The organism is Brevibacillus sp. FSL K6-6036 (assembly GCF_037964015.1).
Classification (GTDB): Bacteria; Bacillota; Bacilli; order Brevibacillales; family Brevibacillaceae; genus Brevibacillus; species Brevibacillus borstelensis.
The window spans coordinates 2,108,450-2,223,792 of sequence record NZ_CP150173.1 but is presented as its reverse complement, the minus strand read 5'-3'; the positions used below and the strand labels follow the sequence as shown (position 1 = coordinate 2,223,792).

Here is a 115,343-nt window from a genome sequence, read left to right as displayed (position 1 = left end):
ACGCCTGGATTATGAAAGCAGTCATCGCATCCAGACAATTTGGCGTTGTCATGACGATGAAATCATCCCCGCCGATGTGTCCGAGAAAATCGCGCTCATTGCCATAGTGCTGCACCGCTTCCTTTAACAGTCTGGCCGTTCTCACGATAATTTGATCGCCCACTTCAAACCCGTAGCGATCATTGAACCATTTGAACCTGTCCAGATCACAGTAAATGACGACCTGCTGCTCGCTTCTTTTGATCCTCGCCTGCAGCTCCCGTTCGATCTGGACGTTTCCCGGCAGCCCTGTCAACGGATTGGCAGAGCTGGCCATCTCGAGCTTGATGGACGCCATTTTATCAAGCAAGCTCTGAACCGTAATTATTCCGATGTATTCCCCATTGTCACCGGTGATCACCACGACGTCGTAGAGGTGATAGGCATCCCGGGCCATTGCCCTTTTGGACACCTCATCTATCTGGTCGTCTTTTTTGACCGTGAGCGGATTCTTATTCATGATTTGCGAAATCGGCCGTTCATAGTAAAGTGCGATCCCGTATTGCCCTCCCAAAATTTGATAGAGCTGAAATCGCATCACCAGCCCGATCGGTTTGCCTTCTTCCAGCACGACGACACTTTCGATTCGCTGGTTCTGTTCAAAGATTTGATGGACCTGACGCACTTTTGTCTGTTTTCCCACACAGATCGTCTTGGTCACAATGTCAGTCATGACGGGGGCGTGAATTCGCGGCTCCCGATCTGTTTTGGCGCTTGCTTCGCGGACACGGCGAAGAAAATTCATGGCCTGGCCCGAGATGTGTGCCATCCCTTTTGCCGGAGATCCGAGATAGAAGCCTTGTCCGTATGTAACCCCCAGCTCCATCAGCGACTCCAGCTCCCGTTCCGTCTCGATGCCTTCGGCGATGATTTTGCACTTCACCTTTTCAGCGAATTGCACAATCGTTTCCAGCAGCGCCTGTTTGATCGGATCGACGTCAATATTGCGGATGAGCGACATATCCAGCTTGATGAAATCGGGATAGATTTCGGTGATGGATTCCAGACTGGAATAGCCCGCTCCGGCGTCGTCGACCGCCACCAGATACCCCTTTTTCCGGTATTCCTCGATAATTTTGCGAAAGACGCTGTAATTGCTGATGGCATGCCGCTCGGTAATCTCAAGTACGATATTATGCGGATTCAGCTTGGTCTGCTCCAGCAGCTTGATCAGGTCCCCGCGCAATAAATACGGGTCGTCAATCGCTCTCGGATCAATGTTGATAAACATCTTTTGGTGCGGCTTTAGATATCGGAGATGCTCCAATGCCCGCTTCCTGCAAATATGCTCCAGCCGAAACACGGTATCCGTCTCCTCGGCATAGCCAAACAAGGCAGCGGGAGAGAAAAAAGGCGTGTTCTCCGGTCCTCTGGCCAAAGCCTCCCACCCGAGCGGCATGCCGTCCCGCAGGTCGACGATCGGCATGAACTGCGTGTGAATGTCTTCATCCTGCAGCAGCTTGTGGTACTGTGTCACGAATGTATACTTCTCAGAAGAAATCCCGTATTTCGCCATGTGGACGGCATGCTTGACAGACGTGTACATCTCTTTGACGACGTCCTGGCCAGGAAATGCCGCATAGCCGATATGCACCCGCAGGTCCTCCCGGTTGACAAAGCTCACATGCCGATTGAGCTGCAATTCGGCCTGCTCCTGAAAGCTGATCGAGAGAAGCCGGCATTCCTCCTCATGGGAGCCTTTCGGAAAGGAAACATAGATGGCAAAATCGTCTCCCCACAGCTTTTGAATGGCTAATACCCGCCCCTTGATCTCCAGTACATCCTGGCAGACCGTGGGCAGCGTCCGCTCAAATATATGCAGCACTCTTTTCGCGATCAAATCCCCATAGCGATTTTCGATGTCCGTCAATTTGACGATGTCTACGTAAAACAGGACGACCGTCGCACCGTTGCCCACTTCCTCGGCAATCATCGACGTGATCGTTCGACGTTTGTCCAGAGCGAAGACGGAAAATCGGCGGAATCGCTTTCGCAATTTAGACCACATCATGGCTCTTGCCTCCTCGCCCCCTCATTATGACAAGGGACTCTTAAGGCCATGTAAAGAGTTAATGAACATTTTATAAATGCAGCAGTCTTGAGAACGAATGGATCAGAGGACGAATAGAAAAGACCTTCCCCTGTACAAGAGGGAAGGTCTTGGACTGATATCGGTTAGCGCAACACTTTCGAGCCTTTGGGCAGTACGTCCTGACTTACTACATCAGCAAATGTTTCTCGTTTTACGACCAGTTCCGCCGTACCGTCATGAACAAAGACAACGGCGGGGCGCGGAATGCGATTGTAATTGTTGGACATGGCGTAGCCGTATGCGCCTGTGCTGCTGACAGCCAAAATGTCGCCGGCTTTCGCTCGAGGCAAGGCAATGTCCCTGATGAGCATGTCGCCGGTTTCGCAGCACTTTCCCGCGATGGAGACCGTTTCCGTGTCAGCCTCGTTCATCCGATTGGCAATTGCTGCTTCATACTGGGCCTGGTAGAGAGCCGGTCTCAGGTTGTCGGTCATCCCGCCATTGACAGCGACGTACTTGCGAACATTGGGAATTTCCTTTTGGGACCCGATGTGATACAAAGTGGTTCCTGCATCGCCGATAATGCTTCGGCCCGGCTCAATCCACAGCTCAGGCAGCGGCATTTGCCGGTCGGAAAGCTCGGCCCGAACCGCAGCCGTGATCGCTTTGACATAATCGCCCGGCGCCAGCGGTGTATCGCCTTCTACATAACGAATGCCAAACCCGCCGCCGACATTCAGCACTTGGGAAATAAAACCGAATTTTTCTTTGGCCTCTTCAAGCAATTCCACCAAACGTTTGATCGCGACCAAAAATCCGTCTGTTTCAAAAATCTGCGAACCGATATGGCTGTGGACACCGAGCAGATGCAGCCACTTGCTTTCGTTCGCCTGGCGGATCGCTTCCAAAGCCTGCCCGCTCTTTACGTCAAACCCGAATTTCGAATCCTGCTGCCCAGTGGAGATGTACTCATGCGTATGCGCCTCTACGCCTGGCGTCACGCGCAGCAGTACAGCTACCTTCTCCTGTCTTTCCTCGCCGAGCTGGGCCAGCAGCGAAAGCTCATAAAAGTTGTCAACGACAAAGCAGCCGATCCGGGCATCCAGAGCCATCTCTATTTCTTCTATGGACTTGTTATTGCCATGAAAGTGGATACGCTCCACTGGGAAGCCAGCCTGGAGAGCCGTGAACAATTCTCCCCCCGACACGACGTCAAGGGACAGCCCTTCCTCTTCAATCAGCTTGCACATCGCCATCGTACAAAACGCTTTGCTGGCGTATGCTACTTGAAATGAAAATCCCGATTCGCGAAAAGCGTCCACGAAGGCTCGACACTTGCTGCGAATCAGCGCTTCATCGTACACGTATAAAGGCGTTCCATACTCAGCAGCCAAATCCGTGACGTCGCAACCTCCAATTTCCAAGTGGCCCTTCTCATTGACTCGACTAGTTCCGTGTAGATACATCCCCAAATCCTCCCCGATACGCTGCTGGATAAATGTTCGTGTAGCGCCGCTTCTCTATATAGAAAGGCAACTGTATGACCTTACAGTTGCCACCTCTACCTGCTTTGGCTTATCAATCAATTTACTATAATAAAGCGCATTTGACAATGGGTGAAGCCTTCATTGTCAGAATATTTATTGCCGGGAAGAGTTGGGTGAACGGACAATGCTCGGCCGTCTGTTTTTCATCGGGACAGCCATCCTCACCAAGATATCCTTCATGGCTTTAAAGTTGAAGGGAATGAACGGCCACAGATACGGCGTATCGAGAGAGCGTGTCACAGCGAGACCGATGAGAACGACAAGCAAGCCGATCATCAGACCCGCAGTCGAGAAAAATCCGACCATCAGGATCAAGAATATCCGTACCAGCCGATTTGCCAAGCTCAGCTCGTAGCTGGGAGTCGCGAACATACCGACAGCTGCGACGGCCAGGTACAAAATGACTTCAGGGGCAAACAGCCCGACGTCGATGGCGACATCCCCGACCAAGATCGCAGCCAGCAGACCCATCGCGATTGACAGAGGGGAAGGCGTATGGATGGCAGCCATCCTCATCAGATCAAGTCCAACCTCCGCCATCAAAAATTGTGCCAGCAGCGGTATGCTCCCTTTGTCCTTGATCCCGATGAAATGCAGCGGTTCGGGGATGAGCGATGGATGCATGGCCAACAACAGCCAGACGGGGAGCAAAAATACCGAAGCAAAGATGCCAAAGAAACGCACCCAGCGAAGGTACGCTCCAACGACGGGGGTCTGTCTGTATTCTTCTGCGTGCTGTACATGGTGAAAATACGTGGCCGGTGTAATCATGACACTCGGCGAGGTATCCACGTAGATCAGCACATGCCCTTCCAGCAAATGGACGGCGGCCACATCCGGCCTCTCCGTATAGCGTACGAGCGGAAACGGATTAAAGGTCTTGCCGATGATGAACTCTTCCACCGTCTTCTCGGCCATCGGGATGCCGTCAATCTGGATATTTTGCAGCCGGTGTTTTAATTTATCAATCAGCTCTGTATTGGCCACACCCTTGATATAGGCGATGGCTACATCCGTTTTTGTCCTTTCTCCGATTTGCATGATCTCAAACCGCAAGCGTTCATCCCGGATACGCCTGCGTGTCAGTACGGTGTTGAGCACAAGCGTTTCGGTAAAACCGTCATGCGCACCGCGTACAATCCGTTCCGTATCCGGCTCCTCTGGCGAGCGTGTCGGCAACACTTTTGCGTCCATGATGATGGCATTGTGTGAACCTTCGATGACGAGTCCGACCTGACCGACGAGCAGTTTATCGATGAACTCATTTGCCGTTGCCACCTTGGCCATTTGAAAGTAAGGAATATATCTGTGGTACAAGTGCTCAAAAACATCGGCAGGCAGCTCTCTCTCCCGCAAGTCATTCAAATCCCGGAGAACCTGCGTAATGATGTTGTCGCTCGCAAAGCCATTGATGTAGTACAACAAAATGCGAGTCCGGCCAACTGTAAATTCGTGAACCCCGACGTCAAAGCTAACTCCAATGCCAAGCTTGTCGTTTAGGTATTCCTTGTTTTCATCCAGATCTTCCACGATCAGCCGCTTCTTCTCACTCTTGGTTTCCGGCATGGAACCCGCTCCTTTCCAATATCCAATTCACTGCAGCCATGGTAATCGGGCAACCATTGCGCAAGCTGTCCCTCCCTTGCATTTTTCCAATATCGCCGATTCCGATGATATTGGGCACATTAAGCTTGTTCAGGATATCGACGGTATCTCCGTAGATTCGGTTCTCCAGCTCTGTTTCCGCATAACCGTGTTTGTCAACAGCCTCATTGACAATCCGGCCGAGGTTGTCCACGGAAACCTTGACCGCAGCCCCGTTCACCCACTTTGTATTGGATGCCACTGCAATCGCACCCAGCACTTCGATATCGGGATGTTTGACAACGTATTCGATTGCCTGCTCTCCGCGGCCCCGACCCCTGTCTCCGTTGTCGTCAAACATGATCAGAACGGGGTCTTGCGGCGTCATTTTGATCAGCTCGACCATTTGGCTTCCGCTCAGCGGCGTCGGATTCCCCGCCGACAACGAAACCGCTCGTCCCCCAATCTTTCTGGCTATCATTTCTACCACTCTTTGCGCTACATGATCACCGTCTGTGATCAGAATGACCTTCCGTCGCTTTTCTGGCATGCACCTCTCCCCTTCCTCTTCACGGGGGGGATCATCCCTTTGGTTTAAAGACTAGCGACGCCAGGAACCCGAACGCGATAGCGGCGGAGATGCCCGCACTCGTAACTTCAAAGATTCCCGTAACGACTCCGATCAGGCCGTGCTGCTCCGCTTCCGATATGGCGCCATGGTATAGGGAATGGCCGAAGCTGGTGATCGGAACAGTCGCTCCCGCACCGGCAAAATCAATCAACTTGTCATAGACGCCAATAAAATCGAGCGCAACCCCGGCGACGACCAGCGTGCTCATCACGTGGGCGGGGGTCAGCTTCGCCACGTCCAGCAACAACTGACCGATCACGCAAATCAATCCGCCAACAACAAAGGCGATCACATATTCCATCAGCTTCCTCCTCCTTCTATCGAAACCGCATGGGCTATGCAGGGAATGGAGTTGCCCTGCTGATAGCTGACCGGGCTTAGCAATGCACCAGTTGCACATACCAAAACCTTGTTTAGCTTTCCTTTGTTCAACTGGTCCATGATATAGCTGTACGTCACTACTGCACTGCTGGCACATCCGCTGCCGCCGGCAAAAACCTCCTGATCCGGCGAGTACACCATCAGACCGCAGTCGTTGTAAACCCGGTCCAAATCGTACCCATCCATTTTCATCAGGTCCTTGAGGATGGGAAATCCGACGGCTGCGAGATCTCCTGTTACAATCAAATCGTAATCATTCGGATTGCGGCCGGTATCCTTGAAATGTGTCTGCAAGGTAGATGCTGCAGCAGGCGCCATCGCCGATCCCATGTCAAATGGGTCTTTAATCCCCATATCGACGACTTTGCCGATCGTGGCGTACGTAATCCGCGGCCCGCTCCCGCCAGTACCGACAACGGCAGCACCCGCTCCTGTCACCGTCCATTGTGCCGATGGCGGCTTCTGTCCGCCGTACTCGGTTGGATAACGGTATTGCCGCTCGGCTGTCGCATTGTGGCTGCTGCAAGCGGCTAATGCTTTATTCGCATACCCGGCGTTGATCTGGGCAGCGGCATTGGCCAGGGTGAGCATCGAAGTCGAGCAAGCCCCGTACATGCCCATGAGCGGAATCGACACCTTCTCGGCAGTAAAGCTGGTCGTAATGTTTTGGTTCAGCAAATCCCCGGCGAAAAACACGTCAATGTCCTGTCCGCTCAGATTCGCTTTGTCCAAAGCGAGATTAACGGCATCCTCCAGCAGCTGTCTTTCCGCGTTCTCCCACGAGTCCTGTCCGGCATACATATCGTCGTAGACCTTGTCGAACAAGGCTCCGAGAGGTCCCTCCCCTTCTTTTGGACCGACAGCAGTGGCTGTTGATAGAATGCGGACGTCATTCGGGAAGTGCCAGGTCTGCCGGCTTACCCGAAAATCGCTGGATCCATTATTCATAGCAGCTCCCCTCACACGATCATCTTCCAAACCGTTTTCAACACGCCGGCTATGAAAGCGGCGACCACGCCAAAAACAATGACGGAGCCGGCCAGCTTAAACATATTTCCTCCTACTCCAAGAACGAATCCTTCGCTTCGATGCTCAATCGCTGCAGAAGCGATCGAGTTGGCGAATCCGGTGACAGGTACCGCTGAGCCCGCACCTGCGTACTGTCCAATATTGTCGTAAATGCCTAGTCCGGTCAGAAGCACAGAGAGGAAAATGAGCGTGGCAACGGTAGGATTGCTCGCAGCCTTTTCCGAAAATCCGAAGAAGTTGATATAGATGTTTTGCAGCACCTGGCCCAGCAGACAGATGGCCCCCCCAACCCAAAAAGCGCGTATCGAATTGAGCAGGACGTTCCGTTTTGGCTGGTACTTCGCCGCCTGCTGCTGATAGAGCTGCTTCGTCATTTGATTCGAACCATTGGACTTCGATTTTGTCGCCATCTTTGTTCCTCCCACTCGTCCTGTCTGGTCAACATACTCACATATCCATATCTTGTCTCCTCGTCTCCATTCTATGAATGGCTGAATTTACCAGTCGGCGGGTCAAAGCTTCAGCCACCACTGAAGAAGAGATCCGATGATTTTCCCGAGAACCATCGCCATCAACAAGAAAATCAATTTCGAGTCCATGTTGAGCCTTTTTGCCAAGATCGGAAAGACGTTGAGTGCTTCGGTCAGTCCGGCGGCCAATGTGCCTACGAAGACACCTGCAAATACGCCGTAGATAGAAGTAAACAAGATAGGCAATGCGGCCACCCATTGAAAAAAATCGGCCAGCGTAAAAAACAGAGCGCCGCTAACCAGTGACCATTCCAATGCTCGTATGTAGCGATGCGCGTTGGTGAGCTGAGCCAGCCGGGGGATAATGTCCAGAACCGTAATAAAAGCAACGAACCCGCTGCCTACAGCGAGCCCTCCACCCAGTCCGATGATTGCCAGCAAGATATGCTGCCACAAGCTGCTCATGGCTTGATCCGCTCATTCTCCTTATTTTCATGCTGAATGTAATACTGATCGAGATTTTGCTGGTACAAGAACAGCTCAACCTCCAACGGACTGGGTTCTTCGTTGATTCGCTTCTGAAAAATATGGTTGAAAAACAGGATCATCCCCAGACCAATCCCGATGGAATAAGGGATTTGCAACCAAAGGGGCTGGTCGCTTGCCTGTCCGGTGATCAAATAGTGGATGCGCTGATGGACCTGCAGCATGCTGACGTCCGTGTGGAAGTTCATAATCGCAAGACCGGCACCGACGAAGAGCAGGACCCATACCAGTGTAACCATGAGGAGATTTGCCTTTTTGCGAGGGTTCAAAACTTCTACGACAATATGAGCCGCGCCCTGTACCTCCAATGCCAGCTCGGGGTGCACGCGCCGGATTTGTTTGATGACCTGCATAATATCAATGATAATGAGGTTTCCATCAGCAGGTTTCACCTGATAGACAGGCAGACGGGCCAATGCTTTTTCACGGTCGCCATCCCAATACAGCTGGCAAATATCTCCCAGCGTAATCGTCGCGTTCGGCTTGACAGCCAACCGTTTGCGCAGCTTGAGAAACAGCGGCTGGTTCATCTGCTCCCCCTCCTTTCAAACACTATGTCCTGCTAGTATGTGCGTGTGGACAAAAGCCATGCACATAAGAAAAGACCAGGCTGAGCTAATGCTCAATCTGGTCTTTGATCGTTTGCAGGATTCGCTTTTCCAACCGGGACACCTGGACCTGAGATATACCCAGCCGCTCAGCCACCTCTGATTGGGTCTGATCCTTGTAGTAGCGCAAGTAGACAATCAGCTGTTCTCTTTCTGTCAAACGGCTGATTGCATCCTTCAGCGCGATTTTTTCAAACCATTTGTTGACACTTTCATCTGCGATCTGGTCAATCAGTGTAATCGGATCGCCATCATTTTCAAATACAGTTTCATGGATCGACGAAGGGGCCCTGCTTGCCTCCTGGGCAAACACCACTTCCTCCGGTGTAATTCCTACCGCTTCCGCCACTTCAGAGATCGTAGGAGCCCGTCCGAACTGCTTGTACAGCTCGTCTTTCGCCCGCCTTACCCTGTTTGCGGTTTCCTTTAGCGACCTGCTTACTTTTACAGTGCCGTCGTCCCGCAAAAAGCGCTGTATCTCACCGATGATCATGGGAACGGCATACGTGGAGAACTTCACATCGTAATTCAGGTCGAACTTGTCCACGGCTTTCAAAAGTCCGATACACCCGATCTGAAACAGGTCGTCGGCTTCATAACCACGATTGATGAAACGCTGAACAACTGACCAGACAAGCCGAATATTGCTGTTTACAAGCAGCTCTCGCGCTTGTGCATCCCCATCCTGGCTCTGGGCAATCAGTTCTTTTACTTGGTCGTTGGTAAGAAACGGCTGACTGGCGTTTTTAATATCGGCACCCATAGGCACTACTCCTAATTCTGTAATGCTTTGGCAAAGGAAAGGCGTTTTGTCAGGCGGACAGTCGTCCCTTTCCCGACAGCAGTTGCCACTTCAAGCGAGTCCATAAAATTTTCCATAATCGTAAAGCCCATTCCCGAACGCTCCAGCTCGGGCTTGCTGGTGAACAGCGGCTGCATTGCCTGGTCGACGTCCTCGATTCCCTTGCCTTCATCCTCCACTACCAATTCCACGACACCCTCATCGATGCTGACCGAGATGCGGACAACACCATCCGGGTTTTCGTCGTACCCGTGGATGATGGAATTGGTCACTGCTTCCGAAACAACGGTCTTGATCTCTTCCAGTTCCTCAACCGAGATGTCAAGCTGAGAGATGAACGAGGCAACCGCGACACGGGCGAACGCTTCATTCTGACTTACGGCAGCAAACGCCACGCTCATAAAATTGCGTTTGGCCATCATTACGCCACCCCCAATACGTGCAGTGCTTCCGCTTCGTTCTCGCGAAACTTGATCACCTTAAACAGCCCGGACATCTCGAAAATCCGGTAGATGGTTGGATTGATCGAGCACACCACCATTTCACCGGAGCGAGCCGAAATCTGCTTGTACCGCCCCAGGATGACTCCAATGCCGGAGCTGTCCATAAATGAGAGCTCTGCCAGGCTGAGCACGATATGGCGAATAGACGATTGGCGCAAAAGGTCGTCTACTTTCCCGCGCAATTCCTCTGCTGTATGATGGTCCAGTTCTCCTTGCAAACGGACAACCAAGACGTCCTGTTTTGTTTCCATGATGATGCGTAGACTCATGGCTGAAACACTCCTTCATCCCGTAGTACACTCTCATTTCTTCTCTCTCTGTTCCATTTCCTGCCAGCCGACAAAAGAACAAAAAAATCGAGCGGCCACATGGTACAATTCGAGGCAACTCGATTCTTTTCGCGTTCTCGCTGTCAGGTTAATAGCTAATCAATACGTTTCTCGTTGTCCGCTTGAGAATCTCCCACATGCCTGCTTTGTCGACCGTTTGTTCCGGGAACAGGTCGATCCGGTTTACTTCCTTGCCGTCTTTCGTGCGGATAAAAATATGTCCGATCACTTGGTTCTTATCGAGCGGAGCGCTGATGTCAGACTGCAACACGACTTCGCGGTCATATTGGTCGGCAGACTCCCCGCGCTTCATCAACAGGCTGACAGCGTGCGGCGTGACCGCGTTAACCGTTGGCTGTCTTCCTTTGTCCACGCTCAAGCCTTGCACAACCTCCCCTTTTTTGTACAAGGGAGCTACCTGATAATGAGCAAAAGCGTAATTGAACAGTGTCGACACTTCGGCGTTTCTCGTTTTTGTATCGGGCTCGCCCATAACGACGGCAATGACCCTCATGTTATTTCGTTTGGCCGTAGCCGTCAAACAGTATTTGGCTTCGCTTGTATAGCCTGTTTTCAGACCATCTACGCCTTCATAAAAGCGAACGAGCCGGTTCGTATTCACCAACCAGAACGGGTTGGACGTTTCTTTTCGCAAATAGTCCTGATAAATTCCTGTATATTTGGTAATCGCTTCATGTTTCAAAAGTTCGCGGGACATAATTGCAATGTCCAATGCGGAGGAGACATGCTCCGGTGCAGGCAACCCGTTGGAATTGACGAAATGCGTTTGCTTCATTCCAAGCTGCTTGGCCCGCTCATTCATTTTGGCTACGAACGCTTCTTCCGTTCCCGCCAAATGCTCGGCCATCGCGACGGAAGCGTCATTCCCCGAGGCAATCGCGATCCCCTTGATCATGTCTTCTACCGTCATTTCCTCGCCAGGCTGGAGAAAAATCTGCGAACCACCCATGGATGCAGCTCGTTCGCTCGTACGAACCTTGTCCGTCAGCTTGATTTCTCCGCGCTCCAGCGCTTCCATGATCAATAGAAGCGTCATGACCTTGGTAATACTAGCAGGAGGCAGCTTTTCGCTTGCGTTTTTTTCGAACAAGACGGTTCCCGTATCCGCTTCCATCAATATGGCGGAGGTTGCATGCGGTGCAAAATTCATCTGTCCGTCTTTCGCCGGCGTATTTTCCTTGGCTGCCGTCGCTATCGGAGAAAAGAACGCAACGCACAAGATGAAGCATAAGCTCAGATACAGACTCCTTTTCATAGCAAACTCTTCCCTCCATTCATGGTTCTATTCTCACCAAACAGAAAGGAAAATATTCACAGAAAAAAACGGGGTTTTCGCACTCTGAAAAATATGATTGAGAGAAAATCGTGCCGAACCGGGGCAGCTACTTCTCAAAAACAAAACTGCCTTTGTTCGATTAAAAGCTGCCTTGTTAGATTAAAACTGCCTCCGTAAGCAGCAAAAAAACTCCCTCCGAATTGACAACAGAGGGAGTTTCACGTGTTTTACCCATCTAGATCTTAAACTTGCTTACATTTTCCGACAAATCATCCGCAAGCTTTTTCAATTCTTCTACATTTTCACTGATTCGCGCAATGGACTGCAGCTGTTCGTCGACAGTCGCCACAACGCCGCTCAGTGATTGATTGATTTCATCCGATACTTCGGAAAGACGCTGCATCGAGCTTGTGACAACCTGATTGCCTGCTGCCATCTCCTCAGAAGCGGCAGACATGGATTCGCTCTGCTCTGCAGCAGATTGAATATCGGATACGATATGCTGGAAGGCCGTACCTACGGTCTCGACGGACTGGAGACCGGTGCTGACCATGGCGACGATCTCATCCATATGCTTGCTCATATCCATGGCTTCGTCGTTGATCGAGTGCGCGATCGACGCGATCCGCTCAGAAAAGGAGCTGCTCTCCTCTGCCAATTTCCTCACTTCGGTGGCGACAACAGAGAAGCCTCTGCCGGCCTCGCCCGCTCTCGCAGCTTCAATTGCCGCATTTAAGGCAAGCAGGTTCGTCTGGGAGGCGATGCTGCTGATCATCTCGACAATGCTTGTGATCTGTCTGGCCCGCTCTCGCAATCCATGCATTTGCTGGGCCGTACGCTCTACTTCACCATTTGCTTGTCTGACGGTAGAGATGACGTTTTCGACCAGCTTCATGCCGTCCTGGGCTCGCTCAAAAGTGCGACTCGTCGCCCTGGTCGTCGATTCTGCCGCAATCGCCACCTGCTCGACGCCTTGGGAAATTTCTGAAACGGTCGTGGCAGCGGAAAGCACCTCTTTTGTCTGCTGCGAAACTCTCTCGGAAATCGAAGAGATATTCTCCGTAATAAAATGAATGGAGCCGGTGTTTTCCTGAGCCGATTGATTCAGCTCTTCCGCCGCGATGTTCAGGCGATTCGCTTGTCCCTGGACAAGGGATACGAGCTTTCTGAGCTCGCCCGCCATTTCGTTCATCTTGTGCCCGACCATGGCAATCTCGTCTTTTCCTTTTACCTGCACCTGCACGTCAAAACGGCCGGACCCGATTTTCTCCATGTCTTGCGCGATCGCCAGGAGCGATTTGCGAATCCGCTGTGCAAACCACCAGATGGAAAAGGCGGCCACAGCGATGATGGGAATACTGATCAGCCCGAATGTAATTCCCATGCCATTCAACTCGCCGTAAACCTCCGAGGAAGCTGTCGTCAGGACAAGCGCCCAGCCCAGCGAGGCGATGGGAGCGACGGCTGCAAACGAATCCACGCCATCCGCTTCATATTCCAGACTCTGGCTTGTGCCGTTTTGCACCAATGCAAGCAATTCTGTATAATCCCCATTTTCTGCCAGCGACAGCTTGTTGTTTTGCGCCGAGTCCTTGTGGGCAACGACCAACCCATCCTTGCGAACGACATACGCATAGCCGTTTTGCATGAATGGAATTTCTTCTGCCTTTTTTACGATTGGGTCGATCTGAAAACCAACCACGAGAAGGCGGGAGGTGTCTTTATTCTTCTCCCCTACCGGAGTAGCCAAGTAAATGAAGCTTCTTTCCGCCCCAAGTACGACTTCCTCATCAGAAAAAACAGGTCCCCCAGAAGAGAGCGCATTTTGCACATATTGCTTCTGCTTGAAGTCGATCTCATTTTTGCCGGTCAACGAATACAACGATTTGCCTGTGCCGGGATCAACCAAATATATTTTTGAGACCTCTTTATGGCTTTGACGCAAGAGCCGGAACTGCTCCATAATGAGCGGCTCCAGATCCGTGGTCATGACCCTTTTGGCCGCTGTCTCCAGAGACGAGCTTTTCAGGTCATCGATCCAGTCTTCCATGCTTTCGGCATACTGCTCCGCCAGCATTTTCGCCTGGTTGGAAGTAATGTCAATCAACGTGCTTTTGGAAAAAGAAAGTGCTATGTATTGCAATGCACCAATGATCACGATAACAAGAATAATTCCAAAGGTAATCATTTTTTTGGCCATGGAACCCTGCAGTTGCTTGTTGAGACTGCCAACCACGTCAGCCAGCTTTTGCGGTGCTGACAGATTTTTTGGGCGAAAACGCGGCAATCGGAATATCCGCATGGTAACTACCCCCTTCTCTCTTTTGACGTCCTGAATACTCAGATGGAAAAATGAAAAGAGGCCCCGGACGCAAAGAATGGGGCGATTCCCCCATCCATTCGCGGAGGCCACAGTATCTCGCATGATGGAAAGACAGGATTCCCCATATGGTGGAAATCCTGTCGCTGTAATCTAGTTGTACAAATGGCAGGCAGCGAAATGACCAGGCTCTACTTCTTTCCATACGGGCTCAGCTGCAGCACATTCGGGCATTGCTTTCGGGCAACGCGTGCGGAAGTGGCAACCGCTCGGAGGATTCATCGGACTTGGAACATCGCCTTGCAGAACGATGCGCTCACGCTGGCGCTCTACCTCTGGATCAGGAATCGGGATAGCAGACAGAAGCGCTTGTGTATATGGGTGAAGCGGCTTTTCATACAGCTTGTCACTCTCTGCAAGCTCTACCATTTTTCCGAGGTACATAACTGCTACACGGTCGGAAATGTATTTAACCATCGACAAATCGTGGGCAATAAACATGTAGGTAAGGCCCATTTTTTCCTGCAGCTGCTCCAGGAGGTTTACGACCTGCGCTTGTACGGAAACGTCGAGGGCAGAGATCGGTTCGTCACAAACGATGAACTTGGGCTCTACCGCCAGTGCACGGGCAATACCAATCCGCTGGCGTTGACCACCGGAAAACTCATGCGGAAAGCGGTTCATATGCTCCGGGTTCAAGCTGACCAGCGAAAGCAGCTCCTGGATACGCTCTTTGCGCTTTTGTCCGGCGGCAAGACCGTGGATATCCAGAGCTTCTCCGATAATATCCCCGACTGTCATCCGCGGGTTCAAGGAAGCATACGGGTCCTGGAAGATCATCTGCATGTTGCGGCGCATGGCTTTCATCTCTTGGTTGTTCAGCTTCATGATGCTTTTGCCTTCAAACAAGACGTCCCCTGCGGTAGCATCATACAAGCGGAGAATGGTCCGCCCGGCTGTCGATTTTCCGCAGCCGGACTCCCCTACCACACCGAGAGTTTCCCCACGCTTGATCTCGAACGAAATGTCGTTCACGGCTTTCAACGTATTGTCGCCGATTTTGAAGAATTTTTTCAGGTTGCGAACTTCTAACAATGTATCACGATTATCCACTTGTCTTCTCCCCCCTCTTACGATCCTGCGCGATTCTGTGCCAACGGGTGCTGGAGCCAGCAAGCAGCCCGCTGTGTCGAGCTAATGTCATTCAATTCAGGATCGTACTCCTGGCAGACGCGCATCGCTGATTCACAACGCGCGGTAAAGCCGCATCCAACCGGCGGACGAAGCAGATCCGGCGGCGTACCAAAGATCGGAGTGAGCGGTTCGTCGCGGTTCAGGTCCAGTCGAGGTACCGAGCGCAGCAGGCCTTTTGTGTAAGGGTGCTGCGGGTTGTAGAAGATATCGTCTACGGTACCGGTCTCGATTACCTTGCCTGCGTACATAACGATGACGCGATCGCACATTTCAGCCACGACGCCAAGGTCATGCGTAATCAGGATAATCGACGTATTCATTTTCTTTTGCAGCTCTTTCATCAGATCCAGAATTTGCGCCTGAATCGTCACGTCGAGCGCTGTTGTCGGCTCGTCAGCGATCAGAAGCTGCGGAGAGCAAGCCAGCGCGATCGCAATCATCGCACGCTGGCGCATCCCGCCGGAGAATTCGTGCGGATATTGATCGACACGTTTTTCCGGTTGCGGAATTCCTACCAACGTCAGCAGTTCGATGGCACGATTGCGGGCATCGGAACGCGACATGTTCTGGTGCTTGATCAAACCCTCCATGATCTGGTTGCCGATCGTTAAAGTCGGGTTCAATGAAGTCATCGGGTCCTGGAAAATCATCCCGATATCTTTACCGCGGATAGATTCCATTTCCTTGTTTGATTTATTGACAAGGTTGACTCCGTTAAAGAGAATTTCGCCTTTTTTGATCTCGCCTGGCGGCATCGGGATAAGCTTCATCAAGGTTTGGGCGGTTACAGACTTGCCGCAGCCGGACTCCCCTACGATCGCAACAGCTTCTCCGCGCTTCACGTGAAAATTGACGCCGCGTACAGCTTTGACTTCCCCCGCATAGGTATGGAAGGAGACGTGCAGGTCTTTTACTTCGAGAATGCGTTCTTCCATGACTGTGATCCCTCCTATTTCCGCAAGCGTGGGTCTACGGCGTCACGCAGACCGTCGCCAAGCAAGTTAAATGCCAACATCGTTATCGAGATGAACAGAGCCGGGAACATCAAGCGCCACGGGTAGTATTTCATCGCCGACAAACCTTCGTTGGACATCGTTCCCCAAGATGCTACCGGAGCGGATACCCCAAGACCGATAAAGGAGAGGAACGACTCGGCAAAAATGGCAGATGGAACAGTCAAGCTGAGCGTTACGATGATCGGACCCAAAGCGTTCGGGATCAAGTGTTTGAAGATCAGACGGTTGTTGTCAGCACCGAGAGAGCGGGCTGCCAATACAAACTCCTGCGCTTTCAACTGGAGAATCTGACCGCGGACGATCCGCGCCATCCCAATCCAGCCCGTTATCGTTAAGGCGATAATAATCGTCCCGACCCCGGGCTCTAAGACGACCATGAGCAAAATAACCACCAGAAGATAAGGAATCGCATACAGAATATCGGCAATACGCATCATGATTTCATCGACTTTACCGCCGTAGAAACCAGCAAGACCGCCCCAAATTACGCCGATGATCAGGTCGATAAACGCTGCGGCGAAGCCTACTTCCAAAGAAATGCGTGCCCCGTACCATACGCGGACGAAGACGTCGCGACCCAGGTCATCGGTACCAAACCAGTGTTCAGCAGAAGGTTTTTTGTTCTTACCTGCCAAATCAGTCGTAAAATAGTCATTGGAGCTAAGGATCGGAATCAGGATCGCACAAGCGACCAAAATCAAGATAAAGACAAGGGACGCCATCGCTACCTTGTTCATTTTCAATCGGCGCCATACGTCCGCCCAGAAGGAAAGGCTCGGGCGCTTAATGGATTCTGCCTGGCGAAGGTCGACAGAAATCGGCTCAAAATGCTCTTTCGTCAGTTGCATGTATCATTACTCCCTTCCTGCATCGCTTAGCTTGATCCGCGGGTCAACCAGCGTATAAGCGATATCAACCAGCAAAATTCCTACAACCAGAATGATCGCATAGAACACCGTGGTCCCCATAATAACGGTGTAGTCACGGTTTGTAATCGAGATAACGAACTCGCGACCCAAACCAGGGATACCGAAGATTCGCTCGATTACGAATGCACCGGTGAGGATGTTTGCAAGCAGCGGCCCGAGATAAGTAATAACAGGCAGAAGAGCGTTGCGAATAGCGTGTTTGACAGTAATCGTCACTGTATTCAAGCCTTTGGCTTTAGCCGTTTTGATGTAGTCTTGCCCGAGAACCTCCAGCATGTTGGAACGAGTCAGACGGGCGATGAAAGCGATCGGCATCGCGGCGAGAGCCAAGGAAGGCAGTACGGTATATTCAAAACCTTCCCACTTTGCAATGGGAAAGATGCCCCATTTGATTGCAAAGAAATATTGATAAAATGATGCCAAAATAAATCCAGGGACGGACAGGCCGAGAACGGCGATAAGCATGGCTGAGTAGTCCTGCCATTTATTGTGCTTGAGCGCTGCGACAACGCCTAGCGTGATCCCTCCGAAGATCGCGAGCAGCAAGGCCTGTGCTCCTAAATGGGCGGATACGGGGAAGCCCCGGCTGATCATGTCATTTACTGTGGAAGACTTCTCAACAAAGGATGGGCCCAAATCCCACGTAATGACACCCTTCAGATAGTCCAGATACTGCTCGTGGAGCGGCAGGTTCAATTTGTACTTTGCTTCCAGAGCTGCCTTGATTTCATCTGGTACGTTCTTTTCGGAAGTGAATGGACCGCCCGGCACCGCTTTCATAATGAAGAAGGTGGCCGTTACGATCAAGAAAAGCGAAAGAATCATGAAGATGATACGCTTACCAAGATAACGGATCAACAAACTTACCCCCTTACAATTTTTTTGCTTTCACGTCCCATCTTTACACTGCAGCATTCTGGATCCAGTGCAAAAATCGACTGTGTAAATAATTCCCCGTTGTTCGAATCTCTTGCGGATTTCTCTCTCTTTTTCTGTTGGCTATGCGCCATCTTTATATATATCGGAACGGTCGGCATAAGATAAGGTATATGGACGACCATATACCCTATCTCTGCAAACCGATTTCCTTTATGCCAATGCGGAAAACAAAATTACTCTACCGAAGCCCATTTCCAGTCGACATCGCCCAGACCGCCGATAACGACGCCTTTGACGTTTTCCTTTTGCACCCAGGAGTTTGTATAGAAGTAGATCGGCATGATCGGCATTTCATCCATGAGGATTTGCTCCGCTTCTGCCAGAATCTTCTTGCGTGCTTCCGGATCGCTTTCCGTGTTGGATTTGATCAACAGTTCCTTGTACTTTGGATGCTCCCAACGCGTGTCGTTGTTTCCGCCATCCTTGTCTCTGTACAGCTCGAGGAAGTTGATAGGGTCGTTAAAGTCACCCAGCCATCCCATACGGCCAACCTGGAAGTTTCCTTGGTGCATGTCTTCGAGGTAGACTTTCCATTCTTTGTTTTCCAGCTTCACTTCTACGCCGAGATTTTTCTTCCACTGGTCTTGAATCGCCGCAGCGATTTTTTGGTGGGCCTCAGACGTATTGTAGGACAGGGTGATTGGCGGAAGCTTGGAAATGCCGAGCTCCTTCATGCCTTCTTCCAACAGCTTTTTCGCTGTTTCAACATCATTGTCCTTGAAGTAGCCATCAGGTTTCAGCGCCATGGACGGCGGGACTGCACCTGTGGCAGGAATTTGGCCAGTTTGCAGGATATTGTCAATCAGGGACTGACGATCGATAGCATACGCGAACGCCTTGCGAATTTTCACATTATTAAACGGCGGTTTTTCTACGTTGAATTTATACCAGTACGTACCCGCGATTGGCTGAGTCGTAATTTTGTTCTGCTCTTTCAGAGCCGGGATGGCATCCGTCGGCAATGCGCTTGTCGGAGCACCAGCCCAATCGATTTCGCCGTTTTCAAACATGGACAGCTCGGTGTTCTCGTCTTCTACCATGGCAAACTCGATGCGATCAAGTTTTACAGAATCTTTGTCCCAGTAATTTTCGTTTTTGACGAGCACTAGCTTGCTCTTATGCTCCCAGCTCTCCATCTTGAAGGGACCGTTGCCCAAGTGAGTCTTTGCTTCCCCTGCCCACTTCGGATTGGATTCAAGGAGGGCTTTGTTAACAGGGAAATAGGTTGGGAATGCAGTCAGCTCCAGGAAGAATGGAGTCGGGTTTTCCAGTTTTACTTCCAATGTTTTGTCGTCAAGTGCTTTCACACCGACTTCGTCGCGGCTTGCTTTGCCTTTGTTGTAGGCTTCACCATTCTTTACATAGTATAGCTGATAAGCGTAGTTGGATGCCGTATTTGGATCCAAAGCGCGTTTCCATGCGTATTCGAAGTCATGTGCCGTCAACGGTTCACCGTTTGCCCATTTGGTATCACGCAGCTTGAACGTATACGTCAACATGTCCTCGGAAAGCTCGTAGCTTTCAGCCACAGACGGCTGCGGCTTGTTATCCGGACCGATGCGGGTGAGACCGTCAAAGGTAGCGCGGATAATCGCGGCAGATGTCGTATCTTCGGAGAGTCCCGGATCTGCCGTTGGTGGTTCCGAATGGAGATTCAGTTTCAGCACTTGTGGCTTTTTCTCCGCAGGCGCCGCTGCTGGCTGTTGGGTCTGGCCTGTGTTCTCAGCCGGCTTCTGTTCTGTGGTAGTAGCCTGTTGGCCTCCACCGCAACCAGCCAATGCTGTACCGAGAACGGCAACGGAACTGACAAGAGCAAATACGCTTTTTTTCAACGCAATAACCCCCAATGTCATTGTCTTTTTTGTCTGTTTCTTTTTTTGTATGTTTTCAGAAAATTAGGAAAGAAAAAAACCGTTTTTTCCCCTCTTTGTTACCGGCGCTTACCAACCCCTTTCCTTATATGGCCACATCTTCATCACGAACGAACGAGAAGGAATCTTTATATTGTTTTAGCTCCAGCGACACATCCGCCGCCAGAATTCCTTCACATTGTGAGAGACGTTCGTTGACAAAGGTGATCAATTCTTCATTATTATGGAAACACGCTTGAATGATCAAGTCGTGCTTGCCGCTGAATGCACCTACAAAGCGTACCTCCGGAAATTTGCTCAGTTCCTCAGCGACGCTGTTTTGCAGCCCGAGCTTGGTGGTCAATCCGATGATCGCCTGTACATGTAAGCCCAGCTTTTCTGGGTCAGGGTGAATAACAAACTGAAACACTCCATCTTGTAACAGGCGTGTAATCCGTGAACGGATGGTCCCTTCGCTCAAGCCAAGTTGATGAGCAATATCGGTGTATGCTCGTCTGCCGTCTTCTTGTAAAATTTGCAAGATCTGCATATCAACATGGTCTAGCTTTTTCATAAATACGATTTTTTAAGAACCTCCATTGGTTTTTTACGAAATTCGCAAAAATCTTTTACAATTTGCCTGTCACTTTAAACATAATCCGAAATGATAGCGGTGTCAACGAAATTTGACAAGTAGAATTATAAAAAATTATAAAGTGAATCCGAACAATAAATAATTTTTTAACATTTCACACTTACTATCTTTTACTCTATTGAACCGCAATTCAGTTGATTAATCAATAAAAATTTATCGAGAAAGACGTATTTTTTATCGAATGCTAGCATATTTATTTCCGAACGATGCCTTTTTTCGAGGCCTGCTCTTCGAAATGCGCATAAACCAGTGTCTTCACTCGATTTTCCAAAGTTTGGGAAAGCGTTTTCAGCAAATCTCCTGGAGAACAAACGCCGGACATTTCGTCCGACGTTATTTGTTTTACAGGAAACCTATTCGGTTATGATTTTGTAAATTAATGGTTGATCGATCAATGACTCGCTATCATAAGTATATGCGCCTTTCAACTCTTCTACCGCTTGCTTGAGCAATTTCTCGTCATTGGCATGTACGGTAGCCAGTACATCGCCCTTGCGCACTTGATCGCCCCGCTTCTTGGCCAGCACGATGCCGACAGCCAGATCAATCGGCATTTCCTTGGTCAGTCTGCCCGCCCCCAACACTACCGACGCATGCCCGACTGTCTCCGCATCAATTGCAGAGATATAACCGTCCTGGCTCGCTTTCACCTCGGCTGTCAAAGACGCCTTGGGCAGTCGGTCAGGGTTGTATACATCCTCTTTGTTACCACCCTGGGCCTCGATCATCTGGGCGAGCTTTTCCACGGCTTTCCCGCTGTCCATAATCTCTTCCAGGCGCTTTCGGCCCTCTTCGACGTCTGCCACGAGCTCGCCGAGTACGAGCATATGCGCTCCGATCGCAAGCGCCAGCTCGGTCAAATCCTTCGGTCCTCTTCCAGCGAGTGTGTCAATCGCTTCTTTGACCTCTAATGCGTTGCCCACAGCAAAGCCGAGAGGTTGATTCATATCACTGATGACTGCGACCGTCCTTCTTCCTACCTGCGTGCCGATTTGGACCATGGCTGATGCAAGCGTTTCCGCCTGTTCCAGCGTCTTCATGAAAGCGCCTTTGCCGACCTTTACGTCCAGCAGGATCGCATCGGCCCCGGCCGCTATTTTTTTGGACATGATGGAGCTCGCGATCAGCGGAACCGCTTCTACCGTTGCGGTCACGTCCCGCAAGGCATATAGCTTCTTGTCTGCCGGGGTCAGATTCCCCGATTGGCCGATCACCGATACGCCGATTTCCCGTACTTGCTGCAAAAATTGTTCTCTCGTCCGTTCCACCTGGAAGCCGGCAAACGACTCCAGCTTGTCAATCGTCCCTCCGGAGTGCCCCAGGCCTCGTCCTGACATTTTGGCAACGGGAATCCCGGCCGCGGCAACGAGAGGAGCCACAACAAGCGTCGTTTTATCACCAACGCCGCCTGTACTGTGCTTGTCAACTTTGATTCCTTTCAGAGAGGACAAATCAAGCTGCTCGCCCGAACCCGCCATAGCCAGCGTCAGGTCGCCCGTTTCACGCGGAGTCATGCCGCGCAGCAGGACTGCCATCGCCCAAGCGGACATCTGATAATCCGGAATGCTTCCGTCTGTATAACCGCTAACCAGGAATTGAATTTCCTCGCTGGAAAGCTCCAGGCCATCTCTTTTTTTCGCAATGATATCGACCATGCGCATGATTATTCACCTCGTAGACAGTCTTTCCCCAAGCCCAGGGAGCAACAGGAAAGAAGGGTATGAAGCATGAACATACCCTCCTTTCCACCGCTCTTACAGCTTTGCGACAATGCCGTTAACCAGCGACAGGAACTGCGCTTTCACTTTTTCCGTCGTTTCCATGACTTCCTCGTGAGACAGCGGTTGCTCCAGAATTCCGGCAGCCATGTTGCTGATGCAGGAGATGCCGAGAACGTTCATTTTCATGTGTTTCGCCACAATCACTTCCGGTACTGTCGACATTCCGACCGCATCTCCGCCGAGAATGCGCAGCATGCGGATTTCTGCCGGAGTCTCGTAGGATGGGCCGAGCAGTCCGACATAGACCCCTTCCTGAAGCTCGATGCCTTGCTCGGCAGCTACCTCTTTTGCCAATCCGCGCAGCGCCTTCGAATACGCCTCTGACATATCCGGGAAGCGCGCTCCCAATTGCTCGTCGTTTGGTCCGATGAGCGGGTTGCGGAACGTCATATTGATATGATCGGCAATCAGCATCAGGTTTCCGGGCTGGTAGTTTTCATTAATGCCCCCTGCGGCATTCGTAACAATAATCGTTTCAACACCGAGCATTTTCATGACGCGGATCGGGAAGACGACCGCATCAAGCCCGTGTCCCTCGTAGTAATGGAAGCGGCCCTGCATCGCGACCACTTGTTTGCCCTGCAGCTTGCCGATGACAAGCTGGCCTTTGTGTCCGACGACGGTAGAAACCGTGAAGCCAGGAATCTCATGATACGGAATGATCACCGGATTTTCGATCTCGTCTGCCAGTACGCCCAGACCAGACCCGAGAACAAGCCCAATGGTAGGCTTCTCGCTCAGCTTTGGTTCGATGTAGCGGATTGCGTCTTGATATGTTGTCATCTGTCAAACTCCTCTCATACTATCGAAATGATTGCGTATTGCATGCCCGCATTTACAGTTTGGAAAGAAAGCTTTCCCCAATGGCTGGCGGCTGGACGCCAAAATTGTCCGCGATGGTTGCGCCGATGTCGGCAAATGTGCTGCGAATGCCCAAATGGCTGCCTGCGGCTATCCCTTTGTGGTAAACGAGCAGCGGAACGTATTCGCGCGTATGGTCGGTTCCGTGATGAACCGGATCATTTCCGTGATCGGCAGTGATGATCAGCAGATCTTCCTCACTCAGGGAAGAGATAAGCTCAGGGATGCGTGCGTCAAATTCCATCAGCGCCTTGCCATACCCTTCCGGATCGCGGCGATGTCCGAATTTCGCATCGAAGTCGACCAGGTTTACGAAGCTGAGGCCGGTAAACGACTCTTTCATCGTACCCAGCAATTGATCGACCCCATCCATATTGTCCTTGGTCCGAATCGCTTTCGTAACCCCTTCATCTGCGTAAATATCACTGATTTTACCGATCGCAATAGAAGCCAGTCCCGCATCCTGGAGCCGGTTCATCACTGTCGGCGCGAACGGCTTAACGGAGTAATCATGCCGATTGGCTGTACGGACAAAGGAGCCGGGCTGGCCTACGAACGGGCGGGCGATGACGCGGGTGACGGCAAACTCGTCACGCAAAGTCAGCTCCCGGGCAACCTGACAGATGCGATACAATTCTTCCAGCGGGACCACTTCCTCGTGGGCTGCCACCTGGAACACACTGTCCGCAGAAGTGTAGACAATGACGTTGCCAGTCCGCATATGCTCTTCGCCCAGCTCATCGAGAATGTCTGTGCCGGAAGCGACCTTGTTGCCCAGCACCTTGCGTCCGATCCTCTCTTCGAACTCGTGGATCAGCTCGGTCGGAAAACCATCCGGGTATGTGCGGAACGGTGTGGATACGTGCAGACCCATAATTTCCCAATGCCCTGTCGTTGTGTCCTTTCCGATAGAAACTTCATTCATTTTCCCATAATGGGCTTTTGGCTGCTGCGCAGCAGGGACATTGGCCAAAGGAGCGATATTCCCCAGGCCCAGTGCTTGCAAATGCGGAAGAGCAAAGCCTTCTACTCGTTCGGCAATATGGCCGAGCGTATGGGCACCCTCGTCTTGAAAACGGGGGGCGTCAGGCAATTCGCCGATCCCGACGCTGTCCATCACAATCAAGAAAACACGAGAAAAACGTGGCAAAAAAACCGCCTCCTACAAGTAAGTATGAAGAATGCACCCAGGTGTAAGGATAGTCGTCAGACGTCTGACGAGGAAAAAAAGAGAGACTATGCTCTCGGGTGGGTTTTTGCGTAAATATCCTTAATCCGGGTTCTGGTCACGTGCGTGTAAATCTGGGTCGTAGAAATGTCTGCATGGCCGAGCATTTCCTGCACGGAACGGAGATCTGCACCGTTCTCGAGCAGATGCGTGGCAAAGGAATGGCGCAGGGTATGCGGAGTAATTTCTGCTCTGACATTTGCTTTTTGCGCATATCGCTTAATAATTTTCCAAAAGCCCTGCCTGGTAATCTGCTTGCCCACATGGTTCAGGAACAGCGCAGTCTCCCCCTGCTCTTTTACAAGCCGGGGCCGCCCTGCCTGCAAATAATGCCGTACCATTTGAATGGCGACCGAACCGAGCGGGATGATGCGTTCCTTTGACCCTTTGCCCATGCATTTGACAAACCCCATCTCCAGATTCACATCCAAGACGCTGAGATTCACCAATTCCGACACGCGGATGCCTGTCGCGTACAGAAGCTCCAGCATCGCTTTGTCGCGTAGACCTGCGGGATGATTCATGGGCGGGCTGTCGAGCAGACGCTCCACCTCTTCCACCGATAATACCTTGGGCAGCCTTTTTTCAATTTTGGGCGTTTCCAAATGAATCGACGGGTCTTTGTCGATAAACTTGTCGCGTACGAGAAATTGATAAAAGGCCCGTATCGAAGCCATATTACGGGAAAGTGTCGCCGTAGCCCTGCCTTTTTCCTGCAAACTCATCAAATACCCGATGATCTGTGTCCGGGTAGAGTCTTCTATCCGGGTGATTCCCTGCTCCCGCAGATAGTTGGTATAGGCAACCATATCCCGTTGATATGATTCCAGTGTATTTGGTGAAAGCCCCTTTTCGACGGAAAGAAAATGGATAAAATGATCAATCAGCATGTCCATGAAGTTGTCCCCTTCAGGTGAAAAGTATCTCGTATTGCTTTCCACACGAAAAGGAAAAGTCCTCTTTTTTGGAGGAAAAATGCCCCTCTATTCCCCTGTCAGATAGAACAGCTGCAGCCTCGCCATATATCCGTCCAAATCCTTTGGAGCAGATGTATTGACGAGCTTCACGACTTTTACCGCATTGCCGTTTGGCTCCCGGTATTGGTTCTCGGACCACAGTTTATCGGTAAGCAGAGAGATAATCCCGTACGAAATCAATGTGCAGGTGACAAACAGGAGAAAAAAGCGCAAGATCTCCATGAATCGTCGAACCGGTATTCGCATGTGCCGACTTCCTCCCTGTTATCGTTCCTTCCATATATATGCGCCATTGAAAAATCCATTCAGCCCGCTTATGTGGGAAGGTCTTGGAGGACGTCGTCAAGCGGTACAAAGGGAACGTTCAAGGATCTGGCTACTGCTTCATACACGACGTGGCCGTTGAGCACATTGACCCCGCGAGCGAGCGCCCGGCTTTGGGCGATAGCAGTGCGGTACCCTTTGTTGGCAATCATCAGCCCGTAGGGAATGGTGACATTGGTCAAGGCGATGGTTGAGGTGCGGGGAACCGCTCCAGGCATGTTGGCAACCGCATAATGGACGACTCCATGCTTTACGTATGTCGGATCGCTGTGGGTCGTAATCCGGTCGATTGTCTCGATCGATCCCCCCTGGTCAATCGCCACATCCACGATGACGGAACCGGGAGCCATCGATTTTACCATTTCCTCCGTGACCAGTTTGGGAGCCCTTGCTCCCGGAATCAGGACCGCACCGATCAAAAGGTCCGCTGATTGTACAGCCTCGGCAATATTGTAGTGATTGGACATGAGCGTATGCAGACGCCCCCGGAACAGGTCATCCAGCTCACGCAGCCTGCCTGCATGAATATCAAGCAGCGTTACCCTTGCCCCCATTCCGACAGCCATTCTGGCCGCATTCGTCCCGACAATGCCGCCACCGACAATGACTACGTGCGCCGGCGGAACACCTGGCACCCCTCCCAAAAGGATGCCCTTTCCGCCGTGAGGCTTCTCCAAAAATTGGGCGCCGATCTGTACAGACATCCGTCCTGCCACCTCGCTCATCGGCATGAGCAGCGGCAGCGACCCGTCATCGGTCTGGATCGTTTCATAAGCGATCGCCACCACTTTTTTGGCGCACAGCTCTGCTGTCAGCTCTCTTTCCGGTGCGAGATGCAAATATGTAAACAGGATCAGATTTTCCCGAAAATATGCGTATTCCTCCGGCAACGGTTCCTTTACCTTGCAGATCATGTCTGCATGCTGCCAAACTTCCCTGGCGCTGCTGAAGATTTCCGCACCGGCCGCGAGATAGTCCTCATCAAAAAAGCCAGAGCCCGCTCCAGCCAGTGTCTCCACGAGTACCCGATGTCCCGCCTGCCTGTAGGCGCTTACGCCTGCCGGGGTCAATCCTACCCTGTTTTCGTTGTTCTTCAGCTCTTTTGGGACTCCAATAATCACGCTTTTGCCGCCTCCTTCACTTGGCATTCACTTTCCTTATGATGCCTCCCGAAGTGAATCTCTAACAGCCAAAAGCGTCAAAACAAGAAAAACTTCTCCTTTTGAAAGAGAAGTTTTTTACTTGAAGTCCTCCACGTTGACCTTGTCGATACAGCGGCTGCAAATGCCGTAGAATGACAGGCGGTGATCGGTAATATAAAAGTTGTAAACATTCTTTACCTTTTCTTCTGCGGATACAAGGAGGTCCTCAAAAATTTCATCTACCGAGCCACAGTTGTTGCAGATCAAGTGATGATGGTGATACTCAGAATTATCGTCACGCAGGTCGTACCTGGCGACTCCGTCTCCAAAGTTCATCTTGTGGATGATCTTCAACTCACTCAGCAATTCCAGCGTACGATAGACCGTAGCCAAGCCTATTTCAGGGGCTTTTTCTTTCACGAGCAGATAGACGTCTTCCGCACTCAGATGATCTTCCTCGTTCTCCAGCAACACGCGAACAGTGGCTTCACGTTGTGGCGTCAGTTTATAGTTTTGGGAATGAAGTTGCTGCTTGATCTTCTCTAACTTTTCTTCCAACATGCTTGCCCCTCCCCGCTCACATGAAACCTGCTCCTATTATAGTAGAGGGGCATCCTAGAAGTCAAATACATAAGTTCTTACTTGAGAATAATTATTGATTGAGCACGATCTGCATCAGCTTCGGCGAAACAAAGGTTTCAAACATCGCCGCAATCGTCAGAACCGCCAGCATCGCAAGCACGAGCAAGGAATACCCCATGAAATGAGGCATGATCACATCTCGTTTGGATAACAGCCTCGTTCTGATCAACCTGAGTGAAAAAGAAATCCCGCTTACTCCCACGATCATCAAGGCCGGAACAACCAACAGATTTTGCGGCAATACGCCCATCAGCGCAAAGGTGACTCCTTGCCATTGCAGCTGGTTGACGAGAAAACCGACCGTAAAGCCGATGACTACGCCTTTTAAAAACAGAAGGAGCAAAATCATCGGCAGGCCGATTATGGACAACCCCAGCACCCACATGATCCCGACTGTTTTTGCATAGTAGCCGAACGACTGCTGAAAATGCATGTTCGGTTCGGGAATGCCCTTTTCCCCGATACTGCTGAAAAAAAACTGGAGAAATCCGAACAGCTCTTGCCTTTGCGCGAGCGGCAGTGAATTGACGATAACCGCGCCAAAAATAATTCCCATCGTAAACAGAACGATCGTAAACCAGTAGAGTGATTGGTGCTCTTTCGCATATACGTGGATTGTTTGTCCAATTCGCGACCGCACAGCAGCTCGCCTCCCGCTTCGCTGATTCTTATACAGCTTATGCGGACGGGCTGTCGCCTATGACTTGTCCTCGCGCAAAGGGAGGATCTTGCCATACGTGCCGGCCCCACCTGCTTTTACCACCAGCCGCCCCTCTCTGGCCAAAACGATCAGCTCTGCAATACGGTCTCCTGTAATGCTCGCGAGCTCCTCCTGCCTTGTCCGATGCAAGATGGACATTTCCGTTCCAAAGCGGTCATAGAGTTTTTCCCGCAGCTTCGGACCTACTCCAGGGATAAACTCCAGCGGGACCTGCTCTATATACGGCGGCCGAAACGGAGGATGCACTCCTGCAGGCGCATCTGCCAGTTGGGCGATCCGGTCGTATACACCTCGAACCACACGCTTGAATCCGCATTGCGGACAGCGTCCCTGCTCGTTCGCCGGCTGTGTCGATTGGCACGATTGACAGGCAGTCTGATGGTACTTCCCGAGCTGGGGATGAAGGCCATAGTTTACGCTGACCCCGCGCCCTTCTTCCCTGCGCAGCGCCTTCACCCATTCCAGGAACGAGCGTTCACCCAGTGCAATGGATTGGTACTCCCTGCCGATTTTCGCCAAGGAATGTGCATCGGAATTGGTCAAAAACGTCTTTTCATGCAGCTCCAGCAAGCGATCCGCCATTTCCGAATTGGCGCTAAGCCCCAATTCCACCGCATAAATCAGGCTCGGATCCATCAATTCAGCCAGCGAATCCGTACAGCTTCCGTATAAGCCTTTATGCGGGGTGAAAATATGTGCGGGAACAACGACTCCGCCCCAATCGGCAATCACCTGCTGCAGCTCCCGCAATGTCGTACGAATGCGCTGCGAGCTGAGCTGCACATTTTTGCAGCGCTGGGAAAGCCATTTCGTAAACAGCCTCATCCTTGCCAGATCGGGCAGATAGCAGAGAAAATGCGCTTCTCCTCTGGCTGTCTCCTTGATCTCCACCTCACAGCCTAGGATCAGCATGGTCTGTTTGTACAGCACGCCTCCATCCTTGTGCTCTGCTGCATGTCCTTGGTCGATGAGATGCTGGAGCTCCTCCTGCACCTCCGGCGAATGGGCGTCGATAATCCCGATCATGTCCATGCCTTTTCGCTCCGACGCCTCTTCCAGGATTCTCGTCAAAGTCATTTGCCGCGAAGCCGTGATTTTGACGGGCTTTCCGGTCCATGTCCCCCCGACGTGGATATGCATGTCACAAAAAAACTCCGGCAGCGCGCTCTGCTTATTTTTTGCCATGCAACAACCGATTTTCCCACGCGAACAATGCCGCTACTGTTTTTGCATCCCGAATCTCCCCGAGTCGATGAAGCTCGTGGGCCTCTTCCAATGTAAGCTCCAAAACCTCTACAAACTCGTCTTCATCGGGTTGACTCTCTCCCTTTGTCAGTCCGGTTGCCAGGTAGAGGTGGAGAATTTCATTGGCAAACCCTGGAGAGGTGTAAAAAGAACTGAGAAGGGTATAATCTTTGGCCTGGTACCCCGTCTCCTCCTGCAATTCGCGCTTGGCACATGCAAGCGGCTCCTCGCCGGGCTCAAGCTTTCCAGCAGGAAGCTCGACGATCACTTGCTCCAGCGGCTTGCGGAACTGGCGGACCGCTACCAATTTTCCTTCATCGGTCAAAGCCATAACGGCAACGGCCCCCTGATGGGTGACAATCTCCCGCTTCGCTGTATGGCCGTTGGGCAGCAGCACTTCATCCACTTTCAACGTAATGACCTTGCCTTCATAAATCGTCTGGCTGGAAATCGTTTTCTCGTACAAATGCTGTGTATCCTTCATCGGTTCATCACCCTTTGCGTTTGGCTGGTTCTAAACAGGAATGTCTCTCCATATGCTTTGAGCAAGACACTTGTCCAATCCATATTGTATAGGAGGAGAGAGAGGATGAAAACCTATGTGGACGAAAAGCAGATTCGGATGGTAGGAAAAGCGTGGGAAATTCGCGCTACACTCCGCTCCTGGTCAAAAAAAGACCTAACCTTGCAAGAATATCTCGCCCGACGCAGCAATTCGTCGCGTCGCTAATGCTGTCTTTTATGTAGGGAATGCTCTTTGCCGCAAGCACCCCGGCCAAAGCAGCTGTCTGAAACGGTGCCGGGTCTTGCCGCCAGCCTCGGCCCATCGTGGAAAAGTGCAGGTCATACATGCGCTCCAGCTCATCCAATTCTTCCTCTGCTGGTGCGGCTGCACGCAGGACAAGATGGTCTGTCTGTTGGCAGATGCCGTCCATTTGCCTCGCGATACGGCTATCGCGTTCGTCATCCCATACGGGGACGGGTACGATGGCTGGACGAAGCGCAAACCTTTTCAGCACCGTAATCGTGTGATGGCTTACGCCCAGATGCCGCTCCCTAGGGTCGGAAAAACTGATGCGCGGTATAAAAAACGGGACGCCTCCAAGCAGGCTGACAGCATGCGTTACTTCAGCCAACTGCATTCCTGAAAAGCCGAATGTAGTGGCCGTCCCTGCCACACCGGGCCCCAAGATGCATAGAATGATGTCAGCTTGTGCTACGTGACGGGCAGCTAATAAACCGTTGTGAATCGAAACGGTTTCCAAATCTCCGCCCCACGCATGTCCGGTCGTGACCGTGCTGCCAAGCAGCCCTTTCCGCTTTAAATGGTCTGCCTGTTGGCTCAAGCCGATTGGCAATGATGCCGCATCGGGCATGACATAGACAGCTCTCAGGTCTGAGTCGGTTTGTTTGATTGCTGACGCCACTGCCGGCAGCAGACTGTGAAGCTCTCCGATCAATACAGGGGTCCCCTCCAATGAGACCTGTTCATTGTTGAACAGCGCGTGATAGGGGCTATGCTGCTCTTCCACGCTATCCACAGCTAATTGCCACGGAGCATACCGCATTTTCATGACGTGGCCCCACGTGCTCGGATATACATCGACCGGATTTTTCTCTGCCGATTTTCCTACTACAATATGATACCCTCCCGTACCCAATTGGAGTCGAATGGCTGTCGTATTTATCAGGAGCTCCTCGCCTTCCTCGTAATGCTCCTGCGAGTATGAAATAGCGTGTTCGGTTTGGCTGGTTTCAGGCAAAAAAACCTCCAGAACCTGCATGCCTTGTCTTTTGAGCAGAACCTGCTTCACAACCCCCGATTCCAGGCGAAGCACTGCACATCCCCCCGCTTTCGCCAGCTTCCTTGATCAAAACACCAATTCGGCAAAGACCAGTACCTTTTTGATAAATTATGGGAATCAGGCAAAAAAAAGAACCAGGTCTCCCCATGGAAGACCCGGCACTTCGCGTTGTGCTTCTTCATTTTAATTGTATCGTTTTCGCTTTACTCAAGAACTTCTGCAATAACCGCCAACACGAGTTCGGACGCTTTGTTGAGCTCAGCAATCGGCATCCGCTCGTTCTTGGTATGGATGTCTTCGTAGCCGATCGCAAAGTTTACGCTCGGGATGTTGTAGCCGTTAAAGACGTTGCCGTCGCTGCCGCCACCGCTCGATACCAGCTCGGGATTGCGGCCGATGCGCTTCACTGCGCCAATCGCTTTTTGAACAACAGGCGTTTCTTCATTAAACTTGTAGCCGTGATACATAAAAATGACATCGTTTTCGCACTTCCCGCCCATTTCCGCAGCTGCCTCTTCAAAAGCGGTAGTCATGCTTTTTACCTGCGCCTCCAGCTTATCCATTACAAGGCTGCGCGCTTCCGACCATACCTCTACATAGTCCGTCACGATGTTGTATGCCTTGCCGCCTTCAAATCGGCCGATATTGGCCGTCGTATCGGCGTCAATGCGACCCAGGGACATGCGGGAAATGGCTTTGCTGGCAATCGTGATCGCACTGATTCCGTCTTCCGGATTTACCCCTGCGTGAGCGGCTTTTCCGTGAATTTTGGTCACGATACGATACTGTCCAGCCCCTGCTACCGTAATCGCTCCGACCGGACCTTCCGAATCGAGGATGAAGCCCATCTCGGCCTTCAGCAGGCTGGAATCCATGGCGCGTGAACCGACGAGACCGGATTCTTCACCGACAGTCAGGACAACCTGGATAGTCGGATGCGGCAGATTTTTTTCCTTCAGTGTCCGAATCGCTTCAAAAATCGCTGCGATCCCGGCTTTGTCGTCCGCACCCAAAATCGTAGTCCCGTCGGAGTAGACGTAGCCGTCACGAACTTGCGGTTTGACGCCGTTGCCTGGAACGACCGTATCCATGTGGCTGCTGAACAGAATAGCCGGACCTTTGGCATTTCCCTCCAGCGTGGCAATGAGGTTGTTTCCGCCGTGGCCCGTCTTGGCCGCTGCGTCGTCTTCCTCAACGGTGAAGCCCATTTCAATCAGCTTGTCCTTCAGCACTTTGTTGATTTGCGCTTCGTTTTTGGTTTCACTGTCGATTTGAACGAGCTCCAAAAACTCGTTTAGCAATCGCTCCTGGTTGATCACGACAATTCCTCCCGAATAAAGCCCCCGCAGGGCCAATACGGCAACCCGCGGGGCTTGTCTAATGAAAATGCCAGATGATAGCATTGTCTACCTGTTACAAGTATACAGCAAAAAAATTTTTTCTACCATGTCGTGCCAGCCTTTTTCTGCTTGTTTACAGGGGGATATTTCCGTGTTTCTTGGAAGGACGGCGCTCTTCTTTGTTTCTCAGCATTTCCAGCGACCGTTTTAAATATTTGCGGGTTTCCCGCGGATCGATCACGTCATCCACCATTCCGTTTTCTGCTGCCACATACGGATTGGCAAAGCGCTCGCGATACTCGGCAATCTTGGCCTGGCGGGTAGCCACCGGATCAGCGCTCTGTTCGATGTCGCGGGCAAAGATCACGTTGGCCGCTCCTTCCGGGCCCATGACCGCGATCTCGGCATTCGGCCAGGCATAGACGACGTCTGCACCGATGGCCTTGGAATTGAGGGCCACGTAAGCACCGCCGTACGCTTTTCGCGTAATGACACTGATTTTCGGCACTGTCGCCTCGGAGTAAGCAAACAATATTTTTGCACCATGCCTGATGATCCCGCCGTGTTCCTGGTTAATGCCGGGGAAAAAGCCGGTCACATCGACGAATGTAATCAACGGAATGTTGTAGCAGTCACATGTCCGGATAAACCGTGCCAGCTTGTCGGATGAGTCGATATCCAAACCGCCTGCCATCACCTTTGGCTGGTTGGCGATCAGCCCCACGCTTTGTCCGTCGATACGCCCAAAGCCGACCACGATATTGCGGGCGAAATCCGGCTGTACTTCTAAAAACTCTCCATGATCCACAATCTTTTCCAGCACTTTTTTTACGTCATACACCTTGGTGCCCGCTACCGGGACCAGGTCGATCAGCTCTTCCAGCCAGTCCCCCTCATCCCCGCTATATGCTTTTACCGGCGGTTCTTCCCGGTAATTTTGCGGCAGGAAGCTCAGCAGGTTGCGCACTTGCAGCAACACCTCTTCTTCTGTTGCGGCGGTAAAATGCGCGTTTCCACTGATGGCAGAGTGGACAGAAGCGCCGCCCAGATCTTCGCTGGATATTTTTTCGCCCGTTACCGTTTCAATGACTTTCGGTCCCGTAATAAACATCTGTGACGTCTTTTCCACCATAAAAACGAAATCGGTAATCGCCGGGGAATAGACTGCCCCGCCCGCGCAAGGTCCCAGAATGACGGAGATTTGCGGAATCACGCCTGAATAGATCGAGTTCCGGTAGAAGATATGCCCGTAACCGTCGAGGGAGACGACCCCCTCCTGAATCCGCGCCCCGCCTGAGTCGTTAAGACCAATGACAGGTGCGCCGTTTTTGGCCGCGAGATCCATAATGTTGGCGATTTTTTTGGCATGCATTTCCCCAAGCGCTCCACCAAAAACCGTAAAGTCCTGGGCGAACAGATAGACGAGCCGGCCGTTGATTTTGCCGTAGCCTGTCACTACCCCTTCGCCTGGAGCGTCGAGTTTGTCCATCCCGAAGTTGGTCGCCCGGTGTTTGACAAATGGCTGCAGCTCGACAAACGTGTCCGGATCGAGCAGAAGCGAGATACGCTCCCGTGCCGTCAGCTTGCCGCGATTGTGCTGGGCAGCGATGCGCTCGTCTCCGCCGCCCATCTCGACTTTCCGTTTTCGCTCGTACATCTCGTCGATTTTTTCGAACATCGCTTCACTCATCGTTGCCTTCCTCCTTACCTGCAGATGTATCCGGATACTCACACAATTCGAACAGAACTCCGCCAGCCGCCTTTGGATGGATAAAGGCGATTTGCGCGCCATGCGCTCCCGGCTTGGGCACTTCATTTATAAGCGGAATGCCGTTTGCCTGCAAATGGTGCAGACGCTCCGCCACGTTCTCGACATCAAAGGCGATATGGTGAATGCCTTCGCCGCGCTTGTCAATAAATTTGGCGATCGGACTGTCCGCACTCATCGGCTCCAACAGTTCGATCCGGCTTTCTCCGACCCCGAGGAAAGCGACACGAACCTGCTCGCTCTCCACCGCTTCTGTCCCGAGCAGGTTAAGCCCAAGCTGCTCGGTGTAAAATGGCAGAGCCTTATCGAGATTTTTCACAGCTATGCCGATATGGGCAATCTTTTTCGGGGCTTTTTGAAAGGTCAACTGCTTTCTTTTCACATGGGCACGGATAAAGTCAGCGGTCACACTGGTAGGCGTGCCTGGCGTGAAAACTTCCGCTACTCCGTGTTCTTTCAAGTAGGGGATATCTTCCTGTGGAATTACGCCTCCCCCAACGACCAAGATGTCATCCGCTCCCTGTTCCCTGAGCAGACGGACAACCTCTGGAAAGAGCTCATTGTGAGCCCCTGAAAGACAGGAGAGTCCCACGCAATCGACATCCTCCTGTATCGCAGATGCGGCGATCTGGGCCGGTGTCTGACGGAGCCCCGTGTACACTACTTCCATCCCTTCGTCGCGAAGGGCCTGCGCCACTACCAATGCACCCCGATCGTGTCCGTCGAGCCCTGGTTTGGCAACCAGTACGCGAATCCTCTGTTCCATCAATAGCTCCCCCTTGTCACTAGAACCTTCCTGTTTGCTGACTAAACCGCCCGGTACTCGCCAAATACGCTTCGCAATACGCCGCAGACCTCTCCAATCGTGGCATAATGGCGGACGCATTCGATAATGTACGGCATCAGGTTGTCTTTGCCCTGTGCTGCTTCGCGCAACTGATTGAGCGTTTGTTCAACTGATTGCTGATTCCTTTTTGCCCGCAGTGCATCTAGCCGCTCTTTTTGTTTCCTGCCAAGCTCAGGGTCTACGCGAAGCAGCTCCGGCTGTGGCTCGTTTTCAAGCTGAAAGCAGTTCATTCCCACTACCTTTTCCTCGCCAGATTCTATTTTTCGCTGCGTTTCATAGGCTTGCTTGTGAATCTCCCGCTGCATATACCCCGCTTCCACAGCAGCTACGGCACCGCCCATTTGCTCGATTTTCTCCAAATAGGAAAGTGCCTTGGCCTCTATCTGGTCTGTCAAATACTCCACAAAGTAGGAACCTGCCAGAGGGTCGACTGTATCTGTTACGCCGCTTTCAAACGCGATGATCTGTTGTGTCCGCAGCGCGATGCGGGCAGATTCTTCCGTCGGCAAGGCGAGCGCCTCGTCGCGGGAATTCGTATGCAGGCTTTGCGTGCCGCCAAGGACTGCTGCCAGTGCCTGCAGGGTGACGCGAACGATGTTATTGTCAGGCTGCTGCGCCGTCAGCGTGGAACCGCCCGTTTGGGTATGAACGCGAAATTGCCACGACTTCGGATTTTTTGCTCCGTATCTCTCTTTCATCAAGCGAGCCCACATTCTCCGGGCTGCACGGAATTTGGCAATCTCTTCGAAAAAGTGATTGTGTCCGTTGAAGAAAAACGATAGCTGTGGAGCAAAACGGTCAATGTCGAGACCGGCCTGGAGCGCAGCTTCCACGTATGCGATGCCGTCCGCGATCGTAAACGCGACTTCCTGAACGGCAGTCGACCCGGCTTCCCGAATGTGATAGCCGCTGATGGAAATGGTGTTCCATTTGGGCACGTTCTCTGCACAGTAGGCAAAGATGTCCGTAATCAAACGCATGGACGGCTGCGGCGGAAAAATATATGTGCCCCGGGCAATGTATTCCTTCAATATGTCATTTTGAATCGTACCTGACAGCTTCTCTGCCGGTACGCCCTGTTTTTCTCCTACTACGATATACATGGCAAGCAAAACAGATGCTGGTGCATTGATCGTCATCGAGGTGCTTACCTTGTCGAGCGGTATGCCGTTCAGCAGCACTTCCATGTCCTCCAGCGAATCGATGGCTACACCGACCTTCCCGACTTCGCCTGTTGCCATCGGGTCATCCGAGTCGTAGCCGATCTGTGTCGGCAGGTCAAAGGCAACGCTCAGCCCGGTCTGCCCCTGTTCAAGAAGATAGCGGAACCGCTTATTCGTTTCCTCGGCAGAACCAAAGCCGGCGTATTGCCGCATCGTCCACAGTCTTCCTCGATACATATTGGGTTGAACGCCCCGCGTATACGGATACTCTCCCGGGAATCCGACATTTTCCATATAAGCATCATCGATCTGATCCGGCACATACAGCGGATCGATCTCGATCGCGGACGAGGTGGCAAACTGCTGTTTTCTTTCGGGCGACTTGGCCAGCCGTTCATTCAGCTCTTGTTGCCACTTTCGGTACAGTTCGGTACAATCTTTAGTAGTCACCTGCAAACACCTCGTTTTCCATGTAATGACCGATCGTCTAAACGAAGGAAGGAACTTCTCCTCCTTCCAATAATTCTAGCACAGCGAGTTACACAATAACGCGACAATTTCCACTTTTCGTGCAGTAAATTTTTCAATCGCGCTATTCAGGAGGTTCGATATGCCGAAACATTCAACACTGGTAAAAATCATGGTCTTTATTATGATTGCCGCTCTCGTGGTTCCAACGTTCTTTTACTTCCGATGATCAGAGGCCCTCTGGGCAGCCAGACGGTTCATCATAAGAAAAACCCCTCCCGACCGGGAAGGGTTTTTTGCTGTTTATTGATAGACGAATACGCTGGATGTTTTGGCATCCCAGCCTACTTTGTAGCCCAGATTGTCGGTTACAAAGCGGATCGGAACCATCGGCATTCCGTTTTTCAACGCAACTGGCGCTGGCAGGGTAAATTCCTGACTTCCTACGTATGCCTTGTTGGAGTCAACTGTAAAACGGACCACTGTTCTGCCTTTAATGATCGCTACCGTCTGGTTGTTCCATTGGGTAGTCAACGCCATGGCTTCCTTGAAGAACTGAGCTGGCACCATTGTTGTATTTCCGTTCGCCAGATAAGGAGCTTCCTGCAACGGATATACTTTTCCATGCAACGTAAACGATTTGTTGTTTACTTTAAACAGTGCAGCGTTCGCCGGGACTGCTGTCTGCGGCTGCTGTGGCTGTTGCGGCTGCTGCGGAGCAGGTTGCGGAGCCGGTTGAGCTGGCTGCGCCGGTTGAGGCACGCCCACTCCAACTGCACGTCCAAACAGCAAGCCTTTTTCCTCAGAGCTGAAGACATTGATCGTGTACGTGTTTTTCGCCGCAGGGTTCACGATGTTGGCTGCTGCCCCGATCACGATGTTGGCTCCAGTTCCTGCAGCGATGTCTTGAGCCGGGTAAACCAGCACGTTTTGTCCGCGAACGGCAACAAAGCTGGCGGCAACGCCGTTTACAGAAACGCTTGCCGGTGCGATGTATGCTGGCACCTTGTACCCAACCGGGAATACGACTTCAATGAAATCGCGCTGTTTCACCAGCGGAGCGCCAAATGCTTTCACGGCGATGTTGACGCCAGTTTGCTTCCCTACCGCTGTGTTGGTCAAGGTGATTGTTGCCGTGCTATTGTTTGCCGGTGCAGTAGTGCCAGGTGTCGTTGGCGTTGGAGTTGGCGTTGGTGTCGGCGTTACCGCCCCTGCACCATTGATCCGGAACGTTTTGGACGTTGCCGTTTTGCCGTCAACCGTCATCTTGAGCGTATAATCGCCCGCAGACTTTGGATTGGTAATCCACGCGTTGAAATCGATATCTACTTTGACCGTTTTGCTGGAAGAGAAGTTGTACGGCGTGGTCAAAGAGATCTTGTTGCCGGAAGAACCGACTTTTCTGACCGTCTTTCCGTTGATTCTAAAATCATCCGGATTCAGATAGCCCGGAATCATGTCAGAGGATGGGAACTCGATGATGACTTCGCTGTCCGCCTTCAATTCCGTTTTTCCGAAATCGGCTTCAAAAGTGTAGCTGGTGCGTGCTCCAGCCGAACTGTCGGAGAGCGATACAGTGAAGTCGCTCGCGGTGGAAGAGCTGGAAGATGAACCGGATTTTTTGATGTCAAATTTTTCGGATTGATAAGTAACGCCGTCCCATTTTACGTCAATGGTGTATTTATCCCCGGCAGACGGGTTCTTGATGCCGGCGCTCTTGTAAAACTTGAGCGTCAGTTCTTTTTTGCCGTCCACCTTCGACGGAACCTTGATTTCTACTTTTTTGCCGGAGACGCTGACGGAATCAGGCTCGTATTCATTGATGTCCACGTCGTCCTTGGAAATCTTGCTCGGGAGCATGTCCGAGCTTGGGAACGTAACCGTGATCCAGTCGCCTTTTACCAGCTTGTCATCCAGCTTGATCGGACCGATTTCGTACTGGGTTTCTTTCTTTTCTGTGGTGTCGTCGATATCGACGGAGTAGTCATCCGAGCTTCCTTTTTTGCTGCCGCTGTTGCTGCTGCTTCCGCTCGTGATCTTCACATCTTCAGTCTCTTTGGACTCGTTTGAAGTTCTGATTTCAATCGAGTATGTACCCTTGTCGTCAGGGTTGGTAATGCCGTCCGTAATGTCGAAAGAGATCTCATCGTCTGCTTCAAGTTTTTCTCCGACCTTGATCGTGATCTCTCTGCCGCTGACGCTGACCTCTTTCACCTTAAAATCAGCGTCGATGTCGTCTTCATCGATATCGCTGTCGATATCAAATTGCTTTGGAAATTTAATCGTAATCTTGTCGCCGGATTTCAAATCTTCTTCCAGGGTAAATTCAAAGGTATATGTGGTGCTTTCGCCTGCCTCGTCATCGTCTGGATCAATCGAGATATCGGTGATTGCACTAGCGGACTGCGGAGCGATGACAAACGGCGTCGTTGCCAAGGCTGTAGCCAGCATAATTGGAAGTGCTTTTTTGCTCTTCTCCATGTTCTTCCTCCCATACTTCTCTTGAAATCGATCAAACTTTTCTTGTCGAAACGCTATCAGTTTACCATATTTACGAAATAGAGGGAATCTATTCGCATAAAAATGATAGGCATGACAGCATTCATATGGTATGACGAAGCAACATGGCAAAAGGTTACAAAGCAGTTACACGAAAAAATAAAAAGCCAGAAGCAAGAGAGAAGTCCATCCCTCCTGCTGCTGGCACAGCGTTGTTTTTGTCGATCAGTACAGCTTTGTATCCGGCCCGATCGCCTCCAGCTTTTGCTTGACGCTTTGCAGGAAACGGCCGCACACCAGTCCGTCGAGAACCCGGTGATCCAGCGAGAGGCACAGGTTCACCATCGAGCGGACGGCAATCATGTCATCGATCACGACAGGCCGCTTCACGATCGACTCGACGCTGAGGATCGCCGCCTGCGGCGAATTGATGATCGGCATCGACAGGACCGAGCCAAACGAGCCCGTATTGTTTACCGTAAACGTCCCTCCGGACATGTCATCTACGGACAATTTGCCTGCCCTCGTCTTCGCCGCCAAATCTTCGATCGACTTGGCGATGCCGAGAATCGACTTCTGATCCGCGTCCTTGATGACCGGAACGAACAGAGCATCCTCTGTCGCCACGGCGATCGAGATGTTGATGTTTTTCTTGACGATGATTTTATCCCCAGCCCAGGTGGAATTGATCATCGGGTACTCCTTCAGCGCTTCGACTACCGCCTTGATAAAGAACGGCAGGAAGGTGAGGTTTACTCCTTCTTTGCGTTTAAATTCGTCTTTTACCTGATTGCGGAAAGCGACGAGCTTGGTCACGTCTACTTCTACCATCGTCCACGCATGGGGTGCCTCGTGTTTGCTCTGCACCATGCGGTTTGCGATCGTCTTGCGAATGGGCGTGACCGGGATGATCTGATCGCCTGCGGCTGCGGGAACTTCCCTTGCTGCTGCCTGGACGGGCTGCGGGCTTTGCCCCACTGCCGCGGAAGTCGGCACCCCTACTGGCGTATTCACAACCGGCGCTGCCTCTGGGGCTGCCGCAGCCGGCTGTCCGCCGTTGTCAATGATCGCTTGAATATCCTTGCGCGTCACGCGCCCTTCCATCCCCGTTCCCTGCACGCGGGACAGATCAATTCCATGCTCCTGGGCAAGCCTCATCACGGCTGGGGAAAAGCGTTGTTTTCCGCGCTGGGCCTGTTGACCGTTCGTGTCCGGACCTACTCCGGAAACAGCCTGCCCTGCTGCAGCTGGAGCAGCATTGGCCGCCAGATTGGCCGAAACAGCCGCCCTGCCTTCTGCCGCTTGAGCAGGAACCGTTTTTGCCTGCTGGCTGGTGTCAGCACTGTTGACAGCGGGGGTATTTTCCGGCTGATCGGCCCCTCCCCCCTCTTCTTCGATGTACAAGATCAAGGTACCGATCGCAACCGTGTCACCTTCGGGCACAACGATCTCCGTCACGCGGCCGGCAACCGCGGAAGGCACTTCCGCATTTACCTTGTCCGTGGAGACTTCAGCAAGCGGATCGTATTTTTTGACCTGATCTCCCACTTTCACCAGCCACTTGGTAATGGTGCCCTCTGTCACACTTTCTCCCAGTTGGGGCATTAGCACTTTTGTCGCCATGTTCGATGGTCCTCCTTGGTTTTAAAAGTGGGCCAGGTCCCGCATTGCTTCCAGCACTTTGTCCGGATTCAACATAAAGTATTTTTCCATTGGCGGACTGTATGGCATGGCCGGCACATCAGGACCGCACAGACGTTTGATCGGAGCATCGAGGTCAAACAGGCAATGCTCCGCAATGATCGCAGCCACTTCACCGCCTACGCCGCCCTCTTTGTTGTCCTCGTGAACAATCAATACTTTTCCGGTCTTGGAAGCGGCTTCGACGATAGCTTCCTTGTCGAGCGGGTACAGTGTCCGCAAGTCGAGTACATGCGCGCTGATGCCTTCCTGAGCCAGCTTTTCAGCGGCCTGCAAGCAAAAATGCAGCGTCAGGCCGTAGGAGATGACTGTAATGTCCGTTCCTTCCCGTTTGACATCCGCCTTGCCGATCGGCAGCACGTAATCTTCTTCCGGCACTTCTCCTTTTATCAAGCGATAGCAGCGCTTGTGCTCGAAAAAGAGGACGGGATCGTTATCGCGGATGGCCGCCTTCAGCAGGCCTTTTGCATCGTACGGCGTAGAAGGCGCCACTACCTTTAGCCCGGGTACATTCGTAAACATCGCTTCCACCGATTGGGAATGGTACAGTGCACCGTGCACCCCGCCTCCAAATGGAGCGCGGATGGTAATCGGGCAGGTCCAGTCGCCATTGGAGCGGTAGCGCATTTTCGCCGCTTCGCTGACGATCTGGTTGACAGCAGGCATGATAAAATCAGCAAACTGAATTTCGGCGATCGGACGCATCCCGTATGCGGCAGCGCCAATTCCAACACCGACAATTGCCGACTCGGCGAGCGGCGTGTCAATCACGCGTTCTTCGCCGAATTCCTCGATCAGTCCCACTGTGGCCCGAAAGACGCCACCCCGAACGCCGACGTCTTCCCCCAGGACAAACACACCCGGATCGCGGCGCATTTCCTCACGCATCGCCATAGTGATCGCATCAATAAATGAGATGACTGCCATTTGGATTCCCCCTTATTCCCCGTATACGTGGGTAAGCGTAGATTCAGGTGTCGGATAAGGCGCCTGTTCGGCATAATCTGTAGCCTCGTCGACTTCCTTCTGAACACGGGACAGCAGCTCCTGTTCCTTGGCATCATCGAGAAGTCCTACCTCTTTCAGATAGTTGCCAAATACGAGGATCGGGTCCTTTTTCTTCGCTTCTTCCACTTCTTCCCGCGTGCGATAGGTGCGATCATCGTCATCGCTGGAATGAGGGACCAGACGGTACATGACTGCTTCGATCAGAGTCGGGCCCTGGCCGGAACGAGCTCGCTCCACCGCTTCCTTCGTGACGCGGTAGACCTCGATCGGATCATTGCCGTCGACGCTGACACCAGGGAAGCCGTAGCCGATCGCACGGTCAGCCACACTTTCGCAGCCCAACTGCTTTTTCAGCGGAACGGAAATGGCGTATTTGTTATTCTCACAGAAAAAGATGACGGGAAGCTTGTGCACACCCGCAAAGTTTGCTCCTTCGTGAAAATCCCCCTGGTTGCTGGAGCCTTCTCCGAACGAGGTGTAGACAACGTGGTCTTTCTTTTGCATTTTGCCGGCCAGTGCGATTCCGACTGCATGAGGTACCTGCGTGGTCACAGGGCTCGAGCCTGTCAGGATATTCCATTTTTTGCCACCGAAGTGACCTGGCATCTGCCGGCCGCCGCTGTTCGGGTCCTCGGCTTTGGCAAATGCGGAAAGCATGCAATCTCTTGCTGATTGACCAAATACCAGGACTAATCCGAGATCACGGTAGTAAGGACACAGGTAGTCCTTCCCTTTTTCCAGCGCAAACGCAGCGCCAACCTGTGCAGCCTCCTGCCCCTGGCAGGAAATGACGAATGGCACTTTTCCCGCCCGGTTCAACAGCCACTGACGCTCATCGATTTTGCGAGCCAGCAGCATGTAATAATACATTTCCAGCACTTGCGCGTCAGTCAAGCCTACTTCTTCATGCCGTTTGCTTGTCATGTTCGGATACCCTCCTTATCATTTTCGCTAGCTGTGAATTGCCTTTCCGTCTACTGCCAAAGCAGCCTCCATGATGGCTTCCGACAAAGTCGGATGGGGATGTATGGTATGTCCGATTTCCCATGGCGTCGCGTCCAGCACGCGTGCCAGCCCGGCCTCGGAAATCATGTCGGTGACATGCGGACCGATCATGTGCACGCCGAGCAAATCGTTTGTCTTCGCATCGGCTATGATTTTGACAAAGCCGTCGTTTTCACCGTGCACCAGCGCTTTTCCGAGCGGCTTGAAACTGAATTTGCCCACTTTTACGTCAAAGCCCTGACTGCGGGCCTCCGCCTCGGTCAAGCCGACATTCGCAACTTCGGGCCTGCCGTACGTGCATTTCGGCACCTTGGTGTAATCAAGCGGCTCGACAGCTAGACCTGCCATGTGCTCGACGGCGAGAATCCCTTCGTGCGATGCCACATGAGCGAGCTGCAGACCGCCGATCACATCGCCGATCGCGTAAATATGGGACTCGGCGGTCTGGAAGTATTCGTTCACGCTGATAAAGCCGTTTTCCACCTTGATTTCTGTCGCTTCCAGGCCGATATTTTCCACGTTGGCCTGTCTGCCAACGGACACGAGCAGTTTTTCGGCAGAAAAGCTCTGCACGCCGCCTGCGGTTTCAGCTTGAATGGCTACCTTTCCCTCTGATGTTTCCAGTGATTCCGGCAGCACCCTGGCTCCTGTCACGATGTTTATTTTCCGTTTCTTCAGCAGACGTGCCATTTCCTTGCTGATTTCCTCATCTTCGGTCGGCAAAATCCTGTCTGCGTACTCGACGACTGTGACCTCAACGCCGAAATCATTCAGCATCGAGGCCCATTCGATCCCGATGACACCACCGCCGACAATGACCACCGAAGAGGGTAGCTGCTCCCATTGCAGCGCTTCGTCGCTGGTCACAACTTGCTTTCCGTCGATCGTCAGTCCTGGAAGCGTACGGGGTCTCGAACCGGTAGCGAGAAGCAAAAAGCGCGGCACCAGCATTTCCTGTTCGCCAGACGGCGTTTCGATCCGGACTGCGCCTGCCTGCGGCGAAAAGATAGAGGGACCCATGACGCGGCCAAATCCTTCGATTACCGTAATGTTGCCTTTTTTCATCAAATACTGGATGCCTTTGTGCAATTGCTCGACGATTCCCTCTTTGCGAGCTTGAACGCGCGCAAAATCAAGGCCGATCTTTTCAGCCGTGACTCCGTATTTGTCTCCCTCTTTCAGCGTAGCAAATACTTCCGCACTTCTAAGCAGCGCCTTGGAGGGAATGCAGCCGCGATGAAGGCAGGTGCCACCCATTTTGCCCTTTTCCACGACAGCTACCTTCATTCCCAGCTGTGAGGCACGGATTGCTGCTACGTAGCCCCCCGTTCCTCCTCCCAACACGACGAGATCATATTCCTGCGACATGTTTTTCTTCCCCCTCTGATGGCAAACTGCATTGCTTGTGAACGCGCCATGACCGTCAGTGGCTTGCTGGACGATCAGTAAATGGCTGCTCATATGACTAGATCATAATAACAGGTACAAGTAGGTTATGTATACCGGAACCGCCTGCTTTGCGAGCAGGTGCGGCCCCGGAAATAAGTACTTTTTATACGATCAGCTTACCGGTGGTAAACCGATTTTCCATTTTGCAAAAAGGTGCTGCGCGATTTGGCCAGGCTGGCGATGCGTTCTTCGGCCATGCGGTCTGCCGCTTTGTAGGAAGGCACCCCGTCGCGTTCAGCGATTTCAAATACTTTCAGGATGTTGTCGTAAATCGTCTCTACCTTTTTCAGTGCGCGCTCGCGGTTGTAGCCTTGCAGCTCGTCGGCTACATTGATCACGCCGCCGGCATTGATGATGTAATCGGGTGCGTAGATGATGCCCATCTCATGAATCATATCGCCATGTCTTTCTTCTTTCAACTGATTGTTGGCCGCTCCTGCAATTACTTTCGCCTTCAAAAGCGGGATCGTGTCGTCGTTGACGATGGCTCCCAGGGCGCATGGAGAGAAAATATCGCAGTCCACGCCGAAAATTTCGTCCACGCCTACTGCTTTGGCGCCAAAATCGTTGACAGCGCGGTTTACGTTTTCTTCATTGATGTCGGTAACAATCAGGTGTGCGCCTTCTTCGTGCAGATGGCGGCAGAGGTTGTAGGCTACGTTCCCCACGCCCTGAACCGCTACTACGCGGCCAGACAGGTCGTCGCTGCCATACGCGAGCTTGGCAGCGGCTTTCATCCCGCGGTACACGCCGTAGGCAGTCACAGGAGAAGGGTTGCCGCTGGAGCCAAAGGCTGGAGATACGCCTGTTACATAATCAGTCTCAAGGTGGATCATATCCATATCGGCAACAGTCGTACCTACGTCTTCGGCTGTAATGTAGCGGCCATTCAAGCCTTGAATGTAACGGCCAAAGGCACGGAACAGCTCTTCGCTCTTGTCTTTGCGCGGATCGCCGATGATGACCGCTTTTCCGCCGCCGATGTTCAGGCCGGCTCCGGCATTTTTATAGGTCATGCCGCGAGCCAAGCGGAGCACGTCGATAATCGCTTCCTCTTCCGTTTTGTACGGCCACATGCGGGTGCCGCCCAATGCAGGCCCCAATGTTGTATCGTGAATGCAGATGATTGCTTTCAGTCCGGAATTCTCATCCTGGCAAAAAACAAGCTGTTCGTAGTCGTACTTTTGCATGTAGTCAAAGATGTTCATGAAGAAACCTCCCTAGTTTGTTCATTTGCGTCGATCGTGCTGCTTGTCTGAGGTCTCCTATTGGAGAATTTCCCAGCAATGTACCACGTTGCAATTATCGTGCCAAAAAATCCCCAGTTTGAAAGCGCTTCATTTTTCTACAGTTGTTTTTTGGGCCTGCCCTCTATTCTGCACATTTTTGCAGGATCAAGCAATGTTTTGCATGCAAAAAATTGCAGTTATGTCTCTGTTCAGCCCGATTGCTCACAATTTGATCACGGATATTCGCCTGCACTTATTGTTCATTACGGCTGTTCATCAGATATGCCGCACTTGTCCAGCTTGTAGTAAAGACTGCGGATCGAAATCCCGAGCCTCTTCGCCGCCAGCGTCCGGTTTCCCTTTGCTGCGGCAAGCTCTCGCAAAATATGTGCCCGCTCCGCTTCATCCATCGCTTCCTTCAATGTCTTGCCGGAAGCCTGTTCCATCTGCAAATGCGGTGTCAAAGCGGCGGACTGTACGCTCCTTCTCTCCAAGGGGGGCAAGTGCTCTGGCAGAATGACTCGCTCGCCGAACTTCATGTGGATCATGGCCCGCCCCAGCACATTTTCCAGCTCCCTGACGTTGCCCGGCCACTGGTAGGCAAGCAGCATTTGCAAAGTGCCTGCCGCGATGTCCTCCACATTTCTTCCGTATTCCTGGTTGTATTTTCGCACCAGATGCTTGGCCAGCGGCTGGATGTCCTCCAATCGCTGACGGAGCGGCGGTATGTAAATGGGGACGACATGAAGCCGGTAGTACAAATCCTCGCGAAAACGGCCGGACGAAATCGCAGATTCCAAATTGACATGTGTAGCCGCGATGACCCTCACATCGATTTCAACCGCCTTCGTACCACCAACCCTGACTACTTCCCGCTCCTGGAGAACGCGCAACAGCTTTACCTGCATGCTCATCGACAGCTCGCCGATCTCATCAAGGAAAATGGTCCCGCCGCTGGCCTCCTCGAACAATCCGCGCTTGCCGCCTCGTTTGGCTCCGGTAAATGCGCCCTCTTCGTATCCGAACAGCTCGCTTTCCAAAAGATTCTCGGAAATGGCTGCGCAGTTGACGCGAATAAACTGTTTATACTTGCGGCTGCTCGCATTGTGGATGGCGTGGGCAAACAGCTCCTTTCCCGTGCCGGATTCGCCGCGCAGCAGCACTGTGGCAGGTGTCAATGCCGCTTTTTGCGCTTGCTCGAGCGCCGCCTGCATCGGCTCGCTGTACCCGATGATGTCTTCAAAGCTGTACTTCGCTTCCAGCGTCCTGATGATCCGGTGGGCCGTCTCCAGTTCTTCGGTCAAACGCTTAATCTCCGAGACGTCATGGATGACCCCGACGCTTCCCTTTAATTCTCCGTCTACCATGACTGGAGCGACGTTTACCACCACGTCTCTGCTCTTCGGTCCCAGCTTCATATGTACGCCGCGCACAGGCTTCTTTGTTTTCAGCACCTGCATGTGCATGCTGTCGCCTTCGGAAATGTCGACAGTGGCTGGCTTGCCGATCACGTCCTGATGAGTCAAACCGGTAATCCGCGTGTACGCCGGGTTGATCAAAAGGCCGTTTCCTTTTGCATCCACAACGGAAATGGCCTCATCCGAAGAATTGATGATCGCCTGAAGCATGCTTTTCAATTCCTTCAGATCGGTTACTTCCTCGGCCAGCGCCATGATATCGGTAATATCCCGGAAGATCGCGACTGCTCCCGCCACCTCGCCCCGTTCGTTTCGAACAGGTACCCGGTTGGTAATGATCCGCGTCTGATTCGGCAGGATCTGCTCCTGGTTCAACTCTGGCTGTCCCGTCTCTAATACAATATGTAATCGGGTATTGGGTATGCGCTCGGAAACTGCCGTTCCCAATACAGCGTGGGCTTCAATGCCCATCAGGCGTTCTGCCGCTCTGTTGAAAAGAGTGACGATCCCTTCCCTGTTGACCGCGATGATCGCGTCATGGGTAGAGTTCAGCATGATTTCCCGCTCGCGCTGGTTTTGCGTCAAGGCTGCAATCAATTCGTCCCGTTCACTTATCAATTTCATGATGATTGCTGTAAATGTTCCGGGGATTAACACCGTTTTTTCCTGTTTGAGACGCAAAATTTCTTCGAATGCCGCAGAGTCTCCGGTCGCCTCCAGTATCACGTCGATGTCGCTCGACAAATACGGACGAAAGTCAGTTCCCACTTCAATTCCCAAAGAGCGGGCGAGGACAAGTCCTGGCGCATCCGCCCGCTCATCCACGACGGCCACGATTTTCATCCGCTCCATATTGCTAAGCATTTTCAAGAGCGCTGTTCCTCCCTGGCCGGCTCCAACGATGAGCAGCTTGTGCATGCAAACAATCCCTCTTTCCAGTGAATCAAACTGTTTCCATTGTAACTCAACCCGGCTGGAATGCACAGGAGATGTTGGACAAGGAGCTACCCATCCGATATGATGGGAAGGTAGCATGATGGAAAGGGGAGAAACACCCTTGATCGGTCAGAAACTGGTAGCTCTGTTGATCATGGTCGTCCCGGCACTGATCGCCATGTTTGGGATAAAGCTCATCCGCGATGCATTTTTCTACTCGGTATCATCGGAGACCGGATTTCTCTGGGGACAGTTCGTCTTGGGCGTGTTGTTGTTTGTCGTTCCGGTCCTTTTCATCGCCGGCTTTGTCCTGCATCACGACCGCAAGCGCAACCGCGTCCAACCCCGGTTTATGAAGCGCGAGCCGGAAGAAGATTAGGATATGATCGAGCAACAGACCAAACGTCAGAAACCGGGTATGCTTCCCGGTTTTTTTATTTTGTCTCCGCAGATCTTCCCCACTCATCCAATCGATTGAGCCAGCGCGTGTTTTCGATCACCCGGGAAAACGAAACGAACTCGGCCAAAAGGTGCAGCCCTGCGAAAAATAGCAAAAGCGCCAGTTGTCCACCGAACGGAACGCTTGTCACGAGCGCAAAGCCCGCAACAAACCCGAGATAATTGGCTCCCGTGTCCCCTTGCATCAAGCAAGCCTGTGCATCGTACGGAAACAAGAGAACACTTGCGGTCAAGACCGGCAATATCCAAATCCAGCAAGCTGCAGCAGCCGCGGACATCGGCATGCACAAGGCAGCTGCGGCGATCAAAAGCCAAAATACCTTAATCGCCCGGGCTGGCCTGACGTCAAACAGGTTTAACAGGTTGGGGGAAAGCGCCAAAAGACCGGTTCCGACGATGATCCCCGGTATGCCGGTAAAAAGGAACAGGCTGACGGCCAAAGCGGTCCCGCCTCCCCCGAATGCCTTCCACATGCCGCTCGTCATTCGCCGTTCCCGCCAGAGAACCCCCAGATGCCCGCGAAAGCCTTTCGGCGCTTTATCTGCCGAACGGTCGTCAAGCCAGCCGCATAATGCCACGGCGAGAGATCCGAAGAAAAGCAGCAGCCCGGATTCAAGCATTTGGTAGCTCCAGCCCGAAGCCGCTCCCCAGGCCAACAGGGCAAATTGGATCAATCCCGCGTACCCAGCCAGTATCACTCCTCCAGCCGTAACCACTTGTTCGCCTCTGTAGTTGGTTCTGGTGATAGCGGCATTATGCAGCTTTTCCCATGCGGCGCGAAAATAGAACCGGTGCAACAAAAAAGGCCCTGCCACTCCCAGGACCCAGGCGCTCGTCAGGTTCGCGTCCAACGCACTCCCTCCCACCATTTTCTCCCCAATGCCTTCCCGATTTCAACGAATTCCTTTCCCCGATGCCGATAGCCTGTCCAATCATTTTCCGTCTGCCGGTGCGTAAAAGGTACAGGAACTTCGGTCAAGCGGTACCCGCAGCGGAGCGCTTCGATGGTCAGTCCCACTTCGATTCCAAAGCCTCCTTCCAATTGACCAATGCGTTCCAGCACCTGTCGTTTCACTGCCCGTTGACCGGATAGCGGCGCCTCCGAAGAAAATCCGGTGAGTGCCCGTATCCCCCCTCGGGCCAATCCCTTTGCCAGGCCCAAGCCGACCTTCCGCCGCAGCGCCGGCAGCACGGCGATAGCCATGTCGCATTCATCGTTTATGACCGGGGCAAGCAGCAGGTTGGCTTCCCCCGCGCTCTCTTTCAAATCTCCGTCCAAAAACAAAAGCACCTCGCCGCTGGACTGTCTCCAGCCGGTTTGCAGAGCCGCCCCTTTTCCCAGATTGACCGGATGCCGGATGATGCGGTCTGCCCACTCCTCGGCCAGTAACGCAGTCTGATCCGCGCTCCCGTCATCGACAACGATCACCTCGTCGCAAACAAGGCGCTGCCGTATCGCCGCCAGAGTCGGGACAATCCACTCTGCCTCATTGTAAGCCGGGACGATGACACTAACTCTTTTCACGTTCCACTCTCATCTCCGCCATCAGTTTTTGCACCCGATCCAACAGCCCCCATTGCTGGGAGAAGGTCTCTGGCACCTTGTCCACAAATAACCAGCGGCATTCGCCCGGAAGCTGTTCCAACCAGTCTGGCTTCGTTTTCCCCAGCGCGAGAATCGGTCCATCCAACGGAACACTGCCTTGACCGTACGGAACGATCTCAACGCCGACCTGCTCAAACAACCGCAGTAGTCTGCCGATTTGGAGCTCCGGGGACTGCCAGACATACACCTTGTTGCCCTGCATGGCGTCAGCGTAACGGACTGCCATCAGATGGGCAGCCTCTTCATTGTTTCGCTCCATCTCGATCAAAAGCCGATTTAACTGCTGCTTCAGTTCATTGTTGCTTTTGAGAGCCTGGCTATACCTCGTCTCCATTTTGCTGAGCACAGCCTGCTCCTCGACGGAAAACCACGAGTGGCCTGTCATTCCTCCGAGCAAAATGCCAATCCCGAGACTAAAGAATACGGCCACAAGCGAAATCAGGTGATGACGAAAAGGAATCATGCCTACCCTCCTAAAAATGCCCAGCTCCTCCACTGCATCCACCACAACTGCATGACATGCCGGGTGATGGGATGAAGCGAGAGAACCGCCATGACCGGCACGAGTGTGGCCGCTACCAGCCACCCGGTCCAATTCCATGACCAGCGCGGCTGATACAATTGGCTGACGCCTTTGGCATCGATCAGCCTGGAACCGATTTTGGTCCTTACCAGCAGCGTGCTCGCCATGCCCTTTCTCCCTTTTTCGAGAAAATCGATCATCGTGGAATGTGTACCGATCGTAACAATCAATTTGGCTTTTTCCTCAAAGGCGAGCAGCATGGCAATGTCTTCGCTCGTCCCCGGCGCGGGCAGCAAATGGCAGCTGATCCCCAGCCTCTCCACTCTTGCCTTCCCGGGAGCCTGCCCGTCTTGAAAAGCGTGCACGACTATCTCTGCACCTGACAGCAATGCTTGATCTGTGACACTATCCATATCCCCTACGATCATATCGGGGATGTAGCCGTTTTCCAGCAAAGCATCCGCTCCCCCGTCCACCGCAATCAAAACAGGATTGTAATCGCGAATGTAAGAGGAAAGCATCCGCAAATCTTCCCGGTAATGCCGGCCTCTGACGACCACGACGACATGGCGGTCAGAAAGCCTCGTATGCAGCGGGAGTTTTTTCAGCGGGCGCAAAAACCACTCTTTTTCTGCACTCGCGTATCTCAACGTATTGTCGATAAAAGCGGACAGGACGTCATCCAATCGCTCATTTGCTTCTTGCCATCGCTGGCCGATCTCCTTTGTGGTCAGCCGTCTCAGCTCAGCTTGACGAAACCAGCCCTTGTCAGAGCAAACCCACAGTTGTTCTTTCCATACAGCCCCGGGTCTGCCATCCGCTTGATCCAATATGCTTTTGTCTGCGCTGGCTGTTTCATAGAGAGGGATGCCAGCCTCCAACAGGCGTCTGGCGCCTTCAGCCGGGTATGTCCCTGTCAAAAACGGTGAGAGGTTTATGACGGCTCGCACATTCGCTCTCACAAGTGCCAGAGCGGCAATCTCATCCATATCCGGGTGATCGACGACAGCAATGTCTGAAGGATTGATCCGGTTGCAAAGGTTCTTCGTTTTCCGGTCTGCCGCAATCTTCCCGACGTATGAAAACCTGTGAGGCCATCGCTGCTTGCCCACCTGTCCCACCTCCATCCTTATTATGCGAAAAATGGAGGATGGCCATGCAGGTTTTTCCAGAAAATGAAAAAGAGACTGTGCGAGTATGCGCACAGTCTCTTGAACATATGTATCCTCCGGCTTTACGCGCCTTTCGTTGCAAAGTAAATGATCAAGCCATCTGCAAAGAGGAATACGGCGAGGGCAATGATTCCAAAGCCAACCGCGAATTTATTTTTCGCCCGGATCGAACGGAAAACACCCATCGCGATGAAGAACGTGAACACGAACATGAGAAAATCAAACAGAGTTACTTTCATGAACTACACAACTCCTTTGGCAAAAAGTAAAACGTACGGGAAGAGAATAGCACCTTCATTATATAGAATACCCCAGACGTATACAAGTCGAATCAGGAATTGTGACAGACGATTTCACAATTATGCCATTTATCCCTTTACTCCCCTCCAAATGGTCCAGCGATCCTGTTCGACGATCGGCAGCAGACCGCCCAGCTTCTCTTTGACGAAGGAGATGAGCTTTTCCAGTTCGTCATCATTCAGCTCGTGGAGGATCGAGCGTCCAGTCCTTTTTCGAAGATCGCTTTCCAGCTCCGTCCAAGTGCTGTATCTCTTCCGAATCTCCCACATCTGGCTTGTATGTACAGAGAAGAAGCCCGCATTTTTCAAAGCTGCTTGCACCTCGGTCAAAGACGGGCGGCGCTTTTCCTCCTTCTGCAGCAGACGGGGAAACGCTTCAAAGAAATACCCTCGCAAATGCTCTGTCGACCCGGGGACGGATACATCATCCATCGTCCGATCCTGAATGATGCACATCCCCCCCGGCGCCAAAATCCGGTTCACCTCCGCCACAAAGCTGTCTACACTGTCCAGGTGGTGGATCAAGGCACGGGCGAAGACAATATCTGCACAGCCGGCGGCAAGACCAGTCTGACAAGCATCCCCCCAATGAAAGGAGACTTGAGGCAAATAAGCGGTGTTCTCCCGTGCGGTTTCCAGCATGACTTGAGAAAAGTCGACTCCCATGACGCGCTCTGCTCCCAGCTCAGCCCAGCCTGCCGTATAAATGCCGCCGCCACAACCGATATCGATCACGTTCTTGCCGACAGGGTTGACGATTTCCGCCATCGCTTTCAGCCAGCCTTTGTCGGCTGAACGGCCGATATACGAGCTTCGATTTTCGGATGCATGGAAATCAATGCTCATTCTGTCGTCACCTCCATAAACTCCAGCCTGTTGCCGAAGGGATCATCTGCAAAAAAGCGAATGACACCCGGAATTTCTTCTCCCTGCTTTATCGTCACCCCCGCCTCGAGCAAACGATGGCGCAATCCCTCGATATTTTTTACAAGGAAGGCCGGATGCGCTTTTTTCGCTGGGGTGAACCCCTCCTCTGCCCCGATGTGAATGGTCTGCGGCCCGCATTGAAACCAGACCCCTCCCCGTTTGCGCAGTGCTTCCGGCTTGGGCACCTCTTTCATTCCCAATATCCCGCTGAAAAAGCTTCGCGCCTCTTCCTCACATCCGACCGGCGCTGCCAATTGTACATGATCCAATCCCAACCATGTGTGCATCTCGCATCTCTCCTCGTTTTTCCTTAGACTTCCTTTTTGCAGACTGCCATCCATTCATCGATCTCATGCCCGGCTACGCGCCCATCGATTAACGTCACACCCATATAGTCGTGAATGTCCTTGGAAGCATGTATGAGCAACTGTTCAACGGCTTTTTCCTGCTCCCGCGATTCAGACGTCCGTGCTACCCACTCGGGAAAGGAAAACCGTTTTTTTCGCTGCCGCTCCCTTTGGACCGACAGACCTGCTTGTTCCACCAGGCTGATCCATTCCGTGCGGGAGAGACAGCGGACGTGACTCGGGTCTCGCATCGCCTCAAAACGGTTGATGAAGCTGCTTATTTCCTCTGAATCGGGAACGATATTATCTATGAAGACAAACACGCCGCCGGGTCGAAGTACACGTGCTGCCTCCTGGACAAAAGCTCCCGGGTTGGGAAAGTGATGGGCGGCAATTCGGCACAAGACAGCGTCAAAGGAGTCCGCGAGAAAAGGCAGGCGTTCGGCGTCAGCCACCGTATAGCCGATGTTTCTCAACCCCGCTGCTTGATGAGCCGCCCTCGCTGCTTCCAGCATCGGTCCGGTCAGATCGGTAGCAACTACCCATTTGCAGTGAGGAGCCAATGTCTTGGCTACATGTCCTCCCCCAGTCGCGACATCCAGCACCACCCATTCCGGTTGAGGCTGCGTCCATTCGATGATGAGCGGAAGATCCTCCCCTTTTGCGTGCGTCTCGCTCGTCACATAGGCATTGGCGTTTTTGCCGAACTGCTCTTGGACTTGTCGCTTGATTTTCGCTTCTTTCTCCACGAAGACCACCTCCTGCATCCATAATATTCCCTTTTTTCAGCCATTTGTTATAGAATATCGATAGCAGGTTATCGAGAAATCAGATAACCAATCATTCTGCGGGAGGAAGCCGTATGGATCTGGACAGTCTGGAGATTTTTTTGGCAATTGCCCGGCACGGCTCGCTGAATCGAGCAGCCCACGCACTCTTTTTGGCGCAGTCTACGGTAACGCACAGGCTGAAGCAATTGGAGAGACAGGTAGGAACTCCCTTGTTCACCCGTACAAGCACCGGGGTAAGCCTGACAGCTGAAGGACGACGCCTGTTGCCTGTTGCCGCGACCGTAGTGGAACAGCTTCGCGCCTTTTCGACTCATCGCGAAGAACGTCAGTCCCTCACCGTAGTTGCCGGAAAAGCGTTTGCCTCCTACGAACTGCCCCGCCTGCTCGGGCAGTATCGCAAGGAGCATCCGCATTTTACCTGCTACGTCCGCTCTACCCTCTACGAGGAATCCATCTCTTCCCTGTTGACTGGTACGGCAGACATCGCCTTCCTCGGCCACGAAGTCTACCATCCCCACATACACCAGGAATTTTTGCCGAGCGATCGCGTCATGCTGGTCACCTCACCCGAACATCCATGGGCGGACACATTTCCCGGATTTGGGCGCTGGGGTTCGGAGCCCGTCATCGCATTTGGCAGTCAAAGCGCTCCTTTTCGCCAGCGCGTCGATCGGTTCCTCGCTCAGCATGGCGTCTTTCCCAATGTGATTATGGAGCTGGACAGCTTTAGCGCCGTCATCAAAATGGTGCAGCAGCAGTTGGGCGTGACGATGCTTCCCGAGCGGACGGTTCAGGATGAGGTGCGTGCAGGCAGACTTGCTGCACTCGATATCTCTCACGGCGAATTTACCCGCCCCACGCTAATTGCTTATCTGCATGCAAAAAAAGAGGACGAGGCATTCATGCCATTCGTCCAATGGATCAAGCAAGTCTATTAAACAAGAGTGAGTACAGTAATTTCCGGCCGGCAGAAAAGTCTTACCGGCAATATCGTCGTACCGATTCCCCGATTGATATACACCGGCAGCTTGCCATCTCCCGCGTGTTGCAGTCCCTGCACAAATTTTTGTCCCATGGGGGGCGTAATGACATGTCCCAGAAGCGGCAGCCTCACCTGCCCGCCATGGCTGTGGCCGGAAAGCTGAAGGGCAAAGGGATGCTTGGCTGCTTCTTCCGCGAAATCAGGCTCGTGGACGAGCAAAATCACCGTATCTCCCTCAGCTATTCCGTCCAGAGCCTTCCGCGGATCGGGAACGCCGTGCAGCACGTTGTCCATCCCCGCTACAAAAAGTGTGTCGCCTTCTTTTTGTAGCTTGATGTGCTCATTGATCAGAACCGAAAATCCTGAATCCAGAAGAGCTTGACGGACGATTCCCTGTTCTCCGTATCGCCAATCGTGATTTCCGAGAACAGCAAATTTGCCGAGAGGCGCGTGCAGCCGAGCCAGGATCGGGATCGCGGAAGACAGCAATCTAGTGCTTTTGTCTACCAAATCTCCGGTAAAACAGATCAGATCCGGCTGTTGTTCATTAATCCGGTCAACAACCTTTTCAAGTTCTTCAACGCCCAGGTAGTGTCCCAAATGCAAATCGCTGAAATGAACGATACGCACGCCCTTCCATTGCTCCGGAAGATACGGAATGGCAACCGGTTGACTGACTACCTCGAGCCTGTGTCTCTCTACACCATAGGCGTAACCTGTCGTCGCTATTCCCAGCCCAATTGCCCCGAAAAACCAGCGTGCCGCTTTTTGCATAAAGGTTCTGCGCGTAACATGCGAAGCGTTGGCATTACTTAACCGGGGTTGCCAGTTCATATCCATCTACTACCCGATCCAGTCTGCCTGTAACCGGATCGATCAAGAGGCCGTGAACCGGAACCTCTTTTGGCAGCAGCGGATGGTTTTTAATCACTTCCACACTTTGTTTCACACTATCCTCCACGTGGTCAAAGCCGCGCAGCCAGGAGTGCAGGCGGAAGCCAGAATGTTTGATGATATTGAAGGTTTCCTCTGTGATCCCTCTTGCTTTCATTTTCGCCATCATATTGTCGGCATTGATCACGCTCATCCCGCAATCGTAGTGACCTACCACGACCACTTCTTCAGCGTTCAGCTCGTAGATCGCAACCAAAATACTCCGCATGATACTGCCGAACGGATGAGAAACGACAGCTCCCGCACTTTTTACGTGCTTGAAATCGCCGTTTCGCAAATTCATTGCCTTTGGAAGCAATTCTTCCAGCCGGGTATCCATGCAGGACAGCACGACTAATCGCTTGTCAGGGAATTTCGTTGTCTGATATTTCTCGTATTCCTTGTTCTCGATAAATGCCCGGTTATGCGCCAGAATTTCGTCAATGATGTTCACTGGTCGGCACCTGCCTTTCCCGTTTTTCTCATTTTTATTTTACATGGTTCTTCCCGGTGTGCAACCGTATTGCATATTCATCCCGATTGCTCGAAGGATATTCCCTTTTCATTCTTCATTCGTTCAGCCGTTTTTTTGCACGATCGCCATCTGCTGTAAGAAAATCACTTTCATTCATGATGAAGCCGTTTGTATCAATTTCTTATAATCGTTGTACGGATAACGAGCCAATCTGAGAGCGTATTCATACGCTTCCACGTCCGGCATTTTCAATGCTTTTGCGGTGGCAAGCGCTTTTTCGATGTCGTAGGCAACTCTTCTGAGTTGAACGGCAATGTCCCTTTTGTTAAAGTCCACAATGGCGTAGCTTGCTCGATTATCGCCATCAAACGGCAGGCCGACACTCCCGCAATTGACGATCAATCTTCCCTTTCCCTGACGCGCATACGCATGGTGTACATGTCCAAACAGGACAAGCCTGGTATGCTCACTCCGGTTTAATATGTCCATTTCATCCAGGCTTGCCCACGGATAGACGACATTGACCAGCGAATCGGGTCCAGCATGATACATCTCCGTAGGGACGTCTTCAAATGTCCAGGCTCGCTCCACAGGAAGGTTTGCCAACCATTCCTGATCATCGTGCGCAATCCGTTTACAGTCGTACTCGTAGGCCCGCAAGACCAGCTCTTCCTTGTCGTTGCTTGGGACCCACCCAGGTGCTGGGAATCGGGTAAACATATCGTCATAATTTCCGCGAATAACGGCTAGAGGCTCCAATGACCTTACCATGTGTATACATTCGCTTGGCTGAGGTCCCCGCATGACGATATCTCCGAGAAATACGATGGCATCGGGGCTTTGACTTTTTAAGTCTTGGATAACGGCTTCAAAAGCAATTGCATTTCCATGTGTATCTGACAGGACAGCCAGTCTCATGTGGAACCTCCAGAAAGTGGGATAGTCTTGGCTTACGCCTTTACTCTCATCCTCCAGAACAGTAAATCTTAAGATTTGGATCGACACGATACACAATGTGTTATATTGGGATTGCGCGGACCATTTACACTGTGAAGGAGAATCTACTGTGCTTATTGAAGAACGTTTTAGCGATTTATCAAAAATATTCCTAAAGGTTTGGTCGATTGAATCTAGTTCAAAATGGTCCTCCCAAAACCCTGCCAATGGACAATGTGGAGTAACTGCACTGGTTGTAAACGATCTTTTTGGTGGAGAAATCTTGAAAACGAAAACCCCTGAAGGATGGCATTATTACAACAAAATTGACGGAATACGTTGTGATTTTACAGAATCTCAATTTTCTGAAATACCTCACTACCAAGACATTCCTTCCAATCGAGAGGAAGCTTTCAGTGATACCAATGATAAACAGTACAGCTATTTAAAAACACAGGTACTTGAAAAACTTAATCGCTGAAAACTGGTTTATCATAGTAAGCAGTTGGTAAATACAAACTTTTCTACTTGTTTTTTCTTGGTTCTGTCTTTCATTGGCTGTCATCTTCCTCGCCCTTTCTTTAAGAAAGACGAAATAGCATGCAATCGCCCCAAGTTCGATAAAAAGCCCCGTATCAGGTCCGTTTGTACTGCAAGGCCACAGATATGCCTTCGTACGTTACGGACACCCATACGGGGTCTTCAATCGCGCAAAGCCTTCCGGTCGGCACGCCATCAAATACCATACATTTCCCGGTAACGGTTTAGCGGAATCCTCGCAATGCTCAACATAAAAGTTGCGCCAAACAGCGGAAGGCTTGCGGTCATTACCTTTTGTAATATCGCAATTATGAGATCTTCGCCTCAATCCGCAGCTTGTCCGCCACCATGGCGATAAATTCACTATTCGTCGGCTTCGCCTTGGTGTTGGAGATCGTATAGCCGAACAGGCTGGAGATGGAGTCCAGATTTCCGCGGGACCAGGCCACCTCGATCGCGTGACGGATGGCACGCTCTACACGGCTTGCAGTCGTATTAAACTTCTTGGCGATATCAGGGTACAGCACTTTCGTAATGGACCCCAGCAATTCCACGTCGTTGTACACCATCGTGATCGCTTCCCGCAGATACAGATATCCTTTAATATGCGCTGGAACCCCGATCTCATGGATAATGCTGGTGATGCTGGCGTCAAGATTGCGCCCTCTGATCTGCAATGGGTTTTGCGACTTGACAGCGGTCACAAAAGAGCTTGAAGGCTTGCTATTCGTCATCTGACGGATTCGCTGTGCCAAGACCTCCATGTCAAAAGGCTTCAGGATGTAATAGGCGGCCCCCAATTCGACTGCCTTTTTGGTGATTTCCTCTTGCCCGAATGCCGTCAGCATAATAATTTTTGGTTGAGAAGTGAGTCTCATGGCTTGGATTTGTTCCAATACGGCCAATCCATCCAGATGAGGCATGATAATATCCAAAATAAGGACATCCGGAATGCGTTCTTGGAGCAGGCGAATGACATCATTTCCGTTATACGCCACACCGATCACGTTCATATCATGCTGGCTGCTTATGTACTCTTCCAGCAGGTTCACAAATTCCCGATTGTCATCCGCCAACAACACTTCAATCTTGCTCAAGGTCGTTCCTCCTTACAATCAACGGTCTGTTTGGGAAAAAAGGTGGAAGTATTCTCAGAAGTAATGAATCCCTCAACATATGCCCATACCATCTTTTCACTCCAAAAATAATTCGACAATGCCAGTGGCATTCCTGCCAATGACGAAAGATTGAATGATTTTTCCGATATTTCGACAATGATTTCCACGTTTTGCTCAAAAAGTGAAAGGCCGGCTCACCTTTTGGCGAGACGACCTCGTCTTTGCTTACGCTGCACTTCCGGACGGTTTGGATTGCTGTCCCGGACGAACCTGCAATCCTGCATCCTGCAGCATCCATTCGATATAGCAACCATAGCCGGAGGTCGGGTCATTCACAAATACATGGGTAACCGCACCGACCATCTTTCCATCCTGGATAATCGGGCTTCCGCTCATTCCCTGCACGATCCCACCGGTTTTTTCGAGCAATCGCTTATCTGTCACCTTGATGATCATGCCTTTCGTGGCAGGGAAATGCTGCTTCACGACATTCACGATCTCAATGGAGTACTCTTCTACCTTTTGACCTTCTACCACGGTAAGGATTTTGGCTGGTCCCTCTTTTACCTGTTCGGCCAGAGCGATGGGAATGGGCTCGGGATAAAAGCTTCTTTTTGGCTCCTCGTTCATTTTCCCGAATATGCCAAACGGCGAATTTTTCGTAATGTTGCCCAACACTTCGCTTTCATTGTAAAAACGGGCAAACTTTTCTCCCGGATTCCCGCTCTGCCCTTTTTCAATCGAGGTCACACTCGCCCGTACGATTTGACCGTCGCCGACAACGATGGCCTGTCCAGTGTCCACGTCGGAGATGACATGGCCCAATGCTCCGTAAGCTTTCGAATTCGGCTCGTAAAAAGTAAGCGTACCGACACCTGCAGCCGAATCACGAATGTATAAACCCATCCGGTACTCCTCATCCTTCTTGTCTTTAGCAGGCCTCAGCGTCACATTTACTTTCTCTTTGCCCCGGACGATGAGGAGCTGCAAAGGTGTCTGCTTTTCGCCGGCTTCACTTACCAGCTTTTTGACATCGTTCATGTCATTGATGTACAAGTCATTCATTTTAATGATACTGTCCCCGACATGTACACCCGCTTGTTCCCCTGGTGAGACTTTTTCTTTTCCTGTGTCAACCAGATGATGACCAACGACAAGAACGCCAGCAGTCTGCAATTTGACGCCGATAGACTGACCGCCCGGAATCACCCGCAAATCAGGCAGCACATTTACCTTGACCGCTTTCAGCGGGATGTTGCGCCACTTTACCTGCAAATTGGCTTCTCCCGCCCTCTTCGGTTCTACCGAAACTGGCTGACTCAGATCCACAGAAACTTCCCGGGCTTCTGTTCCATTGACATGCAGAATTTCCGGGTTGCTGTTGACCAACGTACCCATGACGGGCATAGAGACGCGCAGTTGCTTCAAGGAGCCTTCCATCAGGCGTAATTCATGGGGGAAAGAAGACAGGTCGTGGAACGGGGTGGAACTCACGACAAGCGCCGTGATAAGGAGAAGGAGACTTCCCATCCATTTTCTTCTGTTGTGACGGATCACCAGCAATCACTCCTACCGTTCCCTACCTACACCTACAGATAACACCTCCACCTTGTGTAGTTATACTATTGCCTGCGCGGCAATGGATTATGTCAGGAAAATCTAACACCAGTCGCAAGAATACAGCACTGAAAACCTCGGTGGACAGGGAGCTGTCAATGGGTGTATCAATTGCTATTTGCTGCGTAAACCTTACCTGAAACGCTCCGCATTCGGTACAACAGCAAACAAAAAAGCTGCCCGGTTACTTGGCAGCTTTTCGTTGTCGCCCGAGCGTGATCATCTCGCGCGCGTGCTCTTCTGTTTTTGCTGTAACCTCGGCTCCGCTCAGCATGCGGGCCAGCTCGGTGACCCGCTCCTCCTCGCGTAAGCTGTGAACGAGCGTCATTGTTTCGTTCTCGCTCATCTCCTTTTGAATCAGGAAATGGGCATCCGCGAGAGAAGCTACCTGCGGAAGGTGTGTGATGCACAACACCTGACGCTGGAGCGCGACACGTGCAAGCTTTTCAGCAATGGCTTGGGCAGCCCTTCCGCTTACCCCTGTATCGACCTCGTCGAAAATCAAGGTCTGCACCTGGTCGGTACCGGCCAAAATCGTCTTGATCGCCAGCATGACCCGCGAAAGCTCACCGCCGGAAGCGATTTTGGCCAAAGGGCGCAGCGGCTCTCCCGGATTGGGCGAAATTAAAAACTCGACGGTATCGATTCCGTTGGCATCGACGCGCCATTTGGCTCCCTCGATTTCCACCCCGTTTTCATCGGGAATTTGCCGGACATCGATGGCGAAGCGGGCGCGCTCCATATGTAATTCGCGAAGCTGCTGCTCAATTTCCTTGGCAAGCCGGTCTGCACAGCTGCGGCGGATCATGGACAGCTCCAGTGCCTCGACGGCGAGATCGGCAGCCAGCTCAACCAGCCGTTTTTCCAGTTGCTGCAGACGGTCATCGTAATGATGCATTTCGTCCAATTCATCCTGAATCGTTGCCGCATATTCCAGAATATCGTCTACATTTTTCCCGTATTTTCTCTTCAGCGTCTGGATCAAATCCAGCCTTCTCTCTACTTCCTGAAGCTGCTCCGGTTCAAAATCGAGCCGGTCGGAGAGCTGTCTGAGCTGGTGCACTGCATCTTCTACCTGATAGTATGCGCTTTGGACCGTCTCGAGTATCGGTCCCAACTGATCATCATAGGAGACAATTCGTTCCAGCTCGCTCATGGCATGTCCAAGCCACTCGCTTCCGCGCTGGTCGCCGTGCAGGGCCCGGTAGGCGTCCTGGATGCCTGCAAATACCTTCTCAATGTTCATCCATTTCTTTCTCTGCTGAAGCAGCTTTTCGTCCTCTCCGGGCGCCAGGGATGCTGCCTCGATTTCGTTTAACTGGTATTGCAGCAGATCGATCCGCTGAACGAGCTCCCGTTCGTTTTTGGACATCCGTTCCAGATCCTGTCTCGTCTTTGAATAGAGGCCAAACAACTGTGCATACTCCTGTTTGGCCGATCCCATTTCTTTTTCGCCGTAGGAATCGAGCCAGTGTATGTGCTTGTCCGCCTGCATCAGCATATGAGTGTCATGCTGTCCGTGGACGGTCACCAGCCAGGGGCCCAGCTCCCTGAGCATGGCAAGGGTGACAAGCTGTCCGTTGATGCGGATGATGCTTTTTCCCTGACTGGAAATATCGCGCCTGACGACAAGCGTGTTGTCCTGCTCTACCTGAACACCGAAGCTCTCGCAAACCGAAAAGGCCGGATGGCCGCTGGGCAGCTCAAACAGACCCTCGACTTCTGCCCGCGTTTCCCCGTACCGGACAAAATCAGTCGAGGCCCGGCCTCCCAGCAGCAGGCCGAGCGCATCAATAATAATCGATTTTCCCGCACCGGTCTCCCCGGTCAAAATGTTTAAGCCTTTTTGAAAAGAAATGGTTACGGATTTGATGATCGCAAAATTGCGTATGGAAAGCTCCAGCAGCATACTGTTTCCCCACTCCTTACAGCATTTCCATGAGCCGCTTGGTCACTTCTTCAGAGTTTTCCTTGGAGCGGCAAATAATCAAAATGGTATTGTCGCCGCTGATGGTGCCCATGATTTCTTCCCAAGGCAAATTGTCGATCAGCTCCGCTACTGCATTGGCATGCCCGGACAGCGTCTTCAGCAGGATAAAGTGATCGGCGTGATCCATGCTGACAAACGAATCAACCAGCATGCGGCGCAGCTTCTGGATCGGATTGAACTTCTGCTCGACAGGGAGCGAGTATTTGTAGCGGCCATCCGGCAACGGAACCTTCACCAGATGAAGCTCCTTGATGTCTCGGGAGACTGTCGCCTGGGTCACGTTAAAACCCGCTTCGCGCAAACGGTCTACCAACTCATCCTGCGTCTCCACCTCGTTATTTCCGATAATTTCACGAATGCGAATATGCCTTTGTCCTTTATTCATGCGATTACTCCCATTCCCCTTGTAATTTGGTGCGAATTGTTTCAAAAAAGCCGCCTTTTTTCCATTTGACCAATGGGGTCACATATGGCGACTTGCGGATGAAAATCTGATCGCCACCCTCCAGCTTGTATCCGAATTGCCCATCTATAGACAAGCCCATTTCGTGATGAATGGCATCCACCTCAATCCGAATAACCTGATTGGGCGATAGCACCATCGGGCGGGCAGTCAAAGAATGCGGCGCTACAGGCGTCAGCAGCAGCATATCGACATTCGGCGCCACAATCGGACCGCCGGCAGATAGAGAATACGCTGTAGAGCCTGTCGGACTCGATACGATCACCCCATCGCCGCTGAAGGTTGCCACATACACATCGTCCAAATAAACCGCACATTGAATAATGCGGCAGAACGACCCTTTGGCAATCCCGATGTCATTCATCGCCGTATAGCGGGCAAGCGTGGATTTGTTTCGGACCAGCTCTGCCTCCAGCATGGAGCGTTCTTCAATGTAGTATTGTCCAGAAAGCAGATTGTCGACGGCGTGGGGCAAATGCTCCGGGTCGGCTTCCGAGAGAAACCCGAGCGTTCCCAGATTGATGCCCAAAATCGGCAAGGAGCGTCCTGCCAAGCGGCGCGCGATGCCAAGCAAGGTGCCGTCTCCGCCCAGGACACACAAAAGCTGAGCTTCAGAGCCGATCGCTTCCAGGCTTGTCCCGATATCCCCTCTGCCTACGTAAGAAGCCATCTGTTCATCCAGAAGGACTCTGGCTCCTTTTTCCTCCAGCAAATATACCAATTCTCTGGCCACAATGCGGGCCTCAGGTTTTCCTTTATTCGCTACGATACCAAACGTCTTCAACATGGCCCACCCCAAAACTTCGTCGGTTGGAAATCCTTATACAAGTATACAACTTTTCATGCATACAAAAAAAGCCTCGACTTCCCGCATCGAGGCTTTTTGTCCTACTTTCACTTCAATTCGCGGTGAGCGATAGCCACAGTCTCACTCACCTTTTTCAGCCATTCCTCCGAAGTGAAGCCTCCGCCTGCCTTTTTTGCGTGCAGCAAAAACTCGATGTTTCCTTCTCCTCCGGTAATGGGCGAGTAAGAAAGACCGTGCAACGAAAAGCCGATTTGCATCGCGGCTTGTCCAATGTCGATCAACACAGCCTCGTGAATGTCCGGGTCACGAACAATGCCGTTTTTCCCGACGTTTTCCTTGCCTGCCTCGAACTGTGGCTTTACGAGGGCAACGACGTCGCCGCCTTGTTCCAAAAAACGATACAAGACCGGCAATATCAGTTTCAACGAAATGAAGGACACATCAATGGAAGCGACTTCCGGCCGCTCATCTTCAAAGCTGTCGGGGTCCATGTGACGGAAATTCGTTCGTTCCATCACCACGACCCGCTCGTCCTTCCTCAGCGACCAGGCGAGCTGATTGTAGCCAACATCAATCGCATACACTTTTCTCGCGCCATTTTGCAGTGCGCAATCCGTAAATCCGCCTGTTGAGGAACCGATATCCATCATGACTTTGCCGTCTATGACGAGGTCGAATATGTTCAATGCTTTTTCCAGCTTTAATCCGCCGCGGCTCACATACGGGTGAACCTCGCCCTTTACCGTGATGGCAATATCCTCGGGAAATTTGGTGCCCGGCTTGTCGCACCGCTCCCCTTTCACCTGTACGAGACCGGCCATTACTGCCGCTTTTGCCTTTTCTCTGGTGTCATACAATCCGCGTTCTACCAGCAGAACGTCCAGCCGTTCCTTTTTCATGCCTCGACAACGCCTTTCGATACGGGCAAAAATGCGCGGACACAGGCGACGATTTGCTCAGCCGTCAATCCGACCTCCAGCCGTTGTTCTTTCACGCTGCCATGCTCGACGAAATAGTCGGGAACGCCTATTGTTTTGACTCGGATATGATGGTACCCCGCTTCAGCCAAAAACTCGCGGACAGCACTTCCAAAGCCGCCCATCTCGGAGCCTTCCTCAACTGTAATGAGGTCATAGCCTTCCCGTGCCAGCCTGGTCAGCAGCTCCGCATCGAGCGGCTTGCAGAAGCGGGCATTTACCAGCATCGGATGGATCCCTTCGCGGCTGAGCTGTTCCACCGCGTGTTCCGCGATTTCGAAAATATGACCAAATGACAGGATCGCGACGTCTCTTCCTTCGCGGACGATTTCAGCCTTTCCGATCGGAAGCGGCTTCATCTCGTCATCGATCTTTACGCCTCGGACGCTTAGGCGGGGATAGCGGAAGGATATCGGACCGTCCTCGTACGCGACCGCCGTTTTCATCATATGGCGCAGCTCGTTTTCATCCTTCGGCGCCATGATGACCATATTCGGGATGGCCCTCATAAATGCGATGTCATACACGCCCTGATGCGTCTCCCCGTCAGCACCGACCAGGCCTGCCCGGTCAACGGCAAAGATCACGTTCAGCTTTTGCCGGGCCACGTCGTGAATCAACTGGTCGTAGGCCCGCTGCAGGAATGTCGAGTAAACCGCGAAGACAGGCTTCAAGCCTTGTGTTGCCAAGCCTGCGGCAAACGTGCATGCGTGCTGCTCTGCAATCCCTACGTCAAACAGCCGATCCGGGAAGCGCTCGCCAAACGGGATCAGACCGGAGCCCGCGGGCATAGCCGGTGTTACCGCCACGATCCGCTCGTCCTCTTCGGCCAGACTGATCATCGTGTCCGCGAACACCTTCGTATACATAGGTGCCGATTTCGGGGTATCGCCAGACTCGATTTTGTACGTGCCGATACCGTGCCATTTGACCGAATCCGCTTCTGCAGGCGCGTAGCCTTTGCCTTTTTTGGTGATGGCATGGATCAGCACCGGCCCCTTCGTCTGTTTCGCCGTTTTCAGGGTGTCGAGCATGAGCTCCATGTTGTGTCCATCAATCGGACCGATATAGGTAAAGCCCAGTTCCTCAAACAAGATGCCGGAGACGAGCAAATACTTCATGCTGTCCTTGAATCGCTCCGCCATATGGGCAAGCCTTCCGCCTACCGCCGGAATCGATTTCAGCAAATGCTCAAACTCTTCCTTTGCTCGTTTGTAATTGGTCGCGGAGCGCAATTTGCCCAAATAATTGTGCAGGGCACCCACGTTTGGCGCGATGGACATTTCATTGTCGTTGAGCACAACGATGACATTTTTGCCTTCATGGCCGATGTGGTTCATCGCTTCCAGCGCCATACCGCCAGTCAGGGCACCGTCGCCGATGATCGCCACGACGTGGTTCTTTTCCTTTTTCAAATCGCGTGCGGTTGCCATTCCCATAGCGGCGGACAGGGACGTACTGCTGTGCCCTGTTTCCCAGACGTCATGCGGGCTTTCGCACATTTTCGGAAAGCCGCACAATCCTTTATACTGGCGAAGCGTCGGAAACATTTCGCGCCGGCCCGTCAAAATTTTATGTACATAGGCTTGATGTCCTACGTCCCAAATCAACTTATCTACCGGGCTGTTAAATACATAGTGTAGGGCGAGCGTCAATTCCACTACACCAAGATTAGGTGCCAGATGGCCGCCCGTTTTGGACAGGTTTTCCACAAGGAACTGTCGGATCTCGTCTGCCAGTGCGTATAGCTCAGGCAATGAGCATTTCTTCAGATCTTGAGGATTGTTGATGCTAGTTAGCAGCATTACTATTCCTCACTTTCACTCATTCTTGGGTCATTGGGTATGCTGCAATCCGAATCACTTTCGGACAACCTTGGTTCATTTAGCTTGCTTCATTATAACGGTTTCTTCATAAAAACTCCACTTTCATCTGTTTTCAAGAGAAATCGCGTCCAGCTTCTGGTAAAATATAATCAATCCATCAAACCTTTTATGGGAGGGTTTCGTCCATGAGCACAGCAGTACCTTTTTCACAAATCAACTATGAACGCATCCCGCTGGCAGCGATCGAAGCCCGATTTGAAGAGCAGCTTGCTGCCTTCCAGCGGGCGTCCACCTGGCAGGAGCAAGACGAGGCGATGCTCCGCATCCAGGAGATCCGTCAGGAGGTAGAGTCTGCACGTGAAATTTCTCACATCAGACACACGATCGACACAACCGATTCGTTTTACAAGGACGAACAGGATTATTGGGATGAAGCAGGACCACAGTATCAAGGATTGGTGACAAAGTATTATGAGGCGATTGTCCAGTCCCGTTTCCGCAAGGAGCTGGAGGCCAAATGGGGAGCGCAGCTCTTCCGCATCGCCAAAACCAAGATTCGCACCTTTTCTCCCGAGGTCGTTCTCGACTTGCAGGAGGAAAACCGGCTAAGCAGCCAATACATGGCTTTGATCGCTTCGGCCCGCATTCAGTTCGAGGGCGAAGAGCGGACACTGCCGCAATTGATCCCGTTCCAGACATCTATCGACCGGCAGATGAGAAAGAGAGCGCACGAGGCTCGCTACAGCTTTTTCCGCGAGCATGGCGAAGAGCTTGATCGCATCTATGACGAGCTTGTGAAGGTGCGTACCCGAATCGCCCGCAAGCTCGGCTATCAAAGCTTTACAGAGCTGGCCTATGCCCGTCTGAATCGGACGGATTACAATGCAGAAATGGTGGCCGTCTTCCGCAAACAGGTGCTGGAGCATATCGTTCCTGTCGCCAGCAGCTTGTATGAAAGACAGCGTGAAAGAATTGGCGTGGAGACTTTGCGCTACTATGACAAGCCGTTCCAGTTCGCTACCGGAAATCCTACGCCCAAGGGCTCTCCCGAATGGATCGTGGAAAACGGCAAGCGAATGTACAATGAGCTTTCCAAGGAAACCGGGGAGTTCTACTCTTTCATGCTTGAGAACGATTGCATGGATCTGTTGAGCAAGAAGGGCAAAGCGACAGGCGGTTATTGCACGTACATCAGCCAATACCGACTCCCTTATATCTTTGCCAATTTCAACGGCACTTCCGGCGACATCGATGTCTTGACACACGAGGCCGGACACGCTTTTCAGGTTTACATGAGCAGGGACTTCGCCGTTCCGGAGTACCATTTCCCTACCTATGAGGCTTGTGAAATTCACTCCATGAGCATGGAGTTTTTGACCTGGCCATGGATGGAGCTGTTTTTTCAGGAAGATACGGAAAAGTACAAGTTTTCCCATCTCGCCGATGCGCTTCAGTTCATTCCTTACGGCGTAACGGTTGACGAATTCCAGCACGCCATCTATGAAAATCCGGATATGACTCCCGCGCAGCGGAAACAGACATGGCGCGAAATCGAGCGCAAGTATCTGCCTCATCTCAATTATGAAGACAATGATTTCCTCGAAAACGGAGGGTACTGGCAACAGCAGGGCCATATTTTCATGGACCCCTTCTATTACATCGATTATACGCTTGCGCAAATCTGCGCCTTCCAATTCTGGAAGCGGGCCCAGCATAATCCGGCAGAGGCGTGGAACGATTACCTTACCCTTTGCAAGGAGGGCGGCAGCAAGTCGTTTACCGAGCTGGTAAAAGTAGCGAAGCTGGATTCGCCGTTTGAGGACGGCTGTGTGTCTTCCGTGATCGGGGATATCAAAAAATGGTTGGACGGCGTGGATGACAAGGCTTTGTAGGTGTAACAACCTTGTCAATCTAATGACGAAAAAAAGACGCGGAAGCAACTGCTCCGCGTCTTTTACTTTTTCCGTTCCATGACGTAATCAGCCAGTGGCATGAGGGCCGAGTGATCCATTCCAGCGCTTCTCAACACTTGCTTGGCTTCGGCGACAAGCTGCAGCAAACGCGCCTTCGATTCATCCATGCCGATCAGCGCCGGATAGGTAGCCTTTTGCCGATCCGCATCGCTTCCGACGGCTTTGCCGAGCTGAGAGGAATCCCCTTCTACATTCAAAATATCGTCCTGAATTTGGAAGGCCAGTCCGATGTTTCTTCCGTATTGGGTCAAAGCATCCATCTGCTTCTCTGTCGCTTCCGCCAAATAGCCTCCGCCCCGCAGCGCAGCAATCAGCAAATCGCCTGTCTTATGCTTGTGGATGTACTCCAGTTCCGCCAGACTCAGCTGTTTGCCTTCGCCCTCAATATCAGCCATCTGTCCGCCGACCATGCCGGTTGCTCCCGCCCGTTTTCCAAGCTCCGCAACCAGTCGTACAACCGTCTCCGCCTTTACATCGGGATCGTTCAGATACCGCTCGGCAATCAAACCGAAGGCGCGCGTCAGCAAGGCGTCGCCGGCCAGGATTGCTGTTGCTTCGCCGAACACTTTATGATTCGTCGGTTTGCCTCTCCTCAGGTCGTCATCATCCATCGCAGGCAAATCATCGTGAATGAGCGAATACGTATGTATCATTTCCAAAGCAGCCGCATAGGGGATGCCGCGCTCCACGGGCTTGTCCAGGGCTTCCAGAACGGCCAGAACCAGCATCGGGCGCAGGCGTTTTCCCCCTGCCATCAGCGAATACGCCATGGATTCGTACAGTGTAGCCGGAACACCCTCCCGCTCCAACAGCGATGTCAGATGCTGCTCGATGAAGCTTGTCTTTTCTTCCAGATAGGATTGGAGGGATACGGCCATCAGATTTCACCCTCCACACGAAACGGCTTTTGCTTCAGCTGGCCGTCTTCTTCGATCAGTTGTGTGATTTTGGCTTCGATCGCATCCAGCTTTTGGCCGCAGATTCGGGAGAGCGTAACGCCTTCCTGATAAAGCTGGATCGCTTCCTCCAGAGGAATCTCTCCTTCCTCCAGCCGATTCACCACTTCTTCAAGCCGTTTCATCGCTTCTTCAAACTGAATGTCAGCCTCTTGGTCCGTCTTTTTCCGTGCCATCTCGCTTCTCCTCCCGGTAAATCTGTTCCACGCGTGCAGTAGCACTTCCATCCTTTAATCGTAACATGAGTTCTTCGCCTGGAGCAAATTGCTCAACCGATTTTACCAGTTGTCCGGAAGCGTACACGAGCGAAAATCCGCGCTGCATGACTTTCAGCGGGCTTAATGCATCCAGCTGCGCAACGGATGAAGCAAAAGACATCCTGCTCTTGACCAGACGCTGCTTCATCAACTCGTCAAGCCGGGCACGGCTCAGCCCAATCGCCTTTTTCTGTCGTTCGACCACATCTGTAAGCCGATACCGCCTGACCCGATCGGACAGCTGATTGTACCGATCCCTGCGTCCTTTCATCAGGTGTTTGACCGCTTGACCCAGCCGCAGGGAAACCTCATCGAGCCGTTGCTGCGCTTCTTCCACCCGTCTCTGTGGTCGCCGCATCGCATAGGATTGGGCAAGTCCCTCCAGACGCTTTCGCTCCGAGGCCAGCCGTCCATGCAGCGCTCGACTCATCCGGGTGTCCAACTGCTTCACCCGCTCCAGCCATTCGAGGTAATGGGGAACAGCAAGCTCGGCTGCCGCTGTAGGCGTCGCAGCGCGAACATCTGCTACAAAATCGGCGATTGTGACATCGGTTTCATGCCCGACTGCGGAAATGACGGGAATCGAGGAAGCTGCAATGGCACGGGCGACCTGCTCCTCGTTAAACGCCCACAGCTCCTCGATCGACCCGCCTCCACGTCCGACGATGAGAACATCGATGTCTGGCTGACTGTTCATAATCCGAATCGCTGCAACGATGGAAGCAGGCGCTTCTGTCCCTTGGACGACAGCCGGGGACAAGACGATTTCCGCCTGTGGATAGCGGCGCCTGATCGTCGTGCAAATGTCGCGGATGGCCGCTCCGGTAGGCGACGTGACTACCCCGACTCTTCTCGGAAAGGCTGGCAGCGGACGTTTTCTCTCTGCGGCAAACAACCCTTCTCCCGCAAGCTTTGCTTTTAATTGCTCAAAGGCAAGATAAAGAGAACCGATTCCGTCCGGCTGCATTTCCTTGGCATAAAATTGATAAGCGCCGTCCCGTTCATAGGCAGAAATGGAACCGCGCACGATCACCTTGGTTCCATCCTTGGGCAGAAAGCGAAGAAAACGATTGTAGCCGGCGAACATGACCACCTTGACCCGCGACTGGCTGTCCTTTAAGGTAAAGTACATGTGACCGCTTGTATGATGAACAAAGTTGGAGATTTCACCGCGCACCCAAATGTCCTGCAAGCGGACATCCTGCTCCAACACCTGCTTAATGCAGCGGTTCAGGTCGCTGACTGAAAAAATTTGACGACTCGTCATGCGTACCTCCCGTTTTGGTAAGTTTCATCACGGACGCAAAAATCGCTCGCCTGAACCGTTTTTTCTGCATGCTTCGTGGTAGCTGTACCTGTAATCGTCTGCAGAAACTACCTGGCGAGATTTCTGGCCGCTTCAATTGTATTTTTCAGCAGCATTGTAATCGTCATCGGACCGACACCGCCCGGAACGGGTGTGAGGTAGCTCGCTACTTCCTTTACTTCATCAAAGCGGACATCTCCGACGAGCTTGCCGCTCTCAATGCGGTTTACCCCGACGTCAATCACCACTGCTCCCGGTTTCACGTCCTCTTTTCCGATCATGTGCGCCTTGCCGGCCGCGACGATCAAAATATCAGCCTGACGTGTGTAGGACGGCAAATCAACAGTCCGCGAGTGGCACATCGTCACCGTCGCATTTTCTCGCTGCAATAAATACGATACCGGTTTTCCGACGATGTTGCTGCGGCCGATGACGACTGCGTGTTTGCCTTCGATCGTCATGCCAGTGCGCTTGATCAGCTCGACTACACCGTTGGCTGTACAAGGCAGCAAAGAATCGTATCCGATCATCATGTTCCCGACATTGACCGGGTGGAACCCGTCGACGTCTTTTTCCGAACTTATCGCCTCGATGACTGCCTTTTCAGAGATATGAGCCGGAAGCGGCAACTGTACCAAAATGCCGTGAACGTTCGGATTTTCATTCAATTGATAGACGATCTCCAACAATTCCTTTTCGGTGATGGATGCGTCCTTATAAATGATTTCCGAGCGGATTCCCACTTCTTCACAACCGCGAGCTTTCCCTCTGACATAGGAATGCGAAGCGGGATCATCTCCCACAAGAACGACGGTCAATCCCGGCACGATTCCATTTTGCTTCAGTTCTGCAACTTCGCCAGCCAATTGTTCCCGAATATCTTTTGCAATTTCCTTGCCATACAAAATAGTTGCTGCCATGGCGAAGAACCCTCCTTCGTTTGGATCACTACGTTAAGTGTACCGATTCAAGGAGATGATGTAAAGCCGAATTTTATAAAGTTAATAATTGTTTAATGTTCGTGTTTTAGTTTTTGCCAGCCCAACATGGCCACTCCGTACGCATTGTCTCCAGAATAGACTGGATCGCAAAAGTACAAGCGCGCCTTGACGGCAGGATGTTCCAAACGCTTGGTCAACCGCTCTCGTATGTACTGATTTGCCGCTACACCGCCAACGATCAGAATTTCCCGAGGAAGACCCTCCTCTACGGCATGACGGAGCACTTTTTCCAGCGTGCTTGCTATACATTGCTCCGTCGCCCTGGCAATCTCTGCGGCCGGTACGCTTCCGCCCTCAATCGCCCGCAACAGTGCCGCTTCCGGTCCAGAGAAGCTGAATGATTTCCCCTGCACTGAGGAGGAGACGCGAAAATCTCCGGACGCCTGCAAGGCGAGCTTTTCCAACTGTGGTCCGGCCGGGAAAGACATCCCCAGCGCCACGCCGATCCGATCAACCAGTTGACCTGCGTGCAGATCTGTCGTTCCGCCCACTTTCTCGATCTGGTATCCGTCTTCCTTTCTTTCGCACAAGAGCAGTTCGCTCGTTCCCCCAGACAAATGAACCGCGAGAAACCGGTTTTCACGCGGCCGCTCTGCTGCGGTATACTCGCCCGCTGCGATATGCCCCTCCTGATGAGTCGTCAAAAAGGCGGGTACCTTCATGTAGGCTGACAGTGACTTCGCCAAGCCTTCCCCCACTTTAAACACCGGCATGTACGAGCCATCCACCGGACGCGGCTTTTCGCTTGCACAGACGGCAACGATATCGTATTCGGTCCATCTCATCTCATTGCTCAGCTCGGGGAGGTTCATCACATGCTGAAAGACGGCTTCTGATTGCTGCAGACCACGCTTGCCTTCTTTTACTCGAAGAAGTCGTTTCGCTTCTGCCACAATCCGGCCGTCTTCCGCTGCCAAGCACAACGATGTCCGGTAGTTGCTCGTATCAATTCCCAACAATACCTTTGTCATGCTGCTTCACCCATCTCTACGCGTTCGCAGTTTGGCGAGCTTTCAAATAACTGGACAAAACGCCGTTAATATACCGATAAGATTGTTCGTCGCTGAACAGTTTGGCAATCTCGATCGCCTCATTCAACGCCACTTTATCCGGAATGTCCTCTTCAAACATGATTTCAAAAAATGCAAGACGAAGGATGGCCCGGTCTACATTGGCGATTCGCTCCAGACGCCAGCCGCGAAGATATTTTTGGATCTCGGCATCGATCTCTTGCAGACGATCAAGTACGCCCTTTACCAGAAAATGAAGGTAAGAGGCGTCTTCTTCGCTATCTTCCATAACCAGTTCGAGGGCAGCTTCCATACTTACATCTGCCATGTCGATCTGAAACAAGCATTGAACTGCTTTTTCTCGTGCTGTCCTACGTTTCATCACGTTCACCTACTCATAAAATTGAGGTCCCTGCCCCGCTTAGCGAAACTTCCCAGGGAGGATACGATCAAGAATTTCGCGCAAATCCTCTTTGTGATCCAGTTTGCGTCCAATGTAATAACCGGTGGAGACAAAGACGACAAACACCAGTGTATCCCAAAAACCGACGAGAAGGTAGATGATGCCGAAAAAAAGTCCGGCGGCTACCCCCAGTAGTTTCCCCTTGTGTTCCCACAACAACTCCCATATCATGACTTTCACCTACTATTCCACTCGTTTGCGAGCCGCGTAATTCTCATGCTGGGCTACTTCCGTCACAACGACCGCCACCTCGGAGATGATGACGCCGGCAATACCCTCCACCTGCTCCTTGATATCGGTCTGCAGCTTCTGGGTCAGCTCCGGCAAGGGCGTCTCTCCGTCGACAGAGACGCGGACTGTGATCGTGTTTCCGCTTTCCAGCGCCCGTACGACAGTCTTTAAATCGCGGACCCCCTTCACTCTTCTGGCCGCCCTCTCGGCGATTGTCTGAATGGTTTGCAGGGTTATGTTTACTTCACCCAAGTCGCTGCGCTGGCGAATGCCCTTCTCCGTTTTCGGTTTCTTGGAGCGGCGGAAAGAACTGAAAAAGAACCGCAAGCTGACAATTAAAAAAATCACCGCCGTGATCAGATAGGCAGGCTGGAAACCGCCAAGCAGCTGCTCTAAATAGGGGCGTATGTATTCAGCTGGGATCAGTCCGCTCGAGGCTCCGATCACGCCGACAGAGAGGACGATCAGCGCAAAACTGTACAAAGTCAGGATAAAGCGGTCAAACAAATTCACAAGCATCTCTCCTTTGGTGCAAAGGTAACAAGGAGGCCGTTACTCTTAGATGAGGAAAAATGCCCCCTGAGGCATAGGGGGCATCCAAACTTGCTGATGAACTAGCGGACGCGCTGGAAATCTTCCACGGCAGCCGGCGCTTTTTCTTCGGGCTTCAGCTCTACGTCCACAATATGTACGTTTACTTCCACGACCGACAGACCCGTCATGCTTTCGATGGCGTTGCGCACACTATCTTGAATATTTCGAGCGACATCCGGGATACGGTGTCCATATTTTACGATAATCGATACATCAACTGCCGCTTCGCGCGAGCCTACCTCTACGCGTACGCCGCGAGCTATATTTTTACGGCCGAGCCGTTCGACAATCTCACCTACGAAACCACCGCTCATTTGTGCTACACCCTCTACCTCAGAGGCAGCCATACCGGCGATTACTTCCAGGACTTCGGGAGCGATCTGCACCTTACCAAGCTCTGTTCTTTCTAGATCCGGTGTAAACTCTTCCACGCTTCGCACCTCCCTATGGTTTTGTAACCCATTATAACAAGCAGCTTCCACTTTTACAAATCAAGCTTCGTCCAGATTCAGTTCATGAATCTCCAGGAATTTCGTGTCAAACTGACCGCTGGCGAACACTTCGTGGTCAAGCACCTTGAGATGGAACGGAATCGTCGTGTGCACACCCTCCACGACAAACTCGCCGAGCGCCCGCTTCATGCGTTCGATCGCTTCCGTGCGGTCTTTGCCCCAGACGATCAGCTTCGCGATCATCGAGTCGTAATAAGGCGGGATGACATAGCCGGTATAAGCGGCGCTGTCGACGCGCACACCGAATCCGCCCGGAGCGAGATACGTCGTGATTTTCCCAGGGGATGGCATGAAATTCTTGACCGGATTTTCCGCATTGATCCGGCATTCGATGGCCCAGCCATTCAGCTTGATGTCGTCCTGTGTAAACGACAGCGGCTGGCCTGCAGCTACCGTGAGCTGTTCTTTAATCAAATCAAATCCGGTTACAAGCTCTGTCACCGGATGTTCAACCTGAATGCGGGTGTTCATCTCCATAAAGTAGAACTTCCCGTGTTTGTCCAGAAGGAATTCAACCGTTCCTGCGCCGTGGTAATTTACCGCTTTGGCTGCAGCTACGGCCGCTTCCCCCATCTCTCTCCGCAGTTCCTCGCTCAGGGCGGGAGATGGCGCTTCCTCAATCAATTTTTGATGGCGTCGCTGAATGGAACAGTCGCGCTCACCCAAATACACGACATTGCCGTGCTTATCTGCCATGATCTGAATTTCGACGTGGCGCGGTCCTTCGACGAATTTTTCGAGATAAACGCCCGGGTTGCCAAAGGCAGTTTTCGCCTCGTTTTGCGCTTGACGGATCGCCTTTTCCAGATCTTCATCGTCTACAGCAACGCGCATCCCGCGGCCTCCGCCGCCGGCGGTTGCCTTTACCATCACCGGATAGCCGATTTCATTGGCCGTCTTGATCGCATCGGCGATATCCTCGACAAGGCCATCTGTTCCCGGAACAGTTGGTACACCGGCTGATTTCATCGTATCCTTGGCGGTGGATTTATCGCCCATCTTGACGATGGCCTCCGGGTCAGGCCCGATAAATGTGATGTTGCAAGCGGCACAAATCTCGGCAAAGTCGGCGTTCTCTGCCAAAAACCCGTAGCCGGGATGGATGGCGTCTGCCCCAACCTTGGTGGCTACACTCATGATGCTCGCAATGTTGAGGTAGCTTTCTTTCGATGCTGTGGGTCCAATGCAGTAAGCTTCGTCAGCCAATTTTACGTGCAGCGCTTCGCGATCTGCTTCGGAGTACACAGCTACCGTACGAATGCCCAACTCGCGGCAGGCGCGAATGACACGGACAGCAATTTCGCCCCGGTTGGCAATCAATACTTTTTGAAACATTACGCTCTCCTCCAACCTATTCTGGCTTCACCAAAAACAGCGGCTGGCCGTATTCCACCAGCTGACCATCCTCAACCAGCACTTTCACGATCTCCCCGGATACTTCTGCCTCGATCTCGTTGAACAGCTTCATCGCTTCCACGATGCAAACAACCTTGTTCGGGGTCACCTTGTCGCCCGCTTGGACGTAGGCAGGCTTGCCCGGCTCAGGGGAACGGTAGAATGTTCCCACCATCGGGGACACGATTTTGTGCAGGTTCGACTCATCTACGGCTGCTGCTGCCGGCTTCGGAGCCTCAACCGGCGCCGCAGGAGCTTCTGCCACTGCCGGTGCAGCTGCTACGGGAGCCGCTGCTTGGGCGACCGGAGCCACTGGAGCCTGTACGACCGGTTGCGAAACGTAGACGGTTTCCCCGGCCGATTTTTTCATTGTTACCTTTGCTCCATCGATTTCAAGCTCGAATTCGTTAATGGACGACTGATCAATCAACTTGATAATTTCACGGATTTCATGAATTTTGAACACAGGTAAGCACTCCTTCATTTCGAAAGATAACCAGGGAGTATGGTATGTATCGAGGTCTAACAATCATGGTAGCTTGTCACCACCCCAACGTCAAGAAAGGATTTCCCCTCATTTCCAGCGAAAAACGAGGAGAAACCCTTACCAGCATGCCCGTTTTCAATGATCCTTAGTACCTCGTCAGGAAGCTTTGAATTGTACGGTGATATTGGTTGCCGGGACGTTCAGATGCTGTTTTACATTGGAGATGATGTCCACCACTTCATCTGCGCCCAGTTTGTCTTTTTGCACGATTACTGTCACCTTGTCATTTTGCGTGAACACGACAGCGTCTTTGTAGCCGCTTGTTTTCAGCATTTCTTCTACGGCCATTGTGGCGCTCTCCATCGTAGAGAGCTCTTCGTACTTCGCTTTCGCCTCTGCTACTGCCTGCGGGGTCGCATCCGGGCTGCCCATGATGCTCATCTGCTCGTCTTTTTGCTGCTGGAGTTGGGCTTCCCGCTTCATTTTGTACCCGGTGAAAATTTCGCTCGGGGTATCAGCCAGCGTCGCCGTTTCCTTGGTATCTGTCTGCTGCTCCTTGTTGGCATTTGCCGTATCTGCTGCCGCAGGTTCCGTTTTTGGCTTGCCCTCGACAGGAGCTGCGTCAGTGGCTGGCGTCTCTGTCTGTTTGCTCTCAACCACGACACCAGAAAGCGAGTCCTGCTCAGGCTGCAGCTGCTGCAACTGCTGCTGCCCCAGCGTCGACACTTGACTGTCCGGCCCTTTGACCAAATAGTAGCCCGAGAGGACCACCATCACGGCCAGCATTGTCAACAACCATACCGTTTGCTTGCGAAGCATCATTTGTCATTACCTCCTAACCTTTTTTAGGCAATATCGAAATTTTGTAGGCAGGCACATCCAATACTTTTTGAACCGCTTCGGTGATCCACGCTTTGACTTGTATGTTGTCGGCGCCTTTTGCCACCACCAAAACCCCTCTTACCTTTGGCTTTAGCGTTTTGAGGATAACGGGCTGATCCTGTTTGCCTCCCTGGACCACGACCACTTGTTCATCGCGGGATTGGTCATTTTGATTCCGCGTGGCTCGCTCCTTGTCCGTTTCCTGATTGGTAGAGGAACGGGTATTGGTGTTTTTCCCGACGACCAGCTCCGGCGTCGAATCCAGATTGACCATGACTTCAACCTCTCCCACACCAACTACGCTGGCCAATATTTCCTTCAGCTGCGTTTGATACATGTTTTCGTATTCTGCGATGATGTCGGGCGGATTGGCTCCTCCGAGCACCGGCGCCGACTGTTCGGTTCCAGGCGGTCCGGTCGGTTCATTGCCTCCAATCCCGAAACCCATCGGCTGATCGCGTTCAACATTCAGGAAATCGGTCAAAATCATGATGGCCATCCCGATTCCCAATATGACGATAAAATAGTGGATCGGCTTCAGCTTCTTTTTATCTGAATCTGCGGCCAACCATTGCTTCAGCTTCCCAAACACCCCTGCTCACCTCACCTTGAACGACTGCATGTCACCGCTTCTCAATCTTGTCCTGATCCCTGGTAACGACTACCATATCCTCGCTTAAGCCCCATTGCGCTGCCAGATCACTGGCAATCCGTTTGGACAAGGCATCTTTCTGCTGTGCAGCAGCCGGCAGCTCCTTTTCTTCTTGCCCCTGGCTTTGACTGTTTACCTCGATGCGTATCGGTTCGATCGGTTCGACCGGCTTGATCGCGCTTGCTGTTTCCCCGCTGCTCCCTTCTGGGGCGATCGCTACCTCGATGCGCTGCAATTTTGCCTGGTCTGCATTCTTGTTGTCCAACAGAACCTTGACTGCCGTTACCTCCACTCCGTGATCCTCCTTGAGCTTCGTTCGAATGGATGCCTCCACCTGACTTTGCACGTAGGCGTCTATTTGCTTTTCCTGCTTTCCGGCCAGCCTCTCGGCGATGCGCTTCCACTCGGTGTCGGAGGGCCGGTTCATCTGCTCCTGGTAGCGGTCCAGCTTAAGCGCCAGATCATCCTGAGAGAGCTGAAACAGGGCGAACACAGGGGAGATGATCGTCATCAAAATAATCAGTCCCATCACCATTTTGACGTAGCGCTGCATGCTGGTATTGGGCAAAATGAGGTCGAGGAACGCAGCCAGGAGAACAAGTAAGATGATCTTTTTCAGCCAGAGCGTAAGCCATGTCATCTGCTTCACCTACCGAACCATCATGGAGATATTGCCCGCCGCAATGATAATGGTGATGGCCAAAAAGAACATCAGCCCTACCGTGGCCAAAGCCGCAAAGACAAAGATTAGATTTTTCCCGATCGCTCCGAGTGCCGCGATGATCGGACTATTGCCCAAAGGCTGCAGGACGGCGGAGGAAAGATTGTAGATCATGGCCAAAATCAGGATCTTGAGGGCCGGGAATGCGCACAGGAGGAGCAGAATCAGGACCCCTGCCAATCCGACTGCGTTCTTGACCAGAAGAGAAGCATTGAGCACTGTGTCTGCCGCATCTGAGAACATCCTGCCGACAATCGGGATGAAATTGCCGGTAATGTATTTGGCCGTCCTCAGGGTTACCCCGTCAGCTACTGCCGACGTAGCCCCCTGGATGGAGATGATCGCCAGAAATATGGTAAGAAAGGACCCGAGCGCTCCCATTGCAATATTGCGCAAGAGGGAAGCAAGCTGCGTGACCTGGTATCTTTCCGAAAAGAGGCTTGCGATCGACAGCATGGCGGACAGAAACAGGAGCGGAAATATGACGTAGGAAATGAGTATCCCGCTGGTATTGATGAGAAAGATGATGAGCGGGTGAAACATCGTAGCTGACGCCAAATTTCCTACAGAAGCGAGCAGAGCGATGACCAGAGGAATCATGGCCAGCATAAAGTCGGACATGTCGCTGATCGCTTCTTTGGCGTACGTGATGGCCACATGGAAGCTGTTAATGGCGAGCACCATCAGCACGAGATAGGCAATCGAATAGGCTACCGTCGTCACGGTGTTGCGTTCAAAGGCGTTTTGCATCGTCTCCAGAATCATGGCAAAAACCGTAATAATGATGATCGAGCTGAGCAGTTTGCCATTCATCAAAATTTCATGGAAAACAAATTTGCCGAAGCCCTTGAGAAACCCGGAGAGACTAAAGTCCCCCTGCTGCATCAACAACTGGAGAAAACCGGGAGCCTGCAGATCAGGAAGATACCCTTTGTAATCGCGCTGCAGCTCTGTCCAAAACCTTTCGACCCGGTCAACCTGCAAATCGTCTACCTGCTGCTTGATCAGGTAATCGACAGAAGGTGCTGGTGTCGTCACGGCAGCCGAGAGAGAGGTTGACGGCAGGAAGACAAACAGCAGAAACAAGAAGAGCGACCAGCCCGCACGAGTCACTTGCACCCCTCCCCCAACTACGCCGGCAACAGGTCTATGACCGTTTCGATAATGATCTGAATGATCGGAACGGCCATGATCAGAATCAACACTTTCCCAGCCAGCTCGATTTTGGAAGCGATGGCTCCCTGACCGGCGTCTCTGGTCATTTGTGCCCCGAATTCAGCGATATAGGCAATTCCGATGATTTTCAAGATGGTTTCCAAAAATACGAGATTGAGGTCAGCTTGTACCGCCAGACGCTCCAGAATCCTGATGACCTCCGCTATTTTACCGATCAGAAAGTAAAAGATGACAACGCCGCTCGCGATGGCCAGCAGGTAGGCGAACATCGGTTTTTGTTCCTTGATGACCAGCGCGAGAATCGTAGCCACCAATCCCAGTCCGACGATTTGTACGATCTCCATTCGCCTTCCCTCCTCAATTAAACAGGAAGACGCGTTTTACCTCGGAAAACAGGTCGCCGACATAGTGAGCTACCATGTACAGCACGATGATAAACCCCACCAGCGTCGCCCAGTGTGCGATGTCCTCCTTGCCAGCCTGCTTCAGAACCGTGTGCAGAATGGCTGTAATAAATCCCACCGCCCCGATCTGAAAAACAGGTGTCAAATCAAAATCCACAGTGAACACCTCGCCTTTAGAACATCAGGATGACGACCAACAACCCGCACAGGAAGCCGAGGCTTTTGTACATTTTCTCGTACCTGTTTTGTTCCGCTCGCGCCTCTTCCTCCAACCCGCGAAGGTGTGTAACGGCGAGACGCAAATGCTTTTGCTGGTCTTCCCGATCAGATGATCCGAGCACCTGTCCCAGACTGGTCAACACATCCCGCTCTTGCTTGCGAAGCGACGTTTGCTGCCAGTGTCTATCGATGGCCAGTCTGAGCGCTTCGTCGGCGTTCTGTGCCCGCTCCTCGCGAAGGCTGCCCGCAGCAGTCTGGAACAGCTGTCCAATCTCTGTCGGCAGCCGGTTTCCCACTTTGAGCAGGGCAGGCTGCAACGGGGTCAGGCCGTACACGATCTCCGTCTCCAGCATCTGCAGCCCTACGAGAAGGGCTCTAAGCTGCACGGGACGATACGCATAAAACCGACCAATTTGCCACCCTACCATGGAAGCCGAGAACAGGATCAGCACGGCTCCGATCAGCTTAACCATGCGACCTCCCCCTTATCGACCGGTTCGAGACTCCGGTCGTAGACGCCTTGAATCGTCCCTACGCCCTTCGAGCGGCTCAGAACAAAATAGCGGGAGAAGACGCCGCTTTGAATCAATTTTCCCAGTGCCGGACGCCTCGCCACCTCTTCGATCTCTGCGCCGTGCGCAGAACAGATTACGGAAACACCGGCATGGACGGCTTCCCATACGGCTTCGCCGTCTTCCGGCCGCCCCACCTCATCCACGATCAGGACATCGGGTGACATCGAACGGATCAGCATCATCATTCCTGCTGCTTTTGGGCAAGCATCCAGCACGTCCGTTCTCGGGCCGACATCCCGCTGCGGAACACCGTTCAAGCAGCCGGCAAGCTCGGAACGCTCGTCCACAATGCCCACTTTGCGGCTGGAGGACCATTCGTTCCCATAGCTGATGGAGCGGGCAATATCTCGCAGGAGCGTTGTTTTTCCGCACTGTGGAGGCGAGATGATCAGGGCATTCAGGATTCGTCCGTTTTCGAACAGATAGGGCAGGACCTTCTGTGCCGTCCCTTTTTTCTCGCGAGCGATCCGGATGTTAAAGCTGGTAACGTCGCGAATCCCTTTTACTTCTCCCCGTTCCAGGACGACCTTGCCGGCAATGCCGATCCGGTGTCCCCCTGTAACAGTGATGTAGCCGCGTTTCAGCTCTTCTTCCAGAGTGTACAGAGAGTGCTGGCTGACCAGGTTCAACAGCTTGACCGACTGTTCTTCAGTGAAGGTCCACCCTTGTCTGGCATTGGCTGTCAGCTGTCCTGCGGCTGTCACGTAGCTCGACTGCTGCCCAAATCTTATTTCCAGCGGCTGATTTTGCCGTAGGCGGATTTCCTCCAGATGCTCTCTGACGGCGGAGGGCAATGCAGTCAGAATGCTGCGGATGGTCGCCGGCAAAATCGCCATGATCTCGTTCACGACTTATCCCTCCTTCGTGTCTTTGACACTTCAGCCTTTGTCCACGTCGACTTACCTCCATCCTATGCGGGTCTGGACGAGTTTTATGCCAAGAAAACGCCAGAGAAACGCTTGCTAGCGAAAGTCGCGGGAACCGCACGAGTACTACGCGTATCAACGCAATCATTTCTCAAACAAAAAAACCGGCTTCCATACCGGTCGGTCCGGATGAAAGCCAGTTCACCATTTGTTCGCTCGATGTTTTTCAGGTGGCATTGATCGGTTCATATTGCCTGTCCTGCGGATAGGGTTCGATGATGTAATGATGGTACCCTTCATCATCCTCCCCCTCTTGAAAGAACATGATCTCATGGCACGAGGGACACTCGATTTCATAAGAGGCTATCACATTGTCGTCAGAATCCAGCTCGTAAGTGGAGGCATCCTCGTCGTCCTGATCCGCAAATTTATCATAGAGGACGCTGTCGTCGTCTTCGTCACAGTCATCCACCATCTCGTACAGATCATTCTCATCGCCGAAAAGGTACAACTCCACATCGTCGAGATCATCGTCAATTGCCTCTACGTAATCTTCGGTTTCCTCGATCCTGGCGTGCAATTCCCTGAACTGACCGTACATTTCGTCCAGTACCTCAATTACTTCCGACAGTACCTTTCCCTCATTGCTGTTCTGTGTCAGGTCCAACCCATCTGCCAAGCCGCGCAGATACGAAATTCGATTAGCCAATGATTCAAGCACGAGGAACCCTCCTTTATCCGTTTACTTTCGCTATTGTTCCCGAAAGTCGGGAGGGTTACTAATGCCAAATCGTATCCGTCATTTTCTGACCCCGATGAATATACAGACGATGCCCGCAAATATCCACATGATTTTTGCGAAGCTGATCCGGTCCGACATGCCGATCAGTCCGATTGTCGTAGTCGACAGCAGTACAAGCGGACCTACAATGGCAAGTCCCGAATTGATCAGCAGCGCCTTCTCCACCTCGTTTACTTTTAAAATAAACAGGGCCGCCAGCACTTCAATGGTACCAGACATCACTCTTAGTGTAGCCATCCCTATGATCGCTTTTTCCCACATCACTCCTCGCCCTCCTCCCTATCACTCTATGCTCGTCCCGGGCAGATTCATCACTGAAAGCTGGGCAATCGCCTATAGGCTTGCGGCTCACTCCCAACCTCACCCGCACATAGACTAAAAGCAAACGCCTAGAAGAAATGAGGAAAACAGCCATGTTTAACCGCGATCTTCCCTTCTGGCCCGATGGATGGTCGGACCCGTCCCGGCGAAGACAACCCAAACCACGCGCGACCGGATTAACCATGGTCATCGATAAAGGAATGGGTCGCGCAGCATTTTACGACCTGATGGAGCTGGCTGCCCCTTACATCGACATTTACAAGCTGGGCTTTGGTACATCCGTCCTCTACCCCGGCAAATTTCTGCAACAAAAAGTGGAAGAGGCCAAAACGTGGAATCTGCACATCATGCCAGGCGGAACCCTTTTTGAAATTGCCCTTTGCCAATCCACTCTGGAGGCATATATCGAACAAGTGAAAGCAATCGGGTTTAATGCGGTCGAAATCTCCGACGGAACCTTCCCCCTCCCCGCCGACCTCAGAAAAAGGGCGATCAGTACGGCGGCAGATGCCGGGCTGATCGTCTACTCGGAATTTGGCAAAAAGTCGGCAGATTTCCGTGCCGAGCAAGACGAGCTGCTGCGTACACTGGAGGCTGATCTTCTAGCAGGCGCCAGCTACGTGATCGTAGAAGCCCGCGAGAGTGGGACGGTAGGCGTATTTGATGGGAAAGGAAAAGTGGAGACCAGCTTTTTGCTGGATATTCATAAGGCCGCCGGCTCCCTGGCAGACCGGCTAATCTGGGAAGCTCCCCAAAAGGAACAGCAGGTCGCCTTGATTCAGACGCTGGGCGCCAGCGTAAATCTGGGGAATATTGCTGGTGCCGACGTATTAGCCGTCGAGACGCTGCGAAGGGGGCTGAGGGGTGACACTGCAGCGATGATGGCCGAAAGGAGGGCCGCTACGTGCGAATAGATGTCGTTCCCACCGTTGAGGAAATTCGCTACGATCAGATCGGCAACCGCGTCGTCATCGTCATCGATGTACTGCGTGCGTCTAGTTCGATCGTGACCGCGCTGGGAACCGGCTTTTCGGTTGTCGTTCCCGTAGAGACCATCGGGCAGGCCAACGCGCTGCGGACAGAAAACTGCTTTCTTGCCGGTGAAAGACATTGTCGGAAAATCCCTGACTTCGACTACAACAACTCTCCTACCGAACTGGCTGGCCACTCGCAAAAAGGGAGCGTTCTTATCCTCACTACCACGAATGGAACACGTGCGATCCAAAAAGCGGAACGTGCCTCCTCCCTGTTGATCGGCTGTTTTCTCAACGCAACCGCTTGTATCCAGTACGCACTGTCACAACGTCTGGACATCACCCTGTACTGTGCCGGAACACGATCCGAATTTGCTCTCGAAGACGGTCTGGCTGCTGGCCTCATGATTCACAGAGCAAAGCTGCTGCAGCCGCAGGTTCAACTCTGCGATTTGGGAGAAGCGCTCCGGGCCAGCTATTTGCATCTGTCGGACCGATTGCCGCAGCTTTTGCCCCACACGACGACGGGCAGAAGACTGGTCCAGCATCATTTTGCCGATGATCTTGCCTTTTGTGCACAGATTGACCACTATCGCCTGGTCCCGATTGTACGAGAGAAGCGAATACTTCCCCACCTTGTCTCATAAAGTGAAAGAAGACTAGGGACGTGGACAGGGGTTTTGATGCCGATGGTATCAGGGGAAATCATGCTTGTCATCTTGATCGTCATAGGCTTGATCGGGCGATCGCCAATTATTGCGACTGCAGCGAGCATTCTGCTTGTTTTGAAGCTGACCGCACTCGAACGCCTGTTTCCTGTAGTTGAGCGGCGGGGGCTTGAGCTGGGTCTTTTGTTTTTGACGATCTCCGTACTTGTTCCGTTCGCCAGCGAAAAAATATCGTGGCGTGACATTACTCCGCTCTTCACGACGGTGATCGGAATGATGGCACTCGCCGGAGGGGCAATCGCCACCTGGATGAACGGAAAGGGACTCGATTTGCTTCGAACTGAGCCGTCCATCATCGTTGGTTTGGTCATTGGGTCGATCATTGGAATTGTCTTTTTGCGCGGAATTCCCGTCGGCCCGCTAATGGCCGCCGGCATTACCGCCTTTGTCTTGAAGCTGTGGGAATGGTTTGGCGGACGCTGAGCGGCGGACGCTTCGTCTTGACGCAAGGTTCCCAAGAGAAACGAAAAGAGCCGTACCCATGGCAGGTACGGCTCGTTTCCGTCGCTCGCTATTCGTTCTCTCGTCTTTATGCGCGAGATACGTATGCTTCGGTACGCGTATCGATGATCAACTTGTCTCCTTGTTCTACGAAAAGCGGCACGTTTACCACAAAACCCGTTTCCAGGGTTGCTTTTTTCGTAACGTTGGAGGCAGTATCTCCTTTTACGCCCGGCTCACATTCAGTAACAGTCAGTTCAACTGTATTCGGCAATTGCACCCCGAGGGTTTCGCCGTTGTACTGCATGATTTGCACGTTCATGTTTTCTTTCAGGAAGTTAAGCTCGCGCTCGATCTGCTTGCTTGTAAAGGTGAGCTGCTCATACGTTTCTGTGTTCATAAAGGTATGCTCATCGCCGCTGGCATACAGATATTGCATGGTAGAGGTTTCGATGCGGGCAGGACTTACTTTTTCACCGCCGCGGAACGTCATCTCTGCCACGTTGCCGTTACGCAGGTTGCGCAGTTTGGAACGAACAAAGGCTGCACCTTTTCCTGGTTTCACGTGTTGGAATTCGAGCACTTGGTAGATATTGCCATCCACTTCGATGGTCAGGCCGGTACGAAAATCATTAACAGAGATCATGTTAGTCCTCCCAAATCAACAAATAACACAAATAGTATAAATTAGACGGGCAAAATGAGCAACTCTTTCGTGGATTGGGTCAAGACATCATGACCATCCGCCGTAATCAATACGTCGTCCTCGATCCGAACGCCGCCCAAGCCGCTGATGTAAATGCCTGGTTCCATCGTGACCAGCATTCCCGGCTCAAGGATAAACGGACTTGCAGTCGACAAGTTTGGCAGTTCGTGAACGTCCATGCCAAGGCCATGTCCCGCACTGTGTCCGTACGCATCTCCATAGCCGGCAGCCGTGATGATATCGCGGGTAACCGCATCGGCTTCTTTACCCGAAATTCCCGGTCTTAACGCTTCGACACCAGCGATCTGAGCCTTGAGGACAATCTCGTAAATTTCTTTCATGCGAGGATGGGGCTCCCCGACAGAGACCGTCCGGGTAATATCGGAGTTGTAGCCCTGATAGGCCGCGCCAAAATCGAGCGTCACCATTTCACCGGCTGCAATCACCTTTTCGCTCGCTCTTCCATGCGGCAGCGCACCGCGGTGGCCTGAAGCGACGATAATGTCAAACGCGGAAGCAGACGCCCCCTGTCTTCTCATGAAAAACTCCAGCTCCAGCGCCACTTCGATTTCCGTCACGCCAGGCCTGATATATCCGAGAATGTGCTCAAAGGCATCTTCGGCGATTTTCACCGCCTGTCTGATCACCTGCACTTCGGACTCTTCCTTGTACATCCGCAGCTTTTCCATAAAGCCGCTGGTCGGAACCAGCTCGACACCTTCAAAGCTCTTGCTCCAATTGGAATAGGTTCCGAAAGACAGGCTGCTTTCAAAAGCAAGCCGTTTGACGCCGGCCTTTTTCAGGACTTGCGCGATCGCTTCCAGAGGCTTGCGCTCATTGTTGACCACGGTAAAGTGCGGGCACTCCTCCTGGGCTTGATCGACATAGCGGAAATCCGTTACCAAAAACGCTTCTTTTTCGGTGACGATAACCCATCCCGTCGAGCCGGTAAAACCGCTCAGATAACGACGGTTCACCGTTTCTTCCGTAATCAGTGCGTCAGCCCCGATCTGTGCCAAGGCATCGCGCAATTTGCTCAAGCGATTGTTCATTTTCCTCTCCCTTTCTTTGTCTGCCGTTCAACCGATCTGTCGCTTCCCGAACAGACCGGCTCACTTGCCCGGTTCCGTTCATTTCTTGCCGATTTTGTTTGCCAGCGATCTCAGCGCCCACTCATAACCGTCGATGCCAAGACCGACGATTTGACCGATAACAACAGGAGCAATGACTGAATGGTGCCGGAATGATTCGCGCGCGTGTACATTGGAAATATGGACTTCAATCGTCGGCAATTCCACGGCTGAGATCGCATCCCGAATCGCATAGCTGTAATGCGTAAATGCACCCGGATTGATGATGATGCCGTCATGCACGCCTTTTGCCCGGTGAATGGCATCGATGAGAACGCCTTCATGATTGGACTGGCAATGCTCGAGGCGACCGTTCCACTCTTCCATGACCTTTTCGAGCCGAGCGACAACGTCTTGAAGTGTCTCTCTTCCATACACATCGGGCTCCCTTTGCCCCAGCAGGTTGAGGTTGGGGCCATTGAGCAACAGGACGGATAGCACGGTTCATTCCTCCCTTATGACACTTCCGCTTCCCTTTTTGTAAAAACATTTTTACTAGAGAATAATTTTACCATAAGGGAGAAGAGCTTGAATAGCTTCAAGCCTCGTCATGGCTCTCCAGCGTGATGGTCATGCCCACGAACATCCCGAAGGAGAGAAACCAGGCCGCTTCCGTGGCAAGCGTCGCCACGTCCCAATTGCCCATGCGAAAGAAGAAACCTGCCACTACTAACAGCATCAGGCCGTAGAGCAAGCCGCTCCACCACATTTTGCTCCTTTGGAACAGCAGAGAGTATAAAAACACTGCGATCACACTTTCAAAAAACAGCAGGATCACTCCCAGGCCAGTGGCAGACCAGGAGTCCTCATCTGCCTCCCAGAGAAAGGGACGGGCATAGGCTCCCAAACCGTAAGGCGTAAAATTGAGAAAGTGTGCAGCCAGCCTGACGATTCCCCAAAATACCGTTCCCCAAAAAGCAATTTCAACCAGCTTTGCAAAAGGCAGCGTCTTCGCTTTGCCAGGCACATCGGCACGGGCAGTTCTTCTTTCCTCTGTAAACCTGCCCCGCAGGTGCCCTCTTGTCTTTGTCAAACCCATCGTCATCACCCCGTATCTAGTATGTGCCGAACCTATTATTTTCACTTACGGTTGACATTTTGACGGGGATTGGAACTGCCAGTAGCCTCCGCGCTCCGTTTCCGTTAGAATATGTAATAAGGATGGTGATAGGATTGGCGCAACAAAACGTACCTAGCTACGGCGGTCAAGCCGTCATAGAAGGCGTCATGTTTGGCGGTAAGCAGGTAACCGTCACAGCGATACGCAGAAAAAACCAAGAGATTGAATACTTCGAAGCTCCGCGGAACGAGATCCCGTGGGTCAAGGTACTGAAGAAAATTCCTTTCCTGCGGGGAATCGTCGGCCTGATTGAAGCAAGCGCCAACGGAGCAAAGCACCTTAACTTCGCCTCCGACCGATACAGCATGGAATCAGATGAAGAGGTTTCGGCTGGTCCATCCAGACTGCAGATGATTTTGGGTGTGGCCGTCGTGGGTATTTTGTCGTTTCTATTCGGGAAATTTGTATTCACCCTGGTACCCGTGTTCCTCGCCGATTTTCTGTTCGGGAAGTGGATCACCAATCAATACGCCCAAAACATCTTGGAAGGCGTAATCAAGCTGATTCTGCTCCTGGGCTATATCACCGCGATCGCGCAGGCTCCGCTCATTAAACGGCTGTTCCAATACCACGGAGCTGAGCATAAGGTGATTAACGCCTATGAATCAGGGGTAGACTTAACCGTAGAGAATGTGCAAAAATTTTCCACCCTGCACTACCGTTGCGGAAGCAGCTTTTTGATCTTCACCGTGATCATCGGTGTCGTGATCTATTCATTCTTCTCGTATGACAGCTTATGGGAGCGAGTGGTTCAGCGGATCGTGCTCCTGCCCGTTGTACTCGGTGTATCCTATGAGGTCCTGCAATTTACCAACAAATTGCGTGACACGCCCGTACTGCGGTTTCTCGGTTATCCGGGGTTGTGGCTGCAAAAAATCACAACACGGGAACCTGATGACAGCCAGGTGGAGGTGGCGATTGCCGCATTTAACAAAATGCGCGAACGCGACCATGAGATGACAAATCCAGGGTTGGTTTCTGCCGGTTAAGCATTTAGATAACGATGAGGTGAGGCGCTATGTTTCCCCGGATTCCCCCAATCATCTTGATCATCTTGTTGTTTGCTGTATACGGTCTGTTGAATCGGATCATTGAGAAGCCTCTGCAAACCTTGGTCATCATCGGTTTGTCTGTCCTTTTGTTCGTGGTGGTCAGAAACTATTTGAGGAGCGGCAAATTCCTTCCCGGAGCTCCCAAGCAGCAAAAACAGGCAAAACCGAAAACGCCGGTTTCGAGAGCTCCCCTGAAAAAGAATGCACAACAGGCAAGGCGAAACCATCCGTTCCGGGTGATTGACGGAAACAAAGGCAAATCGAAGGAAAATCAAGGCGACCAAGATCCTCATAATCATATTTCGCAATAAAGAAAACAGGCTGCCTATACAAGGTAGCCTGTTTTGTCTGTCGGGGGTGTACCTTTTTGGAATACCTCTACGTATTGTTCAAAGCTCCACTGTTCCAAAAAGCGGGTTGCGGATTGCAGTCCGGACTCGTACAGTCGATACCGAAGTTCTTTTGAGAGCTGGAACTGCGTCGTCCGCACTCCCAATGTATTGATGAACACGGTGCGGAGAGCTTGGGCCCGATCGACGTAAAGCCGGTCATGGGCATCCAGCATAGTAGCGATCAACTGCTTGGAGAATGAAAACAATCCCCTGATCCGGTAGGCCTCCCGATCCACCTTGCTGTCATGGAGCCGGAAGCCGATGGTCGGCCAGAGGGGAACCCCCGGCACATCGAACAGCCAGACCGGATAATTGCTCAAAAGCGCTCCATCCACGATCAAATGGACTTCACCGTCTTTGGTCAAACGCGTCGGCTGAAAAAAGAAGGGGATCGATGACGACATGCGAACAGCGCGTGCGATGGAAAATCGTTCGGGGACAATATCGAAATGGCTCAAGTCCTCCGGCAATATCAGCATCTTTCCGCCCGTAATGTCAGAAGCGATGATGCGGAGTTTATCCTTTGGCAAGTCTCCAAAGGTCCGAATCCCCTTTTGGCGAAGCAAATCATCGATAAATCTCTCCAGCCTGTCAGTCCGGTATATCCCTTCACGGAATAGCAATTCGTATAAGGGTCCGACTATCGGCAGACGTCCCAATCCTCTCCGTTCAAGAAAAAACAAGTAGTCCAGCTTTTCAAAAATGGGACGCAATTCCCTGCTTGTGTAGCCGGCACTGAGCAATGCCGCCACGATGGACCCGGCCGAAGTCCCCGCCAACCTTTCCCAGACAAAGCCGTGCTCTTCCATCACCTGCAAGGCGCCAATAAAGGCTATGCCCTTTACTCCGCCTCCTTCAAACACTGCATCCGCCTTCATCCTGATTCCTCCTCGGACCTTCACTGCCCCCCTTTTACCAATATATAGACGAAGTGCTTGTCGAATGCGATTCGAAAGCTGGTTATGCATGCGCTATTTGGCGATACCTTGAACACATCCGTAAGTCATCACCGGATTTCGACTGTTCGTTCACAGAAAAAACGCAAGCCCGAAGGCCTGCGTTTCTAGGACAACTCTTCTTCTTTTTGTTCCTCTTCCTGCTGGATCCGGCGAAGATCCTCGACACGCTTCGGATCCTCCTGAAAGTAGCGGACCAGATACTCAAAGCACGAGATTGACTCCCAGCTCAGATGGTGTTCGATTCCTTCCACATCTTTATAAATATGTTCTTCGTCTACGCCGATCAAACGCATGAACTCCTCCAGGAGACTGTGGCGATCGACAAGCCGTTTTCCGATTTTCTTACCCTTTGGCGTAAGAATCAGACCGCGATATTTCTCATAGACGAGGTACTTGTCTTTATCAAGCTTTTGAACCATTTTCGTGACAGAAGAGGGATGCACCTCCAACGCTTCCGCGATATCGGAGACACGAGCATATCCTTTTTCCTCGATTAAGCTGTAAATACGTTCCAAATAGTCTTCCATGCTGGGAGTTGGCATATGTATCCCTCGTTTCCAAACGGTGTTTCGGCATGGCAAAAAAAGCACGTAGATTTATCATACCGTGGATTGAGGATGAGTTGCAAGGAAAAACTCTATTTTAGCTGTTTTTCCGCACTCTTTAGATTTACGGTCTGCACGAGTTGACCGCCCAAGGTCTCCAATCGCTCCTGAAGACGCGGATCTTTCAGTTTTCCATCGGCATCAAAAGCGCTGTATGCATTCGGAACACTAGGACTTGCCGGCAGTGCCCAGGCGTGCAAATTTCTCATAATCAAATGCAGTGTGTTTACCGTGTTAGTCGCCCCCATGCTGCCCCCGGCTACACCCAGGACAGCGACCGGTTTATCCCGCAGATAACGTCCTTCCAAGAAATCGAGCGCATTCTTTAACGCTCCACTGATGGTGCCGTGATACTCGGGAGAAGCGATAATCAACCCGTCCGCTTCCGTTACCTTGCGAACGAAGCGATGGACAGTTTCCGGATAGGTGGAGAAATCATCTCTCACATCATAAATGGGCATCGGCCATTCCGCCAGATGGATCAGCTCCGTATCAGCCCCAGCTTTTTGTGCTGCGGCAAGTACGATCGCCACTGCTTTTTTTGTGGTAGAATCGGGATTCATGCTTCCAGAAATGCCGAGAATTTTCATTATTTTTCACCTCATACCCTATTATAGCTGATTACTGTTAGTATATCCCATTTATCACACTTAGTAAATAGTTATGTTTATTAAATTGCTTGATGTTCTGAACAAGCCCCCTTTCCACATACACTTGTACCAAGGTTGGGAAAAGGATGATGCTCATGGACAGAGGTTCCTGGCGAATCGCCGTTCTATTTGCAGCTGCTGCACTTGGCGGGACATACTTGGGAGGGGCTGACGGCCTGCGTTTTTTTGCATATTTCGGCTCATGGGGCATACTGGGAATCTTATTGGTCAGTGGGGGCTTGGGGTGGCTCAGCTACCGAATCCTGACTCTCAGTCATCATCTCGGTTTTCGTTCGCTTCATGATTTGCTCTGTTACTGGTTCGGCGAAAAGGCAGCACCTGGCTTGTCTGTGCTGCTGCATTTGCTCCTGCTGGCCTGGGCAGGTACTTCGCTTGGAGAAATGGCACTACTTTTAAACAACGGCAACACCGCCTGGGCTTTTGCACTCGTCCCTGTCCTTGTGGCCGTGTTTCTGTTGGGAAAAGGCTGGCCGGTATTCATTCGCGGCGTAACTATTTTTCTTGGGATCGGACTTCTCATGATCGCATCCGCCTACATCGAGCAGAGGCATATCGATGTTCCATCCCTTGGCTATCAATTAAACCTCCAGTGGTTGGTTCATTCCCTCTATTATTTTTCGCTTCACTTCATTTCGATCTTGGTCATTTGCCTTCCATTGGCTTCACGGGCATCCCGTGCACACTTCATTTCACACGGCGTTGTCCTCGGCAGTCTTCTCTTTTTCTTCACCACATTGCTGATGCAGGGGATCTTGCTCGGCTACTGGCATGATATCCACTCCTCTTCGCTGCCGCTCCAAACTGTGCTTGCATCTATCTGGCCAGGCGGACAATGGATCCATGCCCTTGCAGTTCTCGGCTGCTCCGGAATCGTGCTGGCAATCACCGTTTACGCCCTCGCTTCACCTGTAGCCTTGCGTTACGACATCAGCCTGACCGCCTTGTTCGTTGTCATGATGATCGCCGTTTCCATCTTCGCTTTCCTTGGAGTCGCCTGGCCAAGCGTCGGATATGTGATTGCAAGCGCCCTCACCTACTCCGGACTTTTCCTGGTCGTTTGGCTATGCTGGAAAATGAGCAAAACGTAAAGCCCTGGATCAGACTGCATCCAGGGCTTCATCTTTTAATGGAAAAATGGGGACAGATGATAAGGCCGGCAAGATAACCTCCACCATCGTACCTTGCATCGGCTCGCTGTGTATCTTGATGCTGCCGCCATGCTCCTCGATAATCTTGTATGATACCATCAAGCCAAGTCCCGTTCCGTTCTCCTTCGTGGTGAAAAAGGGTTCCCCCAGCTTTGGTATCCGTGCAGACTCGATGCCATAACCCGTATCGCGGATTCGTACCTTGACCGTCCCATCTGACAGCGATTTCGCTTCCACATGCAGGTCGCCTCCCTCTGGCATCGATTCAATCGCGTTTTTGCAGAGGTTGATCAATACCTGCTTTAGCTGATTATCTTCGCAGGAGATCAAGGGAAGTTCCTTGTCAAAATGTGTGTGAATCTGGATGTCGTTGAGAATCGCCTGACTATCCAACAGAGAGAGCACGTTTCTGATAATGTCTCTGATGTCTCGCGCCTGATATTTGACAGCCTGCGGCTTGGCCAGCATCAAAAGCTCGCTGACGATGCCATTGATCCGGTCCATCTCCGCAAGCATGATTTCCCCGTAGCGCTTGTCCTCCGCAGTAGACTGCATCAACTGGATAAAGCCTCGTAAAGCGGTCAACGGATTGCGTATCTCGTGAGCGATGCCAGCCGCCAGTTTGCCGATGACCGAAAGCTTGTCCGACTGGCGAAGCAGCTCCTCAGCCCGCTTGTTTTCCGATATATCCCGCGTTACCATCAATGCGCCCAACAGCCGGCCAGACTCGTCGACAATCGGCTTCGTTCTCGTCTCCAGATGAACCCAGTGCCCCAGCTTGTGTTTGAAACGATATTCAAGGGTAATCATCTCGTTCTGTGTCTGTATATTTCGAAAGGCTTTCCTGACCATTTCCAAGTCGTCAGGATGTACAAGCTCAAACCGTCTGTACAACTCCTTGTACCTCTCGTTCGGGTATCCCAGGACAGCTTCATGTGAAGGCGAAGCGTACGCGACTGTACCGTCCGGCTGATAAATGCAAATCATATCCGTCATATTTTCCGTGATCAGACGATACTTCGCTTCCTTTTGCCTCAAACGCTGCTCTACTTTCTTTTGCTCGGTAATGTCTCGGGCGCTCCCTGCAATGCCGATCACCTGCCCGTTATCCGAATAAATCGGACTCATCGACAGCGATATGTGAAGAAGCCGTCCGTCCTTGTGGTAGCGGACTGTCTCAAGTCCGATGATTCTCTTTCCAGCGAGCACCTGCCGGTGATAGTAATCGACTTCTTCTTTCAAATATTCCGGGACAAATGGCATCGGTGCTCCGATCAATTCTTCTTCCGTGTATCCAAAAATCATTTCCGAAGCCTCATTTACGCGAAAAACATTTCCGTGAACGTCCAGCATGGAAATAGCGTCTGGCGTTTGCCTCATAAAGGATTCAAGCAAATCCTTTGAGGCCAGGTCGTCCCAATGCATGCTGACTCCTTCTTTGTCTCCGCCCTCTGCAGTCCGATCCTTTGATTTCATCTGGACGTCCTGTTCTGATTGACGGATGGAACGAACGCACGATCTGATGAAAAAATATGTGCCTACAACAAAACCTGTCCAAAGCACAGCCAATCCCCAATATTGAATGCCTTCCGAATGATGGACAAGCCATGCAGCAGTTAGCGCCAGCCAAGCAAGAGATGCGAACCCATACACGACAACGAGTTGGATACCAGTTCGTTTCATCCATACCTCCATGACTTAGATCTCGTAAATGATAGCTTGTAGGTCGAGATGATGAGGTTGTAAGGCATTCCATTCTGCACGATTTATTCTTTTGTCAAAGTATTCGTAAAAATTATACTCCCTTGCAGCGCTTCTTACCATTCTTTACTAATCGACAGATCATGACATTCTTAGACAAAAAAACCTTCTGCAGGGGGCAGAAGGCTGCTGCTTGTTTCCCATATGCTTTTTTCAACGGGAGTCTGGCAATGGATAAGGACCCGACCCCGGATCTGTCATCGTTGTAATCGCATCGACCACGGTACGGACCGCGTCTGTCAGTTTCTCGCCATCGCTCTTTTTTTCAGGAACGTTTTTCCCGCTCTGTGAAGCTGCAACACGTACGATCTGCACCGCATTTGGGATGTTAGCTTGAGCGATTCGACCCAACCGGCTCAGCACCTCTTGCGGAGCGGCAGAGGAAAAGCCGGCTCCTTTTGCGTCCAGCAGATCTGCTGCCAGATTGCGCTTGCCATTTGAGGTGTACACCGCCAGTTCACCGTCTTGTTGCCTCACATTGCCGAGATACAAAAATGCCGCTATTTTGGTTCTCTCTGCATCCGTCAGAGACCGCACATAATCGTCGAGCCCCCGCCCTCCGTCAGAGGCGGCGCCAAGGCTGACAAAACGCACTTCGGTATCTCGCTGTTGCGCAGTCAGCAGGCGTGCCGTTTCCAGCAGCACAGCGATTCCTGAAGCATCATTTTCCTCCCGCGCGGCGAAGGAAGCGTCGTGATGGGCAGCCACCAGCACAATCTGTCCGGTGTTCCCGTTATTGGGTTTCAACTCCGCAGTGAGATTGTAGGACGTTTTCTTGATGATCGAAGCGCCCGACACCTTCAAGGTGGCTGTCAGTTTCTCCCCTTTTTGCAGCAGCTGTCCGAGCTGCTCTCCCTCGGCTGGTGAGACGGCCAGTACGGGTACATGCATATCAAGCGGTCCCCCGAGAGATGGCCTTGGTGCATTTGCTCCCTGCGTCAAAATGATCCCTTTGGCCCCCGCCGCCGCTGCGTGACGCACTTTTTCCGCCTCTGACATTCCCCCCGGACGTACGAAGACGATCTTGCCCTCGATATCGGCTCTCGCGAAATCCTGTTGTGTCCCTGTACCGACGTCGAGAACTGCTCCCGTCGCCTCTCCTGCCGGCCCGAACAAAACGCTTCTGGGGGCCCATGTCTTCCCGCGGATCTCGGGGACCTGCAAGGAGATCTGTTTGGGTTCCGTATAAACGTAATAGGAGAAAGGCAGCAGCTTTGTCTGATAACCGAAAATGCGGAGCCACTCTTCTATGTAAACTACGGCGCGAAACTCCGATTCTGTTGCTGGAATTCGCGGGGCTGTCGACAGTTTTTCCACGTGTTCGAGGAGGCGATCCGTGTCCGCTTGCCCTCCGGCTTCCGCACCCGCCGGACCTGGGAAGAACATCAACGATCCCCATGCGATGAAGACAGTGATCAACCATTTCATTTCGGCTCTCATCCCATTCCCCTTTCCAAATGGCCTCTTTTTATTATGGGCGGCAATTCAGGAAAACGTCTAGTCAGAATAGTCCGTCAAATAAAGATACGTGGCGCCATCTGACGACAGCAAGCAACCGAAGTGTGACAAGTTTCCCCTCCATTCATTTTGAAATTGACCCTCGACCCAGTATTTGTTAAGGTTGTCTCATACATCACTCGACGCTGATTTCAGGAAAAGGCGGCGGGGGCTGTACGTTTGCAACTGGCAGGTTCAAACGAAAAAAGACATAATATTTGCGTAACTGAAGAAGGAGGATTCACCATGCTTTACGTGGATGGCAAATGGGTCGGCACAGACGAGCTGACTGTTCACCCGGAAGACCGCGGCTACAATTTTGGTGACGGTGTTTACGAAGTGGTTCGCATTTACAAAGGGAAAATGTATCAATGGGAAGGTCATTTGACCAGGCTGTTCCGCAGCGCTCGCGAGATCATGCTCGACCTGCCGTGGACGGCAGAAGAACTGTCGGCGATTGCGCATGAGCTGCTTGCGAAAAACAACATTACATCCGCAGACGATGCCACCCTGTACCTGCAGGTGACCCGCGGTGTGTCTCCACGTGTACACGATATACCAAAAGGCATTCGCCCTGTGATCATGGGCTTTGTCCGCCGCAAGGAACGCCCGCTGGCCGATATGAAAAAGGGACTGAGCGCTCAGCTGGTCGAGGATATTCGCTGGCTCCGCTGCGACATCAAAACGTTGAACCTGCTTGGCGCTGTCATGGTCAAGCAGTACGCCAAAGACGCCGGCGCCCAGGAGTCGATCCTGCACCGCAGCGGCATCGTCACTGAGTGCAGCGCAGCCAACGTGTTTGTCGTAAAAGACAACGAGCTGTACACGCATCCCGCCAACCACCTGATTCTGAACGGCATTACCCGGCTGGACGTCATCGCCCTCGCGAAAGCAAACGGCATTATCGTTCATGAGGAGCCGTTTACTGTCGACTTCCTGAAGCAGGCGGATGAAGTCTTTGCGACAGGGACAACTGTCGAGGTTATGCCCATTATCTCTGTCGACGGCCAGGCTGTAGGCGGCGGAAAGATCGGACCCGTCGTGGAAAAGCTGCAACAGCTGTTTGAAGAACATATTTACGCAAACGCATTGGTCTAATCCGAAAAAATGGCTCTCACAGGAGTTTCGCTCCTGGAGAGCCTTCTTTGTTTATCCACTTACCTTTCGCATATTGAACTATCGGCGGAGGTTCCATTCGTCGGTCGAGTAGCGCGAAGCGGCCAGCTCTTCGGCGAGCGCCCTCTCCTCTGGAGTCAATTCGCCTTTTACGAGCTCTACCTTCAAGCCTGTGGCAAAGCCGTCGCGAAATGCCTCCATCGCTTCCTGAAGCGATACCGGTCTATTGCTCACCTCGTTGATCGTCACCGCTTTTTTCCGGAAGCTCTCCATCATGCGTTCCTTTAGCCTGTCTGAGGAGAAGTGAAGCAAGGAGAACAGCAGCTCGACATCCATATCCAGCAAAATGGAGCCGTGCTGAAGGATGACGCCCTTTTGCCTGGTCTGCGCACTGCCTGCCACCTTTTTCCCTTCCACCACCAATTCGTACCAGGAGGGGGAATCAAAGCAGGCGGACGATCCCGGCGAGCTGTACTTTTCTTTTTCTTCTTCGCTTGCCAGTGAAACCATTTCCGCATCCAGGCCGAGGTTTTGAAAACCGTGTAGCAGTCCCAGACTGATCACCTTGTACGCCTCGGTGACACTGGAAGGCATCTCGGGGTGGCTTTCCGACACGACAACACTGTAAGTCAGCTCCTGGTCGTGCAGGACAGCCCTTCCTCCCGTAGCACGCCTCACAAATCCGATGCCCTTTTCTTGAACAAGCTCCAAATTGATTTCCTTTGCCGCTTTTTGAAAATACCCAATCGACAAGGTTGCCGGGTTCCATGTGTAAAACCGGACGGTTGGAGGAACCTTGCCCTCGCTGTGAAGCTGCAGGATTGCTTCATCTACTGCCATATTCATTGCCGGGGACATCCCCTCGGTCACGATAAATCGCCATTTTTCCATGCTGCGCATGTCCTCCTCTCACCCTCTCCATTGTACTTCTCCCGATGATGAAACGGCAACAATGCGGCATGCAAAAAGGCCGCCGAAACATTCGGCAGCCTCGTCTGCGTTCTTATTCCGGCTGGTAGCGGAGTACCGGCTTGCGTGCAGCAGTGGCTTCATCCAGACGCTTCACGATTGTCGTATGAGGAGCCTCCTGCACGAGTTCCGGTGTTTCTTCGCACTCGCGAGCGATCTGCAGCATTACGTCAATAAACTCATCGAGTGTTTCTTTGGATTCAGTCTCTGTCGGTTCGATCATCAGGCACTCGTCTACGATCAGCGGGAAGTAGACAGTCGGCGGATGGAACCCGAAATCAAGCAAGCGTTTTGCAATATCCAGCGTCCGCACGCCCAGCTTCTTCTGGCGAACGCCGGACAGGACAAACTCATGCTTGCAAACACGGTCATAGGGAAGCTCGTAGGCTTCTGCAAGCTTGCGCATCATGTAGTTTGCGTTCAGCACCGCATTTTGCGAAACCTGCAACAGACCCTCTGGTCCCATGGAGCGAATATAGGCATACGCGCGAACGAGAATGCCGAAGTTGCCATGGTACCCTTTTACGCGGCCGATCGATTGCGGACGGTCGTTGTCCCAGAAGAAAGTGCCATCTGCCCTTTTGCCTACGATTGGAGCTGGCATGAACGGTTCCAGAATCTTTTTCACACCGACAGGGCCGGCACCGGGACCGCCGCCGCCATGAGGGCCGGTAAAGGTCTTGTGCAAATTGAGGTGAACGACGTCAAAGCCCATGTCGCCGGGACGAGCGATGCCCAGGATGGCGTTGGCGTTGGCGCCGTCGTAGTAGAGAAGGCCGCCAGCTTCGTGTACGATCTTTGCCATCTCGACGATGTCCTCTTCAAACAATCCAAGCGTGTTCGGATTGGTCAGCATCAATGCCGCCGTGTCCGGTCCTACTGCCTGGCGCAAAGCTTCGATGTCTACCAGCCCGCGGTCGTCGGACGGAATCGTAACTGTCTCCAAGCCCGCTACAGCAGCGGAAGCCGGATTCGTTCCGTGTGCGGAGTTCGGTACGATTACCTTGGTCCGCCCTTTTTCACCGCGGCTTTCATGGTAAGCGCGGATCATCAATAGTCCCGTCCATTCGCCTGCTGCCCCTGCTGCCGGCTGCAAAGTGACGGCATCCATGCCCGTGATCTCCGCCAGCTCGTTTTGCAGGTTATACATCAGTTCCAGCGCGCCTTGCACAGATTCTTCCGGCTGGTACGGATGGGTTTGGGCAAAGCCCGCGTAACGGGCAACGTCTTCATTGATTTTCGGATTGTACTTCATCGTGCAGGAGCCGAGCGGATAAAAGCCGTTGTCAATCCCGTGATTTCTGCGGGACAGCTCCGTATAGTGACGAACCAGCTGCAGTTCGGATACTTCCGGCAGTTCTGCTGGGGTTTCGCGAATCAAGTGCTTCGGCAGCAAATCGGTTACCTCTACCTCCGGCACATCAAGCGCCGGGAGATTGTACCCTACGCGACCAGGCTTGCTCAATTCAAAGATCAACGCTTTTTCTTTGTCGTTATGCACGGGTGATCGCCTCCAATTCCTGCGCGAGATCGTCGATTTCTGCTTTTGTTCGGAGTTCCGTTACGGCAAGCAGCATATGGCCGGAAAGCTCGGGATAATCGATTCCAAGGTCGTAGCCGCCGATAATCCCTTTTTTCAGCAGCTTCTTGTTTACTTCCGCTACCGGTTTATTCAATTTCACTACAAATTCATTGAAGGTAGGTGCGCTGCCTACGATCTCAAGTCCTTTTGCTGCCAATGCTTGCTTGGCGTAATGAGCTTTCTGCAGGTTGAGCATGGCGATTTCCTGTACGCCCTGCTTTCCGTACGCGCTCATCGCGATAGAGGCCGCGAGAGCCAGGAGAGCCTGGTTGGAACAGATGTTGGATGTCGCTTTTTCGCGGCGAATGTGCTGCTCGCGCGCTTGCAGGGTCAAAACGAATCCGCGCTTGCCGTTTTCGTCTTTCGTCTGTCCGACGATCCGGCCGGGCATTTTGCGCATCAGCTTGGAGGTGGTGGCCAAATACCCGCAGTGCGGTCCACCGAATGAAGCGAAAATTCCGAATGGCTGCATATCGCCAACAACGATGTCTGCGCCCAAACGTCCCGGCGCTTCCAGCACGCCGAGCGAGAGCGGATTGGAGGAAACGATCAGAAGCGCTCCTTTTCCATGTGCAATCGGCTCAATGGAGGACAGGTCTTCTACTTGACCGAAAAAGTTCGGGTATTGAACGATGACAGCTGCCGTCTGGTCGTCAACAAGCGCGTCCAGTGCTGCCGTGTCGGTTCCATTGTCCTTCAGGTCTGCTTCCACGACCTCTACGCCTTGGCCGTACGCGTATGTTTTCAGCACGCTCCGCGCTTCCGGATGGACGGAACGGGAAACCACGACCTTGCTCTTGTTCGTGTGGCCTGCCGCCATCATTGCTGCCTCTGCCAAAGAAGTAGCGCCGTCGTACATCGAGGAGTTGGCCACTTCCATGCCCGTCATTTCGCATACCATCGTCTGAAACTCAAAAATAGCCTGCAGCTCCCCTTGGCTGATTTCCGGCTGATACGGGGTGTATGCGGTAAAAAATTCGCCCCGCAGCAGCATGTGGTTGACGACACTCGGGATATGATGCTGGTACACACCCGCTCCCAGGAAGTTTGCATGCGTACTGAAGTTGGCGTTTTTATTAGCAAGACCGGAAAAATATTTGACCAGCTCCGGTTCGGACAGAGCCTCGGGAATTTGCAGGGAACCTTTGAAACGAACTTCTTCCGGAATATCCGCGAACAGCTCTTCCACCCGGGAAATGCCCAGGGTGTCCAACATCTCGCGTTTATCCTGATCGGTTTGAGGCAGGTAACGGTATTTCACGAACGTTGTCCTCCTTGTTTATCGGATCTTGGATTGGTTGGTTTACTTTTTGGGACGTTTGTAGAACGGTGTGGCTGCCACGACAGCCTTCAGCCGCTTGCCGCGAATTTCTACTTCCAGTTCGGTGCCTACAGCTGCATACTCGGATTTGATCAGCGCGAGTCCCACATTCTTTTTCAACGTCGGAGACTGAGTGCCCGTCGTAACCTCGCCGATCTGCTCTTCCCCGACAAAAACAGGGTAATGCGTACGCGGGATGCCGCGGTCGATCATTTCAATCCCAACGAGCTTGCGGGGAGCGCCGTTTTCCTTTTGCGCCTTGAGGGCTTCCTGTCCGATGAACGGCACTTCTTTGTCTACCTTTACTGCAAAGCCGATACCCGCTTCGATCGGCGAGATGTCTTTGCCGAGCTCTTGACCGTAGAGCGGCAGCTTCGCTTCAAAACGAAGCGTGTCCCTGGCGCCGAGGCCGCATGGTACCAGCCCTTCCGGCTTGCCGACCTCGAGGAGGCGGTCCCATAGCTGAATCGCTTTGTCGCTGTCCAGGTAGATCTCAAATCCGTCTTCTCCGGTATAGCCGGTGCGCGAAACGAGAGTCGCAATGCCGTCGATCACGACATTCCGCTTGAAACGGAAAACACCGATTTCCGTCAGGTTCGTGTCGGTCAGCTTTTGCAGGATCGATTCGGCAAGCGGCCCCTGGATCGCCAGCTGTGCTGTTTGCGGTGAGATATTCTCGATCTGTACACCCTCGCTCAGATGCTCCTGCATCCATGCGTAGTCCTTGTCGATATTTCCCGCGTTAATCACCAAGAGGTAGTGATCGTCGGCGTATTTGTAGACAAGAAGGTCGTCCACCGTGCCCCCGTCCGGATAGCAGAACACGCTGTATTGCGCTTGCCCTGCTTCCAGCTTGGAAAGATCGTTGGTTGTAAGGCGTTGCAGGTAGAGATAGGCTCCCTCCCCTTTTACCTCAACCTCTCCCATATGAGAGACGTCAAACAAGCCTGCTTTCGTCCGCACTGCTTCATGCTCCTGCGTGATACTGGAAAATTGCACGGGCAAATCCCATCCGCCGAAATCAATCGTTTTGGCCCCGTATTTTTCATAGACAGGGAACAGCGGCGTGCGTTTCAGTGTCGTCATTTCGGGCACCTCCTGTTTTTTTCATGCAAAAAAGGACAGAACAAGAGAAATGAATACGCCAAATAAGGCGCCCATTTCTCCTCCTCTGTCCTTGGTACCTGAGAGTTGCCTCGCTTGATGCGAGCCGTTCCTTTGGCATCGCTTGCAAGTTTCCCCTTTGGTGGCTCCCGAAGAAGCTCTCTCCAGAGATGCGTCCAGTAGAGGTACTTTTGCCTGAGAGATTCACCATACCCGGCTTGCTCCTTCGGCGCTGCCTTACAAGCAGTCTCTCCCTGCTACTTTCATTCGCGGTGGATACTGGGTGATACATAAATGTTCCAAATACATTCCATACTAGTTGAATGAACTCCTTCTTTATCCTACCACGTGAGCGCATTCTTGAAAATATGCAAATTGCGAATTAACTTGGAAAATCACTAACAAATTTTTTGATCAAAAAGAATAACGTTCACCTTTGATTTACGATATAGCATTTTCATGACAAAACCCCAAAGCGGAGGTAGTCATATGCCGAACGTTCCCGTTTCCTTCGATGCCGATTGGATGGATTTGCTAAATGAACGAATGAAGCAGGACGGCCCCTGGGACAAATGGGAGCTGTTCCAGCTTACTTTGGAAGCCGAAGAGGCGATGGCTATCCGCGAGTTTGACCAGCTTCAGTGCTTGCAATACCTGCCTACGCTCCAACCGTTTCCCCATCAGCTGCAGACGGCGGAGCGCGTTTTGAACGAAATGCGCGGCAGGGCCATTCTCGCTGACGAGGTGGGCCTGGGCAAAACAATCGAAGCCGGGCTGATCATGAAAGAGTACATGATCCGCGGGCTGGCGAAAAAAATACTTATCCTCGTGCCGGCATCGCTCGTAATCCAGTGGACGAAAGAATTGAATCAAAAATTCGGCATACCCGCTGTCGCCCAAAAGAAGGAGTATATGTGGCGGCAATACGACGTCGTGGTTGCCTCGATCGATACAGCCAAACGCGATCCCCACCGCCGTCACGTCCTGGACATCGATTACGACATGCTGATCATTGACGAAGCCCATAAGCTGAAAAACAAAAAAACGCGCAACTACCAGTTCGTCAAGGAGATTCGCAAAAAATACTGCCTGCTGCTGACCGCTACTCCGATCCAGAACGAGATGGATGAGCTCTACAATCTGATCAACCTCTTAAAGCCCGGCCATCTCGGACACACGTCCAGCTTCTCCACAACCTATGTGGAAGGCAAGCGGCAGGCAAAAAACAATGAGCAGCTCAAGACCGAACTGGACAAAGTGATGATCCGGAACAGACGCAGCGACGGAGGCGTGCATTTCACCAGCAGACGCGTCCAGTCCATTCCGATCGAGCTTTCCCCCGAGGAAGCCGCGTTGTATCAGGGCGTAACGCGCTTCGTCAAAGAACAGTATCACACCGGATCGGGCGGCTATAACTCGCTTGCGTTGATCACGCTGCAGCGCGAGGTTTGCTCCAGCCGGGAAGCCGCCTTTCTCACGCTCTACAACATGCATCAACGGGCAGCAGAAGACTCCCCTGTCCGCGCGGAAATCATGGAGCTCGTCGAGATGATCAAGAAAATCGAGTCACATTCCAAAGCTGCCAAGGCAGTCGAGCTCATTCAGCAAATCAACGACAAGGTCATCATCTTTACCGAGTACCGGGCCACGCAAAACTACTTGCAAAAATACTTGCACGATCACGGCATCACCTCTGTTCCGTTTCGCGGAGGATTCAAACGGAGCAAAAAGGACTGGATGACCGAGCTGTTTCAAAATCGCGCACAGGTATTGATCGCCACGGAAGCCGGCGGCGAGGGGATCAACCTGCAGTTCTGCAATCAGGTCATCAATTATGACATGCCCTGGAATCCGATGCGGGTCGAGCAGCGGATCGGCCGGGTCCATCGCTTGGGCCAGCAGCGGGACGTACACATCTACAATTTGTCTACAGTAGGCACCATCGAAGAGCATATCCTCCAGCTCCTCTATGAAAAAATCGACCTGTTTGAAATGGTGATCGGCGAGCTCGATGACATCGTCGAACGGCTGAACCTCAAGCAATCCCTGGAGGAAAATCTGATCAGCATCATCATGGACTCTTCGTCGGAGAAAGAGATGGCTCTCAAGCTGGACAACATGGGCCAAGCCATCCGTGCCATGCGGTTGGCCAGGAAAACCAAGGAGCCGCTGCCGGAAACAGCCGAACAGTAAGCTCATCTTGCAACCTGCAGTCTCGGGAGGGATAGAACGATGAACCAGCAGCGAGTCCGCAAGTATGTGGAGCAGTACTTGTCCGCCTTTTCTTCACACATCATGGAGACACATCCAGATTTTCTGACTGTCAAACTGCCGGTCGAGGTAGACAAGGATATCGGAAACCGCCCTTTCTACTGGAGCTGGGTCGAAAAGATGAACCTGCCCTACCAGCCGCTGGTGCTGACTTTTTGCTTCGATCCAGACCGCATGCCGGACGACAGGCGGGCGGAGCATTTGCATTTGGGCGCAGCTCGTCTGCAGCAGATTTTTCAGTCGACGCGCAAACACGGCAGCTTTGTCTGCATGTACGAAACGCTGCCGCAAACCCGCGCTCAAGCCTCTTCCCGCCAATCGGTGCCGCTGGTCCCCTGGCTTGGGGTGAATTGGAAGGTCTCATTTATTTGCGACAAAAAGCGTGATTTCATCCTGCATTTCGGGGTGAATTTACACCAGCCGCACATCGTACGGGACTTTTATCCGTTTCTGCTGCAGCGTCAACTTGCCCCCTCCATCCCGGATTATCACTATACGCTTGACCGCCGCATTACGATCAGCCAGGCGTTTGCGATGATGGAAGCAGAGATCCGCCGCATTCTGGCTCAGGAAGACCAGACATGGGCGGCAGCAGCGAGACAGCGACTGGAAGAAGAACTGCAAATCCTGGAGGCGTATTACCGGGAGCTGGAGGAGAGGCAGCGCCGAACGGCTGATGATGGGAATGAGGCTGCCAACGAAGCTGATAAGGGCGGGGACGAGCTGCAAGACGGGCACTCCGGGAAATCAACAGGTTCAACAAGCAGCGCAGCAGACAATGTTGAGAGTGCTGCAGCCGAGCCAAATGGCTCCCTGAACCTTCTCCTGGAACAGGAAACCGAACGCCAAACGACTGCGATTCAAGCGGTCAGCCCGTCATTGGAGGAGCATCGCTCGGCAGGCGGAAGAATTCTCGACTTTTTGCGGGCCAACAGCTTTCAAGAGACGCCCCGCGAGAAGATCGACCAGACCGAATGGGTGGCCAGTACACCCGAGGAGGAAAAGCGGCGTCGCATGGAAGAGATGCGCTGGCAATACGAGCCGAGAATATCGGTTCAGTTCATCAATGGCGGCCTTTTTTATCTGCAATCCGCTCCGCCCTCAGCCCCTCCGCACGGCAACGGGCGAAAAATGTAAAAGGACAGCGAGAAAATACGAACGGCAAGAGACAATAACCAACAAATCTTTTCGCCCATTCTGGTTACAATAGGTACCATAGAAAGCCTTTCCACAAAGGTGGTGCTTGACTGTGACTGGAAAAACCTCCGTTTCCCGCTCTCTGTGCGCATTGCTTGTCGCACTGGCCCTTTGCTTGCCCGGACAGACAACCGTCTTGGCGGAAGAAGGGCAATGGGATCAACGTTTTCAAACACAAATCGGAGAATGGAAAAATAGCATAGTCGGACAAGATCCCCAGTTTGCCGACTGGAGGAATGCCCGCATCGACGTCCAAACGCTCGGTGCCAATCAACATCAGTGGCTGGTCAGCTTGACGCAAGGCAGCAAGCAGGTGGGGTACATGGTCGTGGGAGAAGTTCCTTCGACGGAAGGCAATCCAACGTTCGTCCTGCTCGAGTACGGGCTAGGCGAGTACATTTTATTCGACGATACATTTGCCCCGCGTGAAGTTGCCGCCGAGCCGGTGTACGACGGCTTTGCCTCGCACTGGCTGGTCTCGCTGCCAAAAGAAAAGCAAGTTGTCGATGCCAAGACGGGTGAGCGGTATCTAAGCACGACTCGTACTGAGGAATCCGTCATTCAAAGCTTGCAGGAGCAGGATTTGGCTGCTCCTGGACAGAAACTCGTGGCTACCCGTGTCATTCACGCTGAAGCAGTGAATCCGTTTGACAATATCAGCTGGTTTACTCCCCTTGTCTATGCTCCCACTCCCGGCAAGACCGTAACATGGGAAGATTTGTGGCAAAAGAACGCGAAGGACATTACGTTGGCAGTCAGCTTGTACCACTCCGAGGTGCTCTCCCCTTTCTCTGTCGGGTCTTTGCATGTGTGGAATGGGCAAAAACCGTACATCGGCGTCTGGGACGAGGGATTGCGTTTTCTCCCATACGCCTATGCGAGCAAGGTGGGAAAATTTCATATTCAAAAGTAAATGTCTGCAAACGAAAAAGCTCTCTGTCGAATCATTCGCAGAGAGCTTTCAACATTTTTCCCGAGGAGGCCTGTTTGGAAAAATCGCAGACCCGCCCCGATCATCAGTGATGTTCGGTAGGAGACAATCTGACGTGTACCGCATGAAATACTTCCTGCGGGGTCATGCCCGACGCATTGATCACAGGGGCGCCAGTAATCGTCTTGCTCTGGTCATTCAGCACATTGACATCCTGACCTGTAATGACGACGGCATCCACTGTATTTTGCCAGTTACCCAGTTCGACGACCTGATACCCATTGTCACGAAGCATCTTGGAAATTTGGGTAAGGGAACCTTCCACAGCAACTCTCGCCATTTTGCTACCTCCGTTTGGATGGTTACTTGCGCCACAGAAGCTTGATGGACATCGGAATCGCCCCAAACCAGCGGGCAGACCAAGACTCGCGCGGAGCCTTTTTCATCTTCCGCTCCGTTTTCGGCGTTTCCACGTACTGGACAAACAGGCGGGTCAAAAATTTCAGGTATTCTTGAAACGACATCGCACGTGCCTCCTTCGTACGCGCGGATCGCCCCGTACTAACAGAAGAGCGCTTCCTTTCCCTAGTCTTTCCCGATGAGACCCTTTTCAACCATCGCCAGGCGGATTTCAGCTACAATCTCAGCTACCTCTTTTCCAGTCGTATCGATCTGAACCGGTGCGAATGTGTATGAGTCCTTGCGCTGCTCAAGCAATGCTTTTACCCGCTGTGCTACTCCCCCGGCCAAAAGCGGTCGGTTTTGATCCCGCTCCAGTCTCCGCACCAGCTCTTCTTCTGTCGCGGACAGGGCGACGACCAGCCCTCCCTCGAGCATTCGCTGCACATTTTCCGCCCGCAGAACGGCCCCTCCTCCGGTCGTCAGCACCAAACCATGCTGCTTCAGGAGATCGGCGAGCACAGCCGCCTCCATGTCGCGAAAAAATGCCTCTCCCTTTTGTTCAAAGAGCTGCGGAATCGTACAACCCGCGCGCTCTACAATCCCCTCGTCCAGATCCCGATGAATCATGCCCAGCTCCTCCGACAGAGCGGCTCCTACAGTCGTCTTGCCCGTCCCCATAAAACCGACAAGAATCAGATTGTTTCGCATGGCCTACCTCCCTCCACCTGTTTTTCCGGATGGAAACCGCAATTTTACCGTCCTGGACTTTTCGTCCAATTCGGCTTCGCTGCCCAGTACCTGATCAAAAAAGGCAAGCGGCGCCAATGTTCGTCCTTCGATTTCGATCATCCGTTTCCCGAACTCCACTTTTCTTCCGTCCAGCTCGGCGTATGTACTTTTTTCCTTGATCCAGATGGTTCGTCCGTACCCCTTTACTTCAATCGCTGCCTTTTCCTCCGACCAGTTGACTTTGTAACCGAGCTCTTCGGCAACATCGCGGAGCGGCAAGTACGCAGTTTGGTCCGTTATGCGCGAAGGGACCTGCGGGTAGAAGCTCACGCCATTTACGACCGTGGTCACATAAGGAACCAAGGTTACGGGCGCAAACGGCTCGTTGTTGTGCTTTTCAATATTGGGAACGAAATAGCGGGCTTCCCCTTGCAGAACCTGTCCCAAAGCCTGATCCAGATGCTCAGGACCGATCACGCTGCCGTGATAGGAGCGCTGTACCCGCTGCAAGAAGCGTTTGTACGCGTCATCCCCCACTTGCTGACGAAGGTTTTCATACAGGAGCGCTCCTCTGGAATACCAGGTCCAATGAAATTCGTCCTGAGTCGTAAATTGATGAAGCTCTTTCCCCAGCTTGCCGTATGGAAAGCGCTGCGAGAGCCTCTCGACGTCTTTTCTGTAATCAGCAAGCAAGGATTCCGCTTGCGAATCGCCGTACCGCGCCTGCTGATAGTGGACAACACTGCGTTCGACGAGTCCTTCGTCAAGCCAGCCGTAGCGGGCCTCCAATGTTGCTACACTGTTGTACCACCAGAGATGGGCAATCTCATGGGGCAGCCAGTGCTCGATCAAGCTGTTTCTTTGCAGGTCCCTTTTAAAGATTGCCATGTTGGCGTATTCCATGGCGTAGGTCGTTCCCGTACTCGTCTCGGCGATCGAGACGCGCTGGTACGGCAGCGGACCGTACCATTCCGTATAGGTCGGAATGACCGTTTCCGCGATATTCTTGATCCGAGCGATGTTGCGTTTGTCGATCGAGGCAATATCGACGGTGAGATTCGGCGCAAACGTGACTGTCTCGATCTGGTACAGCGGGCTGCCTACCAAGGCAAAGTTAAGCAGCTTTTTCCCGTTGTAATGCACTTCCTGCCTGTTTCCTTCCAGCGGCTTGGATTCGCCGATCCCGACCGTGCTTACCCACTTGTAGCCTTGCGGAGATATGAATGAAATGTCGTAATCGCCGTAATGATAGACAAACGGATCTCCGAAGTCGATACGCTGCGGAGGCTCGTACCACTGCCCGCTTTGATTCTGAGCACCCAGCATCGGATACCAGGTGGTCAGCGTCCAAATGTCGTCCTTTACCCCAAATCTTGTACCGCGGCGCGGAACAGAGTTTTCAAACTGGATGGTGAGCGTGCCTCTCTTCTCCTGCCCCAGCGGATTTGCGAATTGGACAACCGCCTGGCGCCTGTTAAATGGCAAGGACTTGTCCTTGTATCGAATCGAGGTTATCGACATCGGGCTCCACTTATAATCGTAGATGAATAATCGGAGATCCTTCGTTCCCGGGTTGTCAAAATCAAGAGTAACGGTCCCCTTGATTTTCGCCTCCGAAGTATGAAGCTCGGCTCGTATCCGGTAATGAGGCTTCAAATCCTTCACGAGTGACGGAATCGGAGGATCATAGGAAAACGGGTCTACACCGGTCTCCGGCCTTACCTCCGGTTTTTCCAGAGCGGAGATCCAGGTGGCAATCGTCTGCCAATTGAGAACCACTGCTGCCGAGGCAAACGGGATCAATATGGCTAAACAAATCAACAAGCTTGTTTTATGCAAAGGTTTCATGCCAGCCCCCAACTTTTGAGCGACAAGCGTCTATTTTTATCCTGCTATTGTATCAAATAACAATTCAACTGAGTAGAAATTTGCAGAACTGTGCAGAAATCGTAGACAATCGATTCCAGCTAGCGCGCCCGCTTCTCACCAAGTCTCGTACATAATCTTTCCGGTGGAAGCCAGATCATAGCCTCCAATCGCAGCCAATTCATTTTGAAATTCTTCGGAGAGCAGGGTTTCACGCACCTGTCGAATCAGCGCTTTGTTTTCATCTGTCTTTAGCATGACCAGATCATATCGTTCCTGAATGACAGGCAAAAAATCGACCCCGACGAGCTGCCCGGCTTTTTCAATGCCAACGCCAATGTCCGCTTCTCCCCTTGCGACAGCCCCGGCAACAGCAAGATGATTCCCTTCCTCCCGTTCATACCCTGCTGCCTCATGACCGGCGATGCCGTGGAGACGGAATTGTTCTTCGATCAAGGTCCGAATCCCCGAGCCCTTCTCCCGATTGACCATGCGAACCCCGGCTCGGCGGAAATCCTCCCAGACAGACAGCTTTTTCGGGTTGCCTGGCTGGACGTAAAAACCGGCCCAGCGCGAAAGCAAATTGATAACGAGGTACCTGTGACCGATCAGCATTCTCCGTACATACGGGATGTTGTATTCTCCCGTGTCTCCATCGAACAGGTGGGTGCTGACGATGTCCGCCTCTCCTCTGTACATGGCCCACAAGCTGTTGATGCTTCCCACGTAGGAGCGGAGCGGCCTAATGCTGTCTCCATTCCTTTCCAAATGATTGGCCAGCATGTCCAGACTGACGTCCTGCCCGCTGATAATGACAGAACGTGTCGCCTGCCCGTGCTGAGTCGGAACGTGGGAGGTCGTGCCTGCCGGAGTGCTTGCCGACTGGTGCGGGTATGGATGTACACTCCGGTATTCCCCTTTGGCCCGTTGCTTGTAGGCTTCCAGATCAGACGCGTCCACGCGCATTTGTCTGCCTACCCGGTAGGCCGGAAGCTCTCCTTTTTTGATCAAATCATAGACGGTCAATTTGGATATCCGCAGCAGCTTGGCTATTTCTTCTGTCGTATATGAATTATCGTGAGTCATGCTTGCCTCCCGTATTTCATCGCTCGAACTCCCTCTTATTCCTATCGTCGTTCTTTCTATTTTCCTTTAACTTTTTGAAATTCGCAATTGATTATCCAGTTCAATTCCATATAATCTAGTTATAACTAGTTATATTTAATTATAACCAAATATGAATTGGAGGTTCTTTTATGTACCCGCAATTTAGGAAATATCTCTCGACTCTGCTATTTGCTATTCTCTTGCTTATGGCGGCCGGCTGTTCGACACAGACCGCTCAGCCGCAAAGTCAACAGCCGGATACCGCTTCCCAGTCGGCAGAAAAACCGCTCCAAATCGAGCTGATGGTCTCTGCAGCCGCTAGCTTGACGGACGCCTTAAACGAGATCAAGCCGCTGTTTGAGCAGGAGCATCCCGGTGTAACCCTTACATACGTGCTGGGCAGCTCTGGCAAGCTGGCTACCCAGATCGAACAAGGAGCCCCGACCGATGTCTTTCTTTCCGCCAGCAAGAAGGACATGGACAAGCTGGAAGAGAAACAATTGATACAGAAAGACAGCCGCACCGATTTCGCCAAAAATGCGTTGGTTCTCGTGGTTGGAAAAGAAAGTACGCTTTCTGTGGGCTCCTTCGAGGACCTGACCAAGGACGAGATCAAACATCTGGCAGTCGGACAGCCGGATAGCGTACCAGCCGGACGCTATGCAAAGGAAGCGCTGGAGCATCTGAAGCTCTGGGAGCCTCTTGCAGACCGGCTCGTATTCGGAAGCGACGTCCGCCAGGTGCTGACCTTCGTCGAGTCGGGGAACGCCGAAGCCGGTATCGTGTATGCCAGCGACGCCGCCATCTCGGAAAAAGTCAAGGTTGCGGCCAAAGCAAATGAGGAATGGCACAAGCCGATTGTCTACCCGGGTGCAATCACTTCCTCTACGGAGCATGCTGATCTTGCCAAAGCATTCATCGCTTACCTGAGCAGTGAAAAAGGAAAAGAGATTTTGCAGAAATACGGGTTTCAATAATAGATCATGCGGATTCAGCTAAAGGAGATGGACGGTACGTGGATTCCAATCTGACACCCTTGCTTCTCTCCCTAAAAGTGGCCGCCATCTCCACTTCTGTTGTGTTTGTTGTTGGTTTGTTGATGGCACGGCTTCTGACGCAAAAGGAGTTCTGGGGAAAACATTTTCTGGAATCGCTCATTTTGCTGCCGATCGTCCTCCCGCCGACCGTTGTCGGTTTTGGACTCTTGCTCGCTTTTGGAAAAAACGGCTTTCTCGGCCAGCTGCTCTACGACATGTTCGGGATACAGATTGTGTTTACCCTCACCGGAGCTGTGATCGCATCTATTGTCGTTTCGTTTCCGTTGATGTATCAGAGTGCCCAGGCTGCCTTTACAGGAATTGATCGCCGGTTTGAGGATGCAGCACGGACGATGGGCTCCTCGGAATGGCGCGTCTTTTGGACCATCTCCTTCCCCCTCGCCTGGCCCGGTCTGCTGGCGGGGCTTGTCCTTTCTTTTGCCAGAGGCTTGGGTGAATTCGGAGCGACGCTGATGCTGGCCGGCTACATCCCGGGAAAAACAGACACGATCCCGGTAGCGATTTACTTTGCGGTTGAAGCCGGACAGATGGACAAGGCCATGTTCTGGGTGATCGTCATCGTCGCGCTTGGTATGGGGACAACCGTCTGGCTGAATTGGTGGAGCCGCCGAAGCATGCGCCGTTTTGCCAACACGAAGTGAGGAGAGAGGGATGGAACATGCTGCAAGTCGACTTTCAAAAAAGTCTGCCGGAATTTCAGTTGTCCGCCCGGTTTGCGGTAAAGGATGAGATTATCGTCTTGTTCGGACCGTCGGGCTCGGGAAAAACAACGATCCTGAATTGCATAGCCGGGCTTGCTCACCCCGAGTATGGAACGATCCGGCTGGCTGACCGTCTTTTTTTCGATCACAAAGACAACATCAAGCTGCCTGTACAGAAGCGGAATGTCGGCTACCTGTTTCAGGATTACGCCCTCTTTCCGCATATGACGGTGGAAAAAAATATCCGCTACGGCATGCAGCGGGATGCTCAGGGGCAAGTAGAGGAGCTGCTGCAGTCGGTAGGGATTGACCATCTCCTGCAAAAATATCCCCATCAATTGTCGGGCGGACAGAAGCAAAGAGTGGCCTTGGTCAGAGCGCTCGCGACCAAGCCCGATATTTTGTTGTTGGATGAGCCGCTATCAGCCCTGGACGCGGATACGAGACGCCAGTGTCAGGCAGAATTGCTGCGCATTCACGAAAAGTGGCGCATCCCCTTTCTTTTGGTGACCCACGACCGGGACGAAGCGGAACGGCTGGGTGATCTCATCCTGACCAATAGAGACGGCCACTGGAGCCTCGATTAAAAAAGCCATGCCAGCCCCAGCCGTCCTAAGACGGCACAGAGCAGGCATGGCTTTGCTTTTTCCAATTCTGAGCTTCTTTATGTTAGCGTGGGGTGATCGCTTCCAGCTTCACATCGTTTTGTTTGGCCCAACGATGCAGTTCGATCAAAAATTGGAGCACGTCCGGACTCTCGCAGTGCACACACAGCGTATCCGCGGCCAATGCGATGCTCGTTCCATCGACCGTCTGCACCTTTTGATTCAGAACCAGTTGCCTGGTCTGCTCCATCTGCTCTTCTTTGCTGATCAGCACACTGCCTTCCAATTCACGCGGCGCCAGTCGTCCATTTGGCAAATACGCTCGATCAGCAAATACTTCTTCTGCCACCTGGAGGCCGTATTCCAGACCAGCTTCGACCAGAGCACTTCCCGACAGGGCGTACAAAATCAGTTCTTCATTAATATCAGAAACAGCACGAGCCACCGCCTCGGCCAGCTCCGGGCTTTCCGCCGCTTCGTTGTAGAGCGCCCCGTGAAGTTTTACGTGGTGAAGCTCCCCGCCAAGCGCGCGGCTGACTCCGTCGAGCGCAGACACTTGATACAGAACCAGCTCGTATACTTCTCGTACAGACAGATTCATCGAACGGCGGCCAAAGCCCTGAACATCCGGATAGCCTGGATGGGCACCGATCTTGACTCCGTTCCGAATCGCCGCCTCTACGGTCCTGGCAATAATATGAGGATCTCCGGCATGAAGTCCGCATGCAATGTTCACGGACGTTATCCACTTCATGATCCCCAAATCTTCAGCTTGGCGTCCCCGACCGTATCCTTCTGCCAGGTCGCAGTTAATATCCAAACGTATCATCACGCACCCGCCCTTCCCTTTTCTCTCTATTTGATGCCAATGAAAGCGCAAACATTCGCATCATTACAGGGTTGTATCTATTGTTTAGCATATCACGTACGGGGGTCCAGCAAAAGCAAAAAAGCTGCCGAAATGTGGCAGCTTAGTGCACTGATTCTGTCGAGGCTCCTGCCGGCTGCAAACTGTCTTCCCCCAGAAGGGTATCGGCCAGGGCCATCAACTGATGCTTCTCTTGCTTATAATCGTATTCCTTCGCCTTGTCTGGCTTGGCATTGTTGTATTCAATCGGAATCTCGTGACGATGGGAACGCTCGATCTTCGTCACAAAATGAAGCCGTTCCATCGTGCGGATGATGTCGTCGATTTGGTCGGCATCCACATACATCGAGACGTAATTTAACCGCTTGGAGATGTAATGAATGGTTCCAAATTTGCGTAAATTCTTGGCAGCACGCGGGTTTTTTACCCATACCGCAACTCCCAGACGTCTTTCTCTCATAACGGTCGTCGTGCTCCTTTCC

The 115,343-nt window shown here is 52.3% G+C and carries 118 protein-coding genes and 1 riboswitch (1 of these 119 cut by a window edge); of the genes, 17 read left to right on the top strand and 101 right to left on the bottom strand.

Translation table 11 applies throughout. The annotated features are described in order from the left end of the window. From NST37_RS11110 to NST37_RS10905, 42 genes are all read right to left on the bottom strand, one after another. On the bottom strand, window positions 1-2,047 hold the 5' portion of the coding sequence (locus NST37_RS11110) for a GGDEF domain-containing protein (RefSeq protein ID WP_339186779.1). The gene continues 236 nt to the left of window position 1, outside the view; only the first 2,047 of its 2,283 coding nucleotides appear in the window; the start codon lies at window positions 2,045-2,047; its stop codon lies off the left edge, out of view. A gap of 167 nt (window positions 2,048-2,214) precedes the next feature. Further along, window positions 2,215-3,537, bottom strand: a complete 1,323-nt coding sequence (gene lysA / locus NST37_RS11105) for a diaminopimelate decarboxylase (protein WP_003387175.1) — start codon at window positions 3,535-3,537, stop codon at window positions 2,215-2,217. A 174-nt stretch (window positions 3,538-3,711) separates the two neighbouring features. Beyond that, on the bottom strand, window positions 3,712-5,184 hold the full coding sequence (locus tag NST37_RS11100; RefSeq protein WP_003387176.1) for a spore germination protein: 1,473 nt from the start codon (window positions 5,182-5,184) through the stop codon (window positions 3,712-3,714). Next, window positions 5,165-5,752 carry a stage V sporulation protein AE gene (locus tag NST37_RS11095; RefSeq protein WP_003387181.1) on the bottom strand — a complete coding sequence of 196 codons (588 nt, stop codon included), beginning with the start codon at window positions 5,750-5,752 and terminating at the stop codon, window positions 5,165-5,167. The genes NST37_RS11100 and NST37_RS11095 overlap by 20 nt, the downstream gene beginning before the upstream one ends. Window positions 5,753-5,783: 31 nt before the next feature. Continuing rightward, window positions 5,784-6,134 (bottom strand): stage V sporulation protein AE, encoded by a 351-nt coding sequence (spoVAE, locus tag NST37_RS11090; protein ID WP_003387182.1) that lies wholly within the window; start codon window positions 6,132-6,134, stop codon window positions 5,784-5,786. Further along, complete coding sequence (gene spoVAD / locus NST37_RS11085; protein WP_003387183.1) at window positions 6,134-7,162, bottom strand: stage V sporulation protein AD; 1,029 nt, start codon at window positions 7,160-7,162, stop codon at window positions 6,134-6,136. The genes spoVAE and spoVAD overlap by 1 nt, the downstream gene beginning before the upstream one ends. An 11-nt stretch (window positions 7,163-7,173) precedes the next feature. Further along, window positions 7,174-7,653, bottom strand: coding sequence for a stage V sporulation protein AC (gene spoVAC / locus NST37_RS11080; protein ID WP_003387184.1), 480 nt, complete (start codon window positions 7,651-7,653; stop codon window positions 7,174-7,176). Between the two features lie 102 nt (window positions 7,654-7,755). Beyond that, window positions 7,756-8,178 carry a stage V sporulation protein AB gene (locus NST37_RS11075; RefSeq protein ID WP_003387185.1) on the bottom strand — a complete coding sequence of 141 codons (423 nt, stop codon included), beginning with the start codon at window positions 8,176-8,178 and terminating at the stop codon, window positions 7,756-7,758. After that, complete coding sequence (locus tag NST37_RS11070) at window positions 8,175-8,789, bottom strand: stage V sporulation protein AA (protein ID WP_003387186.1); 615 nt, start codon at window positions 8,787-8,789, stop codon at window positions 8,175-8,177. Before NST37_RS11070 ends, NST37_RS11075 begins: the two co-directional genes overlap by 4 nt. 85 nt (window positions 8,790-8,874) lie before the next feature. Beyond that, entirely contained in the window at window positions 8,875-9,630 is a 756-nt protein-coding gene (gene sigF / locus NST37_RS11065) for an RNA polymerase sporulation sigma factor SigF (protein ID WP_003387187.1), read from the bottom strand. Window positions 9,631-9,641: 11 nt separating this feature from the next. Then, the gene (gene spoIIAB / locus NST37_RS11060) at window positions 9,642-10,091 is read right to left on the bottom strand and encodes an anti-sigma F factor (protein WP_003387188.1); all 450 of its coding nucleotides are present in this window, start codon (window positions 10,089-10,091) and stop codon (window positions 9,642-9,644) included. Next, complete coding sequence (gene spoIIAA / locus NST37_RS11055) at window positions 10,091-10,441, bottom strand: anti-sigma F factor antagonist (protein WP_003387189.1); 351 nt, start codon at window positions 10,439-10,441, stop codon at window positions 10,091-10,093. The genes spoIIAB and spoIIAA overlap by 1 nt, the downstream gene beginning before the upstream one ends. Before the next feature lie 148 nt (window positions 10,442-10,589). Next, window positions 10,590-11,777: a D-alanyl-D-alanine carboxypeptidase family protein gene (locus tag NST37_RS11050; RefSeq protein WP_003387190.1), complete on the bottom strand. Its 1,188-nt coding sequence runs from the start codon at window positions 11,775-11,777 to the stop codon at window positions 10,590-10,592. 256 nt (window positions 11,778-12,033) lie between these two features. Continuing rightward, window positions 12,034-14,100 carry a methyl-accepting chemotaxis protein gene (locus tag NST37_RS11045; protein ID WP_003387191.1) on the bottom strand — a complete coding sequence of 689 codons (2,067 nt, stop codon included), beginning with the start codon at window positions 14,098-14,100 and terminating at the stop codon, window positions 12,034-12,036. A 171-nt stretch (window positions 14,101-14,271) separates the two neighbouring features. Beyond that, window positions 14,272-15,231, bottom strand: coding sequence for an oligopeptide/dipeptide ABC transporter ATP-binding protein (locus NST37_RS11040; RefSeq protein WP_003387192.1), 960 nt, complete (start codon window positions 15,229-15,231; stop codon window positions 14,272-14,274). Window positions 15,232-15,248: 17 nt separating this feature from the next. Continuing rightward, a complete protein-coding gene (locus tag NST37_RS11035) occupies window positions 15,249-16,247 on the bottom strand; it encodes an ABC transporter ATP-binding protein (protein ID WP_003387193.1) in 999 nt (332 codons plus the stop codon). 14 nt (window positions 16,248-16,261) lie between these two features. Then, window positions 16,262-17,176, bottom strand: a complete 915-nt coding sequence (locus NST37_RS11030; RefSeq protein WP_003387194.1) for an ABC transporter permease — start codon at window positions 17,174-17,176, stop codon at window positions 16,262-16,264. Between the two features lie 6 nt (window positions 17,177-17,182). Beyond that, window positions 17,183-18,115, bottom strand: coding sequence for an ABC transporter permease (locus NST37_RS11025; protein WP_003387195.1), 933 nt, complete (start codon window positions 18,113-18,115; stop codon window positions 17,183-17,185). Between the two features lie 254 nt (window positions 18,116-18,369). Next, complete coding sequence (locus NST37_RS11020; RefSeq protein WP_003387196.1) at window positions 18,370-20,028, bottom strand: peptide ABC transporter substrate-binding protein; 1,659 nt, start codon at window positions 20,026-20,028, stop codon at window positions 18,370-18,372. Between the two features lie 124 nt (window positions 20,029-20,152). Then, window positions 20,153-20,620, bottom strand: a complete 468-nt coding sequence (locus tag NST37_RS11015; protein WP_003387197.1) for an Lrp/AsnC family transcriptional regulator — start codon at window positions 20,618-20,620, stop codon at window positions 20,153-20,155. A gap of 434 nt (window positions 20,621-21,054) precedes the next feature. Next, window positions 21,055-22,362 (bottom strand): pyrimidine-nucleoside phosphorylase, encoded by a 1,308-nt coding sequence (locus NST37_RS11010; protein ID WP_243014076.1) that lies wholly within the window; start codon window positions 22,360-22,362, stop codon window positions 21,055-21,057. Between the two features lie 93 nt (window positions 22,363-22,455). Continuing rightward, window positions 22,456-23,265 carry a purine-nucleoside phosphorylase gene (locus NST37_RS11005; RefSeq protein ID WP_003387199.1) on the bottom strand — a complete coding sequence of 270 codons (810 nt, stop codon included), beginning with the start codon at window positions 23,263-23,265 and terminating at the stop codon, window positions 22,456-22,458. 52 nt (window positions 23,266-23,317) lie between these two features. Continuing rightward, on the bottom strand, window positions 23,318-24,493 hold the full coding sequence (gene deoB / locus NST37_RS11000) for a phosphopentomutase (protein ID WP_024984925.1): 1,176 nt from the start codon (window positions 24,491-24,493) through the stop codon (window positions 23,318-23,320). Window positions 24,494-24,579: 86 nt separating this feature from the next. Next, window positions 24,580-25,467, bottom strand: a complete 888-nt coding sequence (gene xerD, locus NST37_RS10995) for a site-specific tyrosine recombinase XerD (protein WP_003387201.1) — start codon at window positions 25,465-25,467, stop codon at window positions 24,580-24,582. A gap of 87 nt (window positions 25,468-25,554) precedes the next feature. After that, complete coding sequence (locus tag NST37_RS10990; RefSeq protein ID WP_031931821.1) at window positions 25,555-25,794, bottom strand: DUF4227 family protein; 240 nt, start codon at window positions 25,792-25,794, stop codon at window positions 25,555-25,557. A 68-nt stretch (window positions 25,795-25,862) separates the two neighbouring features. Continuing rightward, window positions 25,863-26,993, bottom strand: coding sequence for an alanine dehydrogenase (gene ald, locus NST37_RS10985; protein ID WP_003387206.1), 1,131 nt, complete (start codon window positions 26,991-26,993; stop codon window positions 25,863-25,865). A 117-nt stretch (window positions 26,994-27,110) separates the two neighbouring features. After that, window positions 27,111-27,575 carry a Fur family transcriptional regulator gene (locus NST37_RS10980; RefSeq protein WP_003387207.1) on the bottom strand — a complete coding sequence of 155 codons (465 nt, stop codon included), beginning with the start codon at window positions 27,573-27,575 and terminating at the stop codon, window positions 27,111-27,113. Between the two features lie 91 nt (window positions 27,576-27,666). Beyond that, window positions 27,667-28,296, bottom strand: coding sequence for a stage II sporulation protein M (spoIIM, locus tag NST37_RS10975; RefSeq protein WP_003387209.1), 630 nt, complete (start codon window positions 28,294-28,296; stop codon window positions 27,667-27,669). A gap of 57 nt (window positions 28,297-28,353) precedes the next feature. Beyond that, window positions 28,354-29,562: an endonuclease Q family protein gene (locus tag NST37_RS10970; protein WP_172921088.1), complete on the bottom strand. Its 1,209-nt coding sequence runs from the start codon at window positions 29,560-29,562 to the stop codon at window positions 28,354-28,356. Next, window positions 29,549-30,106, bottom strand: coding sequence for an NUDIX hydrolase (locus NST37_RS10965; RefSeq protein WP_003387212.1), 558 nt, complete (start codon window positions 30,104-30,106; stop codon window positions 29,549-29,551). The genes NST37_RS10970 and NST37_RS10965 overlap by 14 nt, the downstream gene beginning before the upstream one ends. A gap of 166 nt (window positions 30,107-30,272) precedes the next feature. Next, entirely contained in the window at window positions 30,273-31,460 is a 1,188-nt protein-coding gene (locus NST37_RS10960; protein WP_039070845.1) for a DUF3866 family protein, read from the bottom strand. A gap of 170 nt (window positions 31,461-31,630) precedes the next feature. Continuing rightward, window positions 31,631-32,752, bottom strand: a complete 1,122-nt coding sequence (locus NST37_RS10955; RefSeq protein ID WP_085974950.1) for a M20/M25/M40 family metallo-hydrolase — start codon at window positions 32,750-32,752, stop codon at window positions 31,631-31,633. A 148-nt stretch (window positions 32,753-32,900) separates the two neighbouring features. Next, window positions 32,901-34,457: a carboxyl transferase domain-containing protein gene (locus NST37_RS10950; RefSeq protein ID WP_024984920.1), complete on the bottom strand. Its 1,557-nt coding sequence runs from the start codon at window positions 34,455-34,457 to the stop codon at window positions 32,901-32,903. Next, window positions 34,450-35,301, bottom strand: coding sequence for a methylmalonyl-CoA epimerase (mce, locus tag NST37_RS10945; RefSeq protein ID WP_031931818.1), 852 nt, complete (start codon window positions 35,299-35,301; stop codon window positions 34,450-34,452). The genes NST37_RS10950 and mce overlap by 8 nt, the downstream gene beginning before the upstream one ends. A gap of 41 nt (window positions 35,302-35,342) precedes the next feature. Beyond that, window positions 35,343-36,995, bottom strand: coding sequence for a methylmalonyl-CoA mutase family protein (locus NST37_RS10940; protein WP_003387217.1), 1,653 nt, complete (start codon window positions 36,993-36,995; stop codon window positions 35,343-35,345). 321 nt (window positions 36,996-37,316) lie between these two features. Then, the gene (locus NST37_RS10935) at window positions 37,317-39,494 is read right to left on the bottom strand and encodes a copper amine oxidase N-terminal domain-containing protein (protein ID WP_031931817.1); all 2,178 of its coding nucleotides are present in this window, start codon (window positions 39,492-39,494) and stop codon (window positions 37,317-37,319) included. 243 nt (window positions 39,495-39,737) lie between these two features. After that, window positions 39,738-41,135 (bottom strand): dihydrolipoamide acetyltransferase family protein, encoded by a 1,398-nt coding sequence (locus NST37_RS10930; protein WP_339186662.1) that lies wholly within the window; start codon window positions 41,133-41,135, stop codon window positions 39,738-39,740. Between the two features lie 21 nt (window positions 41,136-41,156). Further along, on the bottom strand, window positions 41,157-42,140 hold the full coding sequence (locus NST37_RS10925; protein ID WP_003387220.1) for an alpha-ketoacid dehydrogenase subunit beta: 984 nt from the start codon (window positions 42,138-42,140) through the stop codon (window positions 41,157-41,159). Window positions 42,141-42,152: 12 nt separating this feature from the next. Further along, on the bottom strand, window positions 42,153-43,145 hold the full coding sequence (locus NST37_RS10920; protein WP_003387221.1) for a thiamine pyrophosphate-dependent dehydrogenase E1 component subunit alpha: 993 nt from the start codon (window positions 43,143-43,145) through the stop codon (window positions 42,153-42,155). 27 nt (window positions 43,146-43,172) lie between these two features. Next, the gene (gene lpdA / locus NST37_RS10915; protein WP_003387223.1) at window positions 43,173-44,594 is read right to left on the bottom strand and encodes a dihydrolipoyl dehydrogenase; all 1,422 of its coding nucleotides are present in this window, start codon (window positions 44,592-44,594) and stop codon (window positions 43,173-43,175) included. Window positions 44,595-44,791: 197 nt separating this feature from the next. Next, a complete protein-coding gene (locus tag NST37_RS10910) occupies window positions 44,792-45,883 on the bottom strand; it encodes a Glu/Leu/Phe/Val dehydrogenase dimerization domain-containing protein (protein WP_003387224.1) in 1,092 nt (363 codons plus the stop codon). A gap of 284 nt (window positions 45,884-46,167) precedes the next feature. After that, the gene (locus NST37_RS10905) at window positions 46,168-48,240 is read right to left on the bottom strand and encodes a sigma-54-dependent Fis family transcriptional regulator (protein WP_003387225.1); all 2,073 of its coding nucleotides are present in this window, start codon (window positions 48,238-48,240) and stop codon (window positions 46,168-46,170) included. A 139-nt stretch (window positions 48,241-48,379) separates the two neighbouring features. Between NST37_RS10905 and NST37_RS10900 the strand changes: the two genes are divergently transcribed. Continuing rightward, window positions 48,380-48,637 carry a DUF2627 domain-containing protein gene (locus NST37_RS10900; protein WP_024984916.1) on the top strand — a complete coding sequence of 86 codons (258 nt, stop codon included), beginning with the start codon at window positions 48,380-48,382 and terminating at the stop codon, window positions 48,635-48,637. A gap of 55 nt (window positions 48,638-48,692) precedes the next feature. On the opposite strand, the gene NST37_RS10895 is transcribed toward NST37_RS10900, so the two are convergent. The 8 genes from NST37_RS10895 to NST37_RS10860 all read right to left on the bottom strand — a co-directional run bounded on the left by NST37_RS10895 (window position 48,693) and on the right by NST37_RS10860 (window position 54,340). Continuing rightward, window positions 48,693-49,568: a hypothetical protein gene (locus NST37_RS10895; RefSeq protein WP_003387227.1), complete on the bottom strand. Its 876-nt coding sequence runs from the start codon at window positions 49,566-49,568 to the stop codon at window positions 48,693-48,695. Continuing rightward, a complete protein-coding gene (locus NST37_RS10890; RefSeq protein WP_339186660.1) occupies window positions 49,553-50,242 on the bottom strand; it encodes a glycosyltransferase family 2 protein in 690 nt (229 codons plus the stop codon). The genes NST37_RS10895 and NST37_RS10890 overlap by 16 nt, the downstream gene beginning before the upstream one ends. Continuing rightward, window positions 50,229-50,786, bottom strand: coding sequence for a copper transporter (locus NST37_RS10885; protein WP_003387229.1), 558 nt, complete (start codon window positions 50,784-50,786; stop codon window positions 50,229-50,231). The genes NST37_RS10890 and NST37_RS10885 overlap by 14 nt, the downstream gene beginning before the upstream one ends. 2 nt (window positions 50,787-50,788) lie before the next feature. Next, the gene (gene steA, locus NST37_RS10880; RefSeq protein ID WP_339186658.1) at window positions 50,789-51,958 is read right to left on the bottom strand and encodes a putative cytokinetic ring protein SteA; all 1,170 of its coding nucleotides are present in this window, start codon (window positions 51,956-51,958) and stop codon (window positions 50,789-50,791) included. Between the two features lie 122 nt (window positions 51,959-52,080). Then, the gene (locus tag NST37_RS10875; RefSeq protein WP_081607723.1) at window positions 52,081-52,257 is read right to left on the bottom strand and encodes a DUF2759 family protein; all 177 of its coding nucleotides are present in this window, start codon (window positions 52,255-52,257) and stop codon (window positions 52,081-52,083) included. A 129-nt stretch (window positions 52,258-52,386) separates the two neighbouring features. Beyond that, window positions 52,387-53,163 (bottom strand): class I SAM-dependent methyltransferase, encoded by a 777-nt coding sequence (locus NST37_RS10870; RefSeq protein ID WP_003387233.1) that lies wholly within the window; start codon window positions 53,161-53,163, stop codon window positions 52,387-52,389. Next, window positions 53,160-53,531, bottom strand: coding sequence for a VOC family protein (locus NST37_RS10865; RefSeq protein ID WP_039070841.1), 372 nt, complete (start codon window positions 53,529-53,531; stop codon window positions 53,160-53,162). The genes NST37_RS10870 and NST37_RS10865 overlap by 4 nt, the downstream gene beginning before the upstream one ends. A gap of 23 nt (window positions 53,532-53,554) precedes the next feature. Continuing rightward, a complete protein-coding gene (locus NST37_RS10860; protein WP_024984910.1) occupies window positions 53,555-54,340 on the bottom strand; it encodes a class I SAM-dependent methyltransferase in 786 nt (261 codons plus the stop codon). Between the two features lie 113 nt (window positions 54,341-54,453). On the opposite strand from NST37_RS10860, the gene NST37_RS10855 reads away from it, so the two are divergent. Then, entirely contained in the window at window positions 54,454-55,320 is an 867-nt protein-coding gene (locus NST37_RS10855) for a LysR family transcriptional regulator (protein ID WP_031931810.1), read from the top strand. On the opposite strand, the gene NST37_RS10850 is transcribed toward NST37_RS10855, so the two are convergent. The 3 genes from NST37_RS10850 to NST37_RS10840 form a co-directional block, all read right to left on the bottom strand. After that, the gene (locus tag NST37_RS10850; RefSeq protein WP_039070840.1) at window positions 55,317-56,198 is read right to left on the bottom strand and encodes a metallophosphoesterase; all 882 of its coding nucleotides are present in this window, start codon (window positions 56,196-56,198) and stop codon (window positions 55,317-55,319) included. The genes NST37_RS10855 and NST37_RS10850 overlap by 4 nt on opposite strands. Further along, window positions 56,173-56,751, bottom strand: coding sequence for a carbonic anhydrase (locus tag NST37_RS10845; protein ID WP_003387239.1), 579 nt, complete (start codon window positions 56,749-56,751; stop codon window positions 56,173-56,175). Before NST37_RS10845 ends, NST37_RS10850 begins: the two co-directional genes overlap by 26 nt. A 174-nt stretch (window positions 56,752-56,925) precedes the next feature. Further along, complete coding sequence (locus NST37_RS10840) at window positions 56,926-57,690, bottom strand: metallophosphoesterase family protein (RefSeq protein WP_003387240.1); 765 nt, start codon at window positions 57,688-57,690, stop codon at window positions 56,926-56,928. A gap of 154 nt (window positions 57,691-57,844) precedes the next feature. Between NST37_RS10840 and NST37_RS10835 the strand changes: the two genes are divergently transcribed. Beyond that, window positions 57,845-58,189, top strand: coding sequence for a hypothetical protein (locus NST37_RS10835; protein WP_157211798.1), 345 nt, complete (start codon window positions 57,845-57,847; stop codon window positions 58,187-58,189). 367 nt (window positions 58,190-58,556) lie between these two features. Here NST37_RS10835 and spo0A read toward each other — a convergent pair whose 3' ends face one another. The 7 genes from spo0A to dxs form a co-directional block, all read right to left on the bottom strand. Then, on the bottom strand, window positions 58,557-59,345 hold the full coding sequence (spo0A, locus tag NST37_RS10830) for a sporulation transcription factor Spo0A (protein ID WP_003387242.1): 789 nt from the start codon (window positions 59,343-59,345) through the stop codon (window positions 58,557-58,559). A 246-nt stretch (window positions 59,346-59,591) separates the two neighbouring features. Further along, window positions 59,592-60,923, bottom strand: a complete 1,332-nt coding sequence (spoIVB, locus tag NST37_RS10825; RefSeq protein ID WP_003387243.1) for a SpoIVB peptidase — start codon at window positions 60,921-60,923, stop codon at window positions 59,592-59,594. A 244-nt stretch (window positions 60,924-61,167) separates the two neighbouring features. After that, complete coding sequence (gene recN, locus NST37_RS10820) at window positions 61,168-62,892, bottom strand: DNA repair protein RecN (RefSeq protein ID WP_003387245.1); 1,725 nt, start codon at window positions 62,890-62,892, stop codon at window positions 61,168-61,170. Window positions 62,893-62,908: 16 nt separating this feature from the next. Beyond that, window positions 62,909-63,358: a transcriptional regulator ArgR gene (gene argR, locus NST37_RS10815; protein WP_003387250.1), complete on the bottom strand. Its 450-nt coding sequence runs from the start codon at window positions 63,356-63,358 to the stop codon at window positions 62,909-62,911. Between the two features lie 4 nt (window positions 63,359-63,362). Further along, a complete protein-coding gene (locus NST37_RS10810) occupies window positions 63,363-64,220 on the bottom strand; it encodes an NAD(+)/NADH kinase (RefSeq protein WP_024984906.1) in 858 nt (285 codons plus the stop codon). Between the two features lie 110 nt (window positions 64,221-64,330). Beyond that, window positions 64,331-65,143, bottom strand: a complete 813-nt coding sequence (locus NST37_RS10805) for a TlyA family RNA methyltransferase (protein ID WP_003387252.1) — start codon at window positions 65,141-65,143, stop codon at window positions 64,331-64,333. Next, window positions 65,140-67,026, bottom strand: coding sequence for a 1-deoxy-D-xylulose-5-phosphate synthase (gene dxs / locus NST37_RS10800; protein WP_339186654.1), 1,887 nt, complete (start codon window positions 67,024-67,026; stop codon window positions 65,140-65,142). Before dxs ends, NST37_RS10805 begins: the two co-directional genes overlap by 4 nt. Before the next feature lie 206 nt (window positions 67,027-67,232). On the opposite strand from dxs, the gene NST37_RS10795 reads away from it, so the two are divergent. After that, a complete protein-coding gene (locus NST37_RS10795; RefSeq protein ID WP_339186652.1) occupies window positions 67,233-68,939 on the top strand; it encodes a M3 family oligoendopeptidase in 1,707 nt (568 codons plus the stop codon). Window positions 68,940-69,001: 62 nt separating this feature from the next. On the opposite strand, the gene NST37_RS10790 is transcribed toward NST37_RS10795, so the two are convergent. From NST37_RS10790 to NST37_RS10690, 21 genes are all read right to left on the bottom strand, one after another. Further along, the gene (locus NST37_RS10790; RefSeq protein WP_003387255.1) at window positions 69,002-69,898 is read right to left on the bottom strand and encodes a polyprenyl synthetase family protein; all 897 of its coding nucleotides are present in this window, start codon (window positions 69,896-69,898) and stop codon (window positions 69,002-69,004) included. Next, window positions 69,898-70,152, bottom strand: coding sequence for an exodeoxyribonuclease VII small subunit (locus NST37_RS10785; protein ID WP_003387257.1), 255 nt, complete (start codon window positions 70,150-70,152; stop codon window positions 69,898-69,900). Before NST37_RS10785 ends, NST37_RS10790 begins: the two co-directional genes overlap by 1 nt. Then, window positions 70,121-71,500 carry an exodeoxyribonuclease VII large subunit gene (xseA, locus tag NST37_RS10780; protein WP_003387259.1) on the bottom strand — a complete coding sequence of 460 codons (1,380 nt, stop codon included), beginning with the start codon at window positions 71,498-71,500 and terminating at the stop codon, window positions 70,121-70,123. The genes NST37_RS10785 and xseA overlap by 32 nt, the downstream gene beginning before the upstream one ends. A 107-nt stretch (window positions 71,501-71,607) precedes the next feature. Continuing rightward, entirely contained in the window at window positions 71,608-72,459 is an 852-nt protein-coding gene (folD, locus tag NST37_RS10775; RefSeq protein ID WP_003387260.1) for a bifunctional methylenetetrahydrofolate dehydrogenase/methenyltetrahydrofolate cyclohydrolase FolD, read from the bottom strand. A 92-nt stretch (window positions 72,460-72,551) separates the two neighbouring features. After that, a complete protein-coding gene (locus NST37_RS10770; RefSeq protein WP_024984903.1) occupies window positions 72,552-73,511 on the bottom strand; it encodes an O-sialoglycoprotein endopeptidase in 960 nt (319 codons plus the stop codon). Window positions 73,512-73,527: 16 nt separating this feature from the next. Further along, window positions 73,528-73,932: a transcription antitermination factor NusB gene (nusB, locus tag NST37_RS10765; protein ID WP_003387262.1), complete on the bottom strand. Its 405-nt coding sequence runs from the start codon at window positions 73,930-73,932 to the stop codon at window positions 73,528-73,530. A gap of 39 nt (window positions 73,933-73,971) precedes the next feature. Next, a complete protein-coding gene (locus NST37_RS10760; RefSeq protein WP_003387263.1) occupies window positions 73,972-74,184 on the bottom strand; it encodes a DUF2273 domain-containing protein in 213 nt (70 codons plus the stop codon). A gap of 12 nt (window positions 74,185-74,196) precedes the next feature. After that, on the bottom strand, window positions 74,197-74,763 hold the full coding sequence (gene amaP, locus NST37_RS10755) for an alkaline shock response membrane anchor protein AmaP (protein ID WP_171506318.1): 567 nt from the start codon (window positions 74,761-74,763) through the stop codon (window positions 74,197-74,199). A 95-nt stretch (window positions 74,764-74,858) separates the two neighbouring features. Next, on the bottom strand, window positions 74,859-75,269 hold the full coding sequence (locus NST37_RS10750; protein WP_003387265.1) for an Asp23/Gls24 family envelope stress response protein: 411 nt from the start codon (window positions 75,267-75,269) through the stop codon (window positions 74,859-74,861). 60 nt (window positions 75,270-75,329) lie between these two features. Then, the gene (gene accC, locus NST37_RS10745) at window positions 75,330-76,685 is read right to left on the bottom strand and encodes an acetyl-CoA carboxylase biotin carboxylase subunit (protein WP_024984902.1); all 1,356 of its coding nucleotides are present in this window, start codon (window positions 76,683-76,685) and stop codon (window positions 75,330-75,332) included. Between the two features lie 16 nt (window positions 76,686-76,701). Then, on the bottom strand, window positions 76,702-77,211 hold the full coding sequence (gene accB / locus NST37_RS10740) for an acetyl-CoA carboxylase biotin carboxyl carrier protein (RefSeq protein WP_003387267.1): 510 nt from the start codon (window positions 77,209-77,211) through the stop codon (window positions 76,702-76,704). Between the two features lie 177 nt (window positions 77,212-77,388). After that, window positions 77,389-78,054, bottom strand: coding sequence for a SpoIIIAH-like family protein (locus NST37_RS10735; protein WP_003387268.1), 666 nt, complete (start codon window positions 78,052-78,054; stop codon window positions 77,389-77,391). Between the two features lie 13 nt (window positions 78,055-78,067). Further along, window positions 78,068-78,706, bottom strand: coding sequence for a stage III sporulation protein AG (spoIIIAG, locus tag NST37_RS10730; RefSeq protein ID WP_003387269.1), 639 nt, complete (start codon window positions 78,704-78,706; stop codon window positions 78,068-78,070). A gap of 31 nt (window positions 78,707-78,737) precedes the next feature. Beyond that, complete coding sequence (gene spoIIIAF / locus NST37_RS10725) at window positions 78,738-79,406, bottom strand: stage III sporulation protein AF (protein WP_024984901.1); 669 nt, start codon at window positions 79,404-79,406, stop codon at window positions 78,738-78,740. Window positions 79,407-79,415: 9 nt separating this feature from the next. Beyond that, complete coding sequence (gene spoIIIAE / locus NST37_RS10720) at window positions 79,416-80,600, bottom strand: stage III sporulation protein AE (RefSeq protein ID WP_003387272.1); 1,185 nt, start codon at window positions 80,598-80,600, stop codon at window positions 79,416-79,418. 17 nt (window positions 80,601-80,617) lie between these two features. Next, a complete protein-coding gene (gene spoIIIAD, locus NST37_RS10715; protein WP_003387273.1) occupies window positions 80,618-81,007 on the bottom strand; it encodes a stage III sporulation protein AD in 390 nt (129 codons plus the stop codon). Window positions 81,008-81,020: 13 nt separating this feature from the next. Next, complete coding sequence (gene spoIIIAC, locus NST37_RS10710; protein WP_003387274.1) at window positions 81,021-81,224, bottom strand: stage III sporulation protein AC; 204 nt, start codon at window positions 81,222-81,224, stop codon at window positions 81,021-81,023. Between the two features lie 16 nt (window positions 81,225-81,240). Further along, window positions 81,241-81,759 carry a stage III sporulation protein SpoIIIAB gene (gene spoIIIAB, locus NST37_RS10705; protein ID WP_003387275.1) on the bottom strand — a complete coding sequence of 173 codons (519 nt, stop codon included), beginning with the start codon at window positions 81,757-81,759 and terminating at the stop codon, window positions 81,241-81,243. Further along, window positions 81,747-82,709, bottom strand: a complete 963-nt coding sequence (spoIIIAA, locus tag NST37_RS10700; RefSeq protein ID WP_003387276.1) for a stage III sporulation protein AA — start codon at window positions 82,707-82,709, stop codon at window positions 81,747-81,749. The genes spoIIIAB and spoIIIAA overlap by 13 nt, the downstream gene beginning before the upstream one ends. 244 nt (window positions 82,710-82,953) lie before the next feature. Continuing rightward, a complete protein-coding gene (locus NST37_RS10695) occupies window positions 82,954-83,448 on the bottom strand; it encodes a CD1247 N-terminal domain-containing protein (RefSeq protein WP_003387277.1) in 495 nt (164 codons plus the stop codon). A gap of 78 nt (window positions 83,449-83,526) precedes the next feature. Next, a complete protein-coding gene (locus tag NST37_RS10690; protein ID WP_003387278.1) occupies window positions 83,527-83,790 on the bottom strand; it encodes a YqhV family protein in 264 nt (87 codons plus the stop codon). A gap of 152 nt (window positions 83,791-83,942) precedes the next feature. Here NST37_RS10690 and NST37_RS10685 point away from each other — a divergent pair, with 152 nt between their 5' ends. Genes NST37_RS10685 through NST37_RS10675 form a run of 3 tightly spaced genes read left to right on the top strand, consistent with a single transcriptional unit; the run spans window position 83,943 to window position 85,975 of the window. Beyond that, window positions 83,943-84,764 carry a phosphosulfolactate synthase gene (locus NST37_RS10685; protein WP_003387279.1) on the top strand — a complete coding sequence of 274 codons (822 nt, stop codon included), beginning with the start codon at window positions 83,943-83,945 and terminating at the stop codon, window positions 84,762-84,764. After that, the gene (locus NST37_RS10680; RefSeq protein ID WP_003387281.1) at window positions 84,755-85,471 is read left to right on the top strand and encodes a 2-phosphosulfolactate phosphatase; all 717 of its coding nucleotides are present in this window, start codon (window positions 84,755-84,757) and stop codon (window positions 85,469-85,471) included. The genes NST37_RS10685 and NST37_RS10680 overlap by 10 nt, the downstream gene beginning before the upstream one ends. Window positions 85,472-85,513: 42 nt before the next feature. Further along, window positions 85,514-85,975, top strand: a complete 462-nt coding sequence (locus NST37_RS10675; RefSeq protein WP_003387283.1) for a DUF441 domain-containing protein — start codon at window positions 85,514-85,516, stop codon at window positions 85,973-85,975. Window positions 85,976-86,081: 106 nt separating this feature from the next. Here the strand turns inward: NST37_RS10675 and efp are convergent, their stop codons facing one another. From efp to NST37_RS10655, 4 genes are all read right to left on the bottom strand, one after another. After that, window positions 86,082-86,639 (bottom strand): elongation factor P, encoded by a 558-nt coding sequence (gene efp / locus NST37_RS10670; RefSeq protein WP_003387284.1) that lies wholly within the window; start codon window positions 86,637-86,639, stop codon window positions 86,082-86,084. Window positions 86,640-86,680: 41 nt separating this feature from the next. Then, window positions 86,681-87,751, bottom strand: a complete 1,071-nt coding sequence (locus NST37_RS10665) for a Xaa-Pro peptidase family protein (protein WP_024984897.1) — start codon at window positions 87,749-87,751, stop codon at window positions 86,681-86,683. 78 nt (window positions 87,752-87,829) lie between these two features. Further along, window positions 87,830-88,270 carry a type II 3-dehydroquinate dehydratase gene (gene aroQ / locus NST37_RS10660; RefSeq protein WP_003387286.1) on the bottom strand — a complete coding sequence of 147 codons (441 nt, stop codon included), beginning with the start codon at window positions 88,268-88,270 and terminating at the stop codon, window positions 87,830-87,832. Between the two features lie 97 nt (window positions 88,271-88,367). Next, window positions 88,368-88,868: a YqhR family membrane protein gene (locus tag NST37_RS10655; RefSeq protein WP_024984896.1), complete on the bottom strand. Its 501-nt coding sequence runs from the start codon at window positions 88,866-88,868 to the stop codon at window positions 88,368-88,370. Between the two features lie 134 nt (window positions 88,869-89,002). On the opposite strand from NST37_RS10655, the gene NST37_RS10650 reads away from it, so the two are divergent. Both NST37_RS10650 and NST37_RS10645 read left to right on the top strand, forming a co-directional pair. Continuing rightward, window positions 89,003-89,938, top strand: coding sequence for a DUF1385 domain-containing protein (locus tag NST37_RS10650; RefSeq protein ID WP_339186649.1), 936 nt, complete (start codon window positions 89,003-89,005; stop codon window positions 89,936-89,938). A 29-nt stretch (window positions 89,939-89,967) separates the two neighbouring features. After that, window positions 89,968-90,312: a hypothetical protein gene (locus NST37_RS10645; protein ID WP_003387289.1), complete on the top strand. Its 345-nt coding sequence runs from the start codon at window positions 89,968-89,970 to the stop codon at window positions 90,310-90,312. 14 nt (window positions 90,313-90,326) lie between these two features. Here the strand turns inward: NST37_RS10645 and NST37_RS10640 are convergent, their stop codons facing one another. The 3 genes from NST37_RS10640 to NST37_RS10630 all read right to left on the bottom strand — a co-directional run bounded on the left by NST37_RS10640 (window position 90,327) and on the right by NST37_RS10630 (window position 92,547). Then, window positions 90,327-91,271: a patatin-like phospholipase family protein gene (locus NST37_RS10640; RefSeq protein WP_031931799.1), complete on the bottom strand. Its 945-nt coding sequence runs from the start codon at window positions 91,269-91,271 to the stop codon at window positions 90,327-90,329. A 185-nt stretch (window positions 91,272-91,456) separates the two neighbouring features. Beyond that, a complete protein-coding gene (gene mntR, locus NST37_RS10635; protein ID WP_003387291.1) occupies window positions 91,457-91,894 on the bottom strand; it encodes a transcriptional regulator MntR in 438 nt (145 codons plus the stop codon). A 95-nt stretch (window positions 91,895-91,989) separates the two neighbouring features. After that, window positions 91,990-92,547 carry an NADPH-dependent FMN reductase gene (locus NST37_RS10630; protein ID WP_003387293.1) on the bottom strand — a complete coding sequence of 186 codons (558 nt, stop codon included), beginning with the start codon at window positions 92,545-92,547 and terminating at the stop codon, window positions 91,990-91,992. 155 nt (window positions 92,548-92,702) lie between these two features. Here NST37_RS10630 and NST37_RS10625 point away from each other — a divergent pair, with 155 nt between their 5' ends. Next, window positions 92,703-93,716: a hypothetical protein gene (locus tag NST37_RS10625; RefSeq protein WP_024984893.1), complete on the top strand. Its 1,014-nt coding sequence runs from the start codon at window positions 92,703-92,705 to the stop codon at window positions 93,714-93,716. Between the two features lie 9 nt (window positions 93,717-93,725). Here NST37_RS10625 and NST37_RS10620 read toward each other — a convergent pair whose 3' ends face one another. Together NST37_RS10620 and NST37_RS10615 are read right to left on the bottom strand one after the other, a co-directional pair. Beyond that, a complete protein-coding gene (locus tag NST37_RS10620) occupies window positions 93,726-95,459 on the bottom strand; it encodes a PAS domain S-box protein (RefSeq protein ID WP_339186648.1) in 1,734 nt (577 codons plus the stop codon). Between the two features lie 231 nt (window positions 95,460-95,690). Next, a complete protein-coding gene (locus tag NST37_RS10615; RefSeq protein ID WP_003387296.1) occupies window positions 95,691-96,965 on the bottom strand; it encodes a PA domain-containing protein in 1,275 nt (424 codons plus the stop codon). A 315-nt stretch (window positions 96,966-97,280) separates the two neighbouring features. Between NST37_RS10615 and dat the strand changes: the two genes are divergently transcribed. Further along, the gene (dat, locus tag NST37_RS10610; protein WP_024984890.1) at window positions 97,281-98,132 is read left to right on the top strand and encodes a D-amino-acid transaminase; all 852 of its coding nucleotides are present in this window, start codon (window positions 97,281-97,283) and stop codon (window positions 98,130-98,132) included. A gap of 78 nt (window positions 98,133-98,210) precedes the next feature. On the opposite strand, the gene NST37_RS10605 is transcribed toward dat, so the two are convergent. The 4 genes from NST37_RS10605 to gcvT form a co-directional block, all read right to left on the bottom strand. Then, a complete protein-coding gene (locus NST37_RS10605; RefSeq protein WP_003387298.1) occupies window positions 98,211-99,041 on the bottom strand; it encodes a biotin/lipoate A/B protein ligase family protein in 831 nt (276 codons plus the stop codon). 112 nt (window positions 99,042-99,153) lie between these two features. Next, complete coding sequence (gene gcvPB, locus NST37_RS10600; protein WP_003387299.1) at window positions 99,154-100,620, bottom strand: aminomethyl-transferring glycine dehydrogenase subunit GcvPB; 1,467 nt, start codon at window positions 100,618-100,620, stop codon at window positions 99,154-99,156. Beyond that, window positions 100,613-101,962, bottom strand: coding sequence for an aminomethyl-transferring glycine dehydrogenase subunit GcvPA (gene gcvPA / locus NST37_RS10595; RefSeq protein WP_003387300.1), 1,350 nt, complete (start codon window positions 101,960-101,962; stop codon window positions 100,613-100,615). The genes gcvPB and gcvPA overlap by 8 nt, the downstream gene beginning before the upstream one ends. Window positions 101,963-102,004: 42 nt before the next feature. Continuing rightward, entirely contained in the window at window positions 102,005-103,108 is a 1,104-nt protein-coding gene (gcvT, locus tag NST37_RS10590) for a glycine cleavage system aminomethyltransferase GcvT (protein WP_024984889.1), read from the bottom strand. A gap of 191 nt (window positions 103,109-103,299) precedes the next feature. Next, a riboswitch (glycine riboswitch) is annotated at window positions 103,300-103,393 on the bottom strand. A 222-nt stretch (window positions 103,394-103,615) separates the two neighbouring features. Here gcvT and NST37_RS10585 point away from each other — a divergent pair. From NST37_RS10585 to NST37_RS10575, 3 genes are all read left to right on the top strand, one after another. Continuing rightward, window positions 103,616-105,319 carry an SNF2-related protein gene (locus NST37_RS10585; RefSeq protein ID WP_024984888.1) on the top strand — a complete coding sequence of 568 codons (1,704 nt, stop codon included), beginning with the start codon at window positions 103,616-103,618 and terminating at the stop codon, window positions 105,317-105,319. A gap of 39 nt (window positions 105,320-105,358) precedes the next feature. Next, window positions 105,359-106,534 (top strand): YqhG family protein, encoded by a 1,176-nt coding sequence (locus tag NST37_RS10580; protein ID WP_339186645.1) that lies wholly within the window; start codon window positions 105,359-105,361, stop codon window positions 106,532-106,534. 112 nt (window positions 106,535-106,646) lie between these two features. Then, entirely contained in the window at window positions 106,647-107,507 is an 861-nt protein-coding gene (locus NST37_RS10575) for a hypothetical protein (RefSeq protein WP_003387305.1), read from the top strand. A gap of 103 nt (window positions 107,508-107,610) precedes the next feature. On the opposite strand, the gene NST37_RS10570 is transcribed toward NST37_RS10575, so the two are convergent. The 5 genes from NST37_RS10570 to NST37_RS10550 form a co-directional block, all read right to left on the bottom strand. Then, the gene (locus NST37_RS10570; RefSeq protein ID WP_003387306.1) at window positions 107,611-107,865 is read right to left on the bottom strand and encodes a YkuS family protein; all 255 of its coding nucleotides are present in this window, start codon (window positions 107,863-107,865) and stop codon (window positions 107,611-107,613) included. Between the two features lie 22 nt (window positions 107,866-107,887). Then, on the bottom strand, window positions 107,888-108,049 hold the full coding sequence (locus tag NST37_RS10565; protein ID WP_003387307.1) for a YqzE family protein: 162 nt from the start codon (window positions 108,047-108,049) through the stop codon (window positions 107,888-107,890). Between the two features lie 61 nt (window positions 108,050-108,110). After that, window positions 108,111-108,635 carry a shikimate kinase gene (locus tag NST37_RS10560; RefSeq protein ID WP_003387308.1) on the bottom strand — a complete coding sequence of 175 codons (525 nt, stop codon included), beginning with the start codon at window positions 108,633-108,635 and terminating at the stop codon, window positions 108,111-108,113. 3 nt (window positions 108,636-108,638) lie between these two features. Continuing rightward, window positions 108,639-110,504 (bottom strand): stalk domain-containing protein, encoded by a 1,866-nt coding sequence (locus tag NST37_RS10555; RefSeq protein WP_003387309.1) that lies wholly within the window; start codon window positions 110,502-110,504, stop codon window positions 108,639-108,641. 135 nt (window positions 110,505-110,639) lie between these two features. After that, window positions 110,640-111,608 (bottom strand): helix-turn-helix transcriptional regulator, encoded by a 969-nt coding sequence (locus NST37_RS10550; RefSeq protein WP_172920388.1) that lies wholly within the window; start codon window positions 111,606-111,608, stop codon window positions 110,640-110,642. A gap of 170 nt (window positions 111,609-111,778) precedes the next feature. On the opposite strand from NST37_RS10550, the gene modA reads away from it, so the two are divergent. The 3 genes from modA to NST37_RS10535 are packed head-to-tail and all read left to right on the top strand — an operon-like array spanning window position 111,779 to window position 113,975. After that, the gene (modA, locus tag NST37_RS10545; protein ID WP_003387311.1) at window positions 111,779-112,606 is read left to right on the top strand and encodes a molybdate ABC transporter substrate-binding protein; all 828 of its coding nucleotides are present in this window, start codon (window positions 111,779-111,781) and stop codon (window positions 112,604-112,606) included. 38 nt (window positions 112,607-112,644) lie between these two features. Then, entirely contained in the window at window positions 112,645-113,328 is a 684-nt protein-coding gene (modB, locus tag NST37_RS10540) for a molybdate ABC transporter permease subunit (protein ID WP_003387312.1), read from the top strand. A gap of 17 nt (window positions 113,329-113,345) precedes the next feature. Beyond that, window positions 113,346-113,975: an ATP-binding cassette domain-containing protein gene (locus NST37_RS10535; protein ID WP_024984886.1), complete on the top strand. Its 630-nt coding sequence runs from the start codon at window positions 113,346-113,348 to the stop codon at window positions 113,973-113,975. A gap of 82 nt (window positions 113,976-114,057) precedes the next feature. Here NST37_RS10535 and NST37_RS10530 read toward each other — a convergent pair whose 3' ends face one another. Beyond that, the gene (locus NST37_RS10530; protein ID WP_024984885.1) at window positions 114,058-114,822 is read right to left on the bottom strand and encodes a 5-oxoprolinase subunit PxpA; all 765 of its coding nucleotides are present in this window, start codon (window positions 114,820-114,822) and stop codon (window positions 114,058-114,060) included. Window positions 114,823-114,964: 142 nt separating this feature from the next. Then, entirely contained in the window at window positions 114,965-115,321 is a 357-nt protein-coding gene (locus NST37_RS10525; protein WP_003387315.1) for a DUF2129 domain-containing protein, read from the bottom strand. Window positions 115,322-115,343: the final 22 nt, after the last annotated feature.

Excerpts from the sequence above, each read along its gene's own strand:
- NST37_RS11075 (WP_003387185.1), bottom strand. The coding sequence starts at position 8,178 with ATGAGCAGCTTGTGGCAGCATATCTTGCTGGCAATCATCGGACTGGGT.
- NST37_RS10685 (WP_003387279.1), top strand. The coding sequence starts at position 83,943 with ATGTTTAACCGCGATCTTCCCTTCTGGCCCGATGGATGGTCGGACCCG.
- spoIIIAF (WP_024984901.1), bottom strand. The coding sequence starts at position 79,406 with ATGACATGGCTTACGCTCTGGCTGAAAAAGATCATCTTACTTGTTCTC.
- NST37_RS10550 (WP_172920388.1), bottom strand. The coding sequence starts at position 111,608 with ATGACTCACGATAATTCATATACGACAGAAGAAATAGCCAAGCTGCTG.
- NST37_RS11010 (WP_243014076.1), bottom strand. The coding sequence starts at position 22,362 with ATGCGCATGGTCGATATCATTGCGAAAAAAAGAGATGGCCTGGAGCTT.
- NST37_RS10665 (WP_024984897.1), bottom strand. The coding sequence starts at position 87,751 with ATGAACAATCGCTTGAGCAAATTGCGCGATGCCTTGGCACAGATCGGG.
- NST37_RS10990 (WP_031931821.1), bottom strand. The coding sequence starts at position 25,794 with ATGCGAATACCGGTTCGACGATTCATGGAGATCTTGCGCTTTTTTCTC.
- NST37_RS10615 (WP_003387296.1), bottom strand. The coding sequence starts at position 96,965 with ATGAAATGGTTGATCACTGTCTTCATCGCATGGGGATCGTTGATGTTC.
- dxs (WP_339186654.1), bottom strand. The coding sequence starts at position 67,026 with ATGCTGCTAACTAGCATCAACAATCCTCAAGATCTGAAGAAATGCTCA.
- NST37_RS10735 (WP_003387268.1), bottom strand. The coding sequence starts at position 78,054 with ATGATGCTTCGCAAGCAAACGGTATGGTTGTTGACAATGCTGGCCGTG.
- NST37_RS10645 (WP_003387289.1), top strand. The coding sequence starts at position 89,968 with ATGTTTCCCCGGATTCCCCCAATCATCTTGATCATCTTGTTGTTTGCT.
- NST37_RS10905 (WP_003387225.1), bottom strand. The coding sequence starts at position 48,240 with ATGCACAAGCTGCTCATCGTTGGAGCCGGCCAGGGAGGAACAGCGCTC.
- NST37_RS10525 (WP_003387315.1), bottom strand. The coding sequence starts at position 115,321 with ATGAGAGAAAGACGTCTGGGAGTTGCGGTATGGGTAAAAAACCCGCGT.
- mntR (WP_003387291.1), bottom strand. The coding sequence starts at position 91,894 with ATGCCAACTCCCAGCATGGAAGACTATTTGGAACGTATTTACAGCTTA.
- NST37_RS10655 (WP_024984896.1), bottom strand. The coding sequence starts at position 88,868 with ATGGGTTTGACAAAGACAAGAGGGCACCTGCGGGGCAGGTTTACAGAG.
- NST37_RS11070 (WP_003387186.1), bottom strand. The coding sequence starts at position 8,789 with ATGAACCAGCCGCTGTTTCTCAAGCTGCGCAAACGGTTGGCTGTCAAG.
- folD (WP_003387260.1), bottom strand. The coding sequence starts at position 72,459 with ATGGCAGCAACTATTTTGTATGGCAAGGAAATTGCAAAAGATATTCGG.
- xerD (WP_003387201.1), bottom strand. The coding sequence starts at position 25,467 with ATGGACATGCTGATTGATCATTTTATCCATTTTCTTTCCGTCGAAAAG.
- accC (WP_024984902.1), bottom strand. The coding sequence starts at position 76,685 with ATGTTTCAAAAAGTATTGATTGCCAACCGGGGCGAAATTGCTGTCCGT.
- NST37_RS11030 (WP_003387194.1), bottom strand. The coding sequence starts at position 17,176 with ATGCAACTGACGAAAGAGCATTTTGAGCCGATTTCTGTCGACCTTCGC.
- nusB (WP_003387262.1), bottom strand. The coding sequence starts at position 73,932 with ATGAAACGTAGGACAGCACGAGAAAAAGCAGTTCAATGCTTGTTTCAG.
- modA (WP_003387311.1), top strand. The coding sequence starts at position 111,779 with ATGTACCCGCAATTTAGGAAATATCTCTCGACTCTGCTATTTGCTATT.
- NST37_RS10565 (WP_003387307.1), bottom strand. The coding sequence starts at position 108,049 with ATGTCGTTTCAAGAATACCTGAAATTTTTGACCCGCCTGTTTGTCCAG.
- NST37_RS11035 (WP_003387193.1), bottom strand. The coding sequence starts at position 16,247 with ATGGAAGAACGCATTCTCGAAGTAAAAGACCTGCACGTCTCCTTCCAT.
- NST37_RS10850 (WP_039070840.1), bottom strand. The coding sequence starts at position 56,198 with ATGAACTGGCAACCCCGGTTAAGTAATGCCAACGCTTCGCATGTTACG.
- NST37_RS10935 (WP_031931817.1), bottom strand. The coding sequence starts at position 39,494 with ATGGAGAAGAGCAAAAAAGCACTTCCAATTATGCTGGCTACAGCCTTG.
- NST37_RS10630 (WP_003387293.1), bottom strand. The coding sequence starts at position 92,547 with ATGAAAATTCTCGGCATTTCTGGAAGCATGAATCCCGATTCTACCACA.
- NST37_RS10570 (WP_003387306.1), bottom strand. The coding sequence starts at position 107,865 with ATGGCGAGAGTTGCTGTGGAAGGTTCCCTTACCCAAATTTCCAAGATG.
- NST37_RS10980 (WP_003387207.1), bottom strand. The coding sequence starts at position 27,575 with ATGTTGGAAGAAAAGTTAGAGAAGATCAAGCAGCAACTTCATTCCCAA.
- spoVAC (WP_003387184.1), bottom strand. The coding sequence starts at position 7,653 with ATGGCGACAAAATCGAAGTCCAATGGTTCGAATCAAATGACGAAGCAG.
- gcvT (WP_024984889.1), bottom strand. The coding sequence starts at position 103,108 with ATGACGACACTGAAACGCACGCCGCTGTTCCCTGTCTATGAAAAATAC.
- NST37_RS11050 (WP_003387190.1), bottom strand. The coding sequence starts at position 11,777 with ATGAAAAGGAGTCTGTATCTGAGCTTATGCTTCATCTTGTGCGTTGCG.
- NST37_RS10675 (WP_003387283.1), top strand. The coding sequence starts at position 85,514 with ATGGTATCAGGGGAAATCATGCTTGTCATCTTGATCGTCATAGGCTTG.
- dat (WP_024984890.1), top strand. The coding sequence starts at position 97,281 with ATGCTTTACGTGGATGGCAAATGGGTCGGCACAGACGAGCTGACTGTT.
- spoVAD (WP_003387183.1), bottom strand. The coding sequence starts at position 7,162 with ATGAATAATGGATCCAGCGATTTTCGGGTAAGCCGGCAGACCTGGCAC.
- NST37_RS10840 (WP_003387240.1), bottom strand. The coding sequence starts at position 57,690 with ATGAGACTGGCTGTCCTGTCAGATACACATGGAAATGCAATTGCTTTT.
- NST37_RS10865 (WP_039070841.1), bottom strand. The coding sequence starts at position 53,531 with ATGCACACATGGTTGGGATTGGATCATGTACAATTGGCAGCGCCGGTC.
- spoVAE (WP_003387182.1), bottom strand. The coding sequence starts at position 6,134 with ATGGAATATGTGATCGCCTTTGTTGTTGGCGGATTGATTTGCGTGATC.
- NST37_RS10640 (WP_031931799.1), bottom strand. The coding sequence starts at position 91,271 with ATGAAGGCGGATGCAGTGTTTGAAGGAGGCGGAGTAAAGGGCATAGCC.
- NST37_RS10875 (WP_081607723.1), bottom strand. The coding sequence starts at position 52,257 with ATGAAAGTAACTCTGTTTGATTTTCTCATGTTCGTGTTCACGTTCTTC.
- NST37_RS10555 (WP_003387309.1), bottom strand. The coding sequence starts at position 110,504 with ATGAAACCTTTGCATAAAACAAGCTTGTTGATTTGTTTAGCCATATTG.
- NST37_RS10560 (WP_003387308.1), bottom strand. The coding sequence starts at position 108,635 with ATGCGAAACAATCTGATTCTTGTCGGTTTTATGGGGACGGGCAAGACG.
- xseA (WP_003387259.1), bottom strand. The coding sequence starts at position 71,500 with ATGACGAGTCGTCAAATTTTTTCAGTCAGCGACCTGAACCGCTGCATT.
- NST37_RS10625 (WP_024984893.1), top strand. The coding sequence starts at position 92,703 with ATGGACAGAGGTTCCTGGCGAATCGCCGTTCTATTTGCAGCTGCTGCA.
- NST37_RS10920 (WP_003387221.1), bottom strand. The coding sequence starts at position 43,145 with ATGACAAGCAAACGGCATGAAGAAGTAGGCTTGACTGACGCGCAAGTG.
- NST37_RS10970 (WP_172921088.1), bottom strand. The coding sequence starts at position 29,562 with ATGGCAAAAAATAAGCAGAGCGCGCTGCCGGAGTTTTTTTGTGACATG.
- NST37_RS10790 (WP_003387255.1), bottom strand. The coding sequence starts at position 69,898 with ATGGCCGTATCCCTCCAATCCTATCTGGAAGAAAAGACAAGCTTCATC.
- NST37_RS10885 (WP_003387229.1), bottom strand. The coding sequence starts at position 50,786 with ATGATTCCTTTTCGTCATCACCTGATTTCGCTTGTGGCCGTATTCTTT.
- NST37_RS10585 (WP_024984888.1), top strand. The coding sequence starts at position 103,616 with ATGCCGAACGTTCCCGTTTCCTTCGATGCCGATTGGATGGATTTGCTA.
- NST37_RS10910 (WP_003387224.1), bottom strand. The coding sequence starts at position 45,883 with ATGAACATCTTTGACTACATGCAAAAGTACGACTACGAACAGCTTGTT.
- efp (WP_003387284.1), bottom strand. The coding sequence starts at position 86,639 with ATGATCTCTGTTAATGATTTTCGTACCGGCCTGACCATCGAAGTGGAT.
- spoIIAA (WP_003387189.1), bottom strand. The coding sequence starts at position 10,441 with ATGAGTCTACGCATCATCATGGAAACAAAACAGGACGTCTTGGTTGTC.
- spoIIAB (WP_003387188.1), bottom strand. The coding sequence starts at position 10,091 with ATGATGGCCAAACGCAATTTTATGAGCGTGGCGTTTGCTGCCGTAAGT.
- NST37_RS10965 (WP_003387212.1), bottom strand. The coding sequence starts at position 30,106 with ATGAAGGATACACAGCATTTGTACGAGAAAACGATTTCCAGCCAGACG.
- NST37_RS10605 (WP_003387298.1), bottom strand. The coding sequence starts at position 99,041 with ATGGAAAAATGGCGATTTATCGTGACCGAGGGGATGTCCCCGGCAATG.
- NST37_RS10760 (WP_003387263.1), bottom strand. The coding sequence starts at position 74,184 with ATGATATGGGAGTTGTTGTGGGAACACAAGGGGAAACTACTGGGGGTA.
- lpdA (WP_003387223.1), bottom strand. The coding sequence starts at position 44,594 with ATGTCGCAGGAATATGATCTCGTCGTGTTGGGAGGAGGAACGGGGGGC.
- argR (WP_003387250.1), bottom strand. The coding sequence starts at position 63,358 with ATGAATAAAGGACAAAGGCATATTCGCATTCGTGAAATTATCGGAAAT.
- NST37_RS10930 (WP_339186662.1), bottom strand. The coding sequence starts at position 41,135 with ATGGCGACAAAAGTGCTAATGCCCCAACTGGGAGAAAGTGTGACAGAG.
- recN (WP_003387245.1), bottom strand. The coding sequence starts at position 62,892 with ATGCTGCTGGAGCTTTCCATACGCAATTTTGCGATCATCAAATCCGTA.
- NST37_RS10580 (WP_339186645.1), top strand. The coding sequence starts at position 105,359 with ATGAACCAGCAGCGAGTCCGCAAGTATGTGGAGCAGTACTTGTCCGCC.
- NST37_RS11005 (WP_003387199.1), bottom strand. The coding sequence starts at position 23,265 with ATGACAACATATCAAGACGCAATCCGCTACATCGAACCAAAGCTGAGC.
- spoIIIAB (WP_003387275.1), bottom strand. The coding sequence starts at position 81,759 with ATGGTTAAGCTGATCGGAGCCGTGCTGATCCTGTTCTCGGCTTCCATG.
- sigF (WP_003387187.1), bottom strand. The coding sequence starts at position 9,630 with ATGGGTGCCGATATTAAAAACGCCAGTCAGCCGTTTCTTACCAACGAC.
- NST37_RS10535 (WP_024984886.1), top strand. The coding sequence starts at position 113,346 with ATGCTGCAAGTCGACTTTCAAAAAAGTCTGCCGGAATTTCAGTTGTCC.
- NST37_RS10870 (WP_003387233.1), bottom strand. The coding sequence starts at position 53,163 with ATGAGCATTGATTTCCATGCATCCGAAAATCGAAGCTCGTATATCGGC.
- NST37_RS10690 (WP_003387278.1), bottom strand. The coding sequence starts at position 83,790 with ATGTGGGAAAAAGCGATCATAGGGATGGCTACACTAAGAGTGATGTCT.
- NST37_RS10855 (WP_031931810.1), top strand. The coding sequence starts at position 54,454 with ATGGATCTGGACAGTCTGGAGATTTTTTTGGCAATTGCCCGGCACGGC.
- NST37_RS10785 (WP_003387257.1), bottom strand. The coding sequence starts at position 70,152 with ATGGCACGGAAAAAGACGGACCAAGAGGCTGACATTCAGTTTGAAGAA.
- NST37_RS10805 (WP_003387252.1), bottom strand. The coding sequence starts at position 65,143 with ATGAAAAAGGAACGGCTGGACGTTCTGCTGGTAGAACGCGGATTGTAT.
- NST37_RS10770 (WP_024984903.1), bottom strand. The coding sequence starts at position 73,511 with ATGACAAAGGTATTGTTGGGAATTGATACGAGCAACTACCGGACATCG.
- NST37_RS10620 (WP_339186648.1), bottom strand. The coding sequence starts at position 95,459 with ATGAAACGAACTGGTATCCAACTCGTTGTCGTGTATGGGTTCGCATCT.
- NST37_RS10950 (WP_024984920.1), bottom strand. The coding sequence starts at position 34,457 with ATGAGTGAAGCGATGTTCGAAAAAATCGACGAGATGTACGAGCGAAAA.
- mce (WP_031931818.1), bottom strand. The coding sequence starts at position 35,301 with ATGGAACAGAGGATTCGCGTACTGGTTGCCAAACCAGGGCTCGACGGA.
- lysA (WP_003387175.1), bottom strand. The coding sequence starts at position 3,537 with ATGTATCTACACGGAACTAGTCGAGTCAATGAGAAGGGCCACTTGGAA.
- spoIIIAD (WP_003387273.1), bottom strand. The coding sequence starts at position 81,007 with ATGGAGATCGTACAAATCGTCGGACTGGGATTGGTGGCTACGATTCTC.
- NST37_RS10795 (WP_339186652.1), top strand. The coding sequence starts at position 67,233 with ATGAGCACAGCAGTACCTTTTTCACAAATCAACTATGAACGCATCCCG.
- NST37_RS11045 (WP_003387191.1), bottom strand. The coding sequence starts at position 14,100 with ATGCGGATATTCCGATTGCCGCGTTTTCGCCCAAAAAATCTGTCAGCA.
- NST37_RS11015 (WP_003387197.1), bottom strand. The coding sequence starts at position 20,620 with ATGAAAAAGCTAGACCATGTTGATATGCAGATCTTGCAAATTTTACAA.
- amaP (WP_171506318.1), bottom strand. The coding sequence starts at position 74,763 with ATGCTTGTGAATTTGTTTGACCGCTTTATCCTGACTTTGTACAGTTTT.
- NST37_RS11100 (WP_003387176.1), bottom strand. The coding sequence starts at position 5,184 with ATGCCGGAAACCAAGAGTGAGAAGAAGCGGCTGATCGTGGAAGATCTG.
- NST37_RS11095 (WP_003387181.1), bottom strand. The coding sequence starts at position 5,752 with ATGCCAGAAAAGCGACGGAAGGTCATTCTGATCACAGACGGTGATCAT.
- NST37_RS10530 (WP_024984885.1), bottom strand. The coding sequence starts at position 114,822 with ATGATACGTTTGGATATTAACTGCGACCTGGCAGAAGGATACGGTCGG.
- NST37_RS10925 (WP_003387220.1), bottom strand. The coding sequence starts at position 42,140 with ATGGCAGTCATCTCATTTATTGATGCGATCACTATGGCGATGCGTGAG.